Consider the following 115343-nt stretch of genomic DNA (forward strand, 5'->3'; position numbering starts at 1 on the left):
TCCACCATGGACAGCGTCTTCGCCGCCTTGATCGAAGACCTTGTCTCCAACGGCTTGTTTGAATCCACGATGATCGTCATGGGTTCCGAATTCGGCCGCACACCGGACATCAACGAAAATGATGGCCGCGACCACTACCCGCTTGCTTACTCCACTGTCTTCGCAGGCGGCGGCGTCAAGGGCGGCTTCGTCTATGGTTCCACCGACAAGGAAGGCCGTCGTGTCGCTGACAAGCAGTGCACACCGCAGGACTTCCAGGCCACCATCGGCCATGCCATGGGCCTTCCCGTGGATGAAGTGGTCATGTCCCCCTCCAACCGTCCGTTCACGGTCGGCGACAAGGGCGTTCCTGTCCTCGACATCTTCGCGTAACCAATCGCAGGATCATCTCCTCAATGAGAACACCCGGTCGCAAGACCGGGTGTTTTTTTATGGGGGCTTGTCTTGCATCACCAGCGGCTTACGCACGTCGGCGTGGGACATGCAGCAAAGCGGCCCCTAGGATCAAGAGCAACAGACCGCCAGGCTCAGGCACCGGTATGACGGAAGTGATGGAAAAATTAAAGTCGTCAAAGCTTTGGATGTAGCTCACCGCACCATTGTCCAGACTCCCCCCGCGTAAATCCCACTGCAGGCCGGTGATTGCGCCACTGATTAGCCCAAGACTTTGACTGTTGAGTACGCCAACGCTGCTTCCCAGCATTGCACTTCCGTCATTAAAGGCGCTTATGCCGAGAGTTGCGGTGCTGTTCAGTGTATCCAGCGCCACGGTGATTTCAGACCAGCCCAGCGTGCCCATTTGATAGACCGTCGTCTGCCAGGCGCCGCCAATCATGCGGTACTGCAGGAAATTGTCGCCAGTGTACCCCACTTCAAACACGGGCTGATTGGCAGCATCCAGCAGCGACAGCCCCATCATATTGCCGGTGTCCGGGTCATCCCAGTCGGAGGGCTTGACCCAAAACGACATTTCCACCTGCAGTCCCGCAGTATTTGCGGGAGTAATCCCATCAAAATCGCGCGCATCCATGCTGTATCGGTAGCTGAAGCTTTGATCCGAAGCCATCAGGTTCAGGGTCTGCGCCCCGGAGTGCGGCATTGTATTGCGGTAAGCGACGATCTGATTCCGATCATACTGACTCCCATAGTAGTAGGGAGCCGTGGCATCTTCATACAGCCTGCCTCCAGAAAGCACCTGCCACAGGCCCGTGCCGTCGGCAATGTCCGCCGCCCCGCCCCCCGGGCCAGAATTGTTGGTGCCATACTGACCCGCATTATATCGTGTGACGTCAGGTCCGTTGGTACCGTCCCCCAAAGAGTTGGGGTAGGCTCCCAGCGGCACCACACCCGTGTAGCCATTGGCTGAGGTGTTGTTGAGATAGAACTGGGCATCCCCGGCTACATACGCCGACAAAATTTGCCCGCTCATGGGGATGCGATAGCCATCTTGTTCTTCGAAACTGCCCAAATAGGCAAGCGCGTCGTGGGACCAGAACATGGAACCAACGACGCATGCATAGAGACGAAATCGGCGTTCGAGAATCTTCACGGTCTAAATGTTAATTTATGACAAGTGAATATAAATTCAATAATTATTGCGTTATACCATAACTTGAAGGAGGCTGAGGTGATGGCTTTGCATCGCTTCAACAGGCTCGGAGGTCAAAACCAAGCATATGCCGCTTCACCGAGCATCATTCTGAGTTCCCGCCTCTGCCGTAGGTAGACCAATTGACTTTAATGCACGGCTTTTCCTGCTTGCGACCTCCTATGAAGCCCGGATAATAACCGCCCTTCCGTGCCTCCTTGGCCAGTGATAAACACACATGAGCAAACCCAGCCCCAAGTCCGACGAACCCTCCTTTGAAGACGCCATGCAGCGCTTGGATGAGATCGTGGCAGGCATGGAGGACGGCCAGCTTTCCCTGGAGGAAATGATTTCCAGCTACGAAGACGGGGTACGACTTCTTAAACTCTGTCGTCAGCGCATCGATGGTGCCCGCCGTCGTGTGGATTTGATCAGCGCCGATCTGGAAGGTGGCAAAGCCTCGCTCAGTTCATTTGACGATGCCGCTGATAACGACGAGAGCGCCGAAGACACCGAAAAACTCCGCTCCCCCGCACGCCGCCGTAAAACCGCCGAGCCTGAAGGTGGCGAAATTCGACTTTTTTAGACCTGTGGACACCCAACTGCCTGCCATCAACTCTCCTGCTGACCTCAAAGCCCTGCCGCTGGAGAAACTGCCCGAACTTGCGGAGAAAATTCGCCAGACTCTCATCGAGACCCTCAGCCAGACCGGCGGCCACCTCGGCCCGAATCTCGGTGTCGTGGAACTCAGCATCGCCCTGCATCGGGTTTTCGACACCCCCAAAGACCGCTTTGTTTTCGACGTCGCACACCAAGGCTACGTGCACAAAATGCTCACCGGTCGCTGGGACCGCATTCACACCATCCGCCAGCATGACGGCCTGAACGGTTTCCTCCTTCGGAGCGAAAGTGAACACGACTGCTACGGTGCAGGCCACGCAGGCACAGCCCTCTCCGCCGCCCTTGGCATGGCCACCGGGCGCGATCTCGCCGGTGGCGATGAAAACGTCATCTGCGTGGCTGGAGACGCCGCCTTCACCTGCGGCCCGGTATTCGAAGCGATGAACAACGTTGCTGCGCACACCAAGCGCCTTATCGTCGTGCTCAACGACAACGAGTGGTCCATCGACCGCAACGTCGGTGCCATTGCGAAGTACTTCAATTCCATCGCCACGCATCCAGCGTACGCGAACCTGCATCAGAAAGCCAGCAAACTGCTTGAGTTCGTGCTCGGGGAGGACGCACGCCGCATCGCCAAGAAGGTCGAAGACCATGCCAAAAACATCCTTCTGCCACAAAGCCAGACACCTTCCAACCGCAGCTCCCTGTTCGACGAATTCGGCATCCGCTACTACGGCCCCATTGACGGGCACAACATCCCCCTGCTCATCCAGACCTTCGAGTTCCTCAAGACTCAGGATGAACCGGTGATCCTGCACATCATCACCGAGAAAGGCCGCGGCTATACCCCTGCCCTGAACGATCCCGGCAAATTCCACGGTCTCGGCAAATACACCATCGAGACAGGCGAGACTCCCAGCAGCGACAAGCCCACCTACTCCCAGGTCTTCGCCCGCAGCGTCACCGACTTCGCCAAGGCCGACAAAAGTATCGTGGCCATCACCGGTGCCATGCCCGGTGGCACAGGCCTGAGTGTCTTCAAAAAGGAAATCCCAGAGCGCTATTTCGATGTCGGCATCGCCGAAGAGCATGCCGCTCTCTTTGCCTGCGGCCTCGCCACTCGTGGCCTGAAGCCCTTCCTCACCATTTACTCCACCTTCATGCAGCGCGCGTTCGACATGATCGTGCATGACATGGCCGTCCAAAACCTCCCCGTCCGTCTCTGCATGGATCGTGGCGGTCTCAGCGGGGATGACGGTCCCACGCATCATGGTCTCTTCGACATCGCCTACCTCCGTGGCATCCCGGGCATTGTCCATATGCAGCCGCGCAATGAGGATGAATTTGTGGACATGCTGTGGACCATGGCCTGCTACGAGAGCGGCCCCATCGCCATTCGTTACCCGCGCGGTAACGGCCCCGGCATCATGCCCAAGGACAAGCCCGTCCGCCTCGAGATCGGCAAGGCCGAAGTCATTGCCGATGGCAGCGACGTCGCCCTCATTGCCCTTGGCGATATGTTCCCCATCGCTGAAGCCGCTAAAATTGAGCTCGAAGCCAAAGGCCTCTCCGTCGCCCTCATCAATCCACGCTGGATCAAACCCCTCGACATGGACTGCATCTCATCCTTCGCTAGAAAAGTGAAGGTCGTCTGCACCCTTGAGGACCACGTTCTGCGCAATGGATTCGGTACCGGCGTCATCGAACAGCTGAGTGACGCTGGAATTCATACTCCTGTTGTCCGCATCGGCTGGCCCGACCAGTTCATCGAGCACGGTACTCCGTCAGTCCTCCGCAAAAAACACGGCCTCAGCGTCGAGAACACCGTTGCGAAAGTGCTGGCTCAGTTGGCTTCGAAATAACCTTGTCGCATCTCATGCCATTGTTCGAAGAACATGGCATAAGTCATAAACCTGAGTGGAGTCTTTCCACCTCAGGGCTCAGGTTCATTTATGAATAATAATTCAGGTGAATAAATCGGGTGGAAACCCGAATCTGTCAAAGATGACATTGACGCTTCACCCACCTCTGCATGCCTCCTTGAATGCGGTGGGAAATCTGACTGGTTTTTATGCTGTTGCGCACGTTCACAAAAAGAGGGCGGCAGATTTCTTTCCGAACCAATCCCCTTACTCACCGCCACATCTTCTCAAGATGATGAAAAAGCTTTTTCTGAGCTAAAAATGACAAGCGACATAGAAAGCATAGAAGATAGACCGCGATACATGGGAGTAAAAAAGTTTCCCGCGACTTTCAGGCAGGATGAACTGCCCTCGATAACGAACAGGCCGTTCTACACGCGGCCCTCGGCTCCCAACCAACGGTATCGGCCTGCTCAAAAATGGCTCATAGGAACGGGTTTTTTCATTGCTGTCACTTGCGGCTATCTTCTCGGCCTCAACCGTCCCCCTCCCGGATCTCCGCCCGTTCGAACAACTCGGGCAACTCCGACGGTCCAGACAGTTCCACTCGTTCAGGCAGCTCGGTCAGTTCACACAACTCCCCCCGTTCAGACAGCACCAACAACTGAGCCTTGTCTAGGTGATACACTTGTTGTCCCGGACTTGCCGATCGCAGCGCCCGCATCACCGCCTGACACGAGCCTTGAGACAGAGTTCGTGGCGCTTCAGGGAGGTGAGCACGTCATGGGAGATTCCTTGGATGGATTGAAGGATGCACGGCCTCATCAGGTCAGGCTGGCACCATTCACGATGGCAAAATATGAAACGACTATGAAGCTTTGGGACGAGGTCATGCTTTGGGGGCGGGAACATGGCTATCCAGATCTTCCGGCTGGCAATGGCAAAGCGCAGAACCATCCTGTTTATGGCGTCTCCTGGGGAGACGCTGTAAAGTGGTGCAACGCGCTCAGCGAAAAAGAAGGCCTCACTCCTTGCTACTATACCACCGCCACCAAGCAGAACATCGCACGCAAAGGCAGGGTGGACATCGGCAACCAGCATGTGAACTGGGAGGCCAATGGGTACCGCCTGCCCACGGAGGCCGAGTGGGAGTTTGCAGCCCGGGGTGGTCTTGCAGGCAAACGTTTTCCCTGGGGCAATGACATCACCCATGAGCAAGCCAACTACCATGGCTCATCCCTCGTCGAGTATGACAAATGTCAGCGTGAAGGAACAGCGCCCGCGCTGATGAGCAGCAAACCGTACACCGCTGTTGTCGGCAGTTTTCAGCCCAACGGATTCGGCCTTTATGACATGGCTGGCAACGTGGCCGAGTGGTGCTGGGATTTTTACGATCCAAGTTACGGAACTCAGATGCAGGCGCTGGACAACCCCCATGGTCTCAGCAAGGGCCAAAACTGCATCGTCAGAGGAGGCAGCTGGCGGCACACGGCCGCTGAAGCCCGCTGCGCGAGTCGTTTCAACCTGCCTGGTGAGCTTGCTTCAACATACGTCGGCTTTCGGGTCGTGCGCTGCCGCTGAGACGCCCGTCTTAGGCAACAGGTCACTGCCCATAATCTTCAGGGAACCACCGATGCGAAATTCTGCGTGGCATAGACATGAAATTTCGGACAGGTGCAGGCATGAACGCCGCAGCCTAAAAAGAGAAGATTGCGGTTCAGAATATTCGCCCGGTGGCCCGGAGAGTTCATCCACAACTTCACCATCTCATCTGCAAAGGCGAGGTAAGTGAGGCCGTTCGTGGTGCGCATGGCGATGTTTTCAGCGCGCTCGCCACTTTTCAGCCCCTTGGCCTCCATGCGCTGCCAGGCGGTGCGTTTGGAAGGATCATTCGGATTCTCGTGAGAAAAGAAATTCTCCAAGGCCATGTCTCGCGAGTGCTCATAGGCACTCGCCGTCAGCACTCGCGAAGTTTGGAACATCGGCAGCTTGTGCTTCTCCCGCTCCGTGTTGGTAACAAAGAAAATCGCCGCATTGAGCAGGCCAACATCCATCTCGGCACGATCCATCACCTTCAACACAGGCGGATGCAGGCGAAACGTGGCAGAATTAAATCGCTCATAGTCCGCAAACGTCCAAGGCGCGGACTGCACCGTGTCCGCAGCACCCAGCGGCAGTGTTAAAAAAAACAGGAGCGAGATCAAGCGCATCAAGGCTGAAGAAAGTCAGGAGTGTCCTGAAGGCAACCGGATGAAGCTTTCCAGCCTAGAACCCGGTGAAATTCAAAATACAATACCACCGAGACAGTCACGAGGGATCATCACCGCTCCTCTACCCAGCCCGGAGCCGGATAGCTGCCGAGGATCTTCACCTGAACAGCGATGCCTTCGACTTCAAGAGCGGTGATGGCCTGCTTCAGCGTGGCATCGGAATGATGGCCGCTGATTTCAAGGAAGAAGCGGGCCTGAGCACCGCTGGTGGTAGGACGATTTTCGATCTGGCGGACGTTGACGTTGCGTGAGGCAAAGACCTGCAGGACTTCCATGAGTGCTCCCACGCGATCCTTGGAATGGATCATGAGCATCGTGTTGTCATTGCCTGAGGGCGGACCTGAGCGGCGACCGAGGATGATGAAGCGCGTCTGGGTGGTGTATTCACGCGGCGAAGTGGCGATGACGCGAAGATCGTGCAGTTCAGCGCTCAGCGGGGTGCCCAGAGCAGCCACAGCGGGATTCTGCGCCGCGAGGGTGGCCGCAGCGCTGGAACTGGCTGACTCGATCAGTTGTGCCCCGGGAAAGCTCTGCATGAGCCAGGGGCGGCAATGCACAAGCATCTGCGCCCGGCCATGGATCTCGGTGATGGTGCTGTTCGGCCCCTGCGCCATGACGGCGGCATCGGCCTTCCACAAAATCTCGGCGTAGATCTGCAACGCGCTGTCGGCCAGATGATCCAGCGTGTGATGCACCGCGCCTTCCGTCGAATGCTCAATGGGCAGCACACCATAGTCGGCGGTCTGCGCGGCCACTCGGCCAAAGACACCTTCAGTACTGGCTTCCGCGAGGTATTCCACGCAGTGGCCAAACTTGTTCACTGCGGCCTGATGTGTCCACGAGCCCGTGGGCCCCAGGTAGGCGATTTTGAGGCTGTCTTCCAAAGCGAGCGCTGCGCTCATGATCTCGCGGTAGATGGCACGGATCGCCCGCTCAGTCAGACGACCATTTTGCGCACGGTTGATCTCCGCCAGCTTGCGCAGCAGTTTGTCTTCGCGACCCGGCACATAGATGTCGAGATCATCCTTGCGTTTGATCTCGCCAACGGCATGCACCAATTCGGCGCGCTCGTTGAGCAGACGCAGCAGCTGCTGATCGATGCTGTCGATCTTGTTGCGGACTTCTTCGAGGGACATGAACCGCAGGAGAAAAAAGGTTAAGACTCATCCGCCGCAGGCGTGACGGGAGCCAGGGAGAGCTGACGTTCCTGCGGATGATCGGCAGCCGCCGCACTTTCTTCGGCGGTCGGCAGTTTCACCCGGCGAAGCTCGGAGGCGTTGGGCATGTCGTCGAGACTGCGCACGCCGAAATGATCGAGGAAAGCCTCCGTGGTGCCATACAGGAGCGGACGGCCCGGCAGATCGGCCCGGCCTTCGATTTTCATCAACCCGCGGTCAATGAGTTGCTGCACCATCGCATCCACCGAAACACCGCGCACCGCTTCGATGCCGGCTTTCGTGATCGGCTGGCGGTAGGCCACGATGGCAAGAGTCTCCAGCGCGGGCTGGCTCAGGCGCTGCACTTTTTTGCCGGGATAAAGTGCACGGCACCATTCGGCATACTCGCCACGGGCGGCGATTCGCCAGCCGTTCGCACGCTCGACGAGGGTGAATGCATGCTTCTCCGCTGCATAGCGGGCGATCAGTTCGTCCAAACTCGCACGTACCTGCTCCTCAGTCGTGGCAGCCAATGGGGCAACCCACTCCGGGATCTGGATCTGCCCCCCCTCTGCGACGGACTCACTGGCGGCATCGCAAATATCCTTGGCCGTCTCTTTGACGGCGGCACACATCTGCGGCACACCCAAGGGCTCCTGGGTGGCAAAAAGAAGGGCTTCGACGATCGAGATCAATTCCATGGCGCGGACAGACAACCTCAAGCGAGCCAGAGGGGAGAGTCAAGCTGTGCCTTAGCCTTGACACTCCCGCCAAGCCCGCTCTCTCATGCTCCATGGCCATATGTCTCACCCCTGCCATTATCCGTGGTGAAATCGATAACACCACCCGCGACAACGTGCGTGGCAAGCTGTGGCTGCTCGGTCGGGAAGATCCCGTGATCATCGACCTGAGAGGAAATGCCTGGCGCGACGTCGCTGGCTGCAAAATTACCTTCACCAACCCCAATCCCTCAGCGAGGACTGCCTCCGCCTTACAGCCAAAGCAGAAGGGCCATGTCGGCGATATCACAGCCTGCCACAAAGTGGAGCGCGGGACAGCTCATGCGCTTTACATCGAATGGTTCTCTGAGGAGAACGGACGTGTATTCATTGAGGGCACGGATTTTCAGGTCAGCATCTCCGCTTGGGTCTGGGAAATGGACGAGGCGGAGGAGGAAGCGCAAAAAATGAGCAACCTGCAAGCCATGCGGGAATGGCTGGCCGACATCATCCAGCGCCCCGAGCCGAAGAAGGAGGACGATGAGGAATTCGATGCCAGTGAGGAATCCTGGGAAGACTCACTCAAGCTGTCTGACCGCCTTACAGATGCGAACATGGAGGCAATCGAAAAATACGGTGTCGATGGCCTGCAGGATGACCGCATCGCCTATGTCATGGGCTGGGATCACATGCTGGACGGCAGCCGCGAACTCGAACCTGATGATGATGATTCAGAAGGTGAAGCCTGGAAAGAGGGCCAAGAAGTGCTGCCTGAACTGGACGGAATCGAGAACGAACTCGATGACCAAGCCTTCTCCGACTTCCTGGAAGAAGAGAGCGAGCGTGAAGCCCACCCGCTGCAAACCATGGCCCATGACTTCGTCTTGCGACTTCTGAGCGAGATCAAAGAGGAGCGCGCTGAAAACGCAGCAAAGAGTGATGGCAGCACAGCGCTCGACCGTTTCATCCGCAACTCGATGAACATCAGCGGCAAGCTGGCTGGAGCGCTTGGCACGCAGGATTTTGGCGGTTCCTTCCAAACCGGCCATACGCTCGCGATTCTACGCCGTTGCCTCAACTGGGCTAACGACGCCTTCGCCGCATTGAACGAACTGATGGAGGCACCCGAGTGGAAGGACCGGCAAGATTTGTTCAACGACTTCCGAACCGAACTCTTCGCCATTCGTGACGGCATCAACGATCTGCGCAAACAACTGCGCGCTGAATAGGCGCAGGGCTACTTCCGCAGGGATTTCCAAGGCTCTTCCTCACTGTGATCGACGAGGCCGGGCTCATCCGCCTTGGCCGGGGAAAGAATGGCTAGGAAGACGAGCATTTCGTCTCCCACATTCCAGGTACCGTGAATTTCCCCCATGGGAATAAAAGCCGTGTCACCAGGGCCGAGAATTTTCTTCTGCTGGCCGACCCACTGCTCGGCCTTGCCTGAAAGGATGTAGATCATCTCCTCCCGGGTGGGGTGCGAGTGGAAGGGATGACTGCGCCCCGGCTCCATGTTGGCCCGCACCATCATGAGGTGCTTGTTGTTCACGATGTCGCTGCGGCAGATCCACTCCTCGAGTGTCCAGGGAGATTGGAAGTCGATTTTTTCGGTGGCTGTGACGAAACGGCGGTTGGCGATGGCATCGGACATGGTTCCGAGATCCTAGCGCGATGAAATCCCCACGGCAAGCCGGGCGATCCACCTCCGGCTATCCGTTTTGCCACTCAATACGTGAACAAATCCTTCACGCCCCAGGGGCGCTCGATCTCTATGCCCTTCTGTTTGATGAGGAGATTCAGTGCGTCTGCCATGCGCTGTTTCATGTGCTTGGTCAGGCGGCGGCCTTTGCGGGCGCGCTGCACGGCTTTGTGGGTCATGGGCTCGGTACTGGCCGCCACCAAGGCGTGATTTCCCAGTTCATGCTCGGTCATGATCCCGTCCAGAGGCTGTACGCCCATGTTGCGCTCGATTTCGTCTTGTCCCATGATCACCCTCTCATTCCACAAACCGTCATCTGCAATCTGAATTCCCAGCCATGCGCATCCTTCTCACCACCACCAGCTATCAGGACACCCCCGGCGAACACCACGAGCTGCTCGCCGCTCAGGGCTACGAAGTACACCGTGAGCGCGGCCCCCTCCCCGAAAGCCGCATGCTGGAGCTGGCAGGTGAATTTGACGCCTTCCTCTGCGGCGACGACGAAATCACCCGCGCCGTTTTGGACAAATCCCTGCCTCGCCTGCGGGTGATCTCAAAATACGGCATCGGTTTGGACAAGATCGACGTGGCGGCCTGCACGGAGAAAAAGCTGCCCGTGCTTTTCACCCCCGGCGTGAATCACACCACCGTGGCCGAGCACACCTTCTGCCTGCTGCTCGCCCTGGTGCGTAATCTCGTCGATTCCGCCAACTCCGTGCGCAACGGCCAGTGGAAGCGTGTCACCGGCCATGAAATCTGGAACAAGACCATCGGCATCGTCGGCCTGGGCCGTATCGGTCAGGAAGTGGCCAAACGTGCCGCCGCCTTCGGCATGAAGATTCATGCCATGGACCTGCCACAGTACTGGCCCAAGGCTTTTGCCGACGAGTTCAGCGTCACTCAACATGAAAAGATTGAGACCATGCTGCCGCACTTGGACGTGCTGAGTCTGCACGCCAACCTGAGCGAAAGCACCCGCAACCTCATCAATGCTGAACGTTTGAAGCTCGCAAAGCCCGAGCTGCTCGTCGTTAACACCTCCCGTGCCGAGCTCGTCCATATGGCCGACATGATCGCCGCGCTGGACGCAGGCAAAGTCGGCGGCTACGGCACCGACGTGCTCGACATCGAGCCCCCGCCTGAGGACCACCCGCTGCTCAAGCACCCCAAGGCCCTCATCACGCCTCACATTGGCTCACGCACCTACGAAAGCGTTCCCCGCCAGGCCATGCGTGCCACCCTGAACCTCGTGAATTATCTCAAGGGAGAGAAGGACGTGATTCAGGCGAACAAGTGGTGATCTCAATCAGCAGAGTTACAGCATCCCATGCTCCTTGAAGCTGAAGTAAGGCAGCGGGCGTGATTCAGCAGGGGTACCGATGATGAGGTGGTCCTGGAGAAACAGCCCGGTGGCCTCAGAAGCTTCGCGGAGACGGCGGGTGATGCGTCGGTCAGCCTCACTCGGTGAGGGATCACCGGAGGGATGGTTATGCACCAAGACAAAGGCGAAGGCGTTATGGATGAGCACCTTCCGCAACAGATCGCGCGGATGAGCAACGCATTCGTTCAGGCTGCCCTTGAACGCCTCTTCACTGCGCATGACAGCGAGCTTGGTGTTGAGTAAAATGATGCGTACAGACTCATGACCGAGAGCCTGCATCTCAGGTCCGATGTAGTCGTAGATGCGCTGCGGACGGTCGAGGATGACCTCCGTATGCGATGGCTCCTGCGCAGATCGGCGGCCAAGCTCAAAAGCAGCGGCGAGCAGGGCGGTTTTCGCAGGGCCCAGGGCTTTGATCTTTCTCAAGATGGCAGGTTCCAGACGGGAAAGATCGCGCAGGGATTTGTAGTCACGCAGGATTCGCTGCCCGATCTGCAGGGCGTTTTCTCCCTTCGTGCCGGTGTTGATGAAAAGAGCGAGCAGTTCTGCATCTGACAGAGCCTGAGGGCCGAGGCGAAGCAACCGCTCACGCGGGCGGTCATTTTCCGGAATGTCGTGGATGCGGCTCATGAATCGGTGCTCACTTCACACGACTGTAGAAAAAATCAATGAATCGCCCGGCACTGATCCAGCAGGCTGTGCAAATAACCCACAATGTCTTCGAGCGCCTGTTTGTGCGGCGAAGCCCCAAGGCAGACCAGATCAGAGCGGGCCTCCAGCAGCATGTTTTGTGCGAACTTGACCGCACGCTCCACAGCTCCTTCATAGTCAGCGATGCCGGCGAGAATGGTGGTGTCCATGGGCTCACCTTTGAGCAGCATGCGGTTGAGCTTTTGCTTCTGCGCCTCCGTGGCTCCTTCAAGGAGATACAGGATGGGCAGCGTGAGCTTGCCGCGTGCGAGATCGGTGCGGAGCGTTTTACCAACCGTTTTTTCGTCGCCGACAATGTCGAGGCAATCGTCGTAGATCTGGTAGGCGGTGCCGAGTTTGAGGCCGTAGTCTTTCAATGCCGCCTGCACGGATTCGGGCTGCTGGTTGAGACGGGCGCCCAGTTCACTGGCGGCGGCGAAGAGCGCAGCCGTCTTCATCTCGATCATCTTGAGATAATCGGTGACGGAGAGATTGAAATCAAAGCGGCGCTGGGTTTGCAGGATTTCACCAGTGCAGACATCACGCGAGGCACGGGCGATGGTGCGGCAGACATGCGTGTCTTCAAACTCCGTGGCAAGCTCGAGCGCGTAGGCAAAGAGGCTGTCACCCAGCAGGACGCTGAGACTGCTGCCCCATTTGGCGACGGCGGTGGGCTGGGCGCGGCGAATATCCGCACCATCCATGATGTCATCATGAACCAAGGAGGCGATGTGGACGAGTTCGAGAATGACGGAGAGGCGCGTGTGCCCTTCGTGCGTACCACCCGTGGCGCCGCCGGCGAGCACGGCCAAAGCAGGGCGGATGCGCTTCCCCGAAGTTTTGCAGACGTAGCTCACATAGCCTTCGACACCGGGATCAAATGCACGTGCTTGTTCGAGGATGGCCGTTTCCACACGTTCCAAGTCTGCCCGCACGAGGTGAAACGGGAAAACAGGATTGCTGGCGCTGAGGGCTGGGGCTGACATGGAATCTGGCTCATTCCATCCACCACGGCAGGGGCTTCGTCAAATGCCACTCAGAAGCCTCGCAAAGGTGAACTTTCAAAAGAAATGAAAGCCGGGCTTCACTTCTTGCGCCGGGCGGCCAGGAGTCCGCTTACGATCGCATCTGCAAGCTTCTGCCGGTGAGCAGGATCTGCGCAGCGCAGGGACTCGCGCTTGTTGCTGAGATAACCGCATTCGATGAGCACCGCTGGCATCTGGGTTTCTCGCAGCACTTTATAGCTGGCCTGAAAAACACCGCGAGTTCCACCGGGAATTTTGCTTTTGATCGAACGACTGATGGCTGTGGCGAACCCTTTGCCGCGAGAACTGCGGTAATACACCTCCCCACCCGAGATGATGGTTTTGCGGCTGCCATTGAAATGAATGCTGACAAAGACCGACGAGGGGACGCGATTGGCGATCCGCGCCCGTTGTCCAAGTTCAACAAAGGTGTCCGTGCGCCGCGTCATGACGGTTTTCAGGCCTTTCAATTGCAGCGCCGTTTCGACGCGCTTCGCGACATCTAGGCAGAGCTTTTTTTCGACCAACCCATTCCAGACGGAACCGCCATCTTTGCCCCCATGGCCTGCATCAATCACCACCGTGGAAAAACGCAGCTTCTCCCCTGCCACACCAACCGCCGCACCTCCCACGAACAGCGCCAGGCAGAAAGCAGCGATGCGTGAGGGGTGAGAATACACGACCGCTAGGGAATTTTGAGCGTTCTACCCGCACGGATCTTGTCGGAAGACAGCCCGTTTGCAGCCTTGAGCTTCGCCACAGTCGTGCCATTCCTGCGGGCGATGGCCCCCAGATTGTCACCGCTCTTGATGGTGTATGAACCGCCTTTACGGGAGCTCTTGCTCCCGGAACTCTTGGCGCCGGATTTGGATTTGGAAGAGCTTTTTTTCTTGGAAGCACTGCGGGAGGAAGAACCGCCATGAGAGGAACGCCAGGAAGAGTAGTCCATGCCAGCCCCCTGCCCACCCTCGGCAGCCCAGTCACTTTTGTAATCACCGTTGGCCGCAAATGGATAATCTGCATGCCCCAAACTGTGTGGCGGCGTGTCCGGTGATCCATGCAAATTGATGACCGGCAGGTCTTTGGGCAGCCCCTTGATGTGTGCTGAATTTTCACATGCTGCCAGCAATAGCAGCGGTAAAAACAGACAAGCTTTAAGCATCAATGGCGTGCAAGGGTTCATGCTAGAGTATTATGCGTCACTTTCGCCCCGTTTCGTGCAGGAATCAATTCGCCGCATGAAAACGACTGATGCGCTGTTTGACCCGAGGGATGCCATTCTTGTCCTTCACGAAAACAATGGTGCGCTCATGATAATACCCTGCTCCGCTGGCTGGAAGGCTGTAACGCCAGTTGGCAACATCTGCACCGGGGTCATTGCCCTCCATGGGGTTTCTGATTGTATTGAAAACAGTTCTGCCATCCATGCCGGGTCTCACCAGCGAGAAATTTCTTTCCGAAAATCCCATGGAGTAGCGCGTGCCTGTGGAGCCGATATGGAACACCGCATTGATGGAGTCAGGGACTGAATAACCGTATTTGACGGTGCAAAAAACAACCATCAGCGCCGGGATAAGGATGATCACGGCCGGGGTGAAGAAATACCAGTTCTTTTTAACGAATGCAGAATTCATGAAGCTCTTATGCTGGTGGAAACGATGGCTTCAGGCAAGGTAAAACAGCTGGCAAATCAAGACTGCGCAGAGTGCAGCTTGCGGCAAAAACCACCAGTCTTGTTCTGCGCGAGGATTGAGCCACCGGCCATGTTCGCTACAGGCAGAATCGTGATCTTGATCCTGCTGCTGCGCTTGTTACAGACGCTGGTCTCCTGGTGGAGCGGTCATTGCTGTCGTCGTATACAGCAATTGACCATCTCGCACGCGAAGGTATTTCGCGGCTCCTTGGATGTCTTCATCACTGAGGCCTGGCACCATAAAGACCCGACCACGCATCGCCCCGCGGACAGACATGCCGCCACGCACAATGGCACGCACAGTATCGATCACACTCTCGTCCTGCACAAAATTCACCTCTGCCGCCTGCGCCATCATGCAGGTTGAGCACAGCTCCTGCGCATTGCGGCGGTCACGAGCTGCGTAAGCGGTATCATGGTGGCCCAGCATCGGCACCAACATTCCAACCATCACCCCAATAATGGCGATAAACATCAAGACCTCAAAAAGACTGAACGCCGGACAAGCTCGGCGTTGATTGGATTTGTAGGCGTGGTTTTTCATGGCCGCTTGTATTTATGATGGTAAATTGTGATAATTATTGCAAAGTTGCAACCTTAAATTGTCAATTTTTGATCAAAGCGTCGAATAAGAGTCTCATTTTTGATAGAACCAGGGCATAATGACACTCATTTAAAAACACCCCTTGGTTCACTGCTTGCCAAACCAAGCCAAAAACTCGCGATTGCCTTCCGTTCCTTGGATGGCGGACTCAACCAAGCCCCGCCATTCCAGTTCTGGCTGCGACTTCACAAACTCTTCAATTCGTGAACAGGCTTTGGCATGCAGTTCTGGTTCACGCACAATGCCCCCCTTGCCAATCTCCTCACGTGAGAGCTCAAACTGAGGTTTGATCAAAACCAATGCCTGACCACCCGAACGCAGCGCTTGCAACACCGCAGGCAGGACCAAGGTGAGGGAAATAAAAGAAAGATCGGCCACCAGGATATCCACCTCCTGGCCTATGTCTTCACGGCGCATGTGCCGGAGATTGAACTGTTCCCGTGATACCACTCGTGGATCACTGCGCAGTTTCCAGGCGAGTTGATTGGTGCCGACATCGAAGGCAAAGACTTTCACAGCACCGCGCTGCAACAGACAATCGGTGAATCCCCCTGTGGAGGCACCTACATCCAGCGCGATCATGCCCGTCACATCAATGCCGAAATGGACCAGCGCACCTTCGAGCTTCAAACCACCACGGCTGACAAACCTGGGACGCTCACGAACGACGATCTCCTGGAGATCAGCGACCAGCCAGCCCGGCTGGGTGATGCGCTTGCCCATGACACTGACCTCACCTGCCATGATCAGCCGTTTGGCCTGTTCACGTGAGGGCACGATGCCGAGCTTCAGCAAGGCCAGATCAAGACGTTCACGCGGCATCTGGAGAATCTTTATTTCCGAATCGGCAGAATCAACTCGTCGCCAGCTTCAATGCGAACACCCGGGAGCGAGGCGGTATTGTCAACATCAACGACGGCTTCTGCGGCTTCAATGGTTTCACCCACAATCACACGGCCTACCAGCCCATTGCCGCGTCGCACATCAAATTTCATACCGGCGGTCAGTTGTTTGTCCTTTCCGGCGGAGATCACGGCAAAGCCCTGGTCATTGTGGACTTCAATGACTTTCGCGAAGGCAGGCATGCCCAAAAGCTGCTTTTGCAGATCTGTCAAAGGCGCCGCAGCGGCGGCCGGTGAACCATAGGTGGGCGGGGTTCCTGGCATCAGATCACTGCCGGCCAAAGGCGGCACTCGTGCAGCCGGCACTTCCGGCGGTGGCGGCAAATTGGTCACTGTGTCAGGTTTCGCGGGCATGGCCATTTCATGGGCGGCCTGCTGCCTGCGCACCAGTTCGAGTTCTTTGCGTGCTCCTTTGGCCTCCTCCTGTGCTTCCCAGGCCAGATAACCGGTGATGGCGAGCAGAATGATCGTGAGAGCCAGGGCATAATGTGAAAGACGCATCCTGTATGCTAGACGCAAGCTTAGCTCGGATCAACCCCCTCTCACCTTCAGCGCAGCAGTCCCAGCAGTTCACGCATCCGCAGCTCGATGTTGAGCAGGCTGGCCTGCACGCCGGCCAGCCACTCCATGTCCGCACCTTGAGGATGCTGCTGCACCAGCTTGTCCGTCGCATTCAAAGCCGCTGCAAAGAGGGGGAGACTTTGTTCAAGATCGACCACCAAAAACTGCCATTGATCTTTTTCCGACTGGGCAAACTGACGCAGGACATGGATGAGATGCGCGGCCAGATCCGCCACCGTGGAAAGCAGACGCAGGACCGCCGGGCGGGTGCGCACCTCCTCATTGAAGACGAGCAAGCTTTGAAAGCGTCGCAGTTCCTTGGCCAGGGCAGCAGAGCGCGCCACAGGATTTAGATCACTGCTCCCCTGCGCTTTGCCGGGTGTTTGACGGGGCGGCACGGGATCACGCTTGATTGAGGCGAAAGGATCACTGCCTGGTTTGGCAGGCTGAAAAGGGTCGTCAAAACCGGGGCTGTGCAAAGCATCGACGGATTTTGAATTGCGGCTGGTACCAAGCAGGAAATGCTTCCGCCGGGCACGGTTCTGTCGCAACAAGGCGGCCTCCTCCTCCTTAGTCAGTTGCCAGCGTGGCGACGAGACACGCATCTGCAAATGCCAGGACTGAATCAGAATGCGCTGGTGATCCTGATTGAACCACTCAAAGAAAAGCAGGTTTTTCAGCCCGGGCGGCTCAGGCAAAGTACAGACTGTCCCAGATTGAGATCTTCGGCGTGGGAGTTTCAACACGCGGGAGGAGGCTGTCATCAAACCGCTGTATCCATGCTGCATGGCCGAGATGGCATCCACATGGTCCTCATTGGCATTAGGAAGCGGATTATGAAAATCAACCCGGCAGCCGGCAATATCGCGCAGGAAATTACCCACTAATTCTACTCGAACGGACTGATTCTGACCTGCAAGATGAAACATGCCCGTAACCAAGCCTGGTACTTCGTTGGAAAGGTACCCGCCGAGGATGGATGATTCGAGGCAAATAATCATTAATTGTCATATAAACTAGAGGTCAGTGATGGGTGTCGCAAGCAGACATGCCTTCAATAAAGCAAAAATTACCCTTGGATTGGCCTGCCCCATTTATTGTGGAACTGTGGCAAGATTGCTGCTTGTTCCACAGCTCATGTGATGTTACGGCCCAGTTCCCCAAAACCTAAATACCAATAAAAACATACCATGAAAGACCTCGTCTACCTCAGCCGCGCCTTCGTTGAATTCGGCCCCTTCGCCAAAAAAGAAATCCTCGATTTCCAAAAGCGCGGGATCCTCACTGAAACTGATTACCTCCGCGATGAAGGCAGTGACAGCTGGGTTCACTACCAGGAATGGATGACTGTGGCCCCGACGCCAGCTCCAAAACCGGTCAAGAAGACCGCTGAGAAGGCTCCTGCAGCCAAGGCTCCTGCTGCCAAGGCCCCTGCTGCCAAGAAATCCAAGAAAGCCGCGTGATGCGGGAGCGAGGTGCGCAGCGCCTTGGCTGTTTGCGATCTCTGGTCTGATGAGCGTCCAGCCTCTGTGCTGGACGCGCATCGTTGTTCATGCGAATAGCCCGCGTGAATGAAGCCGATGCCATCACCTCCCGGACCTTGCGCAACGAACTGTGGCGCTCGATCCCCTCAGGGGTCATCGACACCCTGACCGCCACCTTTGGCATGCTCATCGCCGTGAGGGTGTTTCACATGGGCGATGTGGCGAAGTCCGTCTTTCTCAGCGCCACCAGTGGTGGCATGGTGGCCAGCTTGTTTGTGGTTCCACTTCTGCTGCGGGCCAAAAGCACGATCGCGCGCACAGCCGCAAAAGTGCAGTTGCTGGGCGGTGGCTGCATGGCCGTTTCTGCGGCGTTTCCACACAGCCCTGTTCTCTACATTGGCGGTCTGAGCCTGGGCCTGTTCTGCCTGACCATGCAGATCCCTTTGATGACGCAGATCTACCGCATCAATTACCCTGCCGACAAGCGAGGCAAGCTCTATGCGGTCACTGGGGTCACACGGGCGGCGGCAGCCGTGTGCTTCGGCTTTGTGGGCGGCAAACTTCTCGGATGGGACATTGAGAACTATACCTGGCTGTTGTGGTCCTTCGCCGCCAGCAGCTTCATTTCAGGCTTTTGGACCTATGGTCTGCCAGTCACAGCGTGGGAAGCGCCGGAAAATTCCAGCACCAGCCTCTGGAGCTCCATGCGCTGGGTGCGTGAGGACCGCGATTTCCGCACGCTGCTCATCTCCTGGATGATGATGGGCATTGGCAATCTCGCTGCCGCATGCCTGTTCGTCGAATACCTTGCCAATCCGCGCCACGGCATCAACCTGAGCGAATTCAATGTCGCCTGGATCACCGGGGTGGTTCCGGTGCTGGCCCGCGTCGTCTTTTCTTACCCCTGGGGGCTGGTATATGATCGCTTTCACCTCTTCACTGTGCGTGCAGTGCTGAACGTCTTCTTTGCTGCTGGCATCCTGTGTTTCTTCCTTGGACACAGCCTCTTCTGGTGGACCTTCGGCATGGCCTTGTGGGGCATGGCCAATGCGGGAGGAAATGTCACCTGGGCGCTCTGGGTCACCAAGCTTGCTGACAAACATGCCGTCGCCGAGTACATGAGCGTGCACACCTTTCTCACCGGCGTGCGCGGCCTCATTGCCCCTTCCCTGGCTTTCGCCATGATCAAGGTCATGTCGTTTGACACTTTCGCCATCGTCTGCGGTCTTACCATTCTTTCTGCCAGCGGCTTCATCGGCGTTCGCGCCCGTAGCAATTCGGAATCCACTGATCGTCTCCGTCCAGGTGCCCGCAAAGAACGCCTATGAATGTCCACCTCGTCCAAATCAATTCCGTCTGGGAAGACCGCGCTGCCAATCACACCAAGGCGCGCCAGTTGATCGCCAGTGCCTGTCCGCAGCCCGGATCGCTCATCATCCTGCCGGAGACCTTCTCCACCGGCTTCAGCATGAACCTCTCAGCCACCGCCGAGCCAACGAATGGCCCCACTGAGCAATTCCTCCGCGAAATGGCCGCGCAATACCAAAGCTGCGTCATCGGTGGAGTGGTGACCTCCTCCGATGAGGGGCGAGGCATGAACCAAGCACTCGCTATCGCCCCGGACGGCAGCGTCCTTGCCCGCTATACCAAAAATCACCCCTTCAGCCTGGGTGGCGAAGACCGGGCCCACCTTGCAGGCACCGAAGTCAGCCTCTTTGAATGGCAGGGCCTGCGCATCGCTCCGCTCATCTGCTATGATCTTCGTTTTCCCGAACTCGCGCGCAGTGCCATCCGCGCCGGAGCCGAGGTGCTGGTCTTCATCGCCGCCTGGCCGGTGAAACGCATCCAACACTGGATCACGCTTCTTCAGGCACGCGCCATCGAAAACCTCGCCTACGTCGTCGGCGTCAACCGTTGCGGCACCGATCCTGAGTTTACCTACACGGGACGCAGCCTCGTTGTCGATCCCCACGGTCTCATCATCGCTGACGCCGCCGAGCAGGAACGTGTCATCAGTACTCAGATTGATCCAGCCGTCCTCCGCGACTGGCGCAGTCAGTTCCCTGCCCTCAGAGACGCCGGCATCCCGTCATGATCACCACAGGCTGGTCCGCATCCGCCCGGCTTCAAGGATGGCATCAAACCGTCGTGCATCATTTTCCCGCGTACCACTGACGAGCACGTAGCCATATTTGCGCCAGTGCTCCATCTCTGCTGCAGCGTTCTGCATGCGCAGTTCAAACGCCGCCGCGTCCTCCGTGGCACGGCCAGAGAGGCGGTTGCGCAACTCCTCCAAGCTCGGCGGCAGCACGAAAATCTCCAGCAGGCAGCGCTTCACCAGTTCGTCCTCGCAGGCGCGCACCTGCATCGCTCCCTGCACGTCGATGTCCATGATCACATCCACCCCGCGTTGAAGGTTCTCATACACGTAGCTCTTGAGCGTGCCATAGAGCCGGCCATGCACCCGGGCGTATTCAAACAGCTCCCCTCGCTCCACCCGCGCCAGAAAATCAGACTCGGTCAGGAAATAATAGTCCTTCCCGTCCACTTCACCCGCCCTGGGGGCACGTGTGGTGCAGGAAACGGAAAAGACCGCCTCGCCGCGATCGCACACCTTCCGCGCCAGCGTCGTTTTGCCGGTGCCCGACGGCCCCGAAACGATGATCAACTGCCCAAGACGCTGTTTTGAAAAATCCATCCTGCCGAATACCCACGCCGACCCCGAGTGCAAGAGACTTGGCAAATCGACTGTTATGCTCCACCCTCAAATTCCACCCAACACCAACCATGCAAACCGCATCCTCACGCCGTCAGTTCGCCAAATTGGCCGCCGCCTCGGTGGCAGCGCCCTTCATTCTACCTGCACGCCTCTGGTCCCAATCGGCCAACGGCAAGATCCGCATGGGCTTCATCGGCCTCGGAAAGCAGATGGGCGGCCTTATCAACAAATTCCTCCAGTATCCTGACATCGAGGTCGTCGCCGTCTGCGACGTGTATGACGTACGCCGCGATCTTTACAAAAAGAAGGTCGATGACCACTACGCGAAGAAGGGCGGCAGCGCCAAGCCCTGCGAGACCACTGGCGACTTCCGCAAGATCACCGAGCGCACCGATATCGACGCCGTGTGCATCGCCACACCGGACCACTGGCACGCCATCATCACCAACAGCGCCCTCAGCCACGGCAAGGACGTTTACTGTGAGAAGCCGCTCACGCATAACATTCACGAAGCAGTCTCCGTCGTCGAAACCGTCAAACAGCACAACCGCGTGCTCCAGACCGGCTCCATGCAGCGCTCCAGCAAGGAATTCCGCATCGCCTGCGAACTCGTGCGCAACGGAGTCATCGGCAAGGTCGAGCGCGTCACAATCACTATCGGCGATCCCGCCAAGCCGAACGCCTACCCCGAAGAAGCGAAGCCCGCAGGCCTCGACTGGGACATGTGGTGCGGCCCGGCTCCGCTCGTGCCCTTCAACCACGAGCTCTGCCCCATTGGCGAAAGCACAACCTTCCCCAACTGGCGCAAGACCCGCGAATTTGGCGGTGGGATGATCACCGACTGGGGCGCGCATCACATCGACATCGCTCAGTGGGGCCTTGGCATGGATGAAAACGGTCCTGTTGAGGTCAAAGCGCCGGCCGATTACCAAAACGCCAAGCGCGGTGCGCAGCTCATCTACGCCAGCGGTGCGGTGCTCTCTCACGCAGAAGGCAGCCACGGCTGCACCTTCCACGGCACCGAGGGCGAGGTGAACGTCGGACGCGGCAAATTTGCCCTCAGCCTCGGCGGTAAAGAAGTCCACGCCTTCCACGGCAAAGATCAATCCGCAGGCACTTCCGTCGATCGCGAAGTCGCCCTCGCCGAACGTGACTTCCTCAAGGACAAGAAGGTCTCACTCTACGAGAGCAAGGATCAGATCGCCGACTTCGTCGCCTGCATGAAAAGCCGCAAGCAGCCCATCTGTCACGCCGGCGTGGGAGCCAGCAGCGCCATCGCCTGCCACCTCATGAACTTCGGCTACTGGTACGGCGCCAACATCAAGTGGAATCCCACCGAGCACACCTTCGTGAGTGGCGGTGACGCCAAGTGGCTCACCCGCGAATACCGCGCCGGCTGGAAAGTCTAAAAAACAGCCTGTCAGCACTTCCAAGGCGGCCTCGAAAGAGGCCGCTTTTTTATTTCACCTCCGTGCGCTTCACCACGCTGGTGCCATCGCGCACGGTGTCCGGCGGGTGCATCAGCACTTCGTCCCCCTTTTTGAGACCTGCCAAGACCTGTGTAAGTTTACCATCCGTGCGCCCAGCTTTGACCACCACAGCCCTGGCGCTGCCGGCATCAAAAAAAAATGTCTTCCATTCGCTGCCTTCGCGGAACAATGCTCCCGCCGGCACCAGCAGTGTGTCATCGCTGTGCCATACGGCCACACGCACTTCCACGCGGTAGCGGTCTCCCAGTGCTTTCAATGCAGGTGTCTGCTCTGTAAAATCACTCAGGACAAGGACCCGCTGCTCTTCCACACCCAGTGCGGACACCTTGGTGAATGCCGCAGGTTCCACACGGCGCACGCGGGCTTTGGCCGGCTCATCCCCCCCCCACTGCTCCACCGTGACGAGCGCCCCCGGCTTGATCGTCACTGCATCGCGTGAGAGGATTTCTGCCTCGATCTCCAAATCCGTGGGGTCACCGATTTCCAAAATGGGTGCCCCCGGCGCCACGATCGTCGCGCTCTCCTGCTGCACCCGCAACACAACGCCGCTGACCGGAGCACGCACTTCGATGAATGCACCGCCTGCACTCGGTTTGTCGATCTGCTGCAGAGCCGCCTTGGCCTGCACCAGTTCAAAATCAGCCACTTGGAGGGCAAACTCCGCCGAACGAACTTCCCGCATTTTCATTTCTGCCTCACGCTCAAAAGTATCGCGGTCGGTGGCGCTGACGGTTCCCTTGTCCGTGTTGTTCTTGATACGGTCCCAGTTCGCCTGCGCATATTTCAGGCCGGTGCGTGACATCTCAATGTCTTCGTTGGCCCGGCTGCGGGTGGCAGTCGCCGCATCGACACGAGCCTGCGCCTGGGATCGCGCACGCGCGTCCAGCAGCGGCGAGAGAGCAGGCTCGATGCGGGTGAGCACTGTTTCCCCCGCCTTTACCGTATCTCCCGCCTTCAAAGTCACGCGCTGCATGCTGCCCGCCACTGGTGCGGCGACGATGTGGCGGTTGCGGATTCGCGTCTTGCCTTCCTCGGAGACATACACCGTCAGCGGCCCTTGGTGAACCACTCCGGTCTCAACTTCCACCGCCCGCGGCTGCAAGGCGTAGACCATCGCCAGCACCAAAGAGCCAGTCACTGACCAGAAAGCCAGCTTTCGCGACAGGCTGCGTCGCGTGATCGGAACTTTCGTTTCCCAGGGCGGAACGGAGGGTTGCGGTGTTTCGGTTGGAGCTTCAGGCATGGCGTGGGCCCACTATGCGCGAAGTTCGTGCGGCAGCAGGTGATTTTTGCTTGTTGCTTTCACCGATCTCTGTTCACAGTTTGCCGTTCGCGGTCTGACCTGCGAACAGCGAACCATCCAACCGACAACTTCACACTTATGCCCCACGTCGAAACCAACGGAATCAAGATGTTTTACCAAGAACGCGGCAGCGGCGAACCGCTCGTCTGCATCATGGGAGTCACCGCCCCCGGCGGCGTGTGGGACGCGCATGCCCAGGCATGGGAAAAGCACTTCCGCTGCATCCTCGGTGACAACCGCGGCGTGGGCGAAACCGACAAGCCCGCCGGCCCCTATACCACGGCCATGATGGCAGACGACTACGCAGGTCTCATGGACAAGCTCGGCATCAAGCAGGCCCGTGTCGTGGGCTGCTCGCTCGGCTCAGTCATTGCCCAGCAGCTCGCCCTGCGCCACCCCGAGAAGGTGAAGAGCATGATCCTCATGTGCACCTGGGCCAGGCAGGACCGCTTCGGCCTCTACACCTGGCAGCATCTCATGAAGGCAAAAGCGACCATGCGTCCCGAAGACTTCATGCAGTGGATTCAGATGCTCATCTTCACCAAGCCCTGGTTCGACAACGACGACTGCTGGAACAACATGCAGCAGGGACTCAAAGACGCTGCCACCAATGCTGCGCCACAGCCCCTGCACGCCACCGAAGCGCAAAGTGCCGCCGCCATGACGCACAACACCCTCAACGAACTCAAAAACGTGAAGTGCCCCACGCTCGTCATCGGCGGCAAGGACGACACCTTCACCCCTCAGTGGATGGGCAAGGAAGTCGCCGCCGCCATTCCCGGCGCGGAACTGCACCTCTACGACAATGCCGGCCACGCCTTCCACTGGGAACAGCTGGGTGACTTCAATCCGCGCTCGACTGAGTGGCTGCTGAAGCACTGATCCAGTCAGTTTCCCACGCTCATCACGAAACAGGCACGCAGACTCAACTCGCGTGCCTGTTTTTGTAGCGGCTTCGCACTGCTGTTCGCGCACGAATCAGCATCACCGCTTCTTCTTGCCTGGCTCGTAGGGAAAGCGGCAGGTCACGACGACTCCCCGCCGGGGCTTGGCCTTGATCGTCAGCCGCGCTCCGATGAGGTTGGCGCGGTAATCCATCACCCTCACACCGATGCCGTTGTGCTGTCCGCCCTTGGTCTTTTTCAATCCGGCGCCGTCGTCTTCGATTCGCAGCTCGCACTCAGTCTGACTCACGTGTTGGAGGGACAGCTTCACTTTCGAGGGCTTGCCATGACGCAAGGCGTTGTTGACAGCCTCCTGTGCGATGCGGAATAGATGAGCTTCAATGTCGTTGTTTTGAATCGCGATGCTGGCGTCCACCTCACATTGGCAGGGCGTGCGGAAGTTGGTGCGCACGGTTTCGGCCAGCAGTTGCAGCGCGCCGACGAGGCCGCGGTACTTCACGCTGGTGGGAGAGAGACCGTGTGACATGCGGCGGACTTCGGAAACGGACTGGCGCAGGAGTTCATGAATGCGCTGCGCCTGCTGCCGGGGCTCACCATCCAGGTCTGCCTCCAATGCCTCCAGCAATGAGACAATTCCCGTCATGGTCTGGCCCACACCATCATGAAGGTCATGCCCTACACGCGCCTGCTCCTGCTCCACCACCCGCAACACCTCCTGCTGCAGACGATTGCGTTCCGTCATATCCGTGCCCGTGACCACGATGCGGTCCACGGTGCCGTCCGGTTTGCAGGTGGTGGTGCTGCGCAGTTCGACGCTGCGCCACTCCCCATCCTTCGTCCTCAGCCTTGAATCGGTGGGCGGATTCTTCTCCCCCCGCAGCAGACGTGCGAAGCGCTCCTTGGAGAGCGCTGTCTCCGCGGCATCCATGAGACCGATCTCCCAGGGAGTTTTACCGATCACCTGCTTCTGGTTGTATCCCATGGTGTCGCTGAAGGACGCATTGGCATGCACGAAGCGTCCGGCCAGATCCAGCACCACGATGAAGGCGGAGGTGTGGCCCACGAGCGCCTGATTGTAGGCCAGCTCACGGCGATAATCGAGCTCCACACGTTTGCGCTCGGTGATGTCTTCAACAACGGCAACATGGCGCAAGGCGGGCTCGCCGGGAAGCCACATCGGTGCAACGGTCAGATTCACCCACTTCAGGGTGCCGTCTGGCAGCAAATTGCGCTTCTCAAGATTGTAGCTGCGGATCTTTCCTGCCTTCAATTCCTCCATGTGCTGCAATGATTTCGGCAAATCCTCCGGCAAGGTCAGATCACTGAAGGTCAGTTTCAGCATCTCCTCACGTGAGCGTTGATTGATCTCACAAATGCGCTGGTTCACGCTGAGAAAACGTCCCGTGGTGGTGTCCATTTCAGCGACTCCAACTGCTGCCTGTTCAAACACGGCGCGAAACCGCTGCTCGCTGGCCTGCAGCGCATGCTCCGCCTGCTTGCGGTCTGCGATGTCTGAGATGGTGCCGGTCATGCGCACCGCTTCTCCCTGCTCATTCCAATCGGCCTCCCCCCGGGTAAGAAACCAGCGGTATTCGCCTCTCTTGTTGCACAAGCGCAGTTCCACCTGATAAGGCACACGATGTTCAAAGTGCGCTTTTCGTGCCGCTTGAACCCTTGGCCAGTCCTCTGGGTGCAGCCGGGACATGAACGACTCCTGGTCCTTGCCCAGTTGATCGGCTTCTGTAAATCCAAGCATCTGCTTCCAGCGCGGTGAGAGATAGGTTTCCCCCGTCAGGATGTTCCACTCCCACAGGCCGTCTGTCGTGGCACGCATGGCGCGTGCATAGCGCTCCTCGCTGACTTGCAGCGCCAGCTTGCGTTCTTCACGTTCAATGGTCAGCGCGGCAAGACGTGCGGCAGCGGCGATTGCCTGAATTTCCAACTGGTCCGGCGTGTGAATCTCACGGCGGTAGCAGGCGAAGGCCCCGAGCACCTGCCCGGTACCACTCACCACCGGCTCCGACCAACAAGCTAGCAGCCTGGCCTTCTCCGCCAGTTTGTGAAATGTCTCCAGTCGTGGATCAGCCAGCACATCCGCACAAATCACCCTTTTGCCGCTGAAGGTGGCCGCACCACAGATGCCGAGGTCAGGAGCAATGGGTATTCCATCCAGTGCCTTTTTGACATACTCGGGCAGATTGGGGGCGGCCTGCAAACGCAACCTCGTGCCGGTTTCATCAGCGAGCATCACACTGCAGCGCATGCCGGGATGCCCCGCCTCAACGCTGCGTACGATGGCCTCCAGAACGGCGGTGCATGGAGCCCCCTTCACGATCAACTGCAAATTATGCTCCTCGCGTTCCTCGGCAGCCTTGCGGCGGGAGATGTCTTCCAGCGTGCCCGTCATGCGCAAGGCTCGCTTCCGATCATCCCGGCGAATAACCTTGCCCCGACCCATCACCCATTTCCATGAGCCATCCTTGCAACGCATGCGAAACTCCCGGGCGAAGTCATCGGCCCGCTGCAGCAGATGATCATTCACCGCCAGTTCGGTTCCAGGCAAATCCTCGGGATGCACCATTCCCTGCCAACCGAGTGCTGCATCTGGGATTGGCTCATCTCCACTGTAGCCAAGCATCACCTTAAACTGACTGGATCGGAAGATTGTATTACGTGTAAGATCCCAATCCCAGACACCAAACCCTGAGCTTTCGAGGGCGAATTTCCAGCGCTGCTCGCCTTCCTGCAGCCGCTGCTCCGCCAGCACACGCTTCGTGATGTCCCGACCGACCGACTGCATCTCCTTCAGCAGCCCCTGATCATCAAAGAAAGCACGATTGACGAACTCCATCCACCGCACACGTCCTTTGCCGTCATAAACTCGGTTCTCTATGGTGACGACCGGACTCTTCGGCGAAAGCAGCCGCAGCCGCCCCTCGATCAGCAACACGTCCTCGGCCACTGCGCTTGGCTGCCATCGCCGACCGATCAGTTCCTCAAGTGTCCTGCCAAAGAAGCGGCAGTAAACTTCGTTGACATAGGTGAGGGTGCCATCCGGGAGAAAGCGGCAAATAATCTCCGTCAGATCCTCCACCACCGTGCGGCAGGAATCTTGCGACAGCAGTTCATTTGCTGCAGGCGGAGGCGCTTGGGTTCGGGCTTTGCGTGTCTTCATGCAGGCACACTCTCATTGTAGTCCGATTCAGGGCACAAGCCACCACATAGATGAGGGGATTACGGAATGTATCCCATCGACTTCATCCACTCTGCGACACGGTTTGGCCACTCGTTTACGGGCCCGCCGCTTTTGCGCATGCCGAAACCGTGGCCTCCCTTGGCGTAAATGTGCAGCTCACAGGGAATGTTGAGCTTCTTGTACTCAAGATAGAGCAATGCGCTCGCGCTGGCCGGCCACGGATCGTCATTTGCGTGAATGAAGCACATCGGCGGCGACTTGGCGGTGACTTCAAAACCTGGCAGAAGATGCGTGATGTCCTCCTTGCTGACGAGGTAGGCCGGATAAACCGGAATGGCGAAGCTTGGGGTCGCGTCCTCGACATCCAGCGCAGGGTCGGTGGTGTAGGTGCGTGCGTTTGCGTGCAGAGAGGTCATCACCGTCAAATGGCCGCCGGCAGAAAAGCCGAGAATGCCGATGCGGTCTGCCTTGAGACCCCACTCTGTGGCGTGGTGACGAATGATGCCCATGGCACGCTGAGCATCCTGCAGGGCCTCGCGGCCCGGATCTTTGGGATCGCGCTTGGGCACCCGATATTTGAGCAGAATGCCGGTCACGCCGTGTTGATTGAGAAAGTCACAGACCTGGGAGCCTTCATGCTCATAGGCGAGAATGCCGTAGCCACCGCCGGGGCAGACCAAAACTGCGGTGCCGTTGGGTTTTTCCGGTTTGTAGACGGTGATCATGGGGTCCGTCACGTTGGTGATGCGCAGCACATCGTCCGCTGACTTCTTCGGGATCTCTTTTTCAGCCTCAATCTTCACGCCGGGCTGCTCCGGTGCACCACCGGGCCAGAGTTTCACAACGATGGGGTCAGCGGCGAAGAGAGACGTCGAGACAAACAGAAGGGCTGGTAAGAGCTTCATGGTGTCGCTAATGGAGCGGAACTCACCGCGCAACGCAAGGCAGCATCATCGCATCACGCATGCCGTGGAGGATTTTTTTGTCGGATGGACAAACTGTGGCCAAAACGCCGCCGAGGGTGGGATCATTGTCTTCATCCGATGTGGCAAAATAATACGGGCACAGCCGCACCCGGCTCTGCATGGCGCGCGTGGTCTGCTTTTCCTCATCCCAAGCCGGATGGGTGACGACTCTGGCGCGATGAAACTCCTGCAGCACGAAGGGATTGGTGGGGAAACTGGCCAGTGCTTCATCAATGGCGGAAGCCCACTGCTCCTGAGACAAATCGTGGCCGATGAACACGCCGCGCGAACCCCAGCCGCGCTCGGAGAACCCACTGATTTTCAACACCAACTGCCGCAGTTTGCCCCCGAAGGATTTCATTTCGTGCCAGCTCTGGATGTCGAGCTTTGGCCAGACGGCGAAGGGAGGCAGTGGCACCGGATCGACGACCCAGCCCATGGGGATGCATTGCTCCAACAGTTCGCGGTGTTCGGCCTGCAGTTCACGGTTCCAAAAGTCCGCCAAGGCAGGAGACCAGAACAGGGCGAGCCAGAGTTTCTCTTCGAGGAAAGCTTTGATGGGTGGCGTAAAACTCAGCTCGCCGCGCTCCGCCATGCGCAGCATCACATCGGCGTTCTCAACGTTGGCGAGATCAAACAGTTCGAAGAAACGGTAAATCGCCGCGCCATTGAGTTCGTAGGGCTGTACCTCCCAGGGGCGCAGCACGCGGCGACCAAGCTTTTCTGCAAGCCAGCTCATTTCCGGGAGGTAGTCGCCGGATTCACGCGAGATCAGGATGTCCTCACTCGGAAAAGCGGCGGCAAATGCCTCGCTCATTCCAGTGGCTCCGCCGATCACGTTTTGATCCAGTGCGGCATAGGTTTCATTCAGCCATGCGGTCAAACCGATGCCACCGGGCAGTGAGTCCAGCTCCGAGATGGTGACGCCGGTTTCTGTGAGCACCAGATCCGGTCGCAGCACGCGTGGCAGGTCTTCATGCCAGCGCGGATTCCGCCCAAGATCCAGCACGCGCTGCGGCTTGCCCTGATCCAGCAGATTCGCCACCCAGGAGTGTGCTTCATCAAAGTACAGCCGATTGCATGCCCGCTGAAAGGCGCGCAGTGCCGGCCCCAGATTGCGGATCATCGTGACCGTGGCTGCATCCAATGCGAATGCCTCAGGAGAGAGCACCCATTCCTTTTCAGCAAAGAAGCCCTGCTCCGGGAATGAAGCGCGGATTTGAGAAATAGATTCAGCGTCAGATACTGGCATCGAAAACGATTACGCGGGACGAACTCATCTGTCTCACTTCACTTCAGCTACTTTCGTATTTCCTGAAGGCAGCGTGCGGACGCGCTGGGTTGGGCTGAGGCCGTATTTGTCAGGTTGATACATGGCTTCGATACGGGCGGGAGGAGCGGTGGTGTCGCCTTCTGCGATGACACGGGCGAGGTATTGGAGGCTAAACCTGCCCTTTGCAGGAGCGAAGTCTGTGAAGAACAAGGCGCGGTCTGTGCGGATTTCGCGGTGGTCGCAGAACCAAGCCTGGGTGCCGTCGGGGAGTTGTTCGCCTTCACGCTCGCTTTGGGTGCCGAACTCAGGATTGATGGCTTCGAAAACGGCAGGCAAAGCATCGTCGATGGCAAGGTAGCGATCACCGCCGCCAATCTCGATCTTGAGTGTGACGACGACCATGTCTCCGACGCGGAGGTCATCAGTTCCAGAGGTGGAGCCGTCCATGTTCAGCTCTTCATAACTGCGTTCGATGGCGTAGCCCTTGTTTTCACCGGCGAAATCACGCTGGGGTGGGAAACTGCGGGCTTCGATGCGACCGTAGATCTCGCGACCGGCAGGGAGTTCGACGCTCAACGGCTTGGCACTGAGAGCTGGATTGAGCGCAAAGTTCATATGCGTGCTGGAGAACCCGGCGGCGAGACTAAGCGGGATGGCCTGCGTGTCCCAATGCCCCGTCGCGGCAAGCGGTTCGCCGACTTTCTTCAAGCTGCGCTCGTAGGCGGCCAGGGCCGTGAGAGTCCAGGCATTGGTGAAGGTGTTGCCCCATTCCCCACGACCGTTGCGGGACTGCAGGATCGACACGGCCAGATTCTCCGCTTCTTCCGTGAGGCCGAGATGCGTGTAACAGATCAAACGCAGCGCCTTGTTTGCGCCGTTGCCAGCCCAGTGGCTCCAGACGACTGGGCGAGGTGCTGGCGCGGGCGTCGCCTTGGCCTTCGCTTTCGTTTTGGATTTGGCGGCAGCGACCTTGCTCTTGCTGTCTGTCTTGGATTTGCTGTCAGCCTTCGCAGCAGCGGGATGCTCAGCCGGTTTCCAGCCGAGGGTGTCTTTGATCTGCTGCTCGGGCGCGTTGCTCAGGCACATCGAAAGAGCGAGGTAGAGTCTGGCGATTTCAGGCAGGTGTTCGCGCCGACCGAAAAGCAGGTTCTGATAAGCAGGCTCAGGCTTGCCAGCCTTTGATAGGGTGTAGAGAGCCAGAGCAGAATCGGTGATGTTGTAGAGGTCTTTTTCCTCATCGAGCCCCCGCAGTTTCTTCGAGAGGAACTCGACGAGTTTGTTGATGGTGTCTTCAGGGACGGACGCGCCTTGATCACGCGCGCGCAGCAACATCATGCCGCCATAAGCACTGCCCCAGAAGCTGGACTCGGTGCCGCCGGGCCAATAAGCGAGGCCACCTTCATCCGTGGTCATTTGCAGGAGCTTGTCCACGCCGGCCTGCACGACCTGCCTGGCCTTGCCGCCACCGAGTTGCTCGGGGAACAGCGGTTCGTATTTGCCGAGGGCGAGCCAGGGCATGGTGGCGGAGGTGGTCTGCTCGACGCAACCGTAGGGATAGTGGAGGAGGTAATCCAGCGCATCGCGGGCCTCAAAGAGGCGGCTGTTGCTGATGCCGAGTGAGAGGGAGCCTTCGCCTTCAAGCAGTGCGGGGTTCACATCCTTGATGAGATTTTCGTTGGGTGCATCGGCCTTGAGGCGCGTGTAGCTCACGTAGCGGAGCTCTGGGACAGGGTGATTGACTTCAAAGGTGGATTCGGTGCCATCGCTGGCGGCGGCAGGCCAGTTCACACCGCGAGCAGTCCATTTCCATTTTGCCGTGCCCAGTTGCACGAACTGAACCGGGAAAGCGGTGGCGGCGGTCTCACCGGCTTTGATTTGCAGGATGATCTTCTGCTGCTTGGCGCTGCCTCCGACATCAGCCTTCAGCGCGGCAGGAACGAAATCTCGTTTCTCCTGAATGAAGCTTGCCGTGGCATCGAGTTCGAGCGTGACTTCCACAGCACCGGCATTGGGAGTGGTGTTGTGCACGACTGCCTTGACGAGGAACTCATCGCCAAGACGGGCGAAGCGGGGCACGGCGGGCTCAATCATGAGCGGCTTGTTGATCTTGAAGGCAGATTCACCGCTGCCGAAACGATCCACGCCCTGCGCGGCGACGGCCATGATGCGATAACGCGTGAGATTGTCCGGTGCAGTGACGCTGGCAGTCAGCCTGCCCTGCGCATCTGTAGTGCCGGAGGCAAGCCACAGCGGTGTAACGATGAAGTTTTTGCGAATGTTCGCGTTCGGTCCGTTGCCATCGCCATCACCACCACCGACGACGAAGCCTTTGTTCCCGCGGTCACGTGCGGAGGCTTCTTCAGACAACAGATTGTCAAAGGAGGTGAAGCTGTCGATGGCGAGCGGCAGCTCGGCATGAAAATACGCGGAGGGGTCTGGAGTCTCATGTTTCATGAGACTGAGCACGCCTTCATCCACGGCATAGAGCGTCACGTCCGCTCCTGAGACAGCGGTGCCTTTGGCATCGGTGATCGTCGTGGTGATTTTCACCTCTTCCGCAGGACGCACTTCATCATGATCCGGCTTCACCGCGAGTTTCAATTCCTTCGCATCCGACTCAACCGTAAGCGCACAGTATCCGACACGATACTCAGGCATCTTGTGCTGCTTGGTGCTGGAGGCAGAGCCACGGATGACGATGACGGAGACGAAAACATTGGGAAACTCGTCTTCACCGAGCGGCACGCGGATGATCGGATTTTCGAGCGTCAGTTCGGTCACAAACTGGCGATGCAGCTTGTTGCGCTCCACGGTGACGAGGGCAGTGCCTGCGATGGGCGTCTTGACCACGATGACCGCATCCTCACCGGGCTTGAGTTTGGTTTTCTCCGGCTGAAGGTTCATGCGGTTGCCGTCTTCCATCGCCCATGGGAATTCTTTGCCTCCGACTGCATAGAACGGCATGCGGGAGAGCACCTTCGTGCCTTTGGCATCCACGGACTCTGCGGTGACGAAATACACACCGCCGCTTGCAGGAGTGAAAGAAATAGTGGCTGCAGGAGCCGAACCTGCGGTGGCGGCTTTCAAATCGAGACTCTGCTTTAGCTCCTCACGTAGGATGACCTGGTCCTTGGTCGTCGATCCGCCGCCAGCAGTGGCGATTTTAAGCGTATGATATTCCTGACGTTCGACTTTGAAATCGACATGCACAGAGCCTGCGGCAGGAGCGCCCTTGGAATCAATTGCGACGACTTCAAGTTGCAACGCCTTGCCAGCGCTGCCGAAATAATCAGGACCTTTGAGGCCCAGCAGGAAATTTGCACCGGGCACTTCGAAGTCAGCGGCGGAGCTGATGGTCTGCTCGTTGATGTCGGTGACTTCAGCATTCACCCGCACGCGCTGTGGCAACGCAGCCCGATCTGGCGGCGGCTGCGGCATTTCAAGCGTGGCTGTGCCGTCTTCGGCCAGGAAGAGATTGCCATTCACGAACCACTCGTTCTCCACGTCGTCATTTTCATGCCCTGCATAGTCGCCGTCAGCATCGCGGTCCTGGGCATAATGCGACCACAAAGGTGCTTCGCCAAAATGATACCGGCTGTACGCCTCGGGCGCTTCGTAATCACGCTGAGAGTTCGCGCTCCACTGCACCTTCGCGACGGAGAGCGCCTTGCCCATGTAGTAGTTCGCACTGAGCGGCACGTGAATGCGATCAGGCTGATACTTGATGGCTTTCGTGTCGAGTTTCACCTCAAAGGTGTTCGGCTTGTAGTCGTCAATGCGAAAGGTCATGCCGCCACCGTCATTGCTCTGGCTGTTGGGATTGGCCGCTTTGAGATTGATCGAAAGGTCATACCAGCCGGCTGGGCCGGTTGGCAGCACAAGATCATCCGCCCAGGCACCGCTGGCGGTGAAGGTGACAGGTTTGTCAATCACGATGCGGTAACGCGGATCGCGGATCACCAGACGGCCCTGCGCGGGTGCTTGATCGAGGCTGAGATCGTCGCCAATGAGCAGACGTGTGTGCGCCTTGAAATGAGCTGTGTCACCGGGCTTGTAGAGCGGGCGGTCGGAAAAAACAAAAGTGCGCCGCTGCGGCTGCCAGACGTTTTCATAGGCCTGCGAGATGTCGTACGGAATGGAGATGCCACCGTCGTTGCACTCGATGACGGCGCAATCCCCGTTCTTTTCTGCAAGCACGAATGCAGGTGTGGCGCCCGGAGCGGTGGCGATGCCGCTGGCATCCGTATCACCGTAGCCAATGAGCTTTAAATCGGTGTCGACAAGGGTGAGACGCACGCCAGGCACAGGCTTGCCAGTTTCCAGCGAAGTCACGAAGATCATCGACTCGCGACCATTGCTCTTTTGCATGATGCCCAGATCGGTGAACTGCACAAGCGTCTGGGTGACGACCCCCTTCTGCTCGACCCCGTCTGCAGCAGTGCCTTCGAGTTCAATGAACAAAGGCGCGGCAGGAAAATCGCCGAGCACCTCCCGCCAGTTCAGCTTCAGGATTTCGCTGTGATCCAGTGGCTTGTTCACCGGAAAGCTGCGGTCAAACACCTGAGCACCGGGGTAGGTTTCAATGGACTGCGTCTTGTAAGCCGCCTTTTGTTTGTCGTTGCCGTAGTAGGCGGTGCGGTAGGCACGGTATTGATCGAGAGCTTTGAGCAGTTCGGGACCATTGAGCCGCTTCGCCCGCACCCGCACCTGCTTCACATTTGCGGCGCTGAATTCATAATTCGCAGCGCCTTTGGCAAGCTGTGCATTGATGAAGGTGGGAGCGGCCAGATAGGGAGGATTGGGGATGAAGGTGACATCGTTTTTGTAGTTCGCCTGCAACGGCAGATTGTCCCCCGAAGTCATCGCCATATCGACCGAGACGGTGTACTTCTTGTTCACTTCAAATGGCCCGGTGAAGCGTAGCGTGCGGCTGAGAATTTCGACCTTAATCCCCGTCATCGGCCCCTCGTCTTTGTTTACTACTGCCGCCAGTTTTTGACCAAGTGACGTGCGCCGGATAGTGACGAACGGCGCGAGCTTTTGCGCAAAAGCTTCGACCATCTCCTTGGTCATTTCATCATTCGTCGGCGGCAGGAGGCGCTTGTTGAAATCGACATCAATGTAGTAGTCGCTGTCGAATGGCGTGTGCGCCTCGACCTCACGCACCTCAAACGGTTTGATCTCACCGAGCTGGATGTCGTCGCCCGCGGCGATTTGATTGACTCCAGAGGTGTTGCTCAGGGTCTCGGCAATGGTGAGGCGCCATTTGCCAATGGAAAGCTGGGTTTCAGGCTCAATGATGATGGCGCTGAGCCGGGCGGCATCATCCCCCACGGAAGGTTTCACCTTGGAGATTTCCTCCGCCCAGGTCGCCTGCGGCTCGGTGCCCATGCGGGTGAAATCCTTGCCCGTGGCGTGACGGATCTTGGCAGCGACCGGCTGCGGCGATGACTCAGAGACGAACTTGATGTGCTTGACGACTTCCGCAGGCGTCACGCTGTCGTTAAACTCAAAAAGAAAACGCGGGGTTCGATTCTGCGCATCATCGTCGAACCAGCGCGGATGCTGGTCGATGATGCGAAAGCGGGCGCTCTCTACGGAATCAAGCTTTTCGGCCGCGAGAGGTTTGCCGGCGAGGTCGGTCAAACCGGCGCGCAGTTTGAATTCGTAGCTGGCGGCGAACTTCGGTGCCTGCGTCAGGTGGAACTGGCCGCTGCGGGTGCTGGTCCACTCAAACGTGCCGGTCAGTTCCGGCAGGATGACCAGCGGAGACGTGGCCGCGCTTTTGCCAATTTGATCCTTCGCCACCATCGCCGTTGGAAACACGACTTCGATGGTGGAATCCGGCGCCAGTTCCTCAGGATTGATGGTGATGTCCGCATGCAGTTCCTGCGGTGGCGGCGCTTTTGTGTCAGAACGGCCTTTAGGCGGGGCTGCTTGAGAGATGGCAGAGGCAGCAACAAATGCCAGCGTCATGGCTGGCAGCAGCGCGAGGCTGAAAGAGGTTTTCATGGCGAACAGTGGGTTCGCCATGAGAGTAGCACGCCGCCCGCAGGGGCGAGGATATTTTTGAGGAGATTTTCGAAACCTGCGAGCGTCCCCTGCTCAGATCAATTCGGCCGCTTTGCGCCGCGCCCACGCGTCCGCCTCGATGAGCGCCTCAAGATCCGGATGCTCAACCGTCTGATGCGCCGTCATGACGCGCTCCACCGTCTGCCAGATGCCGGGGAATGAAATCTTACCGTTTAGAAACGCTTCGACGGCGACCTCGTTGGCGGCATTGAGGACGGCAGGCAGTGTGCCGCCGACAGTCCCCGCCTCGCGGGCGAGGTTGATCGCTGGGAAATCATCCACACGCGGCGCTTCGAAATGCAACGCGCCGACTTTGGCAAAATCGAGGGGTTTGAGATTGTTCGCCACGCGGTCAGGCCAGGTGACCGCGTATTGGATCGGAAAGCACATGTCGCTGTGGCTGAGCTGGGCGATGACGCTGTTGTCGGCAAATTCGACCATGCTGTGCACAATGCTTTGCGGGTGAACAACGACCTCGATCTTGTCCATGGGCACGTCGAAGAGCCATTTGGCCTCGATCATTTCCAGGCCCTTGTTGAAGAGGGTGGCGCTGTCGATCGTGATCTTGCGCCCCATGGTCCAGGTGGGATGCTTCAGGGCCTGGGCGACGGTGACGGCGGGAAGCTGATCCGCTGGCAGGGTGCGGAAGGGGCCGCCGCTGGCGGTGAGCAGGATGCGCTGGACGCTGCTATGCCGGTGGCCTTCGAGGCACTGGAAGATGGCGTTGTGCTCACTGTCCACGGGCAGGATGTTCACGCCTTTGCGCTTGGCGGCCTCGGTGACGGCTTCTCCGGCCATGACGAGGATTTCCTTGCTGGCCACCGCCAGATGCATGCCACGCTCAATGGCGGCGAGCGCCGGGGCAAGGCCGGCAGTACCGACGATGGCGACGAGCACCATGTCGGCATCGGATTCGTTCACGAGATCGACCAGTCCCTGAGTGCCTGTGTGCACCACGACATCCGCAGGCAGCAGCGCACGAGCTTTCGCCGCCGCAGCAGCATCGGTCAGCGCCACCTGCTTCACGCCGGTCTCGCGGACCTGTTCCACAAGCGCCTCGACACTGCAGTTCGCGGCCAGACCGACGATCTGCATGCGCTCAGGAATGTCGCGCGCGACTTTGAGGGCACTGGTGCCGATGGATCCGGTGGAGCCGAGGAGGAGAACTTTGCGCATCACGAATGCTTGCTTTGGCTTATCGTGCGATGGCGGACAAGTAAAAATAAAACACCGGCGCGGTGAAGAGCAGGCTGTCCGTCAGATCCAGGATGCCGCCTATGCCGGGGAGCGCGTGACCGCTGTCCTTGATGGCCACGCAGCGTTTGAGCACGGATTCAGCCAGATCCCCCGTGACGGCCGTGGCGCAGAGCAGCGGGGCGAGGATCATTCCATGCATCCAGGTGAGAGGAGCAAGCTTATCAGGGGGGGCTGCCCAAAGCACAACCGCGGCGGCGACAAACGAACCGATGAAAGCTCCCACAAAGCCCTCCCAGGACTTGGCCGGGCTAATGTGCGGGATCATCTTGTGCTTTCCAAACAGGACACCGACAACGTAAGCCCCCATGTCACTGAACTTCGTGACAGCGATAAGAAAGAGCACCAGGAAGATGTCCGTGATCCCTTTGCCATCGCTATGGAAGTACAGGAGGCGGATCATGAAACCGAAAAAGATGACAGTGTAAACGGTGCCAAAGACAGTGTTGAAGATGCGCTGCAGGGTGGATGCACCTTCGAGCTGATGGCGGTAGCAAAGGATGAAGGACCCGTGGACGCTGGCGGTGAGCGCCGCGAGATCAAACTCCATGGGCGGCGCTTTGTGCTGGGTGGTGGTGTACCAGAGCACCGCCACCCAGTAGGTGATGCAGATCACGAAGCCAAGTGCATTGAAGGAGCGTGCATGCGGGTCATTCCGCAGAAGCCGAAAATACTCGATAGCGCCCGCCACACCAAAGAAACCCGTGATGGCAATGATCAGCCAGGTGTTCTGCCACTGCAAAAAAGCGAGCGTAAGGAGGGACCACAGCAGCAGGGTGCTGAACAAACGGGATGCGAAAACGCGACGCTTGCTGGGCGCGGTGGTCGGCGTGGCGGCGGCGGTTTCGGACATGCGGCAGGTTTGGGGGGTGTGCCATTTAGAGCCTATCCAGCAGGTGAGAGCAATGCGATTTCGCATTTGGCTTTCCGTCCTGCCCCGTTAATTTCGAGTTTCGTGGCCCGTTGCGTCATCCAGCCCGGCCAGAAAGAGCGCCAGCTTTGACCCGTTTCAAAGCCTTCGATCCATGGCCGGGGTGAAAATCTGACCGGTAGTTCACAGCCCACCTGCAAAAAAAGTGCGCAGTTCATGCAGCCCCGGGCTTTCGGAGCAGACTTCGGCCAGATTTGCAACCGCAGCCGGAATGTGCTGCTCGTAATGCGGCTTGCCCAGGTTGCGGCTGAGATTGGCATACGCCCCGAGCGCCTGCATGAGCCGCTGGGCGGCGCAGAGGTAAAAAACTTCGCTCACGTCCTGGAGCGCCAGGCCGCGATGCCCGGCATAGTAGCTCAGCAGGCAGGCGCGCTCCGACTTCGTGAGGGTCACGTAGGGGTCGTAGAGCAACGAGGCGAGATCGTATTCGGCGCGGCCGAGGCGCAAGCCCTGGTAATCCACGAGCCATGCCTCCTCTCCGCGGATAAGCACATTCTGGCTTTGGAAATCCCGATGCACCAGGCAACGCGGCAGGCCGGCCAGGCGGCGGCGGAGCTGCCGGAGCGTCTCATGGGCGGCGTTATACTCGGCATTGGCGTATTCGCGCCCCAGATAGCCTCGCACAAAGTGCTCAAGGAAGTAGCCCTGCTCCCATTCGTAGAGCGCTTCGTCAAAGCCGGGCTCGAGTTCGTTGATGTCCACGGCTGCGAGGGTCTTTTCGCCCACGCCATGAAACTTGGCTGCCTCACGCAAGGTCGCCTGATACAAGGGCAAACGCCGTTCCCAGGGGTGGTCGTTGAAGGATTGCAGATCGATGCGGCCCAGATCTTCCAGCCAGACACAGAGGCGCTGCTCATCGAAGGCATACACTTGCGGTACATGCGCACCGATTTTCTTCAGCCGATAGGTGGCGGGGACGAATTTCGGATTATCACGACGCGCCAGGGTGTAAACCATGAGGATCATAGGCTCCCGCTCAGCCTGCCATTTGAGTCGGTAGAAGTGGCGGTCAGAGGCCCCCTTGAGTATTACCTCCACTTCACATGGCGTGGCGCTCAGTTCAGGGAACTGTTCGCGGGTGAAAATGAGCAAAGCCTCGTGTTCGGGGAGCATGACGGGAAAAATAGAATGACGAATGCGGACGCTGAATGTCCAACGCAAAGCAATAATCGCCTAAAAATCGACATCCTCAGCGCTCCCTGCCGCTATAATGCCGCTGCGGACGATGCAGCGCTTCAGATCAGCACCCGCTTTCACCCGCCCGCCAGGCCAGACGATGCTGTCTTCCAATTGCGCACCGGCTTCAATCACGGCTCCAGCACCGATGACATTGATGCCGCGCAGCACGGCCCCGGCTTCGATTTGCGCCGCTGGGTCGATCGCAGGACCATACATGCCGTTCAAAGCTGAATGCGCCGATAAATAGGCCGTTCGGCTGCCCAGATCCCACCAGCTTCCCTCATCAATCACGACGGCACCGAGTTTCGCCCCGGAGCGGATCATGTTGAGGAAGATGGGGATGACGGACTCGACCTTGCCGGGAGTGATCCAATCATGAATGGCCGGATCGCAGGCGTAAATACCGGTGAAGAGGTATTTTCCCTCGTCACCGGTGCCCAGTTTGTTGCGGATGTCGGTGACCAGACCGCGCTGGGAATCAAAAGCGATGTGCAACGAAGGCCCATGGCTGCGCAGCACCAGAGTGACGAGATTGCCCTTGGTTTGATGTTCATTAATCAGGGGCTTCAGCGGCAGGTCAGTCAGGATATCGCCATTGTAAACAAGGAAGGGCTCGTTTCCGAGCAGATCCCGCACATTGGCAATGCCGCCGGCGGTTTCGAGCCGCACCGGGCTTTCATTGCGGAACTGGATCGGCGTGCCCTTGTAACTTTGATCAGGAAAGGCCTCCGCATAAGCCTCCGGGATATGGTGCGTATTCACCACCAGACGCGACACGCCCGCCGCCATCAGGTGATCAAACGCATAGGTGATCAGCGGCCGGTGAAACACCGGCACCAGCGGCTTCGGAAGCTGCTCCGTCAACGGTTTCAGCCTCTCACCAATGCCTGCTCCCAATACAAATGCCTGTTTCACGCGCGGCATTTACGCGGACACGATGGCGGCGCAAACGGAAGTTGCCCGCAAGGATCAGGCAGTTCGCTTCTTTCGCAGCCAGGCGACGAGCCCGACAAGGCCTGCCACGGAAATCACCACGGGCAGAAAGTACCCACCTTGTGATCCAGTGCCGCACAGCGCGCACATCGGGTCCGCGCCATCCAGCGCAGCCGCAGCCTGCACGGAATCCGCCGTGATGGGCGGCGGTGCCTGGGTGCGCGGCGTGAAGGTTTTCAAATCCAGCACGTAGCTCGTTTCACCGGGAAAGAGGATTTGGTAGCGCTCCACTTTCTTGCCCAGGGCGGTGTTATGGTAGAGCACGCTCAGTGTTCCCGTCGGCAGGGCCTTGATCGAGTAGCCCGTGCTGCCAGCAGGAAGCTTGGTGCGCCAGGTGCCGGTGAGCATGACGGGGTCTTCTGGCAGTTTCAGCGGCGCATTTTCTGCGGCGGTAAACTCCCAGGCAAGATCAGGCTTTATCTCCACCACGGGATCGAGAACGACCTCGACCACCTTTTTCACATACTCACGGGCCTGAGCCTTGAGTTTTTCCTGCTGTTCCGCCGGGGTGACCGCCAGATCGGCATTGGTAAGGTAGGGGGCCACATTGGGATCAGGCTGGAAACTGCGCGGATCTATTTCCACTTGGATCATCCAGTCCCCGTTTTGCTCAAAATGCGCCCTGACCGCCACATCTGGCAGCGGATGCGCCAGGCAAGGGGCTATAAACGCCATAAAAGAGAGAGCGCAGAGGCTGATTGCCAAGTTCTTCATCCCACCAGCGTGGCACAAGCCGGGGCCTTGTGACGAGCTTTTTTCAAAAACCCCACATTTTTTGATTGTCAGGGGAGGCAGCTTTCGTTTTGAATAGGTGCAAATCCGCTCGGTCACTTCCTGACGGAAAGCTAACCACACTCAAACTCAACATGAAATCCATCCTCACCACCCTCGCCGTCCTCGGTCTCTCTGTGTCTGCATTCGCAGGCTGCGGCAAAACCGAAACCACCAGCGGCAAGCTCAAGTCCGTTAACGCTGACTCCAAGTCCATCGTGATCGACGCTGGCGGCAAAGACGTCACGCTCACCCTGACCGCTGCCGTCACCGGGGCTGACAAGCTCGTCGGCAAGAAAGTGACCGCCGTCAGCTCCCACAAGAAAGTGGAATCCCTCAAGGAAGGCTGATTTCCAGTGAGGTGATTCATTCGCCTTTTGAAGCCCGGAAGAGTCCCTTCCGGGCTTTTTCATGCCTGTGAACAGGCCAAGATCTCTGCGAATTTTCAATTATTCTTGAGATTGCATGAAATAACTCGTTTTATTCCCGCTCTTAATGCTGCTCAGAGGTCATCTGGCCTTTGACAGCCACAAGACATACACACCACACACTATGAAATCACTTCTCACTCTTGCCCTCGTCTCCTCCGGCCTCCTGCTGAGCAGCTGCGCCAATGGCCATTGCGTCTTCGCCAAGAAGAAAGAAAACTGCTCCTCCTGCTGCACTCCTGCCGCCAAGAAAAGCACCGCTGCATGCTGCGCCAGCCACACTCCCGCAAAGAAGAAGTAATTTTTCTCAGATCGGATCTCAAAGCCCGGAGGCTCAACCTCCGGGCTTTTTTTTGTGATCGTGTCAGGCCAATTTTGTCCACTATTGCGCATCTCTTGTCGCAGTTTGTTTAAACATGCATGCCATATGCAAGTTTAACCCCGTGTGCTCGTAAATCGAGGCATGCGACTCAGCCTTTTCTCAGATTACTCCCTGCGCGTGCTCATGTTTGCCGCGCTCAAGGGGGAAACCTTTTCCCTCAGCGAAGCCGCTGAAGCTTATGACATCTCGCGGCACCATCTGGTGAAGGTCGTGAACTTCCTTGCGAAGCTCGGCTACCTCGAAACCCGCCGTGGCAGAGGCGGTGGCATCGTTCTGGGCATGCCGCCGGAGGACATCCGCATCGGCATGGTCGTTCGCCGCACGGAGGACACACCTTTCATCGTCGAGTGTTTCGACAAACAGCACAACACCTGTGCAATCAATGGCTCCTGCCGTCTCAAGGGAGCTCTCGCTCAGGCTGTGAACGCCTTTTACGAAACGCTCGACCGCTACACGCTGCGCGACCTCGTCACTGGCCCCGCAGGCAAAGACATTAAAGCAAGACTGCTGCCGCAGCAGTGACAAATCTTCAATCAGCCGCCATGACCACCCCTGCCTCCAAGTCTCCAACGCAGCGCTCATCCTTCTTGCGGCTGAGCCTGGCCATTCTGGCTTCATCAATCCTCACGATCCACGCCGAGGATGAATATGAAAACGCCCCCATCCGCTATTCTGACACCACGCCCAACGACGCTGCTCAGCAGCTCGAAAGCCTGATGGCCGCTGGCAAAGTCAAAATCGACCGCACCGATGCCTGGACCGTTTTGCGCGATGTGATGAAGCAGTTCGACATCCCGCAGGAGTCGCAGGTCATGGTCTTCTCCAAGACCAGCAAGCAGAACGACCGCATCAGCCCGCAGACACCACGCGTGGTTTATTTCGGTGACAACGCCTACGTCGGTTACTGTCTCGGTGGCTCGATCGAGGTTGCCACCATTGATCCGAAGCTCGGCCCCATTTTTTACCTGCTCGATCCTTATGAAGTGCCCGCCAAACCTTTGCACTTTCAGCGCGACAACAGCTGCCTGAGCTGCCACGGTGGTCCCTTCACGCCAGAGGTGCCGGGCGTCATTGTGCGCTCCGTCTATCCCGGCCCTGAAGGCCATCCCATCATGAGCCAGGGCAGCACTGTCGTAGATACGACGACACCGTTCACCGACCGTTGGGGCGGCTGGTACGTCACCGGCAGGCACGGCAGCGTCCTGCATCGCGGCAATGTCACAGCCACCGAGAAAAACGATCAGACCATCGACATCGACTTCAAAGCCGGCGCCAATATCACCGACCTCGCCAAATTCTTCGACGTCACCCCCTACAAGCGCAAGCAGAGCGACATCGTCGCCCTCATGGTGCTGGAGCATCAGACCAGCGTGCAAAACATCCTCACCAAGGCGAACCACGCCGCCCTGCGTGCCATGCACATGCAGACGAGTCTTCAACGCGAACTGGGCGAAGCCATCATGAGCGAACCCACCGGCACGGCACGCCGAATCATTGACCATGCCGCCGAGGACGTCGTCGAAGCCCTGCTCTTCAAAGACGAAGCCGCACTGCCCGAAGGCGGCATCGAAGGAGATCCCGCCTTCCAGACCGCCTTCACCAAACGCGCCCCGCAGAGCAGCGACGGCCGCAGCCTGAAGGATTTTCAGCTCCTGCACCGCCTCTTCAAGTATCGCTGCAGCTACATGGTCTATTCCCTCACCTTCCAGCACCTCACCGCCCCGCTGAAGCAAACCATCCTGACCCGCCTTTGGAACATCCTTGATGGCAAGGACACCTCCGGCCACTTCGACTACCTCACCACCACCGAACGCGGCCATATCCGCCGCATCCTCGCAGAGACACTGCCCGGAGTGCCGGCGGAGTGGAAAAAGGCGCTGGCCGCAAAGTGAGCAGAGCTGCGAGTTGAAAACCCGCGCTTCATCTTCAACCTGCGCGTATGAAACAGCTCCTCACCTTCCTGCTCTGCGCGCTCTGCCTGACCTCCTGTGGAGAAAGACAGCCAGCCGAAGTCGGCTTCGGTGACAAAGAAGTCGAAATGCTCAACGATGGCAAAGAGGCGAACTACAAGGGCAAGCCCTACACCGGCCTCATCCGCAACAAACATTCCAACGGCAAGACCGCCGGCGAATACCCCTACATTAACGGCAAGATGCACGGCGTGATGAAGGAATGGTGGGAAAACGGCCAGCAGTCCGCCGAAACCAACTTTGACCACGGCCAGCGTCACGGCCTCAACCGCTACTGGGACATGAAGGGCAAACAGACCAAGGAACAGATCTACGACCACGACAAATCCATCAGCGAGAAGCACCTCTGAACCTGGAACTTTAAACCTGAAACTTTAAACTCAAGTTCGTGGTCGCTCCCGTCATCGCACTGCTCGTCATAGCCCTCGTCTCACTGCTGGTGGTACGAGTGGGTTCGACGGCGCTGATGATGACCGGCATCAGCTGGGACACGGCCAGCTTTCAGGCATACTCCGCGTTTTTCGGTGTCGGATTCACCACCAAAGAAGCGGAACTCGTCGTGAATCATCCAGTGCGCCGCCGCATCATCCGCGATCTCATTCTTGCCGGGAATGTCGGTCTCACCTCCGCACTTGCCACCTTGATTGTCACCCTGCTGCAAAGCAGTTCCGGCGGCGACACCATGCTCATGCTCGGCTGGCTCATTGGAGGGCTCATGCTGATGCTTTTCATCAGCCGCCTCACCTGGTTTCAAAAGGTGCTCGATCATCTCATCCAGCACACGCTTGAGCGCACCGGCATGGTGCATGCGCTGGATTACGAACTGCTGCTGCGCATCCAGCACGGCTATGTCGTTTCCGAGATTGAGGTGCCGCCGGGAACCTACCTCGCGGGCCGCACTCTTCGTGAGTCACGTCCCTGGGATCGAGGCGTCGTAATCCTCGCCATCAAACGCGATGGCCTCACCCATTCCGGCATTCCTGCCCGGGACGATATGATCCTGCCAGGCGATGTACTCACCGCCTACGGCAAGGAAACCGCCATCCAGGCCATGACCCAACCCTTGGAACAGCAAGGAACCAAGAACAAAGCACCATGAACCTCACCAACCAAGTCTGCGTCGTCACCGGCGGTGCCAAAGGCATCGGTCTCGCCACAGCTCAAGCCCTGCTCGCGCGCGGTGCGCGTGTGGCGCTGCTCGATCTCGAAAACGTCGCGATCGATCATCCGCATGCCCTCTCGATCCGCTGCGATGTCTCGAGCGCCGCTATGGTGCAGTCAGCCGTCGATCAAATCACCGAACAACTCGGTCCCATCGACGTCTGGGTGAACAACGCCGGTCTGGCGCGCCATCGCTGGATTCCAGACTACACTGAAGAGGAGATCGACCTCATGCTCGCGGTAAATCTCAAAGGCACCATTCTCGGCTCCCAGGCCGCCTTAAAAGCCATGATCCCGCACAAGCGCGGCCACATCATCAATGTCATCTCCACCGCCAGCCTGCGCGGCATTCCGAGTGAGACGGTTTACTGCGCCGCGAAGTGGGGCGTGCGCGGCTTTACCCAAGGTCTGGCCGAGGAGGCCGCCGCGCATCGTATCCGCGTCACCGCCATCCTGCCCGGCGGTGTGGACACCGCCTTCTGGGACGACGCCTCGCAGCGTCAGGCACCGAAGCAGCTTTTTCTCAAACCCGAGCACATCGCCGATGGCATCGTGAGCTGCATCGAGATGGATGACTTCTGCGTTGCGCGTGAGCTTGTGCTGCGCTCGCTGGATGACAGCGATTTTTCGGTGAAGCCGGCTTGATCACTGCACACCTTTTTTCAAGGAAAGGCGTTCTGCGTGCGATTTAGGTTCTGAACCTTTTAGAATGCCCATGGACACACTCATTTATTCGCAGGCCACCCGACGTGATTTCATCAAGACTGCGGCCTGCGGTGCGCTGGGCGGTGTGGTCGGGTGCTTCAGCAGCCATGCCGCGCAAAACGAGCCGGTCCCAGAAGGTTTCACCGCGCTCTTCAATGGGCAGACATGGGCAAACTGGCAGCATGACCCGCATCTCGATGGCGTCTGGGAGATTGTGGACGGCACCATCCGCCTGCGCACCGACGAACCGCCACGCGTTCGCGGCAAAGACTACAACCTCTCCACTACGCGGAAGTTCAAAGACTTCAGCCTGATGATCGACTGGCGGCTCACCGGCAAACCCCATGTAAAGCCGCATCAGTGGCTCACCGACGATGGCCAGTTTCACACCGATGCTGCCGGCAAGGTCATCATGAAGGACAACCTGACCTGGGGTGACAGCGGCGTGTATCTGCGTGGCGTGCGAGCGGCACAGGTAAACATCTGGTGCCAGCCCTGCGGCAGCGGCGAGGTGGGCACGAAGTTCAAGGATACGACGGCGACCAGGGGAGAGCGGATGAAGACCATGCCCAGTGTCCGCGCCGACAAAGGGCCGGGCGAATGGAACCGCTTCATCATCACACTGCGCGGGGATCGTGTCGATGTATCACTCAATGGCAAAGATGTGATCCAGGGTGCGCGTGTGAAGGACATCCCGGCCGAAGGCCCGATCACCCTGCAGAACCACAAGGACGCGGTGGAATTCCGCCACATCTTCATCAAGGAACTGGAGCACTGAATTTCGACACCACCGCCCTCCCCCATGAATCCGCTCGTATTCGTCACCCTCCTCACCGCCAGCCTGCACGCGGCGGACAGCCTCGACACCTTCATCATGGAACAACGGCCCTCGTTGATCCAGCTCTACGAGCACCTGCATGCACATCCCGAGCTTTCATTTCATGAGGAGAAAACCAGCGCCCGCATGGCGGAGGAAATACGAAAGACGGGCTTTGAGGTGACTGAAAAGGTCGGGGGATTTGGCGTGGTGGCCGTGTTGAAAAACGGGCCCGGGCGAACAGTGCTGGTGCGCACGGATCTGGACGGACTGCCCGTGCGCGAGATCGGCTCCGTGCCTTATGCCAGCAAAACAACTACCAAGGATGACGCGGGCAACGAGGTCTCCGTCATGCACGCCTGCGGACACGACATGCACATGACATGCTGGATCGGCGCGGCGCGGGCGCTCGCAGCTTCGAAAGATCAATGGAAAGGCACGCTCGTCTTCATCGCACAACCTGCGGAAGAGCGCGGCATGGGTGCGCTGGCGATGATCAAAGACGGCCTGTTTCAACGCTTTCCCAAGCCCGATGTCTGCCTGGCACTGCATTGCGATTCAAGTCTCGCCACCGGCACCGTTGGGTTCACCAGCGGTCCGGCCACGGCGAGCACCGACACCGTGGACATTGTTGTGAAAGGCATCGGCGGTCACGGTGCGATGCCGAACATGACCAAAGACCCCATCGTGCTCGCCTCGCAGATCGTGCTGGCTTTGCAAACGATCGACAGCCGAGAATTGCATCCGGTGGAGCCGGTCGTGGTCACGGTGGGCAAGTTCAACGGCGGCACCAAGCACAACATCATCCCCGACAAGGTCGAACTCGGCCTCACCGTGCGCACCACAAGCCCCGAGGCACGCGAACAGGTGCTGGATGCGATCAAGCGCATCTGCCGAGGTCTTGGCATCGCCGCCGGACTGCCGGAAAATCTGCTCCCGGAAATCTCGCTGGTGGGCCCCGGTACTCCTACCGTGAACAATGATCCTGCACTCACCACACGCGTCACCCAGGTCTGGGCGGATGCCTTTGGCAAGAACAGCATCGTCGAACACAAGCCCACGATGGCTGGTGAGGATTTCTCCCGCTACACAATGACGCCCGAGAAGATCCCCGTCTTCCTCGCCTGGCTAGGCACCGTCGCACCCGAAAAAATAGAGCAGGCGAAAGCAAGCGGAACCATCCTGCCCAGTCTGCATTCGCCGTTTTATCGCCCCGAACCGGCACCCTCGATCACCTTCGGCATCAAGGCGATGACTCTCGCGGTGATGAACGAACTCAAGCGAGACTGAATCAAATCCCACCTGCAATGCACCGCCGCTCCATGATGACCCTGCTCGCCAGCCTCGCGGCGACGAAAAGCCACAGCGCCCCCTCTGACCGCATGCAAACCGCCACCCATATCCTTCAGCAGCAGGTCGATGCAGGCATGCTCGAGTCCGCCGTGCTGCATGTGAGGAAAGGCAAGGACACCTTTCAGCAAGCCTTTGGCAAAGCAGGGAATGCAGACGCTATTTTCCTGCTCGCCTCGATCACAAAGACGATGACAGCCACCGGTGTGATGGTTCTGGCAGATCGTGGCGAACTGCGGCTCAGCGATCCTGTGGTGAAATACATCCCCGAGTTTTCGGAAGGCGCGCGCAAGCAGATCACCCTGGAGCAACTGCTCACGCATACGTCTGGTTTGCCGGATCAGTTGGAGAACAATGCCGCGCTGCGTTCCAAGCATGCGCCGCTGACCGACTTCGTCCAGGGTACCATCCGCACGCCGCTGCTCTTTGCGCCGGGAACGAAGTATCACTATCAAAGCATGGGCATCCTGCTTGCGGCGGAGGTTGTGGAGCGGATCACCAAGACGCCGTTGCCGGATTTTCTGGCGAAGGAGGCTTTCACGCCGTTGGGCATGACGCGCAGCGCATTGGGGCTTGGCCACTTCAAACTAGAGGAAACCGTCCGCTGCCAGACCGAGCATGCCGCGCCCGAATCTGGCGCAGGCGATCCGAAGGCCGCCACCTGGGACTGGAACAGCCCATACTGGCGCAATCTTGCCGCGCCGTGGGGTGGCGCGCATGGTTCCGCTGGGGATGTGGCGCGTTTTCTTGATTCGTTCATGCCTCCGACTGGCAAAATTTTGCGAGCAGAGACTGTTCGCCTGATGCTGCGAAACCACACGCCGGGACTCGAAGCCAGTCGCGGCATCGGCTTCATGGTCGGCTCCGCAGGATTCGGCCAAGGGTGCTCGGAACAAAGCTTTGGCCACAGCGGTTCGACAGGCACGCTCGCCTGGGCCGATCCCGCAACGGATACAACCTGTGTCATCCTCACTTCCCTGCCCTCGCGCGTTTCAGCCCAGACGATTTTGCATCCGGTTTCAGATGTGGTGTCGGCAGCCGTCTGAAACTTGGCCTTCGTCACCGGATTTCACATGCCCGAAGTGGGAATATGCCATGCTTTGGCTCCGTTCATTAGATCCACCCTCGTTTATGACCAAACCTACCTGCTTTCTTCTGCTTGCCACGCTCGGGCTCCACGCCGCCGAGCCGCCGGTTCCGGCCAAGATCGAGTTCAATCGCGATGTGCAGCCGATCCTGTCGGACAACTGCTTCTACTGCCATGGCAACGACCCCAAGCATCGGGAGGCTGACCTGAGGCTCGACATTCGGGATGAGGCCGTGAAGGCGGAGGCCTTCATACCAGGCAAAGCCGCAAAGAGCGAACTTGTCTCGCGCATCCTCACCACTGACGAGGACGACCTCATGCCACCGCCGGATTCGCACAAGAAGCTGACGCAGCGGCAGAAGGAGATTTTGAAAAAATGGATCGATCAGGGCGCGGTCTATCAGCAGCACTGGTCCTATGAGAAGCCGGTGAAAGCCGCGATCCCGGCGGGCAAGAATGGGGTGGATGTGCTGGTGCAGCAGCGTCTCGCGCAGATCGGCCTCAAGCCTTCCCCTCTGGCCGATGCGCGAACATTGATCCGCAGGCTTTACCTGGACCTGATCGGCCTGCCTCCCAAGCCGGAAGAAGTGGCCGCCTTTGAGAAGGACGCCTCTCCCGCTGCTTATGCAAAGCTCGTCGAGAGTCTGCTCCAAAACCCGCACTACGGCGAGCGCATGGCCATCGGCTGGCTCGATGTGGTGCGCTTTGCCGACACCATCGGCTACCACAGCGACAATCCGCACAACGTGTGGCCTTACCGCGACTACGTCATCCAGTCCTTCAACAGCAACAAACACTTCGACCGCTTCACTCTCGAACAAATTGCCGGCGACCTTTTGCCCGACGCCAATCAGGAAACACGCGTCGGCTCCGCCTTCAACCGGCTGCTTCTTTCCACCGAGGAAGGTGGAGCGCAGGCCAAGGACTATGAGCAGCGCATGCTCACTGATCGCGTCCGCGCCGTCGGCAATGCCTGGATCGGTCAGACCACCGGCTGCTGCCAGTGCCACGATCACAAGTTCGATCCCTGGACTCAGCGCGACTTCTATTCGCTGGGCGCATTCTTTGCCGACATCAAGGAGCCGATTCTCGGCCGCCGTGAACCCGGCATGCTGGTGCTCGATGCGCAGGCACAGAAGCGACAGGCAGACATCGCGCAGCGTCTTGCCGCCTTGCAGGCTGAATTTGCCAAACCTCGACCCGATCTCGCCCCGGCTCAGGTCGCATGGGAAAAGCAGGCGCTGGAAGCCGTGACAACCAGCGGCATGTGGCGGCCATTGAAGCAAATCACTGCCGCATCCGCCAAGAAAAACGTCGCACTCAAGGCCGACAAAGAAGGCGTGGTACGCGCCACCATCGACGCCAAACGCAACGAGCGGAAGCAGAACGACGGGACGGAAACCTACACGCTGAACACCAAACTGCCGCCGGGCACCACCGGCATCCGCATTGAGGCGCTCAAAGAAAAGCTGCCGGGCATCGGCCTCGCCTCGAATGGCAACTTCGTTCTCAGTGAGGTCACTCTCACCACAGGTGGAAAGAGCAAGCTTCCCATCGCTTTTGCCAGCGCCACCTTTGAGCAAAAAACCTTCCCCGCCGCCGCAGTAATTGACGGCATCGCGAACAAGAAAGAAAATGGTTGGGGCGTTCTGGGCGCCACCGGTGCTGATCAGTCGCTCTACCTCGAACTCGCCACGCCTCTCACCGAAGCCAATGCCGCTGTGACCTTGACGCTCACCTTTGGCTGGGGTGAAAATCATGAGATCGCCAATCTGCGCCTCAGCAGCACCAGCGCACCCAAGCCCATCCGCGCACCCGGCACTTCCCTGCCCGCCGCAGAGATCGCAAACATCCTCAAAACAGCGCCGGAAAAGCGTAACCCCGAGCAAAAGCAGAAACTCACCGCCGCCTACAAGCAGATCGCCCCCGAACTCAACGACCTTCGCGCCAAGATCGCCACCGTCGAAAAGGAAAAGGCCGATTTCGAAAACGCAGCGCCCAAGTGCATCGTTTCCATCAGCGACACCAATAAGCGCACCGTTCGCATCCTGCCACGTGGCAACTGGATGGACGAAAGTGGCGAAGTCGTGAAGGCCGCCCTTCCCGGCTATCTTCCCAAACCGAAAATCGAAGGCCGTGATCTCACCCGCCTCGACCTCGCCCAGTGGCTCGTTTCCAAGGACAATCCGCTCACCGCCCGCACGGTGATGAACCGCCTGTGGAAGCAGTTCTTCGGCACCGGCTTGAGCAAGGTGCTCGATGATCTCGGCGCGCAGGGCGAACCGCCGGTGAATCCCGCGCTGCTCGACTGGCTGGCCTGTGAATTCATGGACAGCGGCTGGGACATGCAGCACATGATTCGTGTCATCGTGAGCAGTGCGACATATCAGCAAGTCTCCACCTCCACCAAGCAGCTGACCGCCGCCGATCCCTACAACCGTGAATGTGCCCGCCAGAGCCCCTTCCGCCTGGATGCCGAACTCGTGCGCGACAACGCGCTCACCATCTCCGGCCTGCTCGTTCCTAAAATCGGCGGCCCGAGTGTGAAGCCCTACCAGCCCGCCAAATACTGGGAAAATTTGAACTTCCCTACCCGCGAATGGCAGAACGACAGCGGCGAAGGCCTGTATCGACGCGGCCTCTACACTTGGTGGCAGCGCAGCTTCACACACCCGTCCATGCTCGCCTTCGACGCGCCGAGTCGTGAGGAATGCGTGGCCGAGCGCAACCGCTCCAATATCCCGCAGCAGGCCCTCGTTCTTTTGAATGATCCGACCTATGTCGAAGCCGCCCGCGTCTTTGCCGCACGCATGCTGACAGAATGCAGCGGCGACGCCAGCCAGCGTATCACCTGGGCCGTCCAGCAGGCCTTGCAGCGCAAACCGAGCGCTGAAGAACTCAAGACGCTTTCCGCCTTGTTCACCCAACAGCTCGCCGATTACCAAAAGGAACCCGCTGCTGCGGCAGCACTGCTCAAAACAGGTGCCGCGCCTGTCGCGCCCAGTTTGAACGCGAGCGAACTCGCCGCATGGACGCATGTAGCCCGCGTGCTGCTGAACCTGCACGAAACCATTACGAGGAGCTGAGCCATGCACTCGATCTCCGCTCAAACCCGCCGCGCCTTCCTCGGTCGCACCACGCAAGGACTCGGCAGCGTGGCGTTGGCTTCACTCCTGCAGCCCGGTCTCCTGCAGGCCGCATCTCGCGGCGTGCTCGGTCATTTGCCTTTTCCTCAAAAAGCCAGGCGCGTCATCTGGCTCACCATGGCCGGTGGCCCTTCGCAGTTGGAACTCTTCGACCACAAGCCGAAGCTCGCTGAAATGGACGGCAAGCCGATGCCGGAGTCGTTCACCAAAGGGCAGCAGCTTGCACAGCTTCAAGGGCAGAAGCTGGTGTGCAAAGGACCGATGTTCCGCTTTCAAAAGTATGGAAAATGCCAGACGGAACTGTCTGAACTGCTGCCGCACATCGGTGGAGTCGCGGATGACATCTGTCTCGTGCGCTCGATGACCACGGACGCCATCAATCACGACCCGGCGCACATGTTCATGAACACCGGTTCACAGATCGCCGGGCGCCCCAGCATGGGATCATGGGTCACCTACGGTCTCGGCAGCGAGGCGGAGGATCTTCCAGGTTTCGTCGTGATGATGTCCACCGGCAAAGGCCGCAATCCGCAACCCATCGCTGCCCGGCAGTGGAACAGCGGTTTCCTGCCCTCCAAGTATCAGGGGGTGCAACTGCGCTCGCTCGGCGACCCCGTGCTCTACCTCACCAGCCCGAACGGCGTCACACGTGAGCGGCAGGGCCGCGATTTCGCCGCCATCAATGCGATCAACAAACAGCATGCCGCGCTCTGCGATGATCCCGAAATCGCCACCCGCATTGCCCAATATGAAATGGCATTCCAAATGCAGGCCAGCGTGCCCGAGCTGATGGACATCCGTGGCGAGGGTGCCAAAACACTCGAGCTCTACGGCTGCCAGCCAGGTGACGGATCATTCGCCTCGAACTGCCTGCTCGCCCGTCGTCTCGCCGAGCGCGGCACACGCTTCATCCAGCTCTATCATCGTGACTGGGACCACCACAGCCTGCTGAAGGAAGAGCTGCCGCTGCGTGCCAAAGAAGTGGACCAGGCCTGCGCGGCATTGATCAAGGATCTCAAGCAGCGCGGCATGTTTGATGACACGCTCATTGTCTTCAGCGGCGAATTCGGCCGCACACCCATGGCGCAAGGAAACAAAGGCCCCATCGGCCGCGATCATCACAACAAAGCCATGTCCATGTGGCTCGCGGGAGCAGGCGTCCAGCGCGGCATCACCTACGGCAGCACCGATGACCTCGGCTACGCCGCGCAGGAAAACGTCACCACCGTGCACGATCTCCACGCCACGATGCTCCATCAGCTCGGCATTCAGCACGACGCTTTCAGCTTCAAATTCCAAGGCCTCGACGCCAGGCTCTCCGGCGTCGAAGGAGCCAAGGTCATCAAACAGATCCTCGCATGAAACCCACCGCTCTCATCCTTCTCGCTCTTGCACTCAACGCGACCGCCTTCGACATCACGGTCGAGGAAAAAAATCGCGTCGATGTCTCAAATGGCGGCAAAGTTGTCGCCCGGCTCATGATGGCAAATGATCTGAGCACGCCCGAGAAACATCACGAAACCTACAAGCCCTACCTGCACGTCTTTGATGCCAGCGGAGCCACCCGCCTCACCAAAGGTCCTGGCTTCAATTTCACCCATCACCGTGGCATCTTCCTGGGCTTCAGCAAGATCAGCTACGGTGGTAAATCCTACGACCGCTGGCACATGAAAGGTGGTGATCAGGTCGTGACGAAAATCACGCCCGGCGATTCCAGCTTCACGGCCTCCATCAACTGGCAAGGCGACACGTCAGAGCCGTTTCTCACCGAAGAGCGCCGCTTAACCTTCACCACGCCCGCGAAACCCTTTTATCTCGGCATCGACATGACCAGCGCCATCAAGACCGTATCAGGCGAAGCGGAAATGAGTGGCGATCCCGAACACGCCGGCGCGCAATTCCGTCCTTCCGAGCTGGTGGATATCAAAACGACGACCTACATCTTCCCAGGCGAGAACATTGACGCGCACAAAGCCAAAGACCTGCCATGGGCAGCCGAGGTCTTCACCGTAGAGGGCAAAACCTTCACCGTCGTGATTCTCAATCATCCCGACAACCCGAAGGACACCGCCACCTCCGCCTATCGCGACTACGGCCGCTTTGGCATGTTCCCAAAAGGCAAGGCCACTGCGGAAGCTCCCTTCAAGCTGCATTACCAATGGCTCGTCGCCGAAGGTGATGTGCGCGATGCCTCCGTGTTTCAGCAGGCATGGAATGCCTTCGCAGGAAAGAACGAGCCCGTGCCAGTGCTCACCATCAAAGGCTCTGAGCAGCCGAAGCCGAAGAAGGAGAAATGAGGCGAAAACCACGACGTCAGAAATACCAACTTTAGTCATCGAGCGATTAGGATTTCGCCCGGCATATGGTTTGGTGATCGCCCCCCCTCAAAACCAAAAAACCGCACCTCAATGCCTCCCCAAAGGTTTCCCTCATTCATCCTGCGTTCGTCGCTGTTTATCCTGGCATCGTCGTTCCTGCCTTCTGCACAGGCTGTTCATCAAAAAAACGCCGGGCCAGAAAAAGTTGAGCTAAAGTTCAAGCTGCCGCCCCCTGCCCCCCTGTCGTGGGAGGAGGAATTGAAGACCTTCAAGGTCGAAAAAGGTTTCCACATCGAACTCGTCGCCAGCGAACCAATGATCGAATCGCCGGTGGCGATGAGCTTTGATGACCAGGGGCGGCTCTACGTCGTCGAAATGCGCGGCTACATGCATGACCTTGAAGGAGGAGGCGAAAAAGACCCCACCGGTCGTGTCTCACTGCTCGAAGACACCGATGGCGATGGCCGCATGGACAAAGCAACGCCGTTTCTCGACAACCTCGTCATGCCACGCGCCGTGCTGGCCGTGAATGGCGGAGCCTTGATCGCCGTGCCTCCAAATCTGTATTTCTGCAAAGACACCGACGGCGATGGCAAAGCCGATGTCAAAGATGTCGTTGCAAGCGACTACGGCACCCTCGGCGGCCAGCCAGAGCACATGGCCAACACCCCCATCTGGGCCATGGACAATGCCATCTGGAGCGCGGGATATACCACCCGCTTCAAACTTCGCATCGGCGTCTGGCAGAAAGATACCGGTCTCGGCCGCGGTCAGTGGGGCCTGTGCCAGGACGACTTCGGCCGGCTCTACTTCAACTACAACTCCGACATGCTCCGCGCCGATCTCCTGCCCACGGAGGCCTTCACGCGCAACCCACTGCTGCGCAACGCGACGAGCATCAATGCCAAAGTAGCAACCGATCAGACGCTCTACCCTTCCCATCCCACACCCGGCGTGAATCGGGGTTACGAGGCAAAGTCACTCCGCGCAGATGGCACCCTGCCCAAACCGACTGGCACCTGTGGCGCACTGATCTATCGCGGTGATGTTTTTCCCGCCGCCTATCGTGGCAACGCCTTCGTGCCTGAGCCATGTGCTAATCTGGTGAAGCGCTTCACGATGAGCGAAACGGACGGCATCGTGAAAGCCACCAACACGGCCAAGACCACCGAATTCCTCACCTCCACCGACGAGCGTTTCCGCCCCGTACAAGCCGCCAATGGCCCTGATGGCTCGCTTTACCTCGTGGACATGTATCGCGGCATCATCCAGCACCAGAGCTTCCTGACTCACTACCTCATAGCGAACATTAAGGATCGCAAACTGGAGACGCCGTTCAATCAGGGCCGCATCTGGCGCATCGTACCGGACGCTAAGACACGTCCGCAGCCGGTGAAAGTGAGCAAAGATGTGGCCCTGCTCAGCCATGCCAATGGCTGGGTGCGTGACACAGCACAGCGCCTCATCGTCGAGTCTGGCGATGCCACCACAGTGCCTGCACTGAAGGAAATGCTCATCAACAAATCAGCACTCGCTCGTCTTCATGCGCTGTGGACGCTCGACGGTCTTGCCGCCCTCACTCCCGATCTGCTGCGCGCCGCATTGGCCGACAAAGACGCCCAGGTACGTGCCGCAGCCGTGCGCATTGCTTCGCGTGATCTCGCTCCGGATTTGATCGCACTGACTGCGGAAAAAGACGCGCTCGTCCTCGCCCATCTCGCCATCAAGCTTACTTCCTTCAATCTGCCTGATGCCGATGCCGCCGTGGCCAGGCTCCTCGCGAGCCATGGCAGGAAGCCTCTGATTCTCGAAGGTGCTTTGACCGGCATGCGCGGCAGGGAGGCGGCCTTTGCCAAGCTCATGGCCGGCCAGTTCACCAAAGACAACAGCGCACAGATCATTCCCGTGATGGAGGCCCTCGGCTCGCTCCTGGCTCAGGCTGGCAAGGCAGGACCGTTTGAAGACATGCTCGAACTCGCCGCCGCACAGCCTCAGAGTATCGCGATGCAAATGGCCATCATCAAAGGACTCGCCAGCAATGGCGGTGACCCCAAATCCAAAACACCCGCCAAGCTGCTCTGGCTCGACGCCGAACCTGCATCCTTGAAATCCCTCAAGTCAGCCATGAGCGACAAGGCGGGAGCCAAACTGTTTGCAAACGTGGAAGCACGCCTCGCGTGGCCTGGCAAACCTGGCGCTCCACCTCCGCCCAAAATCGTGCCTCTGAACGAAGCGCAGACCGCCTTGTTTGAGAAAGGCAAAACCGTCTACGCCACCCTCTGCGCCGCCTGCCATCAGCCGCATGGCTTCGGGCTTGATGGTCTCGCGCCACCACTGGTGGACAGCGAATGGGTGCTCGGCAAGCCAGAGATTCTCACCCGCATCGTCCTCCACGGACTCGCCGGCCCGGTGAAAGTGGGTGGGCGCAGTTTCAACCTCGCCATGCCCCCGCTGCCACAGCTCACCGACGAGGACATTGCCGGCGTGCTGACCTACATCCGCCGTGAATGGGAGCACAATGGCTCCCCAGTCGAAATCAAAGCCGTCACCACCCTGCGTGATCAAAACAAAGACCGCATGGCGATGTGGACAGAGGAAGAATTGAAAAATCTTGGCAAGAAACCGAGTTCCAAATAATCATGCACTCATCACCACTGCTCCAACGTCGCGCTTTCCTCGGCAAAACCTCCCAAGGACTCGGAGCAGTGGCTCTTGCATCGCTGCTGCAGCCTGCCCATGCCGCACCGGTGCGCGGCGTGCTAGGCACATTGCCTCTCCCGCAGAAGGCGAAGCGCGTGATCTGGCTCACCATGGCGGGTGGTCCCTCGCATCTGGAGACGTTTGATCCCAAACCGAAGCTTGCCGAAATGAACGGCAAGCCGATGCCCGAATCGTTCACCAAAGGCCAGCAGCTTGCGCAGTTGCAAGGCAAGCCGCTGAATTGCTTCGGGCCGCAGCATCCCTTTGCCAAATTCGGCAAGTGCCGGACCGAGATCTGCTCCCTGTTTCCCCAGATCGGCAGCGTGATCGATGACATCTGCCTGATCCGCTCAATGACTACGGACGCGATCAACCACGATCCGGCGCACATGTTCATGAACACCGGCTCGCAGATCGCGGGCCGCCCCAGCATGGGTTCATGGATCACCTATGGCCTCGGCACCGAGGCTTCAGATCTTCCTGGCTTCGTCGTTCTGACATCGCTCGGCAAAGGCGGGCAGAACCAGCCCATCGCTGCGCGGCAGTGGAGCAGCGGCTTTTTGCCATCGAAATACCAAGGTGTGCAACTGCGCGCCCAGGGCGATCCCGTACTGTATCTCACCAATCCGAGCGGCATCACACGAGATCAGCAAAGCCGCGACGTGGCGGCGATCAACGCGATCAACAAACAGCACGACGCCCTCGTGGACGATCCTGAAATCGCCACACGCATCGCGCAATATGAAATGGCTTTCCAGATGCAGGCCAGCGTGCCCGATTTGATGGATGTAAGCGCCGAAGGCGCGAAGACACTGGAGCTTTATGGCTGCCAGCCCGGCGATGGCTCTTTCGCATCCAACTGCCTGCTTGCGCGCCGCCTCGCCGAGCGCGGCACGCGCTTCATCCAGCTCTATCACAAGGACTGGGACCACCATGGAGGTGTGAAGGAAGGCGTGGCGCTCAAGGCCCAGGAAATTGACCGCGCCTGCATGGCGCTCATCACCGATCTCAAACAACGCGGCATGCTGGACGAAACCCTCATCGTCTGGGCAGGAGAGTTTGGCCGCACTCCGATGTCGCAGGGCGGCAGCGGCCGTGACCATCACAACAAAGCCATGTCCGTGTGGCTGGCAGGTGCAGGCATTCAGGGCGGTATCGTGCATGGCGCTACCGACGATCTCGGCTATGCCGCCATCGAAAAAATCACCACCGTCCACGATCTGCACGCCACCATGCTGCATCAGCTCGGCATCCATCACGACGCCTTCAGTTTCAAATTCCAGGGGCTGGATGCGCGCCTCAGCGGCGTGGAAGGTGCGAAGGTGATCAAAGACATCCTCGCGTGAAATGAGCTTCCGCACCTTTGAATCAGCCCACATCGGGGACGGCATTCATCACGCCACGGTGAAGTCAGCCGCACTGAGCCGTCGTGCAGACATCAGCTTCTATGTGCCACCTGAGGCCAAGACCGAAAAACTGCCACTCGTGATTCTGCTTCACGGCGTTTACGGCAGCCATTGGGCTTGGCTCTACAAAGGCGGGGCACATCAGGTTCTCGACCGGCTGATCAAAGAAGAAAACTTGCCACCGATGATGCTCGCAATGCCTTCAGACGGGCTGTGGGGCGATGGCTCGGGCTATGTGCGACATACTGCTGCCGATTACGCCAGTTGGATTGTCAATGAAGTGCCAGAGGCTGCCGCAGAAATCGATTCACGCTGCGCAGAAGCACCGCGCTTCATCAGCGGCCTTTCGATGGGCGGCTATGGCGCGCTGCGACTCGGCCTGCTCAATCCGAAAAAGTTTACGGCCATCAGTGCGCACAGCAGCATCACCGACGTGCCGCCGCAGATGCAGGACTTCGTGGAAGAATCACTGGAAGAATTTAATCTGACTGGCACCGAGCCTCTCGCCGTCATTGATTGCGCAAAGCTGAATTCACGCCTGCCACATCTGCGCTTTGACTGCGGCAGCGAGGATGTCTTGATCGAGCACAACCGCACACTGCACCTCGATCTGGAAGCCGCAGGCATCCCGCATATCTATGAGGAGTTTCCCGGCGGACACACCTGGGAGTACTGGAATGAGCATCTCGCAGACACGCTGCGATTTTTCAAAACGTGCCTACCTGCATAGGGTCACTTCTTCACCGACCTCGCCTTGTCCGTGTAAAACACCATCGGCAGGCTAAGGTGCTCCTTGTCGCCCACCGTCTGCCCGACGAGCGGGATGAGGTTCTTGAAAGGAAACTCAGGGCTGGGAGAAAAATCGCGGTCGAAGGCGAGCATGGGGCCGCGGACGATGAGGTCACGCCATTCAGCATAGGGCCCTGTGTAGATGTCGGTGATGCGCTCGACTTTAGCCGAGACAGGCGTCATGACAAAACCAGCCAGTTTTACACCGCGCGCCTCGGCTTTTGATTTCATGACTTCATAGTCGCCGCGCTGGGTACAAAGATCCACGCAGGGCACATCCCCATACCAGGCGATGAACGCGGGCGAATCAGAGATGACGAACTCATTCTTCTCCATGAGCTGACGAAGAATGGAAACACGTTCCGGCAGGAAGGGCGGCCAGTGAGGCGGGATTTTACCGCCCATGGTCAGGCCAAACTTCATCAGCACCGGCAGATTCACCGCTAGTGGCAGCGCGGTGATGAGCAAGGCCACCAGCGGCGCACCCCAGCGTGCCATGAAGTCGCCGGACATGTGAAAGCGGGACCAGAGCACTACGAGCATGGCCGCACCATAGGTGCACATGGCAGGCATGAGCACGATGTAGAGCGCATTGTCATCCTTCTCTTTGTCGGCCAGCCCAAGGAGTCCCATGCCAATGGTCACGCAGGCGAAAACAACCGCCAGCGTCCAGCGCGCGGAAGCCGCATCCGCCTTGCGAAAGCGGTGCATCAGGGAAAGGAAAAACAGCACGGCTGGCACGACATAACCCAGATGCGCCATGAGCAGCCCCAGCTGGTCCTGCCAGCCAAGACCGAGACGCCGCAACAGATCATCCACCTGAAGCAGCGGCACGCTGGGAGAAAAGTCACGCAGCAGCAAATCATGCGCCACTGCAGAAGATTGCGCTTGGAACAAGGCTTTGATGCCACCGAGGGGATCATCGCACAGCTGGACGTTCCACCACCCCCATGCGGCCAGTGTCATCACCGGGAACAAGGCTGCCACAATGGCTCCGGCTTTCCCACGGGGGAGAAATACCACCATGCCGATGATGAGTCCCAGCACAATCCACAGGGCCATCCAATGCGTGAGCACCATCAGCGAGCAGACGATTCCCAGCAGCGTGAGCGGCACAAACATGCCACGATTTTCCACTGCACGCCCAGCCGCTGCGGCATACAGACGAAACGCCAGCGCAAACAGCAGCACCAGCAGCCCCCGTGGCGCGCCGCTGACCATCAGCTCCCATGCTGGCTCACACACCAGCAGCGCAATGGCCGCGATGGCTGCGACCTGTTCGTCAAACAAGCGCCTTGCCGCGCCATGGGTGAAAAAAATGGTCAGCAGATACCACGTCACGCCAAAACACGCGATCACTCGGTCCAGCATGAAAATCGCACCGCCCGTGCCCGGATCATAAACCTCCCACCGCTTCAGGAAACGAAACGCCACCGACCACAGCAGCGGCTGCAGCGGCGGCTGCACGGTCTCGGGCATCGCCATCGGCGTCGGCTGCTTTTGCGCCGCCTCCATCTGTGACCAGGCGTACGGCTCGATCACGTGCGTCTGATACGAGCCCGTCCGTGCGATCTGACGTGCGAGCTGCGCCTGATTCATGCCTTCAGTACTGCTCAGGCCGCGGAACGTCACAAACACATGCAGCAGCGCCATGACAATGGCAGCGGCGTAAAACACCAGTCGAAGCAGAGCGCCGGGGCCGGAGGAGTTGGGAGACATGGCCGTTACATGCCACAGCAGGGCCATGCGTGCCAAGAACGATCTCGCATCTCATCTCACTGATGCGGCTCGAAAATCACCCCGCCACACTGGCGCTGCCCCTCCGCGCCCACACAGCGCCAGTACCAGCGCACTGCAGGCTTCACAAACGAGCCCAGCTTGCCTTCCAGAATGCGGAACTGCCCCAGCAGCTCGCCGCCATCACGCACCTGGAGCGAACGTGCCGCCACGGTGCCTGACAAAGTCCCTCCTTTTTCCAAGGTCACCGGCCCTTCACACACAAAATCCCCCGAAGCATGGCCCGCGACGGTGATCGAGCGCGCCCGCACCTCCTGCAAAAACGTCACTTCACAGCCAGCAGCCACTTCGAGGCGATCACAAACGATGCTGTCTGCGATCAGTCCGTCCATGTCGATCGTCCGTGAAGGCAGTTCCAACGACTCCTGCTCAGTGCGCTGCAGCTTTTTCATGCAAATCGGGCAGGAAGGGGTGCTAAAGTCGTCCGCCGTGGTGACGACGAAGAGAAAATCACTTTTTTCAGCAGGCATAGCCCGCACGGCCGCATCCAGCGCCACAGCGTCCACCGCCTCAATGCGCAGTTCCTGCGCCGTGCTCAGCGCCGCCGGGCTGAACCCCCCAGGTGCGATCAGGATGCCCCGGGTATCGCGCGCGGTGCCCACCTCCTGCGCAAAACGCTGCACCGCATCTGGTGTCGCCCCCCATTCGTTCCATGGGGCGGTCTTCACGATCGCCCGCCGCGCCTTCACCGATCTGGGTTCCTCGATCATGCCAAACAGCACCGCGCCGTCCGGCATGATTCGTGAACCCGACAATTCGCAACCCGCCTGCGCCGCAATCGCACGCGCCAGTTCTGAAAGACGCGCCCAATCCAGGCATGCGATCAACTCCGGCGACCAGCCGGCCAGCCGGTCCACGCCACAACTCCGCCGCAGCGCGAAACCTGCTTCTTCGAGAGTGACAAACGGATCAAGCATGGGGGGCAGGAGTCTGGCAGTCGGTTTGCCGACAATTAACGACCGATTTAAGGCAGATTCAAGGTGGGCACCACTCAACCATTGTTCCAACCATCCGGCAATCGGGCATCCAACAACCAGCAGCAAGCAATCCGCCTTGCCGCATCCCCAAAACCCTGTTTTCTTCCGCGCCTCATGTCAAAGGCCGTCAAAACAGAAGAAACCAAGTTTTTCCACACCGGTACCGCCCAGGAACCCTTCATGTTCGCCTCCGGTGCCGAGTTGCCCGAAATCACGGTCGCCTACGAAACCTACGGCAAGCTCAATGCCTCCAAATCAAACGCCATTCTCCTGTTTCACGCCCTTTCCGGCAGCCAGCACGCGGCAGGCGTCACCACCGAAGTGCCAAACACGGATGAGCGCTGGACGGAGGACTGCCACAATGGCTGGTGGGATCTGTTCATCGGCCCTGACAAGGCGCTCGACACCAAGCGCTACTTCATCATTTGCGCGAACTACCTCGGCGGCTGCTACGGCAGCAGCGGGCCGGCTTCGATCAATCCCTCCACCGGCAAACCCTACGGCAGCACCTTTCCTGAGGTGCGCACCAGTGATGTCGTCAAATCCCAGCTCGCCCTGCTCGATGGCCTCGGGATCAAAACGCTCCACGCAGTCATGGGCGCTTCCGTCGGTGGACTCCTCGCGATCAATCTCGCCACCTTGCATCCGGAGCGTGTCAAACTCGTCGTCCCCATCGCCAGCGGCTGCCGTACCACGGTCCTCACACGCCTCACCCTGTTCGAGCAGGTGCTCGCCATCGAGAACGACCCCCATTTTCAAGGCGGCGATTTTTATGACGACAAGGCGCCCGAGTACGGTCTCGCGCTCGCACGCATGATCAGCCACAAGACCTTTGTGCATCTCGATGCCATCGAGCGCCGTGCGCGGAAGGATGTGAAGCACGGCGGCGACACGCTTTCGTGGTATCGCGTCCAGCACAACGTCGAGAGCTACATGCTCCATCAGGGCAAAAAATTCGTAAAGCGCTTTGATGCCAACACCTACCTGCGCATCGCAGATATGTGGCTGCGCTACGATCCTCTCGGAGATGCGGGGGTGAGGACTTATGAAGAGCTTTTTGCCCGCAGCGCCGCCGCCGGGCAGCACTACCTCGTCTTCAGCATCGACAGTGACTTCTGTTTCTACCCCGAGGAGCAGGCGGAACTCGTCAGCCATCTCGAAAAAGCCGAGGTCTCCAACATGCACATCACCGTGCACTCAGACAAAGGCCACGACTCCTTCCTCCTCGAACCCCAGCTCTACACTCCGCATCTTTCCTTCACCCTCGATGGCCGCTGGAACAAAGGCTCGGTGGATCGTCCGGTGCAGGAGGTCGAATAAACCCCATGTCCATGCAACTCACATTCCTCGGCACCGGCACTTCCGTCGGCATTCCGGTGATTGGCTGTGACTGTGCGGTCTGCAGAAGCACTGATCCGAAGGACAAGCGGCTGCGCAGTTCTGTTTACATTCACACACCGGAGGCCGCATGGGTGGTGGATACCGGGCCGGACTTCCGCATGCAGTGCCTGCGTGAAAACATCCGCAGCCTGGATGCCGCGATCTTCACGCATCCGCACATGGACCACCTCACCGGCTTCGATGACCTGCGGCGATTCACCACCGAGGCAGATCATTTCCTTCCGATCTACGGCACGCCAGAGTGCCTTGCGGTGTTGGAACGCATGTTCATCTACGCCTTCAATGGAGAGAACCGGTACCGCGGCTATTTAAAGCCGTTCCCGAAACCGATTCACGGCCCGTTTCATCTGGGCGAAACCACCGTCACCCCCCTGCCCGTGCAGCACGGCAAGGTGGACACCATCGGCTACCTCTTCTCACGCGGCGGCAAGAAAACCTGCGCCTACATCCCGGACTGCAAAACACTGCTGCCCCATACGCTTGAATTGCTGAAAGGGGTCGATACGCTCATCATCGACGCCCTTCGCCACACGCCACACCCCACGCACATGAGCTTTGAAGAAAGCCTGGCCGTGCAGCGCGAACTCCTGCCGCGCCAGACCTGGTTCACCCACATCCAGTGTGAGATCATGCACTCGGTGGAAGCCCCTAGGCTTCCTCCCGGGGTTAACATCGCCTACGATGGCCTTAAGCTGGAGTGGACTTGAAATGACGCCTGGGATTCCAATCCTGAATCAAAAGACACGCAGCACAGCCCCTGCGCGAGCATTTATCAGTCATTTTTGCATCCTCCTGCTGCTCACACTTTCCGCGCGCGCTCAGCTCACTGCCGAATGGGATGCCGCTGCTGAAACCGCTGTCATTTTCAATCCAGATTTCCCCGGCTCTGCGGAACTGGCCTCCTACTACGCCGAACAGCGCCACATCCCCAAGGAGCGCGTCATCGGGCTGCGCTGTTCGCAGCAGGACTCCGTCTCACGTGGTGAGTTTGAATCCCAGTTGCGCGGCCCCTTGCTGCAGCTCTTTGAATCCAGGCACTGGTGGAACACAGTACCTCCCGCACCAGGCAAAGCACTCACCGGAGATGGCATCTCCTTCACCATCCCCCCACCCAGCAGGGTGCGAGTGCTGGTGCTCATGCGTGGCATCCCTTTTCAAATCCGCCGTTCGGCGCAAAAGCCCAAACAATCGGAGGAGGACGAAGCAAGCGTCGACTCCGAACTTGCCGTGCTCGGACTCAACAAGCCGCCCGTCAAAGGCGGCCTCCGCAATCCCTACTTCGACCAGCAGACGCGTTTCCCCCATGCTCGAAACTCACTTGGACTCCTGATCGTCGGCCGGCTCGACGGACCCGATGCCCCCACCGTGAAACGCATGATCGATGACGCGATCTATGCCGAGCAAAACGGGCTGCTTGGTCGCGCCGTCATAGATCTCGCTCAGAAAAATGGCGCCTACCAGGAAGGGGAGGACTGGCTCAAGAACAGCGTCGAATCTTATCGCCGCGCCGGTATTCCCGTGTTCATCGAACGCTCCGCTGAGGTGCTGCGTGATGGCTGGCCGCTGCCTGACACCATTTTCTACTTCGGCTGGTACACCGATCACATCGTCGGCGCGCTGGCCTCACCCGCTTTTCGTTTCAAAAGGGGTGCCATCGCCTGCCATCTGCACTCGTTCAGCGCCAGCGTCATCCGCTCACATGACAGGGCCTGGGCCGGGCCGCTGCTCTCGCACGGAGCCGCTGTCGCCTTTGGCAATGTGTTCGAACCCTACCTCGCGCTCACGCTGCACTTCGACATCTTCAACAAGCGCCTCCTCGAAGGCTTCACGGTCGGCGAGGCCGCTTGGAATGCCACGCCGGCACTGTCCTGGATGAACGTCGTCTTGGGAGATCCTTTGTACCGCCCCTTTGGCAAAGGCATCGGAGCCAAGCTCGGCGAAGGATCGGACCGCGACTACGCGCTTTATCAAGGCATGGCACTGCGCTTGGCTGGCGAGCCTGATGGGCATATCAAGACCGCGCTCACGGAACTCGCTGCGAAACGTCATAGCCCACGCCTTCTCGAACTCACCGCCCTGCTCTCCGCCCTGCAGTCCAAGCTGCCTCAGTCCATCGACCTGCTCGAACACGCCGAATCCACCACCCAGGATGCCGCCGGGATGCTGCGTTTGAGATTGTACCGTGCTGAAATGCTCCGCCGCAGTGAAAAAGCCGATGCCGCACGCAAGCTGCTGCGCGAGACACTCGGTGAAGCCCGTTTCAAAGATCAGCCCGCCCGAACTGCCGCCGAGTCCCTGCTCAAAGACATGGGCGGATGAAAAGCCGCTGTCAGATAGAATGCGGCGAAAGTGGCAGTCTGTGCTAAAAGCCGGGGCTCATCGCCCGTTTGAAGCTAGCCGTTCTCATTCACACCCATCCATGAAGATCACCACCACCGCTCTGTTCTTACTTTGCCTGACCCTCGGGGCCAGCGCTGAAATCCGCATCTGGAAGGACGCCTCAGGTGCCCACGAAATCAAAGCCGAACTCGTCAGTGTCGCCGGAGGCAAAGTCACCCTGAAGCGTGAGAACGGCACATTGCTCACTCTGGCCGTAGCCTCTCTCAGCAAGGCAGATCAGGCGCTCCTCGGTGGCGGGGCCTCCGGCAGCACTGGCGGCGCTCCAGGGGACTGGCCGCAGTGGCGCGGACCGGGCCGTGACGATGTCTCAAAGGAAACAGGTCTGCTCAAAAAGTGGCCCGCAGGTGGTCCGAAGCGGCTGTGGGTGAACGAGGAAGCCGGACTCGGCTATTCCGGTTTCGCCGTCGTCGGCGGCAAACTGTACACCATGGGCTTGTACGATGCCGAGGAAAAGCTCATCTGCATCGACACCGCCACCGGCAAGAAGCTGTGGGAAACTGCAGTCGGCCCCATTTTGAAAAACGGCTGGGGAGATGGACCCCGAGCCACCCCCACCATCGCCAACGGCATGGTCTACGCCACCAGCGGCACGGGTGAAATCCTCTGCGCTGATGCGGCCACCGGAAAAGCGCAGTGGACGAAAAGCATGACCAAAGACCTCGGCGGCAAAATTCAGGGATGGGGCTATACCGAGTCCCCGCTCGTGGATGGCGATCTCGTCATCGTGACTCCTGGCGGAGCCCAAGGCGCGGTCGCTGCTCTGGATGCCAAAACCGGCAAAGTCGCATGGCAGACCAGCGACGTGACGGAAAACGCCCAATATTCCTCCGTCATTCCCATCACCCAGGGTGGTGAACGCGAGTACGTGCAACTGCTCATGAACAGCATCCTTGGCATCTCCAAAGCGGGCAAGGTGCTGTGGAAGACCGAATTCCCCGGCAAAACTGCGGTGATTCCAACCCCCATCTACAATGACGGCCAGGTGTATGTGGCCGCTGGTTACGGCGTCGGTTGCAAGTCGGTCAAAATTGATGGCGGCAACGTCACCGAATTGTATGCCAACACCAACATGGTCAATCACCATGGCGGCGTGATTCTGATCGATGGCCTGCTCTACGGCCACTCCGACAAAGGCGGCTGGACCTGCCAGGATTTCAAAACCGGTGACATTGTCTGGCAGGACAAAGGCATCGGCAAAGGCGCGGTGACCAGCGCGGACGGCAAGCTCTACTGCCTCAGTGAAAACGACGGCACGGTCGCCTTGGTCGAGGCATCCAAAAAGGGCTGGCAGGAAGTCAGCAGCTTCAAGCTCGAGGCCACCTCCTCACAGCGCAATCCCAAGGGCAAGATTTGGACGCACCCCGTCATCAGCAACGGCAAGCTTTATCTGCGTGACCAGGAGTTCATCTCCTGCTACGATGTGAAAGGCTGATGCACCGTTTCATCCTATCTCTCGGAGGCAGGGCCGCATGGCTCTGCCTCTTTTTTGTGCTCAACCATTGCGGACCCGCGCCGCGCATTGAATGGAAGCTGCTTTCCGACGAATTTGCACCCGCCTGGAAAGCCTCGGGGATGCCAGAAGAAGGCAAAGTCTTGATCCACGACGGCGAGATCACATTGCAGCCCGGCCAGCCAATGACCGGCGTACGTTTTGGTGCGTGGATGTCCGCCAAACTGCCTCTGATACGCTATTCCATCGAATACGAGGCCATGCGTGTGGAGGGGAATGACTTCTTCGGAACCATGACCTTTCCAGTGAATGACTCGTATGTCTCGCTCGTCGTCGGCGGCTGGGGAGGCACGCTCGTCGGCATCTCCAGTATCGATGACATGGACGCCAGCGAGAACAGCACCCACGGCAATGGCTACTTTGAAAACAACCGCTGGCACAAGGTGCGCATTGAGGTGCGCGATGATGAAATTCGGGCCTGGATCAACGACAAGCTCTTCGTCAATACCCGCACCAAAGGCCACAAGCTCGGCCTGCGAAGCGGTGACATTGAAAAATGCCTTCCCTTCGGATTCGCCAGCTATGCCACGCAGTCACGCATCCGTAACGCGGTGATCACCCGCCTCTAAACTATCCGACCTGAGGCTTGACCTTGCAGGGCCACCCCATATCCTCCGCACTTATGGCAACCGAGCATTTTCAACGAGGTCAGGTCATTTTTCGTGAGAACGACAAATCCAAGGAGGCCTACTTCATCGTCAGCGGCTTGGTCGAAATCTCCATTAACACCGCTCACGGAATCCAATCCCTCGCCCAGATCGGCCCGGGTGAAATCTTCGGAGAGATGGGCATGATCATGGACCGCCCGCGTTCCGCCACCGCCACCGCGCTGGAAAACACCACGGTTGAGACCATCGCCGAAGACGAGTTTGAACAGCAGATCATCCAACGCTCTGACCGTCTGCATGTTTACCTTGCCACACTGTTCGAGCGCATCCGCAGGACCGATCTGCTGCTGACCACCACCACCAATGCCACGGTGCCGCTGGTCGCCAAACCCAAACCGGCGAAAGAACCCGTCTTCCGGGTCAAGCTTCGTTCCCACTACGATCAAACCGGCTTCGACCATCCGCCGGTGGAAAAAACGATCGTCAAGCTTCCCTTCCGGATCGGCCGCTCGTACTTCGACACTGCGGTTTCGTCGCTGGCCCGGAACGATCTCTCCATCGCTGACGCGCCTCCGCATCAGCTCTCTCGCAATCATTGTGAGATCGACTTCGAGCACGGTCATTTCGTCCTACGTGATCGCGGCAGCAAGCTCGGCTCCTGGGTGAATGGCGAACACGTCAGCGTCGATGCCGGCTGCATCACCAGCCTGCTGAAGACCGGCGAAAACAAAATCATCTTCGGCAACGCCGACAGCCCGCACCGCTACACGATCACGATTGAGGAGCTGCCATAAGCACACGCTTCACCTCATCCGCACGATAGCCAAATCCCGGGCCGCTGAGCGTACTCAGGTCCACGATGCCATTGCGGCGCTGGAACAGGCCGGGGTGAATCTCCTGCTCAGGCAGTGAAGCATCGGGGTAGAACTGCATCGCATTGCACTCCACCCCCTGGATCGTTCCCGCATGGGCGGCCAGGCGCACGTGCGGAATCATCGCCAGCATCGGATTCGTCAGATCCTGCACCATGAGCGGCATGCCATGCGCCTTGGCCCAGCACAGGCTCAGCAAGGCACCAGTCTGCGTTTTGCAGGTCTTCAGGGCCACGCCGGACCAGCCGAGGCGACGCCCCAGACGGACGAACTCCCAGTCATGCGCGCTTTCGTCGAGGAACAACGGCTTGCGCGCTGAGACGCTGCGCACGTCGATTTGATGCGCCTCAAGGTCATACGGAAACGGCTGCTCCACATACAAGGTACGGGCAAAAATCTCCGGCTCATCACGCAGCAGTCGGTCGAGGATGTCATTCACATACCCAGGCTCCTTGACGGTGCAGTTGAAGTCCGCGCTGAGCCACTTGACCCCACCGGCGAAACCAATGCGGCCGATGCGCTGCATGCGCTCAAAATCCCAGGCCGCATCCGTACCACGCAGCTTCACTTTGAGGCATTTCAAACCGTCGCGTTTGATCCAGTCCGCCAGCAGCAGCGGATGTTCGTCTTTCGGCTCCGTGCCGTTCAAATCCGCGGCCTCCAGCGCGTCCACACCTCCCACGAGATGCCACACCGGCAGTTGCTTCGGCGCATCCATGACCAGGTAGTCCTGCGGGTACCGTCCCTTGAAGTCAATGCCACTGCCTTCTTCCGGCGTGATGAACGCAGACAAATCCCGGCTCATGAACTCTGCGTTGTAGGTTGAGTAGATGTCACGGTTGTGCAGCACGCCATACGCATCATGCACAGCGATGTCGAAGGCGCTGAAAGCCACCAGCGAACCGAGATACGGCATTTCATCCCCTCCGGCAGCCGCATTGGCCTCCTTCAACGTCGCCGCCAGCGGACCGTGCATGAAATCCTGGCCAATCTCCATCGGATGACCGGTGAAGCCGCTCTCCAGCAGCCGCTTGGCCAGCAGCGTGGAAAAATCCTGCATGCGCTGCGCACGCACCGCCACGCTCAGGTTGCTGGGCCAGACCCATGACACGCTCAGCGGTGTTTCACCCCAGCCCTGCGCCGTTTTGCCGCTGCGGTCGGCCACCGTCACACGTGCCCGCAGACAGACGGCGTTGGTCACCGTCTCAGGGCCAAACTTCAGCGGCACACGCATCGTGACAGGCAGAAAGAAAACTTCGGCGGCGGTGACTCGGACATCAGTGGGCTTGGTGGTGGGCATGAGTTCAAAATGAAGCGCCTCAGCGAGCCCGCAAAGAAAACATTGCCGTGGCGATGTGCTTCCGCTTCATTCTTCCCCATGCGTATTTGGGATCTGCACTGCCACATGTCCGGCGTCCCCGGGCTCACGCCGGAGGAACGCCTCAAGGCGCTGCTCGTCTATGCCGACCGCATGGGCATCGAGCGGCTGTGCGTTTACATGGGATTGAAATGGTCGCAGGATCCCTCGCCTGCCGATCTGGTGCAACAGAACAGTGAGGTGTTGCGCGCCATCGCCAAATTCCCGGATCGCGCCTTTGGGTTTGTGTACCTCAGCGCCAAGCATCCTGAACAAAGCCTCGCCGAACTGGAACGCTGCGTGGCCAATGGCCCGATGGTGGGCGTGAAACTTTGGGTCGCGGAAAGATGCAACGTAGCCGCCATCGATTCGATCATCCGCCGCGCCGCTGAACTGAAAGCCGTCATTTTCCAGCACACCTGGTTTAAAACCACCGCCAACTATCCTGGTGAATCGACACCAGACGAACTCGTCGCGCTGGCAAAACGTTTTCCCGATGTGCCCATCATCTGCGGCCACACCGGCGGCACCTGGGAACTGGGCATTCGCGCCATTCGCGCCCAAACCAACCTCTATGCCGATCTCGCCGGCTCAGATCCCACGGCAGGTTTCACGGAGATGGCGGTGCGTGAGCTCGGTGCCGCACGCGTCATCTACGGCAGCGACTGCGGCGGGCGCAGCTTTGCCAGCCAGCTGGCAAAAGTCCACGGCGCGCAGATCAGCGACGCCGACAAACAAAAGATCTTCTGCGACAATCTGCGCGGCCTTATGCAGCCCATCCTGCAGGCCAAGGGCATCAAAGCGTGACCATCAGTCCTTCTTTTTGCCGAAGCCAAAGAGTCGCCGCAAAAAACCACCGCCTGATTTGGTCTCGGCGGCTTCTTTGTTCGGGGCGTTCGGCCCGGCCAGTCGGCGGCCTCCTGCGTCCGATTTTTCTTCAGCAGGCTTCTTGGCAGCCACAGGTGCAGGTCGGCCCGCCGGGGTAGGCAACGATGCCTCCCACCAGGCAGGTGCCAGCACGGCCACCGTCTGCCATGCTTCCAGTCCCGCATGCCAGATGAGAGAATCCGAAGCCAGCTTTTTGGCACGGACCAGCTCGGTCATCGCCTGGTCATCCATTGGACCCTCGGCTGCGCCTGCGTTGTTGTAGTACCAGTTCATCGGAATAGGCGGCAAGGCTACGCACACATCAAAACAGCGCAAGGCAGGAGGAAATGCTTTTCACAGCCCCTGAATCGTTCAAACTACCGGCATGAATCGCCGGAATTTCATGCTGACCTCCAGCGCCATGCTCGCAGCCACATCCCTGCGCGCAGTGGAAGAAACGAAACTCACTGACTGCCATGTCTATCTGGGCTCTTATCCGTTTCGTCAGCTCGAAGCAGAACATCCACAGGAATTCATTCAGCGCCTAACTCGGCGCGGAGTCACCGAAGCCTGGGCAGGAGCCTTTGAAGGCCTGCTGCGGCGAGATGTGGCGAACGTGAACCGCGAGCTCGCCCACTCCTGCCAAAACTCCATTCTTCGTCCCTGCGGCACCATCAATCTCTCGCTGCCAGACTGGCAGGATGACGTCAAACGCTGCGCTGAAGAGCACGGCATGCGAGTGATCCGCCTGCATCCGAACTACCACGGCTACGATTTGCAAGCACCTGCCTTTCGCCAATTGCTTCCCCTCGCGGCAAAGCACCGTTTGCTGGTGCAACTGGTGGTCCAGATGGAGGATGAACGCACCCAGAACCCGCAGGTGCGTGTGGCACCGGTCGATCTCAAGCCGCTCTCAGGCATCCTGAAGGAGATGAAGGAATCACGCATCATGCTGCTCAATGCCAATGCCGCCATGCTGCTCCGCCATTTGCAAGAATGCCCGAATGTGTGGATCGATTTTGCGATGATCGAAGGCGTGGGCGGCGTGGAAAACCTGCTCAAAACTTGGCCTCTGGAGCGACTCGTGTTCGGCTCATTCGCCCCCGTGTTTTACTGGGAGTCTGCCCGCCTGAAAATGCAGGAGTCTGCGCTCAGTGCCGCGCAAACTGCGGCGGTGCAGTGGCAGAGTGCATACACCCTGCTCGCCTGAGATCCTCTGTGATGGTGCGTTTTGTCAAAGCCAAACCTTGCGATCCTGCCCTCTGCATCCATCAATCCTACCCACCCGTATCCCCATCCCCCCGACCATGATCAAACTCACCGGCATCGCAGACGAAGCAGGCGCATCTTTGGATGTGCAAATCCAGGCCCACCAGGAACTCGGCTGGGACAGCATCGAGTCACGCATCGTCGAATTCGACGGAGTGAAGGGCAACCTGCATGAGATTCCCGAGGCCACCTTCGAAAAGGTCGTGGCACGCCTTGAAGAGAAAAACATGAAGGTCAGCGGCTTCGGCTCCCTCATTGGCAACTGGGCCAAGAAAATCACCGACGACTTCAGCATCACCGAGGCTGAGATCAGCCGCGCCATCCCGCGCATGCAGCGCCTCGGTGCCAAGCTGATCCGCGTCATGAGCTACGCCGTCTGCAAAGACGAGTCCGGCAAGGATCTGGAAGAGCAGTTTGCCCCCGAGCGCATCAAGCGCATGAACGAAGTGAACAAGCGCTTCGCCGATGCCGGTCTCACCGTCGTGCATGAAAACTGCATGAACTGGGGTGGCATGAGCCCCACCTACGTGAAGCGCATGGCCGAGGCCGTTCCCGGCATGAAGTGGGTCTTTGACACCGGCAACCCCGTCTTCATCGACGACCGCGACAAGCCCGGCCACAAGCAGGACGCCTGGGAGATGTATCAGGCCATCAAGCCCTTCATGGCTCACGTCCACGTCAAAGATGGCATCTGGGACAAAACCAAGAACGACGCCGTCTACACCTTCCCCGGCGAAGGCGAAGGCCAGACCGAGCGCATCATGAAGGACCTCGTCGAAACCGGCTACAATGGCTACATCAGCATCGAGCCGCACGTCGCCGTCGTCTTCCACGGCGCAGGTGCTGCGGATGATCTCTCCCCTGAGCAGAAGGCCAAGGAACAGTACGACAGCTACATCAAATATGGCCGCATGCTGGAAGCAATGCTGAAGAAGGTGGGCGCCAAGCTGAGCTAGAGCTTTACCACTAAAAAATTCGTCAAGGGCAGGAGTCGCTCACAAAGCTCTCCTGCCCTTTTGTCTGTTCAGCCCTTACACCTCAAACACGCCGGTCCCGCCCGCGAGAAACATCTCCCAGTCACGCACTCGGTGGTGGTTCTTGATCAGATGCGTCACCGGGATCTCGCGTGGCACCGTCGGACGGCGCAGGAGTTTCAGCCCCGCCTCCTCCGGCAGTTTGTTTCCCTTGCGGCTGTTCACGCGGCGGTCTGCCAGCACACAGTTTTCCCAGTTGCTCGCCCCACCACGGGAGACGGGAACGATGTGGTCGATGTTGCCCTCATGCGGTCGCAGCTTGCGGCCGGTGTACTGGCACATGCCGCCGTCGCGCTCCCAGATCGCCTTGGCACAAAATTTGGGGCGGCGCTTGGGCACTTTGTCAAAGCGGGCCAGCACCAGCACGGAGGGGACTCGAACAGGCCCATGCACGGTGCCGATGCTGTTGTCGCCTTCACGCACTTCCAGCTTCAGCCAGTCCTCCCAGGTCACAGGTCGCATATCACCCGCAGCTTGGATATCGAGCGCGGTCGCATTGCCCGCCGCCATCATGCTGAAGGACTCAATGGGCGTTTTAGAGTCGATGGCCTGCCAGTGCCGATTCAGCACCAGTACGGTCGTTTTGGTCAACGTTTCATTCATGCACAGCTCCTAAGTTGGAATTTCGGCACGAAGGAACTCGCACTCGAGGTGCTCGCTCCTTGATGTTGGACTCCTATGCTGGCGAGTCTTGGCCGTTTGCCAAGTGCCAAGATCGTTTCTCCGCCTCAAAACTGCCCAAATGCCGCCGGGTTGCCCCGGCGGCACAGGTCATTTGGCCAGAAACATCTCCCAGTCCCGCACCTGATGCGTGTTGCGGATCAGGTGGGTCACGGGCAGCTCTCGGGGCACGGCTGGTTTTCGCAGCAGCTTCAGTCCTGCCTCTTCAGGCAATTTGCTGCCTTTGCGGCTGTTGACCCGTTTGTCCGCCAGCACGCAGTTTTCCCAGGAGGTGGGCCCGCCACGGGACAGCGGCACCACGTGGTCGATGTTCCCTTCGTGCGGGCGCAGCTTGCGACCGGTGTACTGGCACAGGCCGCCATCGCGTTCCCAGATGCCGCGCACGCCGAACTTGGGCCGCTTCTTCGGCACTCTGTCATAGCGGGCAAGCACCAGCACTGAAGGCACGCGCACCGGACCATTCACGGTGCCGATGGTGTTGTCGCCTTCACGCACCGGGAGGCCCAGCCATTCCTTCCATGTCACCGGGCGGATGTTTCCATCCGCTTCGATGTCGAGCGCTGTCGCCGCGCCGGTGGCGATCATGCTGAAGGCCTCCAGCGGCGTTTTCACGGCGATGGCCTGCCAGTTGCGGTTGAGCACCAGGACGGTGGATTTGGTGAGGAGGTCTTTCATGCCTTTCTTGAACTTCATTTGTTAATCTTCTGCTTTCTCTCCAGCCGGACACATCTTGACGATGCGCGGCTCAAACTTGCCGAGCACCTCGACAAGATCTGTCTGCGCGGCCATGACGCTGTGGATGTCCTTGTAAACACCCGGGACTTCATCAAGACCGGCGCTGAGCAGTTCGACACCTGCGGCGGCGAGCTGTCTCTTCACATTTCCCCAGGCAAAGCTCTGCAGCGCCTGGCTGCGGCTCATCACACGGCCTGCACCGTGAGAAGCGCTGTTGAGTGACTCGGGTTTCCCCTTGCCACGCACCACAAAGCCCGGCGTCGCCATCGAGCCCGGGATCACGCCCAGCACTCCTGCGCCCGCAGGTGTGGCACCTTTGCGGTGCACGATGACTTCACGGGATTCGCCGTTCACCACATGCGTCTCCTTCCAGGCGAAGTTGTGGTGGTTCTCGATGTCGAGCATGACATGAGCACCCACCTTCTTCGCGATGTGCTTGTGAATGAGCGCATGATTCGCCTCCGCGTAGCGCCCCATGAGGTTCATGGCCGCCCAGTATTCCTGACCGGCCTCTTCCTCAAAGGTGAGCCACGCTAGGTGCTGCATCTCGTTCGGTAAATCATAGCGTCGCTCCATGGCGATGCGGCTGTAGTGCTGACACACCTGCGCCCCCACACCGCGTGAACCGCTGTGGGAAAGCAGCGCGATGTACTCGCCCGGCCTGATGTCGAAGCCCGACTCCTTCAACGCGACGGCGTCATCTGCCGAGACGCTGAATGCGCCAAACTCCACAAAGTGGTTTCCTGAGCCGCTGGTGCCAAGCTGCGCCCACGCCTTGTCTTTATGACGACGGGTGATCGGAGACACGTTCCAGTCTTCGTCCATCACATCGTGCTGACGGCGCTGCTTGAACTCACAGCCCATGCCAAAGCGCGTTTCACTTTCGATGATGTTTGCCAGGCGGCCTTTCTGCCCCGCAATGGTGCCGGCCTTGCGGTCATAGACCGTGAGGCGCATGCGGCACGCAATGTCCACCCCGACGGCGTAAGGAATCACACAGTCCTCCGTCGCCAGCACGCCACCAATCGGCAGGCCGTAACCTGAATGAGCATCCGGCATGAGCGCACCCGCCACGGCGACGGGCAGCCCACAGGCGTTCGCCAGCTGCTGCACCGCACTGGCATCGAGTCCGACGCCCCATTGATGCCAGGGAGCAATTTGATCGCGCTGCTTGTAGGCGGGCGCATAGAGATCACGAGCGAAGGCCTCCCGCATAGGATCGCCGAGGAATGATTCCGGCTTGGAGATGATGGCGCCAAGTTCTTCCTCCAGGCGCACGAAATCTCCGCCCTGCGTCATGAAGTTTGCGACGAATTCCATGCCGGACCTGAGCGCCGCCCCTTGAGGCACGCCAAGCTGAATGAGGTCTTGAGTTTTCATGTTGTGAGTCAATTTGAATGCTGAAATGCGGGCACGGCCCTCCCGGCAGCGGTGTTCGTTCTTGGCAGAAAATGGCGGCCTGGAAGGTGTTCAGCCCCTCCAGGCCGCCGTGGTTGGTTGATTGGTTGAGATCTCAGTTCCGCAGAGCGTAGCGCCGGAAGAACAGATCTAGTTCGTCCAGGTCACCGATGGAGTCCTCTGGATCGTTCAACGCCTTGAGCCTCTGCAGTTCCGCGACAATGAAGCGCGAAAGCACGGCATCGGGCGCAGACTTGCTGAGTTCATCACCAGCGCGCTTGCGGACCAGAAGAGCCTCCAGTGCAGCGCGGACTTCGTGCTCATCGAGCACGGCATCCACCAGTTCCTGAAAGAGCATGGGAACCTGACCAAGCGAACGCTCGATCCAGCGGCAGGCCAGCAGCGGCCGGAGGACGTAGAGATACTTCTTCAGGCTCACCTGATCCCGGCCTTCCAGATAGCTCTTCCAGTTGCCGGATGCCATGTGCAGGTAGTGCGCAAAGCAGCGGAGCGGCGAATAAAACATCCCGGCCAATTCCCCGAACTCACGGGTGAAGTCCGGATCGTGATGATACACGACGGGGGACTTCATCCATTCAAGGAGCGGCGGATTGCTCTTCCGCAGTAGGCGCAGCGCCTTGCGCAATTCCCAGCCACTGACATCGAGCTCGTCCGTCAGAGGTTCCTCGATGACATCGCGCCGGCTCTCGATGGAGAGATACCATTCACGACGGTGCACATACAGAAAGCGCACATCGTAGTCGCTGTCTTGGGACGCAAAACCCCAGGCGCGGCTGCCGCTTTCGCAGGCATAAAGCACGCGGACGTCCTGTTCGGTTTCGAGGCGGGTAAGCGCACCGCGCACGCGCTGGGAGACTTCATTGTTTTTCATGGGAGTTTTCTTTCTATGGGATGGCAGGTTAAAAAAGTGGTCGGTCCACAGGGACATGCACCCTGCTATGCCGGTTAAAAGCCGGCTGCTTCGCTGTCTAAGCTTTGGACCGTGAAGGCATGAGTTGAGAATGAAGCCCGCACTGGGATTTGTTTGAGGCTCTCTGCTTCGTGATTCCCAGATCATGCGAAAGGGTGCTCGCGGCGGAACGCCATGCGCGGAAGCGCACGGTTCCACGCGAAGCCTTTTTGCGTAGGCTGCGTAGCAGCCAACTTGCACCCGCACTGCCGACGCTCTCGACATCGAGCCTCTGCTGTTGGGCTGCATGAGCTATAAAACTGGCAACCCTGGCGGGATTTGAACCCGCAATAACCCGATAGAAAGTCGGGTGCCTTGGCCAGTTAGGCGACAGGGTCATTTGAAAAATGGCGGAGCGCCGAGGGCATGCTCCTCATGCCGCACGATGGCGGCACGATCTCATTAGCACCGCATGCTTGCGCGATAGCGCATTATAAAGGCGAAGCCTATGTCGCATAGCTGCGCAGCAGCAATCCCGGCACGCTTGTCCGGTTGGTCTTCCTTGTTGAAAGAGGGAGGTCCGAAGTTGTTCCGCATGAGTGCGGAGGCAGAAAAGGCGGCACCGTCATATGCCGTCTTCTCTGCCTCCACATCTCCTGCGATGGCTGCACGCACTCGTTTTTGCGCCAGGCGCTCGACCCGCTTCTGACGCGTGGCGGAGTCTTTCCAGCGGCGAATACCGAGCAGCTTGTGCAACCGTCCTGACCGCTTTGGATTGCGCAGAATGTCTTCGATTTCGCTGAGCCTGGAGTCACCCTCAGAATCGCAGACTGGCAGTTCATACACCATGCGCGGAACCACCTTGAGTTCAAAAAGCTGCGGCCAGCGGAAGCGCCAGGTGTGCTCCCAGACGCGTTGCTGAAACACATGCTCCACCATAAAATAGTGCTTCCATTCTGCTGGAAAATTGCTCCGCCTCCGCCGCCATGGCTTGATACGCTGCAGCGGTTGATCCAGCTGCTGCAACTGGTTGCGCCGCCGCCGCATGGTTGGCACGAAACTGCGCTTCCAGTGGTATTTGATCACATTGATCTCCTTGAGAATGGCGTTGAGCACGGCGGCGTCAGACCGTTCTTTGGCTGCACTGGTGAGGAAATAGCAGCGCATCCAGCCACGCTGAATAGGATGCTCCAGCGCCACTTTTTCAGGAAAGCGCCTCCAAAGTTTCCTGCGCTCGCGATCAAGTGCGAGAAGTTGTTTTTCCTGAATGTCTTGTTGGGTTTTCAATGGATGATGCTGGTTTTGTACGATTCGATTTTTGTCTTTGAGGTCGGCCTGCACGGCGCCTTAAATCTGGTGCTCCCGGAAGGACTTTCTCCTCCAGCCTCCGCGTTCGAAGCGCGGTGCTCTATACATTGAGCTACGGGAGCCTTGAAGTGGTGCCCATGGCAGGACTCGCACCCGCACTGGACCGCTTCTGAGGCGGTTGTCTCTGCATTGGACTACATGGGCATTTTAAACTGGCAGCCTCGGGTGGATTTGCACCACCAACTCTCCGCTTCAAAGGCGGATGCTCTGCTGATTGAGCTACAAGGCTACTTTGATTGGTCGGTCTGGCTGGACTTGCACCAGCACCCTGCGGGTTATGAGCCCGACGCTCTACTGTTAAGCTACAGACCAATAAAAATGGTCGGATACCCCGGTGCTGCCCCGGGCGTGTCTTGGTCCCAAACCAAGCGAGAACGGCTGGCTCTCTCGTATCCGATGAAATGATGGACGCGCGCCCCAGACTTGCACTGGGTAATGCGGTTTTGCGGACCGCTGACTCGGCTCTTTGTCTTGCGCACGAAATACATAAAATGGTTCCCTCAACCGGTTCTGCCCCGGCACCGCTTCGTTCACAACGAAGAATGCTGCTGTTACACTATGAAGGGAGTGTTGAAATGGAATGGATCCTCCGGTGAGATTCGCGCTCACATAGTCCGATTTACAAGATCGGTGCCTTTCTAAGTCGGCCACGGAGGAGTTTTGGAAAGTGGTGCGGCATGTCGGTGCTGCCCCGACGTGATGGGTTTGGAAGACCCGCATGTTGCTGTTACATCAATGCCACGAAAAATCTGGTCGCTGGAGTTGGTAGCGCGCCAACCTGTGCGGATCTTCAACCCGCCGCTCATCTGTCTAAGCCATCCAGCGTTATCTAAAAAAGTGGTCCCTCGGCGTGGTGACGCTCCACGGTCTGCCGGTTATCGACCAGCGGCTCTGCTGTTGAGCTACAGAGGGATGAAAAAGGCATGAGTCAGAAATCCTGTGCCACTGCACGCAAGCCAACAGCGACAAACAAAGCTTCTACACCAGACTACCGTGCTCAAAAATGCAGGCCTCCAACACTCCAACTTTTTCCCACCGCCTCCTGCTGGTGACAGCCTATCTGGGCTTCATCAGCCTTGGGCTGCCAGACACGCTCATCGGCGTGGCCTGGCCTTCGGTGCGGGATTTTTTCGGCCGGCAGCAAAGTGACATCGCGTGGATCTTCTTTGGTGCGGGAGCCAGCTATTTCGTTTCAGGTTTGCTCACGGGAAAACTGCTCAAGTCATTTGGCATCGGTCGCCTGCTGGCAGGGAGTAGCTTGCTGGTGGTGGCGAGCGCCTTGGGTTATTCGGCAGCGCCAGCCTGGGCTTTGTTTGCAGCCTGTGCACTTCTGCATGGTCTTGGCTCCGGTGCCATTGATTCCGGGCTGAATCATTATGTGGCGAATCATTTTTCCCCGCGACACATGAACTGGCTGCATGCCTGCTACGGCATTGGCGCCACTCTGGGGCCGCTGATCATGACCTCCGTGCTGGTCTCGCTGGGATCATGGCGGGCTGGCTATGCAACGGTCGGCTCTTTGCTTCTCCTTTTAGCAGGCCTGTTCCTTTACACTCGAAAGCTTTGGGGCACTCCAGGCGAAACAACGGATGCAGCTTTGGAAGCAGAGGCGTCCGTGGGCATGTTTGATACCTTAAAACATACCGGCACATGGGCTCACATCGCGCTTTTTTTCATCTACACAGGTCTCGAGGTCACCGTGGGCCAATGGAGCTTCACGGTGATGACGGAGGCACGCGGCATGAGCAAGGAGACCGCCGGAATGTGGGTCACGATTTATTGGGCAAGCCTCGCCGCTGGTCGTGTGGTCTTTGGTTTTATCATCGAGCGGCTGGGCATCGATCTGCTGCTGCGCCTGAGCATGCTGGCAGCGGTGACAGGCACCGCGCTGTTTGGGGTAAACCTGCCTTTCTCAGCTGGAGCGCTGGCACTTACTGGTCTGGGGCTTGCCTCCATCTATCCCTGCCTGATGACACGGACGCCCCAGCGGTTGGGCAAAGGGCGTGCAGCCCATGCCATCGGCTTTCAAGTCAGCGCGGCGATGGTAGGGGCTGCTCTGTTTCCGAGCGCCTGCGGATGGCTGGCACAAACAAGAGGTTTGGAAACCGTAACTTTTGCCACACTTGCCATGGCGAGCGGTCTGCTGCTGATTCACGAAGTCTTGCTGCGTTTTGAGCGCAGGCTGTCTTAATTGGCGGAGCACCAGAGAATCGCACTCTGGACGCCTTGATAGGGCGCAGCGGTTTTCGAGACCGTTTCCTCGTCTATGCCGGACGTGCTCCTTATTGAAATGGTGCCCACACCAGGAGTTGCCGCTTCTGCGGCTGTGCAACTACTGCTCCGCACCACATGATTTTGTGCTATCGCGCAGACCGCTGCACCTGGAACCACGGCCGTTAGAAGCGGCGTATGCAATTCTGTTACACCTTGCGGGCATTGAAAATTGGCTCCTCGGGTTGGAGTCGCACCAACGCTTCCGCTTTAACAGAGCGGCATCCTGCTGCTGGATCACCAAGGATTCTAAAATGGTGGAGCCGGACGGTAACGCTCCGTCTCTTGCTGGGTGCAAACCAGCCGTGCTGTCTTCTACACTACGGTCCCATGAAAAACTGGCGGTCCGTGCGGGCTTTGCTCCCGCGACCCTCCGCTCGACAAGCGGGCGCTCTGCTGGCTGAGCTAACGGACCTTCTAAACTGGTGGAGCCGGACGGTAATGCTCCGTCGCCTGCTGGGTGCCACCCAGCCGTGCAGTCTTCTACACTACGGTCCCATGAATTTGGACGCAGGGGATGGAGTTGCACCAACCAAGACAGGCTTATGAAACCCGTCAGAGCACTGGCTCTCCCTGCATTTTGAAAAAGTAAAAACACCCACGAAGAACACGGGGACCGCCACGTTGGGCCGTGTGCGGCATATGAAGTTGCTGCCGTGCACCCCGTGTTTCGTGGGCATGAATGAATGGTGCGGCGTCACGGTAACACTCCGTGCGGGCTCTGGGAGCACTGGAGTTACAGTCCAGGCCGCCCCTTTAACGATCTACCGCCGTATTCTTGATTTGGAATAAAATGGCACGGCGGGTGAATGCCATACCGCGTGAGCGGTTGCTTCCACGCGAAGCCTCTTCGCATGGCGCGCAGCGCAATATCGCGCCCACATCTTCGGGTTTTGGAAACCCGTGCATTGCTTGTCTGCCACCGCCGTATTGGAAAATCTTCCCGTTCTGCCATTCAAGGACACGGAGACGGCCTCGCCACTGTGCACACTCTCCCAAGGTTACACCACCTGTTACCGTGCTCCGCGCCCTTGAATGGCAGATCAGCCTCTTGTGGAGGTGATCTGCCAAATAAAGAACGAACACCGCTGCCACGCACGGGATGGAGTGTTGGTTACTCCATCGCTGGCGTCGCACCCGCAGGTATTTCACGGCGGATGTTTCGGTGTTTATGGCACACCTCCCGGGGAAGCCGTTTCGTGATGTCAAAAATGGGCAATGAATTCCCGCATTCCTCGTCTCGACGTAGGAATATTGCGTATTCGATGGCTGCTTCAGTTGACATTCGGAAGGAGGGTGCAAACCTGTGTGAGGTCTTGCTCTTGCGTCTCTAAACGACTCCTCCGGGAGTCAGCTTGGCTGGCCTTGCCCCGGTGTCCGTTAGCGCGGATGCCGGGGTTTTTTCGTGCTGTGGGGAAGCGGTCAAAGGACCGCAGGTTCAATCAATGAGTATGGAAAAGGGGTGTGTGGTTTGTTTCGCGGCCAAAAAAAAGCCCTGCTGCCTTGGAGTGGGCGAGCAGGGCTTCCTTGGGAAACTGGCCTTCGGGGGCCTAATGGGGTGTCAAAGCACCCTGCTCGCTATATCTCTTTGTTGGGAGACTCCAATCTTGTGCTGGATAGGCGGCCATAAAGCCATGATCCAATATCGCACACACGATCGCCCCCCGACGCTCGGTCAGCGCGGATGAGTTAAGATGTGTCTGGTTGGTTTTCATGGCTTGTGATGAAGGTGACGAATGATGACACAGCCTCATTAGGCCGTCAACACGATAATCTATATTTTTCTTATTCGGTCGAGTTCCAGATGTGTTTTCACACCTAAAACTCTTACACGTCACTGAAAGGCCTTCTCCATCGCCTCCACATTCGCTTTCATCACGGTCATGAAATCACCACTCGCGGGCACATTGCCACAGGGATCAAAGACCACACTCTGAAGCCCCAGTGCCGCGAGCTTGTCAACGTTCTCCTTGCTTGGCTCGCCTTCCCAGATCATCCACCGCGCGCGGTGACCGGCAAGGACCGCACTCAGGTCGTTGAGTGCTGTGGCATCCAGCACGGTGTCGGGCTCCCAAAGGACAGACTTCACATTCAATCCATACCGACGTGCCAGATAGTGGTAGACCGGGTGCGAGGCCACCAGCGGATACTGCACCAGGCGACGGCTAAGCGTGCTCATCCGACCATCGAGAGCCTCCAGCTCATCCTTCAGGGCTTCCGTGTTCTTGCTGATGGAGTCTTTGGCCGCGGGCACAAGTTTCGCCAGGGCGTCACCCACCGCCTGCGCCTGCAAGGAGGCCTGCTTGAAATCGATCCAGGTGGTGAAAGCGGTACCATTGTGGCTGTGCTCGCCGCCTGGGCCATGGCTGTGGGTGGTAGCATCGCGCACTTCAATGTAATTGTTGGCAAAGGCGGCGGAAGTATCCACGACCTTCGACTCTGGCAGCGTGACTTTGTCCGCCCACTTCGAGTAGCCGGCACCGTTCATGAGAATCAGATCGGTATTTTGAAATGCCGTGATGGCGGCCTCATCCGGCTGCCAGAAGGCAGGGTCCTCGTCTTTCGGTGCCAGAAAGCGCACCTCGACAGCGTCTCCCGCGAGACGTTGTGCAAAATACTGCAGCGGGTAGTTCGCCACCAGCACCTGCGGTTTGCCGGATTTCGCGGCAGGCTGAGCCGCCGGGGTCTCAGCAGCTTTTTCCGCCGAGGGTTTGCAACCCGACAGGACCATGGCGAGGCAGGAGAAGAGAAGAGTGCGCTTTTTCATAAAGGGTTATGGCATCTGGTAGGGCATGGGAAGTCAATCGCAAACTGACAATTCAGGCACTGAGCCGGAACTCCCCGCGCTGGAGGAGGTCGTTCAATGCCTTACGATACGGAGCAGGCATGGGGGTTGATTCAAGTTCAGCCACGGGGATCATCCGATGCGTATCAGGCCATTCCCCTGTTTGCACATGCGGTTCATGCACCCAGAGCGTGACCTTGTAGCGCGTGATGCCATATTGCATGCGCAGCAGCACGGGCGGCGGTGAATCCTCATGCATGGGGTGCAGCGCAGGCAGCTTCCACAGACCGGTGCGGCGTTTGCCGGTCTCCAGTTCCAGCAACACCCCCGCGCCGGTGCGCAAAAAAATGACGCGCTCTGTGACGGCGGTGATCTGCTGCCGCGCATGCTTCACAGGCAATGCCTCGGGTTCAGTCGCCCGGCATTGGGCGCGCACCGGGCATAGATCACAGGCTGGCTTCGTCGGTGTGCAGTGGGTTTGCCCCAGCTCCATGAGCGCCGAGTTCAGGGCACGCGGATCATCGGTCGCCTGCACCAGGGCTGTCGAGCGTTCCCACAGCAGCTTCGTGCCGGCGGTGGAATCCACCGGCGTGGCATCATTGTAGATGCGCGACAGCACCCGCGCGATATTGCCATCCACAATGGGCTCCGCCAGACCAAACGCAAAGCTGGCAACCGCACCCGCCGTGTACGGCCCCACTCCCGGCAGCGCGAGAATGACCGCCGGATCACATGGAAACACCCCGCCATGCTGCGCCATCACCTCCTGAGCAAGCCGCTGCAGATTGCGCGCCCGCCGATAGTAGCCAAGTCCCTCCCAGATCTTGAGCACCTCCTCTTCACGCGCAGCCGCCAGCGTCTTGAAATCAGGAAACCGCTCCAGCCAGCGGGCGTAAAAACCACGGTCCAGCACCGTCGCGATCTGCGTCTGCTGCAGCATCACCTCGGCAATGAGAATGGCATACGGATCACGCGTGCGGCGCCAGGGATAATCACGCGCATTGTGCCCAAACCAGTTCACCAGTTCCATGGCGATAGCTTGGGGATCGGGCCTGGCGGTTCGAGAGGGCATCGTGTCCTACTTATGAACGATCCGGCGCATTTTTCATGAGTCTTTCGCCACTCCTGTGATTAAAATCACGCCCATGCCAGCCCTGACAAGTTACACTCACGCTCTCACCACCACTCAAGCGGCGAAGCTGCGTACCCTGCTGGAGGAACGTGGCTTTGACTTCCAAACTAAACCCTACTGCCTTTACGCCGCCGCCAGATCCAAGGTCAACGTGTGCGTGTATGAGAAAGGCCCCAAGATCGTCGTGCAGGGCAAAGACACCGAGGATTTCATCACGAACCTGCTCGAACCCGAAGTGCTGGGGGAGGCAAAACTCGGCTATGAAGAGGTGCATCATCCTGAGATGTTTCAGCCCCACATCGGCGTGGATGAAAGCGGCAAGGGCGACTTCTTCGGGCCGCTGGTCATTGCAGGCGTGTATGTCGATGGCGAGGTCACGCGCCGTCTGCGTGACGCTGGCGCGGTGGACAGCAAACGCATCAGCAGTGATGCACGCATTTTCAAGATCGCCGCCGATATTCGCAGCATTCCCGGCCTTGCCTGGGAGGTCATTGCCATTCACCCCGATCGGTACAACGAACTCTACGCCAAATTTGGCAATCTGAACCGCCTCCTCGCCTGGGGGCATGCCCGGATCATCGAAAACCTGCTCGAACGCGTCCCTGGCTGCCGGAGGGCCATTTCAGATCAGTTCGCCAATCCCGCCGTGCTGCAGCGCGCCATGCAGACCCGCGGCAGGGAAATCGAACTTGTCCAGCGCACAAAGGCGGAAAGCGACCCCGCCGTGGCCGCCGCCTCCATTCTCGCACGCGAGGCTTTTGTGGGCTGGCTGAAGTCTCAGGGCCAGAAACTGGGCGTCGAACTTCCCAAAGGAGTTTCAGATGGCGTGAAACAAACGGCCGCCACTCTCGTAGAACAGCACGGCAGCGACATTTTGCCCAGGCTGTGCAAAATGCACTTCAGGACTTCTTCTGAGGTTTTATCGCGGATAGTTTCGGATCCTCCCAAATAAACCTACTGATTCAATCGTAGGTATAGACGATAATTCGACACAGAAATTAGTTGCACCCTATTAATCGTCTCGCTAGTCACCTTATTATGACCACGATCACCAAAAAAGATTTGGTTGCGGAACTCAGCAACGCAACGGGAATCAAGCATGCCGACACTCTGGCCATGGTGGAGGCCTTTATGGAGCTGGTTTCGAAGAATCTAGCTGAAGGCAACGAAGTGACGCTGCGCACTTTCGGCACCTTTGACCTTCGTGTGGCGCGCGGAAAAATCGGCCGCAACCCAAAGCAGCCGAATTCTGAGGTGATGATCCCTGACCGCTGTGTCGTGCGTTTCAAGCCCAGCAAGGAGCTCAAGTCCCGTGTCGCGGCTCTGTCCGTGCATAAAATGCACAACGGCGTGGCCCTGAACGGCAATCACGCTTAGTTCCTTGCCGCTCTGGCCTACCCTTCAGTGGCCGTTAGTCAAAAGCTTCGTTATCGCATGCAACGTCAGGTGATTTGGTGCGTACTTTCCGCCCACCATGTTGCCTCGTATTCTCCCCACGTTCGCCGCTTTCGCCCTCCTGCTGAACACCGCCTCCGCCGCACCGCAGTGGATCTGGCTGTCCAAAGATGGCAACAAAGACCCGCAGGTCACCTTCCGCTATCGCTTTGAAGTGCCGGCCAAGGTGCAGTCTGCTACCTTGGAACTCACCTGTGACAACGGCGCAGATGCCCTGCTGAATGGTCAAAAAGTTCTCACCAATCCCGACTGGCAGGAGCCCACGAAGGTGGACGTCAGCAAGAATCTCAAGCTCGGGGCGCAGAACGAAATCATCGTCAACGGTCGCAACAAAGGCGGCTTGGCGGCACTCATTGCCCGCCTCACCCTCAAGCTGCCGGATGATGCAAAGCCCGTCGTTGTGGAAACCACGAACAAATGGGAGGCCACCAAGACCGGCACCACTGCCTGGCAGCCCGCCCTCGTCATCAATGAGTATGGCAAAGGCCCTTGGGGACTAGCGCTGGATGGCAGACCGGGTGGCGGCAGAAACAGCGGTCCTGCAGAAAGCATCGCTGCATCAGAGATCACCGTGCCCAAGGGCTTCAAGGTGGAAAAACTCTACAACGTGCCCAAGGACCAGGAAGGCTCCTGGGTGGCGCTCACCGTCGATCCAACGGGCCGCCTCATCGCCTGCGACCAGTACGGCTCCATCTACCGCATGGGCGTTCCTGCCATCGGCAAAACCGAGAACCTCAAGCCGGAAAAGCTCGCTATCGAATTGGGCAAGGCCCACGGCCTGCTCGCCGCCTTCGACAGCCTCTACGTCATGGTCAATGAAGACGGCAAGAACAACGGCCTCTACCGCCTGCAGGACACCAACGGTGACGATCAATACGACAAGACCACCAAGCTGCACACCATGGCCGGCGGCGGCGAGCACGGCCTGCACAGCATGACCGTCAGCCCGGATGGCAAGCGCATCTTCTTCAACTGCGGCAACCACACCAAACTCCCCGAGGGCCTCACGGACAGCCGCCCAGCCAAGATCTGGAGCGAAGACCACATCCTTCCCCGCATGTGGGACGCCAACGGCCACGCACGCGGCATCCTCGCCCCTGGCGGCTACATTTGCAGCATGAACCCCGATGGCAGCGGCCTGGAGCTCTTCTGCTACGGCTTCCGCAATGAGTTCGACATCTGCTTCAACGACCAGGGCGAACTCTTCACCTACGACGCCGACATGGAGTGGGACATCGGCAGCCCATGGTACCGCCCCACCCGTGTAAACCATTGCGTCAGCGGTGCGGACTACGGCTGGCGCAGCGGCAGCGGCAAGTGGCCCAATTATTACCCTGACTCGCTGCCCACCACGCTCGACATCGGCCCCGGCAGCCCCACGGGTGTCGTCGCCGGCACCGGTGCTAAGTTCCCTGCCAAATACCAGCACGCCATTTTCATCAACGACTGGACCTACGGCACCATGTGGGCCATCAGCCTGGAAGCCAAAGGCGCCAGCTACGCAGCCACCAAGGAAGAATTCGTCTTCGGCAAGCCCCTTCCCCTCACCGACGTCGTCATCCATACGCAGGACGGTGCCATGTACTTCGCCGTCGGTGGCCGCAAAACCCAGTCCGGCGTCTATCGCGTGACTTATGTGGGCGATGAATCCACCGCTCCGGTCAAAGCGCAGCCTCTCACTGAGGACTTCAAACTGCGTGCCTCCCTTGAAGCCTACCACACCGGCAAGGTCGATGCCAGCAAGGCCCTCCAGGACGCCTGGAGCAAGCTCAGCCATGACGACCGCAACGTGCGCTACGCCGCCCGTGTCGCGATTGAAAAACTCCCCGTCGCGCTGTGGCAGGAAAAAGTTTTCAGTGAAACACAGCCCGTTGCCTTGATCGAAGGCCTCATCGCCCTCGCCCGTGTCACCGGAGCCAAAACCGGCAACGAAGGTGGCAGGCCCGCTGCCAAGCCCACCGGCACATCCTCGGAGCCTATCAGTTTCGTTTCCCCTGAACACGCAGAACTCCAAGGCCGCATGCTCCTTGCCCTGGGCAAGCTGGTGGGGGCCAAGCTCACGCTGGACCAGCAGTTTGCCGCCCTGCGCACTTTGGAGCTCATCCTGATCCGCCTTGGCAAGCCGGAGGCCGACATCTGCGCACAAATCTCCACCGCGCTCGATCTCGTCTATCCCACGGAAAATCCCTTCCTGAATCGCGAACTCTGCCAGATCCTCGTCGCCGTTGATTCACCAACCGTCGTCTCCAAGACCCTCGCCCTGATGGCCACCGCCAAAGACGACTTCCAGGAAGTCGCCACGGATGCCGTTTTGAGCCGCAACGAAGGCTACGCCAACGCCGCCCGCGCCGCCGCCGGCAGCCGCCCGAACGCCCAGCAGATCAGCTACATGTTTGCGCTCCGCAACGCCACCGCAGGCTGGACCCCTGAGCACCGCAAAACCTTTTTCTCCTGGTTCCCCCGCGCCCGCACCTGGAAGGGTGGCAACAGCTTCAAAGGCTTCATCGAAAACATCCGCAAGGACGCCCTCGCCACCTTTGTGCCAAAGGAAGAACTCGCCGCGCTCGACACCCTCAGCAACAAGGTCGAAGCCAGCACCTCCATCCCCAACTACGTCGCACCCAAAGGCCCCGGCAAAAACTGGACGGTCGATGAAGTCGTGGCCCTCACCGCCGGCGGACTCAAAGGCCGCAACTTCACCAATGGCGAAAACATGTACCGCAGCATCATGTGCGCCACCTGCCACCGCTTCAATGGCGACGGCGGCAGCATCGGCCCCGATCTCACCGGCGTCGGCAACCGCTACACCATGCGCGATCTCATGGAAAACATCGTAGATCCCAGCAAGGTCATCTCCGACCAGTACGACAGCCACGAGATCACCAAGAAGGATGGCAGCATCATCATCGGCCGCATCGTCGTTGAAGAGAATGGCAAGGTCTTCATCATGACCAATCCCTTCGCCCCCAACGACCACATGGCCATCAACGAAAGCGACATCGCCAAGAAGGGCACCCGCAAAGTCAGCATGATGCCCCCCGGCCTCATCAACTCCCTCAATCAGGACGAACTCCTCGACCTCATCGCCTACCTCACCAGCGGCGGCAATGCGAAGGACAAGGCGTTCGCCAAGTAGTCCAGTTGCGCCGCAACTGGATCCACGGAAGGCCGGCGCTTTGCCGGCCTTCTTTTTTCCTCTGTTCAAGCCAGATCAATGCTTGTAGGTGGACCTGCATATGCAGATCTTTTTCACGCAAGGCATTGCTGTCCTATGTTCACAGGCTCCGGAGCTGGGCTCGCTGCGCCATCTTTTTGAGCGACAGGGCTTCAGCATTGCGACGGATGAAGACGCCGCAGAATGGCCGGAGATGCAAGGTGCCGGCTTCACGCTAAAAGCCGACTTTGAAAGCAAGGCGTCCGTTTCGGTGGACATCTGCAACTTCCCCTGGCCGGATGACATGGGTGCCGGTGAAAAGCCGACACTGCTGACTTCCGCCCACGCTTTGGGCGCCTTTGGCCCGTTCGTGCAGCCCGGCGCATTTGCACGCGCGCTCCAGGCCCCCGGCTACAAAGCCGGAGCCATGATGGCGCATGAGCATCGGGCTTTTGTGCGCTTTCGGGTGAGCCACTTTTTCAACACCGCTGCAGGGGCTGATGCCGAAGAGCCCCGACAAGCGCAGCCTGAAAATGCCCAACCCGCGCAGGAGCTTGCGTTTCTGGTGCGGGCCGCCGCTGCGCTCGCCGAACTGCAGGAGGCGGTGGCCTACTTCAACCCGAACAGCGAACTGCTTCTGCCGATGGAGGGGCTGAGTGAGCTTTTAAACAACGCCCTGGAGCACAAGACTTTCCCAGTGGAGGCCATCGCGCGCCTGCGCGGATGCGCGGTCGAAGAAAGCTGGTCGTTTGTGGATTCCATCGGCATGGCACAGCTGGGGCTCTGCGACCACGAGTTTGCATGGGAGGATCCCGACAACACTCGCGCTGAGCAGATCCACTTCCTGGTCGATTTTCTCCACTACCAGGCGGACAACGCCGTGGAGATCAAAAACAGGCATACCACGGACGGACCGCATCAAAGGCTGTGGCGGGGGGGAGGAGCGCGAAAACTCCTGCATGGAACCAGACCGGAAGGTGCTGCACTGGACCGTGGAGGGGGCTGCGGCAGAGCCAGATGTGCTCGCCGGGAAGGCGTCTGCTGAAGTGTCCAACCTCCCCTCTGAAAATGAGATGACGCCCGAGCTCAATGCCGCGCTGTCCAAGATCGAGGCATGGCAGCCGCTGAAGGAAACCATCCGCGCACGAGCCGTGAACTGGCTGCTCTCTCCGGAGTTTCGCACCGTCTACTATGATGATGCCCATGTGCCTTTTGCGATGAAGGTGGCGCTGGAAAAGGAGATGCCCCGAAAAAAGGCCCAGGAAACATGGGAGAAGCTTCAATATCTGGGGCAGCAGACTCCAGAGCTCTGGGAGCAGTATCAGCAGCTGGCCACTCAAGGCCAGGTCTGGTTTGCCGTGCCGCTGATGACCAATCCCTCCTTCAGGACCGAACCTCATGCCCTGCTGCCCTGTGGCGTCATTGTGGCCACCGAGCAAACCAGCACGGATATCCTGCTGGCCGGAGTCTTCGGCATGGTGGCCTACGACCTCTACTCGGGGGCCGGTGATGATAAAAAATTCCCAGGAACAGCGCGCATCATGTCAGACGACAGCTACCGCCTGTTTTACCGGGAAGCTTTTCCCCTCAGTGAAACCCAAGGCAGCCACTTCACCCTGCTCTGCTTGCTTTTGCGCAAATCGTGGATGCCACCGGAGGATGTGCCCTTCATCCCGCTCTTGGCGATGCCCGGGCCGCATGGAGCCGTGGTGCAGATCCCGTGGCACATCGCCGCCGGCACGCCCCCACTTCCAGGCTCGGTGGAGCCGGGGCGCTTTGCCGAGATTGCCGCATTTGACCGGATGGCAGATCAAATGCTGGAAGAGCAGAGGAAGAAAAACCAAGGCTGCGTCGGGCTCCTTCGCAAGTGCTGGACTATCATCTATTACATTTGTCTCGCGGTGTTTCTGCTGAGCATCCTTTCCGCTTTGGTCGTGACCATTTTTGAAAAGCTCTCCGGCTCTAAAAAAGCACCTGAACCACAAAAGAGGGCATCGCCAGCCGTATACTCCAGCCCCAAGTGAGCCCTGCCATGTACCGAATCCCCGCCCTTCTATCCCTGTTTCCTATCCTGGTCATCGCCGCAGAACCCGCCCCGGAAAAGCCCTTCACCCCCGGCGGCATCTATCGCGAAGGCGACATGCAGCGCCCTCGCCCCACCGTGATCACACCGCCCACGGCGACCACAGCACCGAGCGATGCCGTCGTCCTCTTTGATGGCAAAGACCTCTCCAAGTTCATCCGCAAACCGCGCAAGGACGACCCTGATCAGAGCAACGTCCCAAACTGGAAAATCGAAAACGGCTATGCCGAGATCAAACCCAAGGGCGGAGACATCGAGATCAAAGACAAATTCGGCTCCTGCCAGATCCACATCGAATGGGCCACGCCCGCCGAGGTCGTGGGCAAAAGCCAGGGCCGCGGCAACAGCGGGGTGCTAATCCACGGCTGGGGAGAGGTGCAGGTGCTCGACTCATACGAAAACGACACTTACCCCGACGGTCAGGCTGGTGCCATCTACCACAAATATCCGCCGCTGGTGAATGCCTGCCGCAAGCCCGGCGAATGGCAGAGCTACGACATCATCTGCGAATGCGCCAAGGTGGATGCCAAAGGCGCAGTGCTTCAACCCGCCCGTATCACCGTCCTGCAAAACGGCATCATCGTGCAGCACGCCGCTCCCCTCGAAACCAAGATGCAGGAAGTGGTCTTCGCCCTCCAGGATCACCACAACCCCACCAGCTACCGCAACATCTGGGTCCGCCCCCTCCACCGCTACGACGAAAACGCCAAGAACGCCGAAGCCGCAAAGTAACACACGCCTTCAATTTGCAGACAGCGTGGCCGAGCACTGGCTCTGCATAGTGGTCCGCACAGTCCTCTGTGCGGCACGCGAGTCCCCCGATGCACGAGCCCGCATACTACCTCCAAAGACACCTATGCGATTTGCCGACATGTTTGGCAGCAGAGCAAGCCCCACCCCATACCTACTTCTTCCCCGCCACCGGCTTCCTCAGCTTCTCCGTCACCATCTTGTGCGTCTCCTCACCGATCCAAAGATCCGCGCAGCTTGACGGTCTGCCAGGCAGCTCGCCCGTTCGGTTGAAAAGCACCACGTCGCCTGCTTTGACATCGGCCAGCTTCACCTGCTGATCCCCCTTCCACACACGTGTCGCATCACCCACAGCGAGAATCGCACTCCCAATGTCCTCAGGCCGCTGCATATCTCCGTTGTAGTCCTTCACCAGCGGCAGTTGCCACGCAATGTGCAGCCTCTTCCCATTCACCGCCGTGATGCGTGCCGTGGTCGCATTCGCACTGCAGTGGCTGAATTCGTCACTGATGAAGCTGACGCGCGTAAAGGCACCCTTCTCATCTTGATAGAGATGAAAGCGGTACCGCTGGCCCTTGGGCAGTTGCTCAAATCGGACGTCAGCACCGAGGTATTTGATCGCATGTGGCTTCGTCAAAGTGAAGCCCACTTTCTCTCCCCCCAGCTCGGCCAGGAACTGACCGCCGCCATTTTTCACGTCCGCCTCCACCAGCTCGCCAAAGACCACGTGCTCGGAAAAAGGCGGCGGCTTCACACCCTCCTTGAGCTGATACCACGGCAGCTTCGCGTTGCTGTAGTCCGTGCGGAAAGGAAACTGCTCCGGATACTCCTTCGCCACGTTTTCGACCAACTCCTGGTTCAGCATGCGCCCAAAGCCGTAGCCCATCAGGCTTTCGCCATAGAACTGATCCTGCACTTTCCATCCCGTCAGGAAAACGCGCACCACGCGCCCGCGCCGAAACCCCTCCAGCATGTTGCTCACCTTCACCGTGATCTGCACGCCGCTGCTGCCAAAGCATTCGGTGGGCACCTTGTTCACTTCCGTGATGGAGCAGCCTTCGCCGTCCACACCCGGATTCCACGTGCGCAGTTCGTCGTTCGCCACACAGAGCTTGCCGCCTTTTCCCACGGCAAGCAGTTCGCCATAGGCAGTCTGAAACGCCACGGGATCACCGCTGAAAAACGTCAGCGTGACGGTGCTGCCATCCGTCTTGTCGATCCACCCCGCAATGCCGCGCTTTTCGGTGAACTCACGAAACTTCTTCAGTTGCGCCGCATCCGCAGGCTGCCCGTCATCTGTCGTGACTAGCTGCGTCAGCTTCCCATCAGCATCCGGCAGCATCACAAACGTCATCTGGGTTCCCAAAGGAACCTCACGCAGATCCGCCTCCACACCCCTATATTTCATGATCGCATACGGCGGCATGAAAAACCGCGTCAGCACACCGTCATCCGCCCTGAACTCCCCGCTCCGATGGATGAAGTCCAGCGCCAGCAGCTCGCCATGCACGCGTTTGGCATCAGCGAGGTTGGCAAACTCATGCCCTGCCCCCACGGCGAGGCTGGAGAATGAGAGAACAAAGGCAAAAAGCGGTGCACAGAGGGTTCGCATGAGGTGTCGGTTAAAGCAGGGTCACTTGAATTTCACATCCACCTTCGGCAGCAGCGCCTTAATCTTGGCCTGCGTCTCTTCCGGGTAGCCCTTCTGACGGTCGATAAACTTGAGCTCCTTGAGAAAGGCAAAACCCTGCAGCAGCGGCAGACGCTCATCGGGCATGGCCGGGCTGCCAAGCTCCAGAGATTCGAGCTGCGTCATCGTCGCCAGCACCTTAAGGTCATCGTCGGTGGTGGTCTTGCAGTTCGTGAGCGTCAGGCGCTTCAGCGTCTTGATCTCTTTGATGATCGGCAGCGACTCCGATTTATCGAAGCCTTCGCCCAGTTGCAGGTAATCAAGCGGCAGCGCCGTGATGTTTTTCAGTGCCGCAGGAGTGGCATGCGCCCCCAGCTCCAGCCCCTTGAGCTTCGTCAGCTTCGCCAGATGCGGCGCGCCGGCATCCGTAAACTTGGCATGCGCCAGGCTGATGCTTTCCAGGTTCGGCAGATGATCGCACAGCTCCTTCAGCCCCTCGTCGTCGATGCTGCTGCCACGATGGCTCACTTTGACGAGCTTGGTAAAGCCCTCAAACTTCGCATAGGCACGCCCGGTGATCTTGGTGCCCACAAAGGAGAACGATTCCAGATTCTTCAGCCCCGCGAGCTGCGCCATCCCGGCATCCGTCAGCGACCCATTGTTGGTAAAACGCAGCACCTTGAGGTTGATCAGCTTCGCAATGTGCGGCATCCACTCATCATTAAACTTGGTGGCGATGATATTCAGCGACTCCAGCGTGCTGATATGCCCCAGATGCTCAAAAAAGGCCGCGTCATACGGGTCTTCCTTGCGGTGGTCATGCGGCCCGGTGTTTGGCACCGCCAGATCCACCAGCTTCAGGCTCTGACCATCTTCCGTCTTTTCGACCTTGCCCTTGGCGCCCTCCACGATCTTGGTCACAACTTCGACATGGGGGTCCAGAGCAAGTACGGGAGCGACTGCGGACAAAGACAGCAGAAAGATGAATGAGAGAGATTGTTTCATGAAGAGTGGTTGGAAAAAGAATTGAATGCGTTGAAAGCTTTTTGATCACACGATCTCACTGACCGGCCCCAGGCTGTCCACGAAGGTCTCCGTGTTCACCTCCATCTTCTGCAGCATGGTCAGCATCACATTGCTCAGCCTTGCCTTGCCGTCCTTGGGCTTGCCGCACAGGCTGCGCCACTCGTCATAGCTCAGCGTGTAGTCTTCTTTGAGATGCGGCCGGTTGTAGTCGATGTGCTGGCCATGCTTGAGCCCGAGTCCCTTGCCGCCTGCAAGCAGGATGGGCAGGTTGCTGTTGCAGTGGCTGTGGCCGTAGCTCATGCCGCTGCCAAAGAGCACCATCGTGCGGTCCAGCAGCGGTTCGTCGCCGTCTTTGACCTCGCGCAGTTCATCGAGGAAATGCGCAAACTGCTGCATGATGAAGGCATCGCTCTTCGCCAGACGGTCCAGCACCACCGGATCGCCGTTGTGATGCGAAAGATTGTGCCGTGCCTGCGTGATCTGGATCTCAGGAATGGCCAGCCCATTGCCTTCGCTGCCGTTCATGTAGGTGACCACACGCGTCATGTCCGTGCGCAGCGCCAGCACGATAAGATCAAACATCGTGCGCCAGTACTCGCCGGCCTGCGCCTTCGGCACATCGCGCTGGAAGGGTGCCGCCAGATTCTTTTCGACCACAGGCTTCGGAATATCGAGCCAGGCATCCAGACGCTCCGTGCGCTGCTCCACGTCACGCACGGCGTGCATGTATTCGTCCAGCTTGGTGCGGTCATCCGTGCCGAGCGCCAGCCGCAGTGACTTCGCGTCATCGAGCACGGCATCCAGCACGCTGCGGCGCTTGGTGAGGCGCGCTCGCTGCGCTCCAATGCCCCCCGCTTCCTCGCCAAACAGGCGGTTAAAAATGATCTTCGGATTGTCATCCGCCGGCAGCGGCACACCATCGCGTGAGAAGGCCAGCGTGTTGGAGTTGAAAGGCTGCCCGGTGCCTGTGGAGATGGAAAGCTCCAGCGAATTAAAGCGCGTCTGCTGCCCCACCACCTCCGCCATCATCTGGTCGCAGGAGATGGTGTTCTCGTATTTGCGCCCGCCCTGCGCATCGATCTTCGCCCCCGTGAGCCACGTGTCCGCACACACATGCGCCTGACCCAGGCCGTTCGGATGATGAAGCCCGCTGAAGACCGTGAAGTCTTCCTGATGCTTCGCCAGCGGTTTCAAGGAAGGCGAAAGCTCATAGCCACGTCCAGCCTTCGTGCACTGCCAGGTCATGCCATTCACGCCATTGGGAATGTATACAAACACACTACGGCGCGGCTTCGCCGTGGCAGCAGCACTGGCGCGCAAAGGCACCATGGCATCCAGCAAGGGCAGCGCCATGGTGGTGCCGAGGCCGCGCAGGAAATGACGGCGGTTAAGGAGCCAGCGTTGGGATTGGATGTTGCTCATGGCGATTTAGGTTAACGTTTCAAAAACAGCGGACTGGTGACGAGAGATTCAATGAGTGAGGCCAGCTTGTAGCCATCGGCCTTGGATGATTCGGTGATGCGCTTGAGCTCTTCGCGATCAGAGAAGGTCATGCCACGGCGCAGGGCGTAAGTGGCCAGCTTGTCCGTGAGAGCAGCGGCGAATTTATCCTGATCGTCGAGCAGGATCTTTTTCAAAGCGCCCGAGTCAGCAAAGGCACGCCCGTACGGCAGCACGCCGCTGGGGTCCAGCGCTGGGTTCTCTCCGGTGCCGTCCTTGATCGTCTCCACCGTGCGCCAGCGGCCGATGGCGTCGTAGTTGTCAAAGGCGATGCCCAGCGGGTCGATCTTGTTGTGGCAGGCGGTGCAGTTCGGGTCGGAGCGGTGCAGCTCCAGCTTTTCGCGCACGGTGGTCTTCTTCGCCTTCGCATCCGGCGTGCTCAGCGCAGGCACGTTGGCGGGTGGCGGCGGTGGCGGCCTGCCGATGATGGACTCCAGCATCCACACACCGCGATGCACCGGGCGATGCCGCGTGCCGTCGGAAGTAAGACTCAACACGGAAGCCTGAGTGAGCAATCCACCGCGGTGATCCTCCGGCTTCAGCACCACGCGCTGCAGTCGATCCCCACGAACGCCTTCGATGCCGTAGTGCATGGCCAGGCGCTCATTGATCATCGTCCAGTCGGAGTCGAGAAACTCGCGCAGGCTGCCGTTGCGCTTCAGCACCTCGTTAAAGAATCCCAGCGTCTCCGCCACCATGCTCTGCTCCAGGTTCTCGTCGTAGTCGGGATACAGCTCCTTGTCCGGCGGGAACATGCCCACCTTGCGCAGCTGCAGCCACTGGCGCGGGAAGCTGTCGGCAAACTCCTGCGACTTGGGATCGCGCAGCATGCGCTGCACTTCGGCACGCAGGGTTTTCGCATCGTGCAAACTCCCCTTCTTGGCAAGATCCAGCAGATGCTCATCCGGCATCGAGCTCCACAGGAAGTAAGACAGGCGCGAGGCGAGCTCGTAGTCGTTGAGCGTCGGCGCAGCCTTCGCCGCATCGCCCTCTTCCAGATAAAGAAAGCTCTTCGCGCACAGCACACCGATGAGACCGTTCTTCACCGCCACCTCAAACGAATCGCCCAGTTCCAGCGACTTCTCCACCGGCTTCATCAACCGCTCGATCTCCTTCGCCTGCACCGGCCTGCGCCACGCACGTGTGGCAAACTTCGTCAGGATTTCACGAGCGTCCTGGCTCACATAGATCTTCTGATGCGCCTGCGTCGGCCAGGAGTCCACGATGGGCCCGTCCCACTCCACGGTATCCACGATCAGTGTCGGCTGGATCGGCTTGAAGTCATCGTCCGTGAGCTTGAGCTGCCACGGCACACGGCTGCGTGTGTTGGTAAAGGCATTCGGCGTGCCGCTGTGGCGCGAGCGCCGCCCTTCGGGATTCGGCCCCGGCACGGAGTTGATGATGCGCACCGGATACTTGCCCGCCACCAGATGCACGCGCGCCTCCACAGTGATCGGCTTGTCTTCCGGTGCATCGATGTCCTGCTCGATCAACGTGGTGTTGATGCTCGACAGGTACACCTTCAGTCGCGGCGCTCGACCGCCTGCGGGGCGAAGGCCGCTGAGCTTCAGCCGCAGCAAGTAGTCGCCCGTGGTCTTGATCTCGATGTTCCAACTGTCCGTGGTGTAATTGCGCGGCACGATCTCGATGCGCACCTTGTCGGCGATTCCACGTGCTTGGTACTCCTCCTTGAAGCCTTTCCAGCGCATGTCGAAGGCCTCCCAGCGGATCACCTCGCGCTTCGGCTCCGGGCGCAAAGACAATGCTTCATCCAGAATCGCATCCGCAGCGGACAAATATTTCTCGATGTGCGCAGGCGAAAGCGTCAGCACGGAGCCGATGCGTTCAAAGCCTTTCCAATCCGGGTCCTCCGGCAGCCCGCTCGGAGCCTTCACGTCAAAGTTCACGCCCAGCAGATCGCGCACCGTATTGCCATACTCGTCACGCGTCAGCTTGCGAAAGGCCACACGCTCGCCAGCGGAGGACTGGCGCACGGTTTCGGCCTCACGCAGTTGCAGCAGGATCCAGTCGGCCACCTTGGAAATCTCCTCCGGCTTCGGCCTGGCTTCATCCTCCGGCGGCATGTCACCGGAGTTGATTCGGCTCATGATCTCCTCCCAGTGCCCCATGATCTTCGGCGACTGCAGATCCACGATGAGATTGTCCACGCGCAGATCCCCCTTCTGCTTCTTGGCACCGTGGCAGCTGTTGCAGTGCTGCTCAAAGAAGGGGCGCACGAGGCCGGTCAGATCACGCGATTCAGCCACCATGGCAGCATGGGAGGTCAGCAGTGTGGCAGCGGTCAGCGCAGGAAGCAGGAGGCGTGTCATCGGTCTGGAGTTCAAACGGTGCCCCGCAGAGCTTTGTGCACCTCCCCCGAATGTTCGGGGGACCCTGCGGCAACAGAAGCCGGTGGCACGGCCGTCCGCTCCTCGCTAGGCTCCCTGCACGGTGCGTCACCTCCTCCATCCATGCTTTGGCGTTCTCCTCATGCTGTGGGGCGGGAAGGCCCATGGCGAGCTCACATCATGGATTCCCGAAATGCGTGCGCTGGCTGCAGAACGCACGGCTTTGCAGGAAAAACTCAGCGCCATGCCCGCAGCGCCGGAGGTGCAGCTCACCCAGCGCCTAGGCTGGCACAGCGAGTACTCCTCCTCCCAGGACAAGGCCGAATGGGTGGAGCTGAATCTCGGGCAGGCGCAGCAGATTGATTCCGTGGTGCTCATCGCCCCGCCGCCCAATGGTGCAACCGTGGGCAAAGGCTATGGCTTTCCCATCCGCTTTTACGTGGAGCTGCTGGATGAAGGCGAGGACAATGAGCGCACCATCATCGCCGACCACACCGACGCCGATTTTCCCAATCCGGGCCTGCTCCCCGTGGTGATCCCCGCGGGCGGACGCATGGCGCAAAAGGTGCGCATCACCGCGACGCGCCTCTGCACCACGGGCGAACGCAGCTTCTGCGCTTTCGGCGAAGTGATGCTGCTGCAAGGGAACGAAAACCTCGGAGCACGGCTGGAGGCCATCGGGCCCAATGCCGTCAAAGCCAGCAGCAGCCAGGGCACCCGCCCCGACTGGGGCCGCATCAATCTGGTGGACGGCCACACTGTGCTCGGCCCGCCGCTGGGCACACGCCGCAGCCCCACGCTGGGCTTTCGCAGCGTGCCCACCAGCGAAGGCCGTCCCTACGACAACCCATGGGTGGAGATTGATCTCGGCACCGTCAGACCCATCGATGAGATCCGCTTCTTTCCCGCGCATCCGCCGCAGTTTGCGCACAGCCACGGCTACGGCTTTCCAGTGCAGTACAATGTGGAGCTGCGGGAGGAGGACAACGAAGAGCCTCGCCTCCTGTCCACGCCCCAGTCCGGCAGCTATGTGGCGCTTCCAGGAGACAATGTGGTCACGCTCGTCGGCGCGCACCGTGCACGGTTTGTGCGTTTGCAGGTGCTCGATCCCCATGTGAGCAACGGCTCCGTCGTGCTCTCCATGGCGGAGATGCAGATCTGGTCCGAAGGCAAAAACATCGCCACAGGCTGCGATGTGAACTCCCCCAATTCCACCGAACAAAACGGCTGGTCACGCGCCGCGCTGGTGGATGGCTTTGCCAGCGGTGCGGACATCGTGGACTGGCCCGGCTGGCTGGCGGCTCTCTCCCAGCGGCGCGAGGTGGAGCATCAGCTCGGAGTCATTGAGAAGAAGCGGGAAACCCTAACGCAGCAGTGGCAAAAGAATGCCCTGATGCTGCTCATCGGCGTGGCGGTGGCAGGCGTCATCATGCTGCTCCTCTGGCTGCAGCGTCAGCGCCGCATCCGGCGCGAGGAACTTGAACGCCTGCGCGAGCGCATCGCGCAGGATCTGCATGACGAGATCGGCAGCAGCCTCGGCAGCATCGCCCTCATCGCTCAGGATCTTCTCGCAGAGAGCGGCCAAAGCCCCCAGTCACGTGAAGACCTCACCGACATCAAAGACATCGCCGCAGAAACCGTGGACGCCATGCGCGACATCACACGCCTCATGCAGAGCGAGCGCTACGGCACGGACGACCTGCCCACCCTCCTGCGCGAAACCGCCGACCGCATGCTGCGCGGCATCCAGCACACCCTTGATCTCGATGACCATGCCCAGACCCGCCGCCTCTCCGTGGACCGCCAGCGCGACCTCATGCTGATGTTCAAGGAAGCCCTCCACAACATCACCCGTCATGCCGCCGCCACCGAGGTGCATATCACGCTCAAGCAGACGCACAACGACATCATCCTCACCCTCCGCGACAACGGCCACGGCTTCGACACTACCGCCAAACCCACCGGCATGGGCCTCACCAACCTGCACCGCCGTGCCGCCAAGCACCAAGGCCGCGCCGAAATCACTTCATCGCCCCAAGGCACCGTTTTAACCCTCACCCTGCCGCTTCATGCCTGACCCCATCCACCTCTGGATCATCGAAGATCACAAGACCTACGGCGAGCGTCTCGCCCGCGCCTTGAACCGTCTCAATGGCATCGCCTGCACGCAGCGCTTCACCGCCTGCGAGGACGCCTTTGCCGCGCTCGCCACGGAGCCTGCGCCGCAGGTGCTCCTGCTGGATGTCGGCCTGCCGGGCATGAACGGCATCGACGGCATCACACGCCTGCGCCAGCTCGCTCCAAATGCCGCCATCGTGATCCTCACCGTGTTTGAAGAGGACGACAAAATCTTCCGCGCCATCTGCGCCGGTGCCGCCGGGTATCTTTTAAAAACCTCCAACACCGAGGACATCGCCGCCGCCATCCGCAGCGCGGCCGCGGGCGGCTCCCCCATCAATCCCCACATCGCACGCCGCGTGCTGGAGATGTTTTCGAAAGCCAATGTGCCACAGAAGGACTACGGCCTCACCCCGCGTGAGCTGGACATTTTGAAGCTCCTCGTCAGCGGCAGCACCATCAAAGACGCCGCCGCCCAACTCGGCATCGGCTACTACACGGCGGACGAGTACATCCGTAGCGTGTACGTGAAGCTCCAGGTGCGCAGCCGTGGCAGCGCGATTGCCAAGGCCGTGAAGGAGGGGCTGGTGTAGAGCTTGGAACCTCGACAATCAAAAATCGATTGCTCGACAATCGTCAATCCTCCGGCTCTGCAATGACACATCCGTGCGGGATTGACGATTGCTGAACAAGGATTGTTGATTTTTGAAGCGCCATTCCTGCCCCCCGCTACTTCAAATATGGCCCCACCACGGCCTTCCAGATCACATACCCGTTGGCATTCATATGCAGCTGGTCCTGCACAAAGATGTCCGGTTTCGGTTTGCCATCAGGTCCCAGCATGTGTGGATACACATTGATGAACTGCAGCCGCTTGTCGGTCTTCGTGTACTCCTCCACCAGACGGCTGGCCTCGATCATCTTGTCGATCATGCTCCAGCGCTTCGGATTCGGCGCGTTCGAAATGTAGCAGATGCGGCACTCCGGCAGCGCGGCGTGCACCTTGGCCACGAAGGCTTTGAAATCCGTAAACACCCGCTGCGGGGTTTTACCGGCATTGATGTCGTTGCCACCGGCATACATCACCACCTGCCGTGGCTTGTACTTGATCACGGTCAGATGCGCATAGTTGAAGGAATCAAACACCTCGGAGCCGCCAAAGCCGCGGTTCATCACCGGCAGCCCGGGAAAATCCTCCGCCAGCGTCTTCCACTTCACAATGCTGGAGCTGCCCGTGAACACGATCGGATTCTCTGGCGGTGCCTTTTCCGCATCCCTCTTCGCAAAGGCCAGAATGTCCTCCTGCCAGCGAATGGCGGAGGTCACGACATCATACCCGGCTTCGCTAAAGTGGAGCTTGTCCTCCACATAAAGCTCAGGCCGGGGCTGGCCGTCCGCACCGAGCATTAAAGAGAACACATCAATGAAAACCACGCCCTTCTTTTCGCAGGACGCGGCAATGAGCGCATTCGCCTGCCTGACCTGCCCCACCTCGCTCCAGCGGGAGGGCGAAGGCGGAATGGAGATGAAGGAAATCGCAGTCTTTGGCAGCGTGGTGCGCACCTTCGTCACGAAGTCCTCAAATGCCGCCAGCACCTCCTCCGGCGTCTTTCCCGCATGCAGGTCATTGCCACCGGCATTGAGGTAAACCTGCTTCGGCTGGTATTTGATGACACAGCGGTCTGCGAAGAACGCCACATCACTGAGCTGCGAACCGCCAAAGCCGCGATTGAGCAGCGGCGTTTTCTTGAACCTCTCCGGCAGCGACTGCCAGCGGCGGATGTTCGAAGCCCCGACAAACACCGTCACATCCTTCGGCGGCGCTTTAGCGGCATCCTCCGCTTCAAAAGCCTGGATGGCCTTTTCAAACCGTGCCGGGTCTGCCGGTTTGAGGGCATGGGCCCATGAGGAGCAAAGAACAAGAAAAAGGACAAGAAAGTGGCGATAAATCATGGCGGCATGGCAAACGTTGTGCGTTGTGAGTCTCATGCAACCTTTGCTCACAAGCTTGAAACGCAAATTTGCCCGGACGGCCACGCCCCCCGCCCGTGCGGCCGCCCCAGCCTCCTCATTCCCTGTTTCATTCGAGATCAATGGTGAGCCGCTGACCCCGGGCGTCACGCTGCTGCGTGAAAGCACCCGCTTCGTGGTGCACTCCCGCCATGCCGTGGCCCTGGATCTCTGCCTCTACGATCCCAAGGAGCCCACCCGGGAGACCGCCCGGGTGCGCATGCAGCGCACCGAGTGCGATCTGTGGCATGCCACCGTGCACGGCGTCAAAGCGGGCACGCTGTACGGCTACCGCGCCCACGGCCCCTGGCTGCCTCAAAACGCGATGCGCTTCAATGCCAAGAAACTCATGCTGGACCCCTACGCCCGTGCCATCCATGGCACTCCGGACGAGGCCGAGCACATGCGCACTCGGCCCGATCCACGGCACTCCCTTGGCTGCATCGACAACGCGGCGCACGCTCTGAAAAGCGTGGTGATCGACGAATCCTTCGACTGGACGGGCGATGCCAAACCCCGTGTGCCCTGGCACGACACCGTGATCTGTGAGCTACATGTGAAAGGCTTCACCCAAACGCACCCGGACGTGCCGGCCATGCTGCGCGGCACCTACGCTGGTCTCGCGCATCCCGCCGTCACCTCCTACCTGCGGGATCTCGGCATCACCAGCGTGCAGCTTCTGCCGGTGCATCAGCATCTGAACGACGGCTTTCTGCTGGGCCGCGATCTCACCAACTACTGGGGCTACAACACCATCGGCTTCTTCGCCCCGCACAACACCTATGCCGCCTCCGCTGATCCGCAGGAGCAGGTGCGTGAGTTCAAGGCCATGGTCAAGGCCCTGCATGCCGCCGGCATCGAGGTCATCCTGGATGTCGTGTACAATCACACCGCCGAAGGCAATGAGCACGGCCCCTCCCTGATGTTTCGCGGACTCGACGATCACAGCTACTACCGGCATCAGTTTGGCGAGCACGGCGCGGACTATGTCAACGTCACCGGCTGTGGCAATTCGGTCGATTCCGCCAGCCTGCCCGCCCTGCGCCTCATCCTGGACAGCCTGCGCTACTGGGTCACGGAGATGCACGTCGATGGCTTCCGTTTTGACCTGGCCGTGACCGTGGCCCGGGATGAAAAGGACGGGTTCAACCGCCAGTCCCCCTTCCTCAGCGCCGTGGCGCAGGACCCCGTGCTCTCTCGCGTCAAGCTCATCGCCGAAGCCTGGGACATCTCCCGCATGGATAGCTATCAGGTGGGCAATTTCCCCGAACCCTGGCGCGAGCTCAACGGCAAATACCGCGACACCGTGCGCAGCTGGTGGCGCGGGGACTCCGGCTGCACCGCCGAGTTCGCCAAGCGTTTCTGCGGCAGCCAGGACGTCTTCGGCTGGAACCAGCGCCCGCCCCTGGCCAGCATCAATTTCCTCACCTCGCACGATGGCTTCACGCTGCTGGACCTCGTCAGCTACGCGGAAAAGCACAACGAAGCCAACAACGAGGACAATCGTGACGGCGACAGCAGCAACCACAGCACCAACTGCGGCGTGGAAGGCCCCACCACCGATCCCAAGGTGCTGCAAACTCGCGCACGCCTGCGCCGCGGCCTCATCGCCACGATGATGTGCTCCCTCGGTGTCCCCTTCATCACGGCTGGCGACGAACGCGGCCGCACCCAGCGCGGCAACAACAACGCCTATTGCCAGGACAGCGACATCAGCTGGATCGACTGGCACGACTGCGACGAAGAAATGCTCGCCTTCACCCGGCAGATGACCGCCTTCCGCCGCAGCCATGAAGTGTTTCGCCGCAGCAGCTATTTCGATGGCAAAGTCAATCCCGCCACCAGCCTGCGCGATGTCCTCTGGCTGGAATGCGATGGAACCCTGCTGCGCCATGAGGAATGGCATCAGGAGACCCGCCGCTGCTTTGGCGCATTGATGGGCGCCATGAGTGATTTCTCCAGCCCGCTGCTGCTCCTCTTCAACAACAGCGCCGAGCCGCAGCCTTTCACCCTCCCCGGAGGCGCGGACAATCTCTGGTCCCTCGTGTTCGACACCTCTTTGAGCCCTTCCTTCCCGGCCAGGCCGCCCTCCGGCCTGGCTGGCTCCCAAAACTACCCGCTGCTCGGCCAGGGAATCGTGTGCCTGACCCTGGCCGCCGGAGACCGCGAAAAGCTGGAACCGAAGCTCTGAGACCAGTCGCGAATGCCAGCGGAGGGGGGGATCATCCTGCCCCCCATCTAAAGCGCTAAAGATATATGGCGTTTTCCAAAATGGATTTCCGGAAAGCGGCACATGGAGACGCTCGGCGGCGGCTTGAGGACAAGCCGCTCCCCACCAAGCTCGCTGCCACGAAGTGGTATCAAGTATCAACCGGCATCAAAACGGCATCATAGATACCAATACCAACCCCCGACGGGAAATACCAGCGGGGTTTGCCAGGCAGATCTTCTCCGCCCCGTTGGCAGGTTTTAAAACCTCGGCACCGCCGGCGCTTTGCGTGTTGGACTGCGCAAAAGGTCCGCCGTCCTTGTCGTGGTCGATAGACGGGAACGCGGCACCCACTTATTTCGAGAGGGACTTCTTTGGAGAGCCTGCGATGCGCGGCTGCATAGCGAAGCTCGCCTCACAGCCCCGCCTGCCACGGACCTTTCCCCACCCGCCTACATCTCATTCCGACGCGCCTACGGCCTTTAAACCGCGCTTTACCCCCTGCAAGAGACCGGGGAAAAAAGCACTCATCTGCCACCTGAATCCCCCCTAAATATCCCGACCTCAAGTTTGCTCAATCGTTTTATGGTGTTTATAGTTTAGTGGAATGCCTGCAATTCGTCTCGCCCTGCCAGCCCCCCTTCGTGCCTTGCTCGCACGCGGGGCCGGGTCGGCCATGGTCTCAGGCTTTCTGCTGGTGGCCCTGCTCACGATGGTCGGCAAGATCGTCGCCTTCGCCAAGGACGCCCTCGTCGCAAACAAGCTCGGCACCGCAGGCGAGCTGGATGCCTTCATGCTCGTCTTCGGCTTTTACACCTTCATCGGCTCGGTGCTCGGCGGCGGCATTCCCGAATCCTTCGTGCCCGCCTACGCCGAACTGCGCGAGCGCCGAGGCCTGCGCCGGGCCTATCGCCTGGGGATTCAGAGTGTCGCATCGCATTTCACCGCCCTGCTGATCTGCGGCGGCCTGCTGGCCCTGGCGGCCCCCTCGGTGGTCGCATGGACGACGAAAGGCTTTGAGCCGGCCAAACAGGCGCTCGCCGTGAGCCTGCTGCGCGGATTGCTGCCCTTCCTCCTCTGCTTTGGCGTGGCCCAGCACCTCGGCGCGTGGCTGCGGGCCGGGAAGACCTTTCTGCTGGCGGCCTCCGCACCGATGCTCGTCCCCCTCGGCATCGTCATCGCACTGCTGCTCGCTGGAAAACAGGTGAATGCCTGGACGCTCGTTTCCGGCACGGTCTGGGGCGCGGTGGCGCATCTTTCGGTGCTGCTGGTGGCCATCCTCCGCCGTCTGCCGCGCCGCCTGAGCTGGTGGCGCTGCTCGCTGCGCCACCGGGAGCCGGGACTGCGCGTGGTGCTGCGCAATGCTCTTCCTTTCCTCATCGGCGGCGTCGCCTTTGGCAGTGCGGCAGTCGTCGATCAAACGATGGCCGCATGGCTCGCAGCCGGCTCCGTGGCCGTGCTAGGGTATTCGGAAAAAGTGTGCGCTATCGTACTCGCCGTCACCGCCGGGCCTGCCTCAGATGTGCTCTTCCCCCACTTCGCCGAGCTCGTGGCACAGCGCGATTGGAACGGTCTGCGCAAGCGGCTCTTCACCAGTGCCGGGATCATCTTCAGCGCCTCGCTGCCCATGACGCTGGTCTTGTGCTTCTTTGCCCCCTGGATCGTCCGCATCCTGTTTGAACGCGGAGCCTTCGGGCCGCAGGACACTCAGCGTGTGGCCGAGGTGCTTCGCTACGCGGCCTTCCAGATTCCCTTCTACATTCTCGGCACCGTGGCCGCACGTATCGTCATCTCTCTGCAGGCATCGCGCTACATGCTCGCTATCGCCTTCAGCGCTCTCTTCCTCAATGCTTCGCTCAACTGGCTCTTCATGCGCCACCTCGGGGCTGCGGGCATCGCGCTCTCCACCACCATCGTGCACTGCATCTGCGCCTTCGCCACCTGCGCCACCTGCCTGCTGGTGATCCGCCGAAAGGAGGCCGCATGAACGCCGCGCCCGCCGCCCCCATGATGCCGCCCTTCATGCAGGCCGCCGCGAAACGCCACGAGCGCTTGGTGAAGCTGCTCCTCCTCGCCGCGCTCGCGCTGCTGGTGCCATCCATGACCAAAGCCCTCTACTGGGCGGATGGCGCGGGTGTCATCCCCTTCAAACCGCGCGACTACACCCTGCTCACGCTCGCCGCCGCCGGAGTGATGTCACTGCTGAACAAGCCCAGCATCTGCCCACCCGCTTTTTTGATGCTCATCGTGCCGCTGCTGCGCGTGCTGGATGCCGCCTTTCTTCAACGCTTCACCATCACGGCATTGGGAGATCACAGCATCGTCGTGATGTCCCTGCTTTCCAATTTCCTCGTGACCTTCACCACCGTGCTGCTGCTTTCCACAGAGCCCTGGCGTCGCGTGGCCATGTGGGCCGCCGTTTGCACGGCCGTACTCTCTGCAGGCTGCGTGTACTACGAATGGCTGGGCTTCCGCGCCTTCACGCGCATCCCAGGCCGCATGGCCGGCTTTCCGGACGATCCCAATGACCCGCCGATCATCATCACACTGATGCTCTCGGTCATCTTCACGCTGAATCCCCGCTTCTGGTGGAACGTTATGCTCATCGGCTTCGTCTCGCCCGCCATCGCCCTCACTCTCAGCCGCAGCGGCATGGCGGTGTACTCCTGCCTGATGCTCTGCTACATCATCGGGAATTTGCGCAGGCACTTCATGGGCATGCTGCTTGTCGTCGTCATCAGCGTTCCCCTCGCGATCGGTGGCGTGGCGATTCTGGCCCAGTCCTCCACCAAGGTCGGGATCATGACCAACAAGGACACGACGGATCGTCTCAAGGCCATCTACGAACTCGACTTCGAGCGCATCAAATCCCCCGAACGCGGCAAGGATCTGCAGGACGGCTGGGAGGCCGTCGGTAAAAAACCTCTGTGGGGTCATGGCACCGGCGCGGGCACCAGCATCTGGAAGCCGCACAATCAAATCGTCTCCCTCTGGATCGACATAGGCATCCCCGGCGTGCTGCTCTACATCGGCGGACTGCTGGTGCTGACCATCCGCTGTTTCCTGGTCAAGATGCGTGGTTTCTACTGCCTCGTCCCGCTGTGGCTCTTCATCCCCTGCAGCCAGATTCTTGTGGAATCCCCGCACTACTGGTTCGCCGCCGCCGTGTGCTGCAATCTGGTATACACCGGACGCTTCCGCCTCGTGCTCTCCGCTCCACCCAAGGCACAGGCCACGCCTCACTCCCCGCTGCCGCAGCCATGAAGATCGCCTTCATCATTCGTGATCTAGGCCACGGCGGCGCCCAGCGCCAGCTCGTGCTGCTCGCGGGTGGTCTTGTCAAAGAGGGCCACGACGTCAGCGTGCTGCATTTCTACGATGGCCCCTTTCGTGCGAAACTCGAAGCCGCCGGAGTGCAGACCATCTGCATTGGCAAAAAGAGCCGCTGGGATCTCGCCGGCTTTTTCATCCGTCTCATCAAAGCAGCACGCAGCCTCCGCCCCGAGGTGCTCCATGGCTACCTTGCGGAGTCCAATCTCATGGCTCTGTTTCTGAAGCCCTTCTGCGGCTTCCCGCGCATCGTCTGGGGCGTGCGTGATTCCCAATCCGACGCGCATCTCTGGGGCATGCTCAGCAAGGCCAGCTTCCGCCTGAACTGCCTCCTCGCACGCTTCGTCGATCTCATCCTCTGCAACTCGCAGGCCGGACGCGACTACTACGCCGACCGTGGTTATCCGCTCAAAAGGATGCACGTCATTCCCAACGGCATCGACACCGAACGCTTCAAGCCGCAGCAGCGCACGCCGAACAAGGAGCTCACCTTCGGCCTTGTCGGGCGCATGAATCCGATGAAGGACATCGCCACCTTCCTCCATGCGGCCGCGCTGGATCCACATGCCAGGTTCATCATCGTCGGCTCCGGTGATGCCGCCTACGAGCAGCAGATGCGTGACCTCGCCACCCGCCTCGGACTTAACGATCGTCTGACCTGGCTGTCCGCGCAGAATGACATGCCCGCCGTCTATGCGAAGTTCGACTGCCTGGTGAATTCCAGTGCCTTTGGCGAAGGCTTCTCCAATGTCATCGGCGAGGCCATGGCCTGCGGCGTGCCCTGCATCGCCAGCAACGTGGGCGACAGCGCCTGGATCATCGGCGACAAAACGCAAATCTTCCCCGTGGGAGATCACGCCGCACTCGCCCAGTGCATGCTCTCCTTCCACCCGCACAACCCACGCCAGCGCATCGTGGATGAATTCAGCGTGGCCAGGCTCATCGAGCGCACCAGCCGCCTGCTTTCCAAAAAAGTGCTCTGGCTCACCACCGGCCTCGGCAGCGGTGGCGCGGAAATGATGCTGGTCCAGCTCATCCGTGGCCTGCCGCAGTTCCAGCATGTCGTCATCTCCCTCACCGCAGGCGGCAAGCACGCCACCGCTTTGCGCGAGGCCGGCATCGAAGTCCACAGCCTCGACATGCCCGCTGGCAAGCCCACGCTGAGCTCCCTCTGGCGCTTGTTCAAAGTGGTCCGGCAGACCCGCGCGGATGTGCTCATGGGCTGGATGTACCATGGCTGCTTCGCCGCCGTGCTCGCACGTTTCATGCGTTTCAAACGCGTGCCCATCATCTGGAACGTGCGCCAGAGCCTCTACGATCTGAAGCACGAAAAGCGCGGCTCCGCACTCGTCATCCGCGCCCTCGCCAAACTGGCCTGGCTGCCGCAGCGCATCACCTACAATACGCAGACGGGCGCCCGGCAGCACGAAGCCATCGGCTTCCGCGCCAGCAAGACACAACTCATCCCGAACGGCTTTGACCTCGCCAAATGGCAGCCCGGCAAGCCCGTCCCCGGACGCATCGGGCGCTTTGGCCGCAACGCTCCCATGAAGGATTACGCCACCTTCATCGCCGCAGCGAAACTCATCAGCCAGCAGCGGCCAGACACCCAGTTCATCATCGTCGGTGCAGACACCGAAACACTGGACGTCCCGGCAAACATCCAGATCCTCGGCGAGCGCCACGATCTGCCCGAGCTCACCGCCTCGCTCAACATCGCCGTGTCGTCCTCCGCCTTTGGTGAAGGCTTCCCCAACGTCGTCGGCGAAGCCATGGCCTGCGCCGTTCCCGTCGTTGCTACTGACATCGGCGACACCCGCTGGGTCACAGGAGATTCCGGCCACCTGGTGCCGCCGGGCGATCCTGCAGCACTTGCACAAGCCTGCATTGAAATGCTCGATTCTGGTATCATGCAGGATCCCGCCGCACGCACCCGCATTGAGCAGCAGTTCTCCATCGAAAGCGTCCTGCAAAAATTCGCCGCTTTGTTAAATTCAGCCTCCGCAGTTCCCGCAGCCACGGTGCCGCATCCACTCGCCACTCCCCTTCCCCAACCCTGACCCATGTGCGGCATCGCTGGTTTCTTCAATCCTCCCTCCGCGTGCCCATCGCACGAGATGAACGCCATTGTCACCGCCATGACGGACGCCATCATCCTGCGTGGCCCGGATGACGCCGGTGCCTGGGTGGACTCAGCCAGCGGCATCGCTCTGGGCCATCGCCGCCTTTCCATTCTCGATCTCTCACCGCTCGGCCATCAGCCAATGAACAGCGCGGACGGGCGCTTTGTCATCGTGTTCAATGGCGAGATCTACAACTTCCAAGATCTGCGCGCCGAACTCGAACCCCTCGGCCATACCTGGCGCGGCCACTCCGACACCGAGATCATGCTGGCCGCCTTTTGCCATTGGGGTGTCGTGGCAGCCACCCAACGCTTCAATGGCATGTTTGCCTTCGCCGTGTGGGACAAACAGGAGCGCATGCTGCATCTCGCCCGCGATCGCATGGGCGAAAAGCCGCTCTACTACGGCTGGATCGGCGAAACCTTCGTCTTCGCCTCCGAGTTGAAAGCCATCCAGCGCTTCCCCGGCTTCAACGCCGCCGTGGACCGTGAGGCCCTCACGTCACTGCTGCGCTTCAACTACATCCCAGATCCGCTCTGCATTTATCAGGGTTTCAAAAAGCTGCCGCCTGCTGCAATACTGAGCTTCAAAGCTCCCTCCGAACGCCCGCAACCCGGCTGCTACTGGAGCCTGCCGCACGTCGTCGAGCGCGGCCTCGACCATCCCTTCACCGGCACCGAGACCGAAGCCATCGACACCTTTGAGTCCATGCTCAAGAAAGCCGTGGGCATGCGCATGATCTCCGACGTGCCTCTCGGTGCCTTCCTCAGCGGTGGCATCGACTCCTCCCTCATTGTGGCGATGATGCAGAAGCAAAGCGAGCGCCCCGTGCGAACCTTCACCATCGGTTTTCACGAAAAGCAGTACAACGAAGCCGAAATCGCCAAGAGCGTGGCCAAACACCTCGGCACCGAACACACCGAAATGTACGTCACCGGTGAGGACGCGCTGAATGTCATTCCGCAACTGCCCGCGCTCTACGATGAACCCTTTGCCGACTACTCGCAGATCCCCACTCACCTCGTCTGCAAGATGGCGAAGCAGCACGTCACCGTGGCCCTCAGCGGTGATGCCGGAGACGAACTATTCGGCGGCTACGAACGCTACGCCATGGGCCGCAGCCTCCACAGCAAGTTCGCCTGGATGCCACCCGCGATGAAGAAGGCAGCCGCAGCCGCACTCACCCTCATGCCGGCGGGCGTGATGAACAGCATCGGCGCCATGTTCCTGCCCAAGAGCAAGCGCCACATTCCTGTCGGTGATAAATTGCACAAGCTCGCGGAAGTCGTCGCCGCCCCAGGCATGGAGTCGCTCTATCTCACACTCATGTCCTACTGGAAAAAGCCCACGGACATCGTCATCGACGGCAAAGATCCTGTCACCGCCATCACCAACACCAAGGCATGGCCTCGCGTGAGTGACTTCACCCACCGCATGATGTACCTCGACATGGAGACCTACCTGCCCGGCGACATCCTCACCAAAGTGGACCGCGCCGCCATGGGCGTCAGTCTCGAAGGCCGCATCCCTTTGCTCGACACCAACTTGATCGAGTTCGCCTGGACCATCCCGTATTCCATGAAGGTCCGCGACGGCAAAGGCAAATGGCTCATGCGCGAAACGCTCTACCGCCACGTCCCCAAGGCCATGATCGACCGTCCCAAGCAGGGCTTTGGCATCCCTCTGGAAATCTGGCTGCGCGGCCCCCTTCGCGATTGGGCGGAGGATCTGCTCAGCGAGTCCCGCCTGAAACGTGAAGGCTTCTTCCATCCCGCCCCCATCCGCCAAAAATGGCAGGAACACCTCAGCAGCACCCGCAACTGGCACTTCTACCTCTGGGACATTCTCATGTTTCAGGCATGGCTGCAGGCGCAGAAGGCCTGAGCTCCAATGCAGCCAAGGAGCGCGGACCTCCGAGTCCGCAGCACGTGATTCACGGTAGGGATGTGCAGATTCAAAACAAACGCCTCTAGCCCTTCGGCTCTCGGCGCGGAGGACGAAACAGGGGAACTGCGGAGCCCCATGCATTTGCGGTATGCTGCGGGCTCGGAGGCCCGCGCTCCACGAGCCCATTTGCCCCCCATCACGTAAACCTCTTCATCCTCTCCCTCACCCACCTCATCGACGGCCTCTCAATACACACCGAGATCACCCAGGCCAGCGTCACCATCGCAGCCACCGTCACGCCCAGACGCAGCCACGCCGAATCCGTCACACCACCCAGAGCATTCAGCAGCACCAGCCCGATGTTTTGATGAATGAGATACAGCGGGTACGAAATCGCCCCCAGAAACACCAGCGGCTTCGCATTGAGAAAAGGCAGCCACCCCGTCGTCGCCAGATGCAGTAGCAACGCAAATCCAACGACAAACGCAAAGTGCAGCGGAAACGCCGACTTCCAAAACGCCAGCGCCCCACATGCCACCAGCACCAGCGTATGCCCCAGGCTCCACGCCCGCCGGCGGTGCGAATCATACAAAATCATGCCGACGCCAAACAGATGAATGTAGTCGAGGCTGGTCACCGCCTTGATCTTCCCTGTCAGCCCATAAACCAACGACTCCGGCTCCCCATAAGTCAGCACCCCATGCGCCGCCGCCGCAGTCGCCAGCCAGAGCAGCAGCACCGGCACCGTCCATTTCTTGAAAGCCCCCATGCGATGAAGAACAAGCATGGCCACGTAAAACAAGATCTCAAACTCCAACGACCAGTACGCGCCATCAATCATCTGCGCACGCGCAAAGCGTGGCAGCATCGTGATGTTCCAAAGTGCATCACGCTGCGTGACCTCCATCCCCGACAGACCATAAATTTCCGTCACCAGCAACGTGATGGCCGCACAGGCCCAGAACGTCGGATACAAACGCGAAAATCGCCCCACCGCGAAGTGCATCACCGACCTCGCACGATCCAGCGTCATGAAAATGACAAAGCCGCTGATCATGAAAAACAGATCCACCCCGGTTCCACCATACGGAAACTCGAACGGCGGGTCATACAGATGAAACCACGATTGCTCAAACGCCCAGTTCTTAGCGATGCCGCTGGTGAAATGAAACAGGATGACCGCCATGGCTGCGATGCCGCGCAAAGCATCCAGTTCAGCAATTCGCAGCGTGGGATTGATCGGCTTCATGGCAGGGCGGCAGGCAGTTTGAGCACAGGCGTGAGTTCACGAGTCAGCACGACGTAGCCCGCCTTGGAGAGATGCAGATGATCCTCCTGATACAGCTGCACTCGCTGGTTGCCGTCCGGTTCCAAAAATGCGGCTGAAAAATCCAAGAACTCCACCTTGTTCCGACCATCGAGCTTTTTGAGCCCCCGATTGATTTCCGCAATCCAAGGCCGAATCGGCGATGCCGCCTCATACACCGGCAGCAACCCGAGCAGCACAATCCGCGTCGTCGGATGCCTCGCATGAACACGCTCCACAATGGTTTCAATCCCACGCGCCGTATCAGCAGCGCTGAAGTGCCGCCAGAAGTTGTTGATGCCGATCATGAGCACCACCGTCTCAGGTGCGGGTCCGTCCAGAATGCCATGCTCAATGCGCCACAGCACATGCTGCGGCCCCTCGCCCCCAATACCAAAATTCAGCGCCTGTGCAGGTGCGATGCGCCTCTGCCAGACCTCCTTGTCCCAGCTCTCCGTGAGCGAATCGCCGATGAAAATGAGTTTCGCCTGCGCCTCCTTCATCGTCTCCGCCTGCTGCTTCACCACACCTGCCCAGTAGGCCGTGCCATCCCGCATCGCCGGCTCCCACGGCACCTCCGCCGCATGAACCGACACAGCGGCAAGGCAGAACAACCCCAGAAGATGTCGGAACAATGACATGGAAGCCGAAAAGCTAAGCGCCTGCGCTCCCGAGATCAAGCCGCGTGGCGCGCAGCTCTCAGGAAGCGGAGACTTTTTGCTCATACTCCCGCACAATCGCCCCGAAACACGCCTCCTGGCTGAACCTCGACTCCGCGATCTGCCGGTGATTCGAAGCCCTCCCCTGCCCGCAATCCTGCGCCCATTGCCCGATCACCTTCGCAAACCCATCCACATCCTCTTTCCCCGCCGACCAGCAGTGCGACAGCCCCATCTCCATGAAGTCATTGTTTCCAGGCACCCGGCTCAAAATCACCGGCAGATCACAAGCCAGCGCCTCCAGCACCGCAAAGGACAGCCCTTCATAGCGTGAGGTCAGGATCATCCCATCCAGCGCCTGATAAAACGACAACGGCTCCGACAAGTAAGTCTGGCGAACAATCCGCTCACGAATGCCCAGCTCATCAGCAAGCGCCGCACACTCAGCCGAAAGCTCGCCCTCCCCCAGATGATACAGCCACAGCTCGGGCCTTTGTTGGCAGGCTTTGGCAAACGCGTGATACAGCGTCAGCGGGTCCTTTTGAAACGCCAGCCGTCCCACCGACCCCAGCAGGATGGCATCTTCTGGCACTCCGAGAGAGGCACGAATCTCCTTCCGCTTCGCTACATCTGCAGGCCGAAACCGCGCACAATCCACAGGGTTCGCAATCAATCGCAGCCGCACCTGCGGAATCTTCAAAGTGTTCCGCGCAAAAGCTCGCTCTCCCTCAGACAAGTTGATCGTCGTGCCAATACGTCCGAGCACCGCCTCCACCGCATTGAACACCCGGGACTTCATCCCACCCTTGCCAGAGAG

The 115343-nt window shown here is 59.3% G+C and carries 95 protein-coding genes and 9 tRNA genes (1 of these 104 running past the window's edge); 50 read left to right on the forward strand and 54 right to left on the reverse strand.

What is annotated here, in order from left to right; all coding sequences use genetic code 11:
• Positions 1 to 372: DUF1501 domain-containing protein (locus ACILSL_RS05210; protein ID WP_395730945.1), on the forward strand; the 372-nt coding region annotated here is incomplete at its 5' end.
• A gap of 88 nt (positions 373 to 460) precedes the next feature.
• On the opposite strand, the gene ACILSL_RS05215 is transcribed toward ACILSL_RS05210, so the two are convergent.
• Positions 461 to 1549: a hypothetical protein gene (locus tag ACILSL_RS05215; RefSeq protein ID WP_395730946.1), complete on the reverse strand. Its 1089-nt coding sequence runs from the start codon at positions 1547 to 1549 to the stop codon at positions 461 to 463.
• Positions 1550 to 1826: 277 nt separating this feature from the next.
• Here ACILSL_RS05215 and xseB point away from each other — a divergent pair, with 277 nt between their 5' ends.
• From xseB to ACILSL_RS05230, 3 genes are all read left to right on the forward strand, one after another.
• Entirely contained in the window at positions 1827 to 2174 is a 348-nt protein-coding gene (xseB, locus tag ACILSL_RS05220; protein ID WP_395730947.1) for an exodeoxyribonuclease VII small subunit, read from the forward strand.
• A 4-nt stretch (positions 2175 to 2178) separates the two neighbouring features.
• Positions 2179 to 4071, forward strand: coding sequence for a 1-deoxy-D-xylulose-5-phosphate synthase (dxs, locus tag ACILSL_RS05225; protein ID WP_395730948.1), 1893 nt, complete (start codon positions 2179 to 2181; stop codon positions 4069 to 4071).
• Between the two features lie 363 nt (positions 4072 to 4434).
• A complete protein-coding gene (locus ACILSL_RS05230; protein ID WP_395731062.1) occupies positions 4435 to 5652 on the forward strand; it encodes an SUMF1/EgtB/PvdO family nonheme iron enzyme in 1218 nt (405 codons plus the stop codon).
• 38 nt (positions 5653 to 5690) lie between these two features.
• Here the strand turns inward: ACILSL_RS05230 and ACILSL_RS05235 are convergent, their stop codons facing one another.
• The 3 genes from ACILSL_RS05235 to scpB all read right to left on the reverse strand — a co-directional run bounded on the left by ACILSL_RS05235 (position 5691) and on the right by scpB (position 8199).
• Positions 5691 to 6281, reverse strand: a complete 591-nt coding sequence (locus ACILSL_RS05235; RefSeq protein WP_395730949.1) for a CAP domain-containing protein — start codon at positions 6279 to 6281, stop codon at positions 5691 to 5693.
• A gap of 110 nt (positions 6282 to 6391) precedes the next feature.
• Positions 6392 to 7477, reverse strand: a complete 1086-nt coding sequence (gene pheA, locus ACILSL_RS05240) for a chorismate mutase (protein ID WP_395730950.1) — start codon at positions 7475 to 7477, stop codon at positions 6392 to 6394.
• Between the two features lie 20 nt (positions 7478 to 7497).
• A complete protein-coding gene (scpB, locus tag ACILSL_RS05245) occupies positions 7498 to 8199 on the reverse strand; it encodes an SMC-Scp complex subunit ScpB (RefSeq protein ID WP_395730951.1) in 702 nt (233 codons plus the stop codon).
• 92 nt (positions 8200 to 8291) lie between these two features.
• On the opposite strand from scpB, the gene ACILSL_RS05250 reads away from it, so the two are divergent.
• Positions 8292 to 9446, forward strand: a complete 1155-nt coding sequence (locus ACILSL_RS05250; RefSeq protein ID WP_395730952.1) for a hypothetical protein — start codon at positions 8292 to 8294, stop codon at positions 9444 to 9446.
• An 8-nt stretch (positions 9447 to 9454) separates the two neighbouring features.
• On the opposite strand, the gene ACILSL_RS05255 is transcribed toward ACILSL_RS05250, so the two are convergent.
• Positions 9455 to 9868: a cupin domain-containing protein gene (locus ACILSL_RS05255; protein ID WP_395730953.1), complete on the reverse strand. Its 414-nt coding sequence runs from the start codon at positions 9866 to 9868 to the stop codon at positions 9455 to 9457.
• Positions 9869 to 9942: 74 nt separating this feature from the next.
• Entirely contained in the window at positions 9943 to 10203 is a 261-nt protein-coding gene (locus tag ACILSL_RS05260; RefSeq protein WP_395730954.1) for a hypothetical protein, read from the reverse strand.
• A gap of 50 nt (positions 10204 to 10253) precedes the next feature.
• Here ACILSL_RS05260 and ACILSL_RS05265 point away from each other — a divergent pair, with 50 nt between their 5' ends.
• A complete protein-coding gene (locus ACILSL_RS05265) occupies positions 10254 to 11216 on the forward strand; it encodes a phosphoglycerate dehydrogenase (protein ID WP_395730955.1) in 963 nt (320 codons plus the stop codon).
• A gap of 15 nt (positions 11217 to 11231) precedes the next feature.
• Here the strand turns inward: ACILSL_RS05265 and radC are convergent, their stop codons facing one another.
• The 9 genes from radC to ACILSL_RS05310 all read right to left on the reverse strand — a co-directional run bounded on the left by radC (position 11232) and on the right by ACILSL_RS05310 (position 17470).
• Positions 11232 to 11927: a RadC family protein gene (gene radC / locus ACILSL_RS05270; protein ID WP_395730956.1), complete on the reverse strand. Its 696-nt coding sequence runs from the start codon at positions 11925 to 11927 to the stop codon at positions 11232 to 11234.
• Between the two features lie 35 nt (positions 11928 to 11962).
• Entirely contained in the window at positions 11963 to 12973 is a 1011-nt protein-coding gene (locus ACILSL_RS05275; protein ID WP_395730957.1) for a polyprenyl synthetase family protein, read from the reverse strand.
• A gap of 98 nt (positions 12974 to 13071) precedes the next feature.
• Positions 13072 to 13692 (reverse strand): N-acetylmuramoyl-L-alanine amidase, encoded by a 621-nt coding sequence (locus ACILSL_RS05280; protein WP_395730958.1) that lies wholly within the window; start codon positions 13690 to 13692, stop codon positions 13072 to 13074.
• Positions 13693 to 13697: 5 nt separating this feature from the next.
• Positions 13698 to 13961 carry a LysM peptidoglycan-binding domain-containing protein gene (locus tag ACILSL_RS05285; RefSeq protein ID WP_395730959.1) on the reverse strand — a complete coding sequence of 88 codons (264 nt, stop codon included), beginning with the start codon at positions 13959 to 13961 and terminating at the stop codon, positions 13698 to 13700.
• 277 nt (positions 13962 to 14238) lie between these two features.
• Positions 14239 to 14646 carry a hypothetical protein gene (locus tag ACILSL_RS05290; protein WP_395730960.1) on the reverse strand — a complete coding sequence of 136 codons (408 nt, stop codon included), beginning with the start codon at positions 14644 to 14646 and terminating at the stop codon, positions 14239 to 14241.
• Between the two features lie 177 nt (positions 14647 to 14823).
• On the reverse strand, positions 14824 to 15249 hold the full coding sequence (locus ACILSL_RS05295) for a type II secretion system protein (RefSeq protein WP_395730961.1): 426 nt from the start codon (positions 15247 to 15249) through the stop codon (positions 14824 to 14826).
• 147 nt (positions 15250 to 15396) lie between these two features.
• Positions 15397 to 16131 carry a TlyA family RNA methyltransferase gene (locus tag ACILSL_RS05300; RefSeq protein WP_395730962.1) on the reverse strand — a complete coding sequence of 245 codons (735 nt, stop codon included), beginning with the start codon at positions 16129 to 16131 and terminating at the stop codon, positions 15397 to 15399.
• Positions 16132 to 16142: 11 nt separating this feature from the next.
• Complete coding sequence (locus ACILSL_RS05305) at positions 16143 to 16712, reverse strand: hypothetical protein (RefSeq protein ID WP_395730963.1); 570 nt, start codon at positions 16710 to 16712, stop codon at positions 16143 to 16145.
• Positions 16713 to 16759: 47 nt separating this feature from the next.
• Positions 16760 to 17470, reverse strand: a complete 711-nt coding sequence (locus tag ACILSL_RS05310; protein ID WP_395730964.1) for a hypothetical protein — start codon at positions 17468 to 17470, stop codon at positions 16760 to 16762.
• 492 nt (positions 17471 to 17962) lie between these two features.
• Between ACILSL_RS05310 and ACILSL_RS05315 the strand changes: the two genes are divergently transcribed.
• The 3 genes from ACILSL_RS05315 to ACILSL_RS05325 all read left to right on the forward strand — a co-directional run bounded on the left by ACILSL_RS05315 (position 17963) and on the right by ACILSL_RS05325 (position 20351).
• Positions 17963 to 18235 carry a hypothetical protein gene (locus ACILSL_RS05315; protein ID WP_395730965.1) on the forward strand — a complete coding sequence of 91 codons (273 nt, stop codon included), beginning with the start codon at positions 17963 to 17965 and terminating at the stop codon, positions 18233 to 18235.
• 89 nt (positions 18236 to 18324) lie between these two features.
• Complete coding sequence (locus ACILSL_RS05320; protein WP_395730966.1) at positions 18325 to 19584, forward strand: MFS transporter; 1260 nt, start codon at positions 18325 to 18327, stop codon at positions 19582 to 19584.
• Positions 19581 to 20351, forward strand: coding sequence for a carbon-nitrogen family hydrolase (locus ACILSL_RS05325; protein ID WP_395730967.1), 771 nt, complete (start codon positions 19581 to 19583; stop codon positions 20349 to 20351). Before ACILSL_RS05320 ends, ACILSL_RS05325 begins: the two co-directional genes overlap by 4 nt.
• Here the strand turns inward: ACILSL_RS05325 and gmk are convergent, their stop codons facing one another.
• Complete coding sequence (gene gmk, locus ACILSL_RS05330) at positions 20352 to 20954, reverse strand: guanylate kinase (RefSeq protein ID WP_395730968.1); 603 nt, start codon at positions 20952 to 20954, stop codon at positions 20352 to 20354. It lies immediately after the preceding gene.
• An 89-nt stretch (positions 20955 to 21043) separates the two neighbouring features.
• Between gmk and ACILSL_RS05335 the strand changes: the two genes are divergently transcribed.
• Positions 21044 to 22384, forward strand: coding sequence for a Gfo/Idh/MocA family protein (locus tag ACILSL_RS05335; protein ID WP_395730969.1), 1341 nt, complete (start codon positions 21044 to 21046; stop codon positions 22382 to 22384).
• Between the two features lie 49 nt (positions 22385 to 22433).
• Here ACILSL_RS05335 and ACILSL_RS05340 read toward each other — a convergent pair whose 3' ends face one another.
• Complete coding sequence (locus tag ACILSL_RS05340) at positions 22434 to 23708, reverse strand: efflux RND transporter periplasmic adaptor subunit (RefSeq protein WP_395730970.1); 1275 nt, start codon at positions 23706 to 23708, stop codon at positions 22434 to 22436.
• A gap of 138 nt (positions 23709 to 23846) precedes the next feature.
• Between ACILSL_RS05340 and ACILSL_RS05345 the strand changes: the two genes are divergently transcribed.
• Positions 23847 to 24650 (forward strand): alpha/beta fold hydrolase, encoded by an 804-nt coding sequence (locus ACILSL_RS05345; protein ID WP_395730971.1) that lies wholly within the window; start codon positions 23847 to 23849, stop codon positions 24648 to 24650.
• A 102-nt stretch (positions 24651 to 24752) separates the two neighbouring features.
• Here ACILSL_RS05345 and ACILSL_RS05350 read toward each other — a convergent pair whose 3' ends face one another.
• From ACILSL_RS05350 to ACILSL_RS05390, 9 genes are all read right to left on the reverse strand, one after another.
• Positions 24753 to 27848 carry a PAS domain S-box protein gene (locus ACILSL_RS05350; RefSeq protein WP_395730972.1) on the reverse strand — a complete coding sequence of 1032 codons (3096 nt, stop codon included), beginning with the start codon at positions 27846 to 27848 and terminating at the stop codon, positions 24753 to 24755.
• Between the two features lie 59 nt (positions 27849 to 27907).
• Positions 27908 to 28774 carry an alpha/beta hydrolase gene (locus tag ACILSL_RS05355; protein ID WP_395730973.1) on the reverse strand — a complete coding sequence of 289 codons (867 nt, stop codon included), beginning with the start codon at positions 28772 to 28774 and terminating at the stop codon, positions 27908 to 27910.
• A gap of 22 nt (positions 28775 to 28796) precedes the next feature.
• Entirely contained in the window at positions 28797 to 30086 is a 1290-nt protein-coding gene (locus tag ACILSL_RS05360; RefSeq protein WP_395730974.1) for a hypothetical protein, read from the reverse strand.
• 33 nt (positions 30087 to 30119) lie between these two features.
• Positions 30120 to 36119 carry an alpha-2-macroglobulin family protein gene (locus ACILSL_RS05365; RefSeq protein ID WP_395730975.1) on the reverse strand — a complete coding sequence of 2000 codons (6000 nt, stop codon included), beginning with the start codon at positions 36117 to 36119 and terminating at the stop codon, positions 30120 to 30122.
• A 93-nt stretch (positions 36120 to 36212) separates the two neighbouring features.
• Positions 36213 to 37355 (reverse strand): 1-deoxy-D-xylulose-5-phosphate reductoisomerase, encoded by a 1143-nt coding sequence (locus ACILSL_RS05370; protein ID WP_395730976.1) that lies wholly within the window; start codon positions 37353 to 37355, stop codon positions 36213 to 36215.
• A 19-nt stretch (positions 37356 to 37374) separates the two neighbouring features.
• The gene (locus ACILSL_RS05375) at positions 37375 to 38286 is read right to left on the reverse strand and encodes a phosphatidate cytidylyltransferase (RefSeq protein ID WP_395730977.1); all 912 of its coding nucleotides are present in this window, start codon (positions 38284 to 38286) and stop codon (positions 37375 to 37377) included.
• A 201-nt stretch (positions 38287 to 38487) separates the two neighbouring features.
• Positions 38488 to 39477 carry an aminoglycoside phosphotransferase family protein gene (locus ACILSL_RS05380; RefSeq protein ID WP_395730978.1) on the reverse strand — a complete coding sequence of 330 codons (990 nt, stop codon included), beginning with the start codon at positions 39475 to 39477 and terminating at the stop codon, positions 38488 to 38490.
• Between the two features lie 60 nt (positions 39478 to 39537).
• Positions 39538 to 40458: a sugar phosphate nucleotidyltransferase gene (locus tag ACILSL_RS05385; protein WP_395730979.1), complete on the reverse strand. Its 921-nt coding sequence runs from the start codon at positions 40456 to 40458 to the stop codon at positions 39538 to 39540.
• Positions 40459 to 40512: 54 nt separating this feature from the next.
• Positions 40513 to 41211: a hypothetical protein gene (locus ACILSL_RS05390; protein ID WP_395730980.1), complete on the reverse strand. Its 699-nt coding sequence runs from the start codon at positions 41209 to 41211 to the stop codon at positions 40513 to 40515.
• 191 nt (positions 41212 to 41402) lie between these two features.
• Between ACILSL_RS05390 and ACILSL_RS05395 the strand changes: the two genes are divergently transcribed.
• The 16 genes from ACILSL_RS05395 to ACILSL_RS05470 all read left to right on the forward strand — a co-directional run bounded on the left by ACILSL_RS05395 (position 41403) and on the right by ACILSL_RS05470 (position 59507).
• Complete coding sequence (locus tag ACILSL_RS05395; protein WP_395730981.1) at positions 41403 to 41657, forward strand: hypothetical protein; 255 nt, start codon at positions 41403 to 41405, stop codon at positions 41655 to 41657.
• Positions 41658 to 41859: 202 nt separating this feature from the next.
• Positions 41860 to 42036, forward strand: a complete 177-nt coding sequence (locus ACILSL_RS05400; protein ID WP_395730982.1) for a hypothetical protein — start codon at positions 41860 to 41862, stop codon at positions 42034 to 42036.
• 162 nt (positions 42037 to 42198) lie between these two features.
• Positions 42199 to 42639 carry an Rrf2 family transcriptional regulator gene (locus ACILSL_RS05405; protein WP_395730983.1) on the forward strand — a complete coding sequence of 147 codons (441 nt, stop codon included), beginning with the start codon at positions 42199 to 42201 and terminating at the stop codon, positions 42637 to 42639.
• Positions 42640 to 42659: 20 nt separating this feature from the next.
• A complete protein-coding gene (locus ACILSL_RS05410; RefSeq protein ID WP_395730984.1) occupies positions 42660 to 44009 on the forward strand; it encodes a hypothetical protein in 1350 nt (449 codons plus the stop codon).
• Between the two features lie 47 nt (positions 44010 to 44056).
• Positions 44057 to 44437: a toxin-antitoxin system YwqK family antitoxin gene (locus ACILSL_RS05415; protein WP_395730985.1), complete on the forward strand. Its 381-nt coding sequence runs from the start codon at positions 44057 to 44059 to the stop codon at positions 44435 to 44437.
• A 38-nt stretch (positions 44438 to 44475) separates the two neighbouring features.
• Positions 44476 to 45186 carry a TrkA C-terminal domain-containing protein gene (locus ACILSL_RS05420; protein WP_395730986.1) on the forward strand — a complete coding sequence of 237 codons (711 nt, stop codon included), beginning with the start codon at positions 44476 to 44478 and terminating at the stop codon, positions 45184 to 45186.
• Positions 45183 to 45893, forward strand: a complete 711-nt coding sequence (locus ACILSL_RS05425; protein ID WP_395730987.1) for an SDR family oxidoreductase — start codon at positions 45183 to 45185, stop codon at positions 45891 to 45893. The genes ACILSL_RS05420 and ACILSL_RS05425 overlap by 4 nt, the downstream gene beginning before the upstream one ends.
• A gap of 70 nt (positions 45894 to 45963) precedes the next feature.
• Complete coding sequence (locus ACILSL_RS05430) at positions 45964 to 46731, forward strand: DUF1080 domain-containing protein (protein WP_395730988.1); 768 nt, start codon at positions 45964 to 45966, stop codon at positions 46729 to 46731.
• A gap of 24 nt (positions 46732 to 46755) precedes the next feature.
• Positions 46756 to 48060, forward strand: coding sequence for a M20 family metallopeptidase (locus tag ACILSL_RS05435; RefSeq protein WP_395730989.1), 1305 nt, complete (start codon positions 46756 to 46758; stop codon positions 48058 to 48060).
• Positions 48061 to 48092: 32 nt separating this feature from the next.
• A complete protein-coding gene (locus tag ACILSL_RS05440; protein WP_395730990.1) occupies positions 48093 to 49166 on the forward strand; it encodes a serine hydrolase domain-containing protein in 1074 nt (357 codons plus the stop codon).
• An 85-nt stretch (positions 49167 to 49251) separates the two neighbouring features.
• Complete coding sequence (locus ACILSL_RS05445) at positions 49252 to 52293, forward strand: PSD1 and planctomycete cytochrome C domain-containing protein (protein WP_395730991.1); 3042 nt, start codon at positions 49252 to 49254, stop codon at positions 52291 to 52293.
• A 3-nt stretch (positions 52294 to 52296) separates the two neighbouring features.
• Positions 52297 to 53715, forward strand: coding sequence for a DUF1501 domain-containing protein (locus ACILSL_RS05450; protein WP_395730992.1), 1419 nt, complete (start codon positions 52297 to 52299; stop codon positions 53713 to 53715).
• Positions 53712 to 54650, forward strand: coding sequence for a DUF6807 family protein (locus tag ACILSL_RS05455; protein ID WP_395730993.1), 939 nt, complete (start codon positions 53712 to 53714; stop codon positions 54648 to 54650). Before ACILSL_RS05450 ends, ACILSL_RS05455 begins: the two co-directional genes overlap by 4 nt.
• Before the next feature lie 279 nt (positions 54651 to 54929).
• Positions 54930 to 57308, forward strand: coding sequence for a c-type cytochrome (locus ACILSL_RS05460; protein WP_395730994.1), 2379 nt, complete (start codon positions 54930 to 54932; stop codon positions 57306 to 57308).
• 2 nt (positions 57309 to 57310) lie between these two features.
• A complete protein-coding gene (locus ACILSL_RS05465; RefSeq protein WP_395730995.1) occupies positions 57311 to 58717 on the forward strand; it encodes a DUF1501 domain-containing protein in 1407 nt (468 codons plus the stop codon).
• A 1-nt stretch (position 58718) separates the two neighbouring features.
• Positions 58719 to 59507, forward strand: coding sequence for an alpha/beta hydrolase (locus ACILSL_RS05470; RefSeq protein ID WP_395730996.1), 789 nt, complete (start codon positions 58719 to 58721; stop codon positions 59505 to 59507).
• Between the two features lie 2 nt (positions 59508 to 59509).
• Here ACILSL_RS05470 and ACILSL_RS05475 read toward each other — a convergent pair whose 3' ends face one another.
• Together ACILSL_RS05475 and ACILSL_RS05480 are read right to left on the reverse strand one after the other, a co-directional pair.
• A complete protein-coding gene (locus ACILSL_RS05475; protein WP_395730997.1) occupies positions 59510 to 61285 on the reverse strand; it encodes a hypothetical protein in 1776 nt (591 codons plus the stop codon).
• A 56-nt stretch (positions 61286 to 61341) separates the two neighbouring features.
• A complete protein-coding gene (locus tag ACILSL_RS05480; RefSeq protein ID WP_395730998.1) occupies positions 61342 to 62280 on the reverse strand; it encodes a polymer-forming cytoskeletal protein in 939 nt (312 codons plus the stop codon).
• 174 nt (positions 62281 to 62454) lie between these two features.
• Here ACILSL_RS05480 and ACILSL_RS05485 point away from each other — a divergent pair, with 174 nt between their 5' ends.
• The 6 genes from ACILSL_RS05485 (at position 62455) to ACILSL_RS05510 (ending at position 69053) form a co-directional block, all read left to right on the forward strand.
• The gene (locus tag ACILSL_RS05485) at positions 62455 to 63660 is read left to right on the forward strand and encodes a homoserine O-acetyltransferase (RefSeq protein WP_395730999.1); all 1206 of its coding nucleotides are present in this window, start codon (positions 62455 to 62457) and stop codon (positions 63658 to 63660) included.
• Between the two features lie 11 nt (positions 63661 to 63671).
• On the forward strand, positions 63672 to 64448 hold the full coding sequence (locus tag ACILSL_RS05490; RefSeq protein ID WP_395731000.1) for an MBL fold metallo-hydrolase: 777 nt from the start codon (positions 63672 to 63674) through the stop codon (positions 64446 to 64448).
• A gap of 1 nt (position 64449) precedes the next feature.
• The gene (locus ACILSL_RS05495; RefSeq protein WP_395731001.1) at positions 64450 to 66060 is read left to right on the forward strand and encodes a TIGR03790 family protein; all 1611 of its coding nucleotides are present in this window, start codon (positions 64450 to 64452) and stop codon (positions 66058 to 66060) included.
• A gap of 100 nt (positions 66061 to 66160) precedes the next feature.
• Complete coding sequence (locus ACILSL_RS05500) at positions 66161 to 67573, forward strand: PQQ-binding-like beta-propeller repeat protein (protein ID WP_395731002.1); 1413 nt, start codon at positions 66161 to 66163, stop codon at positions 67571 to 67573.
• A complete protein-coding gene (locus tag ACILSL_RS05505) occupies positions 67573 to 68220 on the forward strand; it encodes a family 16 glycoside hydrolase (protein ID WP_395731003.1) in 648 nt (215 codons plus the stop codon). The genes ACILSL_RS05500 and ACILSL_RS05505 overlap by 1 nt, the downstream gene beginning before the upstream one ends.
• Positions 68221 to 68273: 53 nt before the next feature.
• A complete protein-coding gene (locus tag ACILSL_RS05510; protein WP_395731004.1) occupies positions 68274 to 69053 on the forward strand; it encodes a cyclic nucleotide-binding domain-containing protein in 780 nt (259 codons plus the stop codon).
• On the opposite strand, the gene ACILSL_RS05515 is transcribed toward ACILSL_RS05510, so the two are convergent.
• Positions 69031 to 70431: an enolase C-terminal domain-like protein gene (locus tag ACILSL_RS05515; RefSeq protein ID WP_395731005.1), complete on the reverse strand. Its 1401-nt coding sequence runs from the start codon at positions 70429 to 70431 to the stop codon at positions 69031 to 69033. The genes ACILSL_RS05510 and ACILSL_RS05515 overlap by 23 nt on opposite strands.
• Positions 70432 to 70509: 78 nt before the next feature.
• Between ACILSL_RS05515 and ACILSL_RS05520 the strand changes: the two genes are divergently transcribed.
• On the forward strand, positions 70510 to 71295 hold the full coding sequence (locus ACILSL_RS05520) for an amidohydrolase family protein (RefSeq protein ID WP_395731006.1): 786 nt from the start codon (positions 70510 to 70512) through the stop codon (positions 71293 to 71295).
• A 3-nt stretch (positions 71296 to 71298) separates the two neighbouring features.
• Here the strand turns inward: ACILSL_RS05520 and ACILSL_RS05525 are convergent, their stop codons facing one another.
• Complete coding sequence (locus ACILSL_RS05525; RefSeq protein WP_395731007.1) at positions 71299 to 71664, reverse strand: DUF4339 domain-containing protein; 366 nt, start codon at positions 71662 to 71664, stop codon at positions 71299 to 71301.
• Between the two features lie 76 nt (positions 71665 to 71740).
• On the opposite strand from ACILSL_RS05525, the gene ACILSL_RS05530 reads away from it, so the two are divergent.
• Both ACILSL_RS05530 and ACILSL_RS05535 read left to right on the forward strand, forming a co-directional pair.
• Entirely contained in the window at positions 71741 to 72565 is an 825-nt protein-coding gene (locus ACILSL_RS05530; protein ID WP_395731008.1) for an amidohydrolase family protein, read from the forward strand.
• Positions 72566 to 72662: 97 nt separating this feature from the next.
• A complete protein-coding gene (locus tag ACILSL_RS05535; RefSeq protein ID WP_395731009.1) occupies positions 72663 to 73580 on the forward strand; it encodes a sugar phosphate isomerase/epimerase family protein in 918 nt (305 codons plus the stop codon).
• 75 nt (positions 73581 to 73655) lie between these two features.
• Here the strand turns inward: ACILSL_RS05535 and ACILSL_RS05540 are convergent, their stop codons facing one another.
• From ACILSL_RS05540 to ACILSL_RS05590, 11 genes are all read right to left on the reverse strand, one after another.
• On the reverse strand, positions 73656 to 74261 hold the full coding sequence (locus ACILSL_RS05540; protein ID WP_395731010.1) for an HNH endonuclease: 606 nt from the start codon (positions 74259 to 74261) through the stop codon (positions 73656 to 73658).
• A 168-nt stretch (positions 74262 to 74429) separates the two neighbouring features.
• A complete protein-coding gene (locus ACILSL_RS05545; protein WP_395731011.1) occupies positions 74430 to 75032 on the reverse strand; it encodes an HNH endonuclease in 603 nt (200 codons plus the stop codon).
• A 3-nt stretch (positions 75033 to 75035) separates the two neighbouring features.
• Entirely contained in the window at positions 75036 to 76454 is a 1419-nt protein-coding gene (locus tag ACILSL_RS05550; RefSeq protein ID WP_395731012.1) for an RtcB family protein, read from the reverse strand.
• Between the two features lie 133 nt (positions 76455 to 76587).
• Positions 76588 to 77364: a nucleotidyltransferase domain-containing protein gene (locus tag ACILSL_RS05555; protein ID WP_395731013.1), complete on the reverse strand. Its 777-nt coding sequence runs from the start codon at positions 77362 to 77364 to the stop codon at positions 76588 to 76590.
• Between the two features lie 339 nt (positions 77365 to 77703).
• A tRNA-Glu gene (locus tag ACILSL_RS05560) sits at positions 77704 to 77780 on the reverse strand.
• A 64-nt stretch (positions 77781 to 77844) separates the two neighbouring features.
• The gene (locus ACILSL_RS05565) at positions 77845 to 78669 is read right to left on the reverse strand and encodes a hypothetical protein (RefSeq protein ID WP_395731014.1); all 825 of its coding nucleotides are present in this window, start codon (positions 78667 to 78669) and stop codon (positions 77845 to 77847) included.
• 67 nt (positions 78670 to 78736) lie between these two features.
• Positions 78737 to 78812 (reverse strand) — tRNA-Arg (locus ACILSL_RS05570).
• 7 nt (positions 78813 to 78819) lie between these two features.
• Positions 78820 to 78894: transfer RNA gene (locus ACILSL_RS05575), tRNA-Leu, on the reverse strand.
• Between the two features lie 9 nt (positions 78895 to 78903).
• Positions 78904 to 78979, reverse strand: a tRNA-Gln gene (locus ACILSL_RS05580).
• A gap of 8 nt (positions 78980 to 78987) precedes the next feature.
• A tRNA-Ile gene (locus tag ACILSL_RS05585) sits at positions 78988 to 79062 on the reverse strand.
• Positions 79063 to 79331: 269 nt separating this feature from the next.
• Positions 79332 to 79407 (reverse strand) — tRNA-Thr (locus tag ACILSL_RS05590).
• Positions 79408 to 79753: 346 nt separating this feature from the next.
• Between ACILSL_RS05590 and ACILSL_RS05595 the strand changes: the two genes are divergently transcribed.
• A complete protein-coding gene (locus ACILSL_RS05595) occupies positions 79754 to 80941 on the forward strand; it encodes an MFS transporter (protein WP_395731015.1) in 1188 nt (395 codons plus the stop codon).
• Positions 80942 to 81194: 253 nt separating this feature from the next.
• Here ACILSL_RS05595 and ACILSL_RS05600 read toward each other — a convergent pair.
• From ACILSL_RS05600 to ACILSL_RS05620, 5 genes are all read right to left on the reverse strand, one after another.
• A tRNA-Asn gene (locus ACILSL_RS05600) sits at positions 81195 to 81268 on the reverse strand.
• A gap of 8 nt (positions 81269 to 81276) precedes the next feature.
• Positions 81277 to 81351, reverse strand: a tRNA-Ala gene (locus ACILSL_RS05605).
• A gap of 9 nt (positions 81352 to 81360) precedes the next feature.
• A tRNA-Asp gene (locus ACILSL_RS05610) sits at positions 81361 to 81436 on the reverse strand.
• 1419 nt (positions 81437 to 82855) lie between these two features.
• A complete protein-coding gene (locus ACILSL_RS05615; protein ID WP_395731016.1) occupies positions 82856 to 83788 on the reverse strand; it encodes a metal ABC transporter substrate-binding protein in 933 nt (310 codons plus the stop codon).
• Between the two features lie 52 nt (positions 83789 to 83840).
• A complete protein-coding gene (locus ACILSL_RS05620; RefSeq protein WP_395731017.1) occupies positions 83841 to 84878 on the reverse strand; it encodes an A/G-specific adenine glycosylase in 1038 nt (345 codons plus the stop codon).
• Between the two features lie 73 nt (positions 84879 to 84951).
• Between ACILSL_RS05620 and rnhC the strand changes: the two genes are divergently transcribed.
• The 6 genes from rnhC to ACILSL_RS05650 all read left to right on the forward strand — a co-directional run bounded on the left by rnhC (position 84952) and on the right by ACILSL_RS05650 (position 92362).
• On the forward strand, positions 84952 to 85890 hold the full coding sequence (gene rnhC / locus ACILSL_RS05625) for a ribonuclease HIII (RefSeq protein ID WP_395731018.1): 939 nt from the start codon (positions 84952 to 84954) through the stop codon (positions 85888 to 85890).
• An 86-nt stretch (positions 85891 to 85976) separates the two neighbouring features.
• Entirely contained in the window at positions 85977 to 86315 is a 339-nt protein-coding gene (locus tag ACILSL_RS05630) for an HU family DNA-binding protein (protein ID WP_395731019.1), read from the forward strand.
• A gap of 97 nt (positions 86316 to 86412) precedes the next feature.
• Positions 86413 to 89529, forward strand: a complete 3117-nt coding sequence (locus ACILSL_RS05635) for a c-type cytochrome (RefSeq protein ID WP_395731020.1) — start codon at positions 86413 to 86415, stop codon at positions 89527 to 89529.
• 100 nt (positions 89530 to 89629) lie between these two features.
• Positions 89630 to 90592, forward strand: coding sequence for a hypothetical protein (locus ACILSL_RS05640; RefSeq protein ID WP_395731021.1), 963 nt, complete (start codon positions 89630 to 89632; stop codon positions 90590 to 90592).
• A complete protein-coding gene (locus ACILSL_RS05645; RefSeq protein WP_395731022.1) occupies positions 90507 to 91571 on the forward strand; it encodes a hypothetical protein in 1065 nt (354 codons plus the stop codon). The genes ACILSL_RS05640 and ACILSL_RS05645 overlap by 86 nt, the downstream gene beginning before the upstream one ends.
• Positions 91572 to 91579: 8 nt before the next feature.
• Positions 91580 to 92362 (forward strand): DUF1080 domain-containing protein, encoded by a 783-nt coding sequence (locus ACILSL_RS05650; RefSeq protein ID WP_395731023.1) that lies wholly within the window; start codon positions 91580 to 91582, stop codon positions 92360 to 92362.
• A 172-nt stretch (positions 92363 to 92534) separates the two neighbouring features.
• On the opposite strand, the gene ACILSL_RS05655 is transcribed toward ACILSL_RS05650, so the two are convergent.
• The 4 genes from ACILSL_RS05655 to ACILSL_RS05670 are packed head-to-tail and all read right to left on the reverse strand — an operon-like array spanning position 92535 to position 98866.
• Positions 92535 to 93992 carry a hypothetical protein gene (locus tag ACILSL_RS05655; protein ID WP_395731024.1) on the reverse strand — a complete coding sequence of 486 codons (1458 nt, stop codon included), beginning with the start codon at positions 93990 to 93992 and terminating at the stop codon, positions 92535 to 92537.
• 21 nt (positions 93993 to 94013) lie between these two features.
• Positions 94014 to 95015 carry a leucine-rich repeat domain-containing protein gene (locus ACILSL_RS05660; protein WP_395731025.1) on the reverse strand — a complete coding sequence of 334 codons (1002 nt, stop codon included), beginning with the start codon at positions 95013 to 95015 and terminating at the stop codon, positions 94014 to 94016.
• A 45-nt stretch (positions 95016 to 95060) separates the two neighbouring features.
• Positions 95061 to 96458, reverse strand: coding sequence for a DUF1552 domain-containing protein (locus ACILSL_RS05665; RefSeq protein ID WP_395731026.1), 1398 nt, complete (start codon positions 96456 to 96458; stop codon positions 95061 to 95063).
• Between the two features lie 11 nt (positions 96459 to 96469).
• Complete coding sequence (locus ACILSL_RS05670) at positions 96470 to 98866, reverse strand: DUF1592 domain-containing protein (protein ID WP_395731027.1); 2397 nt, start codon at positions 98864 to 98866, stop codon at positions 96470 to 96472.
• A gap of 121 nt (positions 98867 to 98987) precedes the next feature.
• Here ACILSL_RS05670 and ACILSL_RS05675 point away from each other — a divergent pair, with 121 nt between their 5' ends.
• Both ACILSL_RS05675 and ACILSL_RS05680 read left to right on the forward strand, forming a co-directional pair.
• Positions 98988 to 100961 (forward strand): ATP-binding protein, encoded by a 1974-nt coding sequence (locus ACILSL_RS05675; protein WP_395731028.1) that lies wholly within the window; start codon positions 98988 to 98990, stop codon positions 100959 to 100961.
• Positions 100954 to 101595, forward strand: a complete 642-nt coding sequence (locus ACILSL_RS05680) for a response regulator (protein ID WP_395731029.1) — start codon at positions 100954 to 100956, stop codon at positions 101593 to 101595. The genes ACILSL_RS05675 and ACILSL_RS05680 overlap by 8 nt, the downstream gene beginning before the upstream one ends.
• A 136-nt stretch (positions 101596 to 101731) precedes the next feature.
• Here the strand turns inward: ACILSL_RS05680 and ACILSL_RS05685 are convergent, their stop codons facing one another.
• A complete protein-coding gene (locus ACILSL_RS05685) occupies positions 101732 to 102991 on the reverse strand; it encodes a GDSL-type esterase/lipase family protein (RefSeq protein ID WP_395731030.1) in 1260 nt (419 codons plus the stop codon).
• Here ACILSL_RS05685 and glgX point away from each other — a divergent pair.
• The 5 genes from glgX (at position 102990) to asnB (ending at position 112558) form a co-directional block, all read left to right on the forward strand.
• Positions 102990 to 105203 carry a glycogen debranching protein GlgX gene (glgX, locus tag ACILSL_RS05690; protein ID WP_395731031.1) on the forward strand — a complete coding sequence of 738 codons (2214 nt, stop codon included), beginning with the start codon at positions 102990 to 102992 and terminating at the stop codon, positions 105201 to 105203. The genes ACILSL_RS05685 and glgX overlap by 2 nt on opposite strands.
• 625 nt (positions 105204 to 105828) lie before the next feature.
• Positions 105829 to 107208, forward strand: coding sequence for a murein biosynthesis integral membrane protein MurJ (gene murJ / locus ACILSL_RS05695; RefSeq protein WP_395731032.1), 1380 nt, complete (start codon positions 105829 to 105831; stop codon positions 107206 to 107208).
• Positions 107205 to 108485 carry an O-antigen ligase family protein gene (locus tag ACILSL_RS05700; RefSeq protein WP_395731033.1) on the forward strand — a complete coding sequence of 427 codons (1281 nt, stop codon included), beginning with the start codon at positions 107205 to 107207 and terminating at the stop codon, positions 108483 to 108485. Before murJ ends, ACILSL_RS05700 begins: the two co-directional genes overlap by 4 nt.
• A complete protein-coding gene (locus ACILSL_RS05705) occupies positions 108482 to 110611 on the forward strand; it encodes a glycosyltransferase (RefSeq protein ID WP_395731034.1) in 2130 nt (709 codons plus the stop codon). Before ACILSL_RS05700 ends, ACILSL_RS05705 begins: the two co-directional genes overlap by 4 nt.
• Before the next feature lie 3 nt (positions 110612 to 110614).
• Entirely contained in the window at positions 110615 to 112558 is a 1944-nt protein-coding gene (asnB, locus tag ACILSL_RS05710) for an asparagine synthase (glutamine-hydrolyzing) (RefSeq protein WP_395731035.1), read from the forward strand.
• A 199-nt stretch (positions 112559 to 112757) separates the two neighbouring features.
• On the opposite strand, the gene ACILSL_RS05715 is transcribed toward asnB, so the two are convergent.
• The 3 genes in view from ACILSL_RS05715 to ACILSL_RS05725 are tightly spaced (at most 58 nt apart) and all read right to left on the reverse strand, a layout consistent with a single transcriptional unit that may run on beyond the window.
• Complete coding sequence (locus ACILSL_RS05715; RefSeq protein WP_395731036.1) at positions 112758 to 113810, reverse strand: acyltransferase family protein; 1053 nt, start codon at positions 113808 to 113810, stop codon at positions 112758 to 112760.
• Positions 113807 to 114508, reverse strand: a complete 702-nt coding sequence (locus ACILSL_RS05720; protein WP_395731037.1) for a GDSL-type esterase/lipase family protein — start codon at positions 114506 to 114508, stop codon at positions 113807 to 113809. The genes ACILSL_RS05715 and ACILSL_RS05720 overlap by 4 nt, the downstream gene beginning before the upstream one ends.
• 58 nt (positions 114509 to 114566) lie before the next feature.
• Positions 114567 to 115343, reverse strand: the 3' portion of a protein-coding gene (locus ACILSL_RS05725; protein ID WP_395731038.1) for a glycosyltransferase. Its footprint extends 369 nt past the window's final position; only the last 777 of its 1146 coding nucleotides appear in the window; the start codon falls outside the window, past its right edge — the gene reads right to left on this strand; it ends in the stop codon at positions 114567 to 114569.

This window comes from Prosthecobacter sp. (assembly GCF_044222345.1).
In the GTDB taxonomy this organism is placed as follows: domain Bacteria; phylum Verrucomicrobiota; class Verrucomicrobiia; order Verrucomicrobiales; family Verrucomicrobiaceae; genus Prosthecobacter.

Coding starts and splice junctions, on each gene's coding strand:
- ACILSL_RS05365 (WP_395730975.1), bottom strand. CDS start 36,119: ATGAAAACCTCTTTCAGCCTCGCGCTGCTGCCAGCCATGACGCTGGCA.
- ACILSL_RS05375 (WP_395730977.1), bottom strand. CDS start 38,286: ATGTCCGAAACCGCCGCCGCCACGCCGACCACCGCGCCCAGCAAGCGT.
- ACILSL_RS05250 (WP_395730952.1), top strand. CDS start 8,292: ATGGCCATATGTCTCACCCCTGCCATTATCCGTGGTGAAATCGATAAC.
- ACILSL_RS05715 (WP_395731036.1), bottom strand. CDS start 113,810: ATGAAGCCGATCAATCCCACGCTGCGAATTGCTGAACTGGATGCTTTG.
- ACILSL_RS05670 (WP_395731027.1), bottom strand. CDS start 98,866: ATGACACGCCTCCTGCTTCCTGCGCTGACCGCTGCCACACTGCTGACC.
- ACILSL_RS05490 (WP_395731000.1), top strand. CDS start 63,672: ATGCAACTCACATTCCTCGGCACCGGCACTTCCGTCGGCATTCCGGTG.
- ACILSL_RS05555 (WP_395731013.1), bottom strand. CDS start 77,364: ATGAAAAACAATGAAGTCTCCCAGCGCGTGCGCGGTGCGCTTACCCGC.
- ACILSL_RS05535 (WP_395731009.1), top strand. CDS start 72,663: ATGATCAAACTCACCGGCATCGCAGACGAAGCAGGCGCATCTTTGGAT.
- radC (WP_395730956.1), bottom strand. CDS start 11,927: ATGAGCCGCATCCACGACATTCCGGAAAATGACCGCCCGCGTGAGCGG.
- ACILSL_RS05665 (WP_395731026.1), bottom strand. CDS start 96,458: ATGAGCAACATCCAATCCCAACGCTGGCTCCTTAACCGCCGTCATTTC.
- ACILSL_RS05485 (WP_395730999.1), top strand. CDS start 62,455: ATGTCAAAGGCCGTCAAAACAGAAGAAACCAAGTTTTTCCACACCGGT.
- ACILSL_RS05480 (WP_395730998.1), bottom strand. CDS start 62,280: ATGCTTGATCCGTTTGTCACTCTCGAAGAAGCAGGTTTCGCGCTGCGG.
- ACILSL_RS05655 (WP_395731024.1), bottom strand. CDS start 93,992: ATGCGAACCCTCTGTGCACCGCTTTTTGCCTTTGTTCTCTCATTCTCC.
- ACILSL_RS05290 (WP_395730960.1), bottom strand. CDS start 14,646: ATGAATTCTGCATTCGTTAAAAAGAACTGGTATTTCTTCACCCCGGCC.
- ACILSL_RS05520 (WP_395731006.1), top strand. CDS start 70,510: ATGCGTATTTGGGATCTGCACTGCCACATGTCCGGCGTCCCCGGGCTC.
- ACILSL_RS05295 (WP_395730961.1), bottom strand. CDS start 15,249: ATGAAAAACCACGCCTACAAATCCAATCAACGCCGAGCTTGTCCGGCG.
- ACILSL_RS05615 (WP_395731016.1), bottom strand. CDS start 83,788: ATGAAAAAGCGCACTCTTCTCTTCTCCTGCCTCGCCATGGTCCTGTCG.
- murJ (WP_395731032.1), top strand. CDS start 105,829: ATGCCTGCAATTCGTCTCGCCCTGCCAGCCCCCCTTCGTGCCTTGCTC.
- ACILSL_RS05475 (WP_395730997.1), bottom strand. CDS start 61,285: ATGTCTCCCAACTCCTCCGGCCCCGGCGCTCTGCTTCGACTGGTGTTT.
- ACILSL_RS05510 (WP_395731004.1), top strand. CDS start 68,274: ATGGCAACCGAGCATTTTCAACGAGGTCAGGTCATTTTTCGTGAGAAC.
- ACILSL_RS05720 (WP_395731037.1), bottom strand. CDS start 114,508: ATGTCATTGTTCCGACATCTTCTGGGGTTGTTCTGCCTTGCCGCTGTG.
- ACILSL_RS05465 (WP_395730995.1), top strand. CDS start 57,311: ATGCACTCATCACCACTGCTCCAACGTCGCGCTTTCCTCGGCAAAACC.
- ACILSL_RS05620 (WP_395731017.1), bottom strand. CDS start 84,878: ATGCCCTCTCGAACCGCCAGGCCCGATCCCCAAGCTATCGCCATGGAA.
- ACILSL_RS05305 (WP_395730963.1), bottom strand. CDS start 16,712: ATGCGTCTTTCACATTATGCCCTGGCTCTCACGATCATTCTGCTCGCC.
- rnhC (WP_395731018.1), top strand. CDS start 84,952: ATGCCAGCCCTGACAAGTTACACTCACGCTCTCACCACCACTCAAGCG.
- ACILSL_RS05415 (WP_395730985.1), top strand. CDS start 44,057: ATGAAACAGCTCCTCACCTTCCTGCTCTGCGCGCTCTGCCTGACCTCC.
- ACILSL_RS05350 (WP_395730972.1), bottom strand. CDS start 27,848: ATGAAGACACGCAAAGCCCGAACCCAAGCGCCTCCGCCTGCAGCAAAT.
- ACILSL_RS05550 (WP_395731012.1), bottom strand. CDS start 76,454: ATGAAAACTCAAGACCTCATTCAGCTTGGCGTGCCTCAAGGGGCGGCG.
- glgX (WP_395731031.1), top strand. CDS start 102,990: ATGCAACCTTTGCTCACAAGCTTGAAACGCAAATTTGCCCGGACGGCC.
- ACILSL_RS05630 (WP_395731019.1), top strand. CDS start 85,977: ATGACCACGATCACCAAAAAAGATTTGGTTGCGGAACTCAGCAACGCA.
- ACILSL_RS05425 (WP_395730987.1), top strand. CDS start 45,183: ATGAACCTCACCAACCAAGTCTGCGTCGTCACCGGCGGTGCCAAAGGC.
- ACILSL_RS05645 (WP_395731022.1), top strand. CDS start 90,507: ATGGAACCAGACCGGAAGGTGCTGCACTGGACCGTGGAGGGGGCTGCG.
- ACILSL_RS05540 (WP_395731010.1), bottom strand. CDS start 74,261: ATGAATGAAACGTTGACCAAAACGACCGTACTGGTGCTGAATCGGCAC.
- ACILSL_RS05390 (WP_395730980.1), bottom strand. CDS start 41,211: ATGGCGTTTATAGCCCCTTGCCTGGCGCATCCGCTGCCAGATGTGGCG.
- ACILSL_RS05405 (WP_395730983.1), top strand. CDS start 42,199: ATGCGACTCAGCCTTTTCTCAGATTACTCCCTGCGCGTGCTCATGTTT.
- ACILSL_RS05440 (WP_395730990.1), top strand. CDS start 48,093: ATGATGACCCTGCTCGCCAGCCTCGCGGCGACGAAAAGCCACAGCGCC.
- xseB (WP_395730947.1), top strand. CDS start 1,827: ATGAGCAAACCCAGCCCCAAGTCCGACGAACCCTCCTTTGAAGACGCC.
- ACILSL_RS05260 (WP_395730954.1), bottom strand. CDS start 10,203: ATGGGACAAGACGAAATCGAGCGCAACATGGGCGTACAGCCTCTGGAC.
- ACILSL_RS05275 (WP_395730957.1), bottom strand. CDS start 12,973: ATGTCAGCCCCAGCCCTCAGCGCCAGCAATCCTGTTTTCCCGTTTCAC.
- ACILSL_RS05320 (WP_395730966.1), top strand. CDS start 18,325: ATGCGAATAGCCCGCGTGAATGAAGCCGATGCCATCACCTCCCGGACC.
- ACILSL_RS05500 (WP_395731002.1), top strand. CDS start 66,161: ATGAAGATCACCACCACCGCTCTGTTCTTACTTTGCCTGACCCTCGGG.
- ACILSL_RS05650 (WP_395731023.1), top strand. CDS start 91,580: ATGTACCGAATCCCCGCCCTTCTATCCCTGTTTCCTATCCTGGTCATC.
- ACILSL_RS05230 (WP_395731062.1), top strand. CDS start 4,435: ATGGGAGTAAAAAAGTTTCCCGCGACTTTCAGGCAGGATGAACTGCCC.
- ACILSL_RS05370 (WP_395730976.1), bottom strand. CDS start 37,355: ATGCGCAAAGTTCTCCTCCTCGGCTCCACCGGATCCATCGGCACCAGT.
- ACILSL_RS05410 (WP_395730984.1), top strand. CDS start 42,660: ATGACCACCCCTGCCTCCAAGTCTCCAACGCAGCGCTCATCCTTCTTG.
- ACILSL_RS05505 (WP_395731003.1), top strand. CDS start 67,573: ATGCACCGTTTCATCCTATCTCTCGGAGGCAGGGCCGCATGGCTCTGC.
- ACILSL_RS05345 (WP_395730971.1), top strand. CDS start 23,847: ATGCCCCACGTCGAAACCAACGGAATCAAGATGTTTTACCAAGAACGC.
- ACILSL_RS05530 (WP_395731008.1), top strand. CDS start 71,741: ATGAATCGCCGGAATTTCATGCTGACCTCCAGCGCCATGCTCGCAGCC.
- ACILSL_RS05400 (WP_395730982.1), top strand. CDS start 41,860: ATGAAATCACTTCTCACTCTTGCCCTCGTCTCCTCCGGCCTCCTGCTG.
- scpB (WP_395730951.1), bottom strand. CDS start 8,199: ATGGAATTGATCTCGATCGTCGAAGCCCTTCTTTTTGCCACCCAGGAG.
- gmk (WP_395730968.1), bottom strand. CDS start 20,954: ATGGATTTTTCAAAACAGCGTCTTGGGCAGTTGATCATCGTTTCGGGG.
- ACILSL_RS05355 (WP_395730973.1), bottom strand. CDS start 28,774: ATGAAGCTCTTACCAGCCCTTCTGTTTGTCTCGACGTCTCTCTTCGCC.
- ACILSL_RS05640 (WP_395731021.1), top strand. CDS start 89,630: ATGCAGATCTTTTTCACGCAAGGCATTGCTGTCCTATGTTCACAGGCT.
- ACILSL_RS05325 (WP_395730967.1), top strand. CDS start 19,581: ATGAATGTCCACCTCGTCCAAATCAATTCCGTCTGGGAAGACCGCGCT.
- ACILSL_RS05455 (WP_395730993.1), top strand. CDS start 53,712: ATGAAACCCACCGCTCTCATCCTTCTCGCTCTTGCACTCAACGCGACC.
- ACILSL_RS05545 (WP_395731011.1), bottom strand. CDS start 75,032: ATGAAGTTCAAGAAAGGCATGAAAGACCTCCTCACCAAATCCACCGTC.
- ACILSL_RS05595 (WP_395731015.1), top strand. CDS start 79,754: ATGCAGGCCTCCAACACTCCAACTTTTTCCCACCGCCTCCTGCTGGTG.
- ACILSL_RS05705 (WP_395731034.1), top strand. CDS start 108,482: ATGAAGATCGCCTTCATCATTCGTGATCTAGGCCACGGCGGCGCCCAG.
- ACILSL_RS05340 (WP_395730970.1), bottom strand. CDS start 23,708: ATGCCTGAAGCTCCAACCGAAACACCGCAACCCTCCGTTCCGCCCTGG.
- ACILSL_RS05360 (WP_395730974.1), bottom strand. CDS start 30,086: ATGCCAGTATCTGACGCTGAATCTATTTCTCAAATCCGCGCTTCATTC.
- ACILSL_RS05300 (WP_395730962.1), bottom strand. CDS start 16,131: ATGCCGCGTGAACGTCTTGATCTGGCCTTGCTGAAGCTCGGCATCGTG.
- ACILSL_RS05660 (WP_395731025.1), bottom strand. CDS start 95,015: ATGAAACAATCTCTCTCATTCATCTTTCTGCTGTCTTTGTCCGCAGTC.
- ACILSL_RS05285 (WP_395730959.1), bottom strand. CDS start 13,961: ATGGACTACTCTTCCTGGCGTTCCTCTCATGGCGGTTCTTCCTCCCGC.
- ACILSL_RS05380 (WP_395730978.1), bottom strand. CDS start 39,477: ATGCTCCCCGAACACGAGGCTTTGCTCATTTTCACCCGCGAACAGTTC.
- ACILSL_RS05495 (WP_395731001.1), top strand. CDS start 64,450: ATGACGCCTGGGATTCCAATCCTGAATCAAAAGACACGCAGCACAGCC.
- ACILSL_RS05680 (WP_395731029.1), top strand. CDS start 100,954: ATGCCTGACCCCATCCACCTCTGGATCATCGAAGATCACAAGACCTAC.
- ACILSL_RS05315 (WP_395730965.1), top strand. CDS start 17,963: ATGAAAGACCTCGTCTACCTCAGCCGCGCCTTCGTTGAATTCGGCCCC.
- pheA (WP_395730950.1), bottom strand. CDS start 7,477: ATGTCCCTCGAAGAAGTCCGCAACAAGATCGACAGCATCGATCAGCAG.
- ACILSL_RS05395 (WP_395730981.1), top strand. CDS start 41,403: ATGAAATCCATCCTCACCACCCTCGCCGTCCTCGGTCTCTCTGTGTCT.
- asnB (WP_395731035.1), top strand. CDS start 110,615: ATGTGCGGCATCGCTGGTTTCTTCAATCCTCCCTCCGCGTGCCCATCG.
- ACILSL_RS05265 (WP_395730955.1), top strand. CDS start 10,254: ATGCGCATCCTTCTCACCACCACCAGCTATCAGGACACCCCCGGCGAA.
- ACILSL_RS05515 (WP_395731005.1), bottom strand. CDS start 70,431: ATGCCCACCACCAAGCCCACTGATGTCCGAGTCACCGCCGCCGAAGTT.
- ACILSL_RS05635 (WP_395731020.1), top strand. CDS start 86,413: ATGTTGCCTCGTATTCTCCCCACGTTCGCCGCTTTCGCCCTCCTGCTG.
- ACILSL_RS05700 (WP_395731033.1), top strand. CDS start 107,205: ATGAACGCCGCGCCCGCCGCCCCCATGATGCCGCCCTTCATGCAGGCC.
- ACILSL_RS05445 (WP_395730991.1), top strand. CDS start 49,252: ATGACCAAACCTACCTGCTTTCTTCTGCTTGCCACGCTCGGGCTCCAC.
- ACILSL_RS05235 (WP_395730949.1), bottom strand. CDS start 6,281: ATGCGCTTGATCTCGCTCCTGTTTTTTTTAACACTGCCGCTGGGTGCT.
- ACILSL_RS05255 (WP_395730953.1), bottom strand. CDS start 9,868: ATGTCCGATGCCATCGCCAACCGCCGTTTCGTCACAGCCACCGAAAAA.
- ACILSL_RS05450 (WP_395730992.1), top strand. CDS start 52,297: ATGCACTCGATCTCCGCTCAAACCCGCCGCGCCTTCCTCGGTCGCACC.
- ACILSL_RS05685 (WP_395731030.1), bottom strand. CDS start 102,991: ATGAGACTCACAACGCACAACGTTTGCCATGCCGCCATGATTTATCGC.
- ACILSL_RS05430 (WP_395730988.1), top strand. CDS start 45,964: ATGGACACACTCATTTATTCGCAGGCCACCCGACGTGATTTCATCAAG.
- ACILSL_RS05435 (WP_395730989.1), top strand. CDS start 46,756: ATGAATCCGCTCGTATTCGTCACCCTCCTCACCGCCAGCCTGCACGCG.
- ACILSL_RS05470 (WP_395730996.1), top strand. CDS start 58,719: ATGAGCTTCCGCACCTTTGAATCAGCCCACATCGGGGACGGCATTCAT.
- ACILSL_RS05335 (WP_395730969.1), top strand. CDS start 21,044: ATGCAAACCGCATCCTCACGCCGTCAGTTCGCCAAATTGGCCGCCGCC.